87 protein-coding genes, 1 tRNA gene and 1 riboswitch are annotated in these 81730 nt (G+C 67.2%); of the genes, 46 read left to right on the forward strand and 42 right to left on the reverse strand.

Annotated features, from left to right (window positions below):
• Positions 1-89: 89 nt before the first annotated feature.
• Entirely contained in the window at positions 90-491 is a 402-nt protein-coding gene (locus tag E0L93_RS16570) for a hypothetical protein (protein WP_424511421.1), read from the forward strand.
• Between the two features lie 2 nt (positions 492-493).
• Here E0L93_RS16570 and E0L93_RS06435 read toward each other — a convergent pair whose 3' ends face one another.
• Positions 494-1798: an amylo-alpha-1,6-glucosidase gene (locus E0L93_RS06435; RefSeq protein ID WP_132690107.1), complete on the reverse strand. Its 1305-nt coding sequence runs from the start codon at positions 1796-1798 to the stop codon at positions 494-496.
• A gap of 300 nt (positions 1799-2098) precedes the next feature.
• On the opposite strand from E0L93_RS06435, the gene E0L93_RS16430 reads away from it, so the two are divergent.
• On the forward strand, positions 2099-2224 hold the full coding sequence (locus tag E0L93_RS16430) for a hypothetical protein (protein WP_279387454.1): 126 nt from the start codon (positions 2099-2101) through the stop codon (positions 2222-2224).
• A gap of 159 nt (positions 2225-2383) precedes the next feature.
• Here E0L93_RS16430 and E0L93_RS06440 read toward each other — a convergent pair whose 3' ends face one another.
• The 4 genes from E0L93_RS06440 to E0L93_RS06455 all read right to left on the reverse strand — a co-directional run bounded on the left by E0L93_RS06440 (position 2384) and on the right by E0L93_RS06455 (position 7378).
• A complete protein-coding gene (locus E0L93_RS06440) occupies positions 2384-3133 on the reverse strand; it encodes a YidC/Oxa1 family membrane protein insertase (protein ID WP_165874201.1) in 750 nt (249 codons plus the stop codon).
• Positions 3134-3360: 227 nt separating this feature from the next.
• Positions 3361-3585, reverse strand: a complete 225-nt coding sequence (locus E0L93_RS06445) for a hypothetical protein (RefSeq protein ID WP_132690112.1) — start codon at positions 3583-3585, stop codon at positions 3361-3363.
• Positions 3586-3711: 126 nt separating this feature from the next.
• The gene (locus tag E0L93_RS06450; protein WP_165874202.1) at positions 3712-6660 is read right to left on the reverse strand and encodes an ABC transporter permease; all 2949 of its coding nucleotides are present in this window, start codon (positions 6658-6660) and stop codon (positions 3712-3714) included.
• On the reverse strand, positions 6653-7378 hold the full coding sequence (locus E0L93_RS06455) for an ABC transporter ATP-binding protein (protein ID WP_207890354.1): 726 nt from the start codon (positions 7376-7378) through the stop codon (positions 6653-6655). Before E0L93_RS06455 ends, E0L93_RS06450 begins: the two co-directional genes overlap by 8 nt.
• A 267-nt stretch (positions 7379-7645) precedes the next feature.
• On the opposite strand from E0L93_RS06455, the gene E0L93_RS06460 reads away from it, so the two are divergent.
• Positions 7646-8317 carry a glycoside hydrolase family 16 protein gene (locus E0L93_RS06460; RefSeq protein ID WP_165874203.1) on the forward strand — a complete coding sequence of 224 codons (672 nt, stop codon included), beginning with the start codon at positions 7646-7648 and terminating at the stop codon, positions 8315-8317.
• Positions 8318-8343: 26 nt separating this feature from the next.
• Here E0L93_RS06460 and E0L93_RS06465 read toward each other — a convergent pair whose 3' ends face one another.
• From E0L93_RS06465 to E0L93_RS06510, 10 genes are all read right to left on the reverse strand, one after another.
• Positions 8344-8982 (reverse strand): response regulator, encoded by a 639-nt coding sequence (locus E0L93_RS06465; protein WP_132690295.1) that lies wholly within the window; start codon positions 8980-8982, stop codon positions 8344-8346.
• Positions 8983-8995: 13 nt separating this feature from the next.
• Positions 8996-10228 (reverse strand): sensor histidine kinase, encoded by a 1233-nt coding sequence (locus E0L93_RS06470; RefSeq protein WP_165874204.1) that lies wholly within the window; start codon positions 10226-10228, stop codon positions 8996-8998.
• 76 nt (positions 10229-10304) lie between these two features.
• Positions 10305-11309: a M24 family metallopeptidase gene (locus E0L93_RS06475; protein WP_132690121.1), complete on the reverse strand. Its 1005-nt coding sequence runs from the start codon at positions 11307-11309 to the stop codon at positions 10305-10307.
• On the reverse strand, positions 11306-12412 hold the full coding sequence (gene galK, locus E0L93_RS06480) for a galactokinase (protein ID WP_207890356.1): 1107 nt from the start codon (positions 12410-12412) through the stop codon (positions 11306-11308). The genes E0L93_RS06475 and galK overlap by 4 nt, the downstream gene beginning before the upstream one ends.
• A 5-nt stretch (positions 12413-12417) precedes the next feature.
• Positions 12418-13401 carry a galactose-1-phosphate uridylyltransferase gene (gene galT / locus E0L93_RS06485; RefSeq protein WP_132690125.1) on the reverse strand — a complete coding sequence of 328 codons (984 nt, stop codon included), beginning with the start codon at positions 13399-13401 and terminating at the stop codon, positions 12418-12420.
• Between the two features lie 135 nt (positions 13402-13536).
• On the reverse strand, positions 13537-15534 hold the full coding sequence (locus E0L93_RS06490) for a beta-galactosidase (protein ID WP_132690128.1): 1998 nt from the start codon (positions 15532-15534) through the stop codon (positions 13537-13539).
• Positions 15531-16823 carry an alpha-glucosidase/alpha-galactosidase gene (gene melA, locus E0L93_RS06495; RefSeq protein ID WP_132690130.1) on the reverse strand — a complete coding sequence of 431 codons (1293 nt, stop codon included), beginning with the start codon at positions 16821-16823 and terminating at the stop codon, positions 15531-15533. The genes E0L93_RS06490 and melA overlap by 4 nt, the downstream gene beginning before the upstream one ends.
• 29 nt (positions 16824-16852) lie before the next feature.
• Positions 16853-17719, reverse strand: coding sequence for a carbohydrate ABC transporter permease (locus E0L93_RS06500; protein WP_207890357.1), 867 nt, complete (start codon positions 17717-17719; stop codon positions 16853-16855).
• On the reverse strand, positions 17712-18644 hold the full coding sequence (locus tag E0L93_RS06505; protein WP_132690133.1) for a carbohydrate ABC transporter permease: 933 nt from the start codon (positions 18642-18644) through the stop codon (positions 17712-17714). The genes E0L93_RS06500 and E0L93_RS06505 overlap by 8 nt, the downstream gene beginning before the upstream one ends.
• Positions 18645-18680: 36 nt before the next feature.
• Positions 18681-19988: an ABC transporter substrate-binding protein gene (locus E0L93_RS06510; RefSeq protein WP_132690135.1), complete on the reverse strand. Its 1308-nt coding sequence runs from the start codon at positions 19986-19988 to the stop codon at positions 18681-18683.
• A gap of 231 nt (positions 19989-20219) precedes the next feature.
• Here E0L93_RS06510 and E0L93_RS06515 point away from each other — a divergent pair, with 231 nt between their 5' ends.
• From E0L93_RS06515 to E0L93_RS06530, 4 genes are read left to right on the forward strand one after another with little or no spacing between them, the layout of a single operon-like run.
• Positions 20220-20429 (forward strand): hypothetical protein, encoded by a 210-nt coding sequence (locus E0L93_RS06515; protein ID WP_132690138.1) that lies wholly within the window; start codon positions 20220-20222, stop codon positions 20427-20429.
• Positions 20429-20866 (forward strand): dUTP diphosphatase, encoded by a 438-nt coding sequence (gene dut / locus E0L93_RS06520; RefSeq protein ID WP_132690141.1) that lies wholly within the window; start codon positions 20429-20431, stop codon positions 20864-20866. The genes E0L93_RS06515 and dut overlap by 1 nt, the downstream gene beginning before the upstream one ends.
• Entirely contained in the window at positions 20863-21327 is a 465-nt protein-coding gene (locus E0L93_RS06525; protein ID WP_132690144.1) for a Mut7-C RNAse domain-containing protein, read from the forward strand. Before dut ends, E0L93_RS06525 begins: the two co-directional genes overlap by 4 nt.
• The gene (locus tag E0L93_RS06530; RefSeq protein WP_132690146.1) at positions 21324-22454 is read left to right on the forward strand and encodes a glycosyltransferase family 4 protein; all 1131 of its coding nucleotides are present in this window, start codon (positions 21324-21326) and stop codon (positions 22452-22454) included. Before E0L93_RS06525 ends, E0L93_RS06530 begins: the two co-directional genes overlap by 4 nt.
• On the opposite strand, the gene E0L93_RS06535 is transcribed toward E0L93_RS06530, so the two are convergent.
• Positions 22433-24280, reverse strand: a complete 1848-nt coding sequence (locus E0L93_RS06535) for a hypothetical protein (RefSeq protein ID WP_132690149.1) — start codon at positions 24278-24280, stop codon at positions 22433-22435. The genes E0L93_RS06530 and E0L93_RS06535 overlap by 22 nt on opposite strands.
• A gap of 36 nt (positions 24281-24316) precedes the next feature.
• On the opposite strand from E0L93_RS06535, the gene E0L93_RS06540 reads away from it, so the two are divergent.
• The gene (locus tag E0L93_RS06540) at positions 24317-24892 is read left to right on the forward strand and encodes a metal-dependent hydrolase (protein ID WP_132690152.1); all 576 of its coding nucleotides are present in this window, start codon (positions 24317-24319) and stop codon (positions 24890-24892) included.
• Here E0L93_RS06540 and yqeK read toward each other — a convergent pair.
• The gene (gene yqeK / locus E0L93_RS06545; RefSeq protein WP_132690155.1) at positions 24851-25453 is read right to left on the reverse strand and encodes a bis(5'-nucleosyl)-tetraphosphatase (symmetrical) YqeK; all 603 of its coding nucleotides are present in this window, start codon (positions 25451-25453) and stop codon (positions 24851-24853) included. The genes E0L93_RS06540 and yqeK overlap by 42 nt on opposite strands.
• 23 nt (positions 25454-25476) lie before the next feature.
• On the opposite strand from yqeK, the gene E0L93_RS06550 reads away from it, so the two are divergent.
• On the forward strand, positions 25477-26751 hold the full coding sequence (locus E0L93_RS06550; RefSeq protein WP_207890358.1) for a competence/damage-inducible protein A: 1275 nt from the start codon (positions 25477-25479) through the stop codon (positions 26749-26751).
• A 297-nt stretch (positions 26752-27048) separates the two neighbouring features.
• On the opposite strand, the gene E0L93_RS06555 is transcribed toward E0L93_RS06550, so the two are convergent.
• The 10 genes from E0L93_RS06555 to E0L93_RS06600 all read right to left on the reverse strand — a co-directional run bounded on the left by E0L93_RS06555 (position 27049) and on the right by E0L93_RS06600 (position 34544).
• Complete coding sequence (locus E0L93_RS06555) at positions 27049-27255, reverse strand: ChaB family protein (RefSeq protein WP_132690158.1); 207 nt, start codon at positions 27253-27255, stop codon at positions 27049-27051.
• 58 nt (positions 27256-27313) lie between these two features.
• Positions 27314-28246 carry a thiamine-phosphate kinase gene (thiL, locus tag E0L93_RS06560; RefSeq protein WP_165874205.1) on the reverse strand — a complete coding sequence of 311 codons (933 nt, stop codon included), beginning with the start codon at positions 28244-28246 and terminating at the stop codon, positions 27314-27316.
• Entirely contained in the window at positions 28243-29094 is an 852-nt protein-coding gene (locus tag E0L93_RS06565; protein ID WP_132690164.1) for an NUDIX hydrolase, read from the reverse strand. Before E0L93_RS06565 ends, thiL begins: the two co-directional genes overlap by 4 nt.
• Positions 29084-29710 (reverse strand): thiamine phosphate synthase, encoded by a 627-nt coding sequence (gene thiE / locus E0L93_RS06570; RefSeq protein ID WP_132690166.1) that lies wholly within the window; start codon positions 29708-29710, stop codon positions 29084-29086. The genes E0L93_RS06565 and thiE overlap by 11 nt, the downstream gene beginning before the upstream one ends.
• Entirely contained in the window at positions 29707-30459 is a 753-nt protein-coding gene (locus tag E0L93_RS06575; RefSeq protein ID WP_132690169.1) for a YqjF family protein, read from the reverse strand. The genes thiE and E0L93_RS06575 overlap by 4 nt, the downstream gene beginning before the upstream one ends.
• 13 nt (positions 30460-30472) lie before the next feature.
• A complete protein-coding gene (gene thiW, locus E0L93_RS06580; protein WP_132690172.1) occupies positions 30473-30979 on the reverse strand; it encodes an energy coupling factor transporter S component ThiW in 507 nt (168 codons plus the stop codon).
• A complete protein-coding gene (gene thiM, locus E0L93_RS06585) occupies positions 30976-31770 on the reverse strand; it encodes a hydroxyethylthiazole kinase (RefSeq protein WP_132690175.1) in 795 nt (264 codons plus the stop codon). Before thiM ends, thiW begins: the two co-directional genes overlap by 4 nt.
• Positions 31767-32561 carry a bifunctional hydroxymethylpyrimidine kinase/phosphomethylpyrimidine kinase gene (thiD, locus tag E0L93_RS06590; protein WP_132690178.1) on the reverse strand — a complete coding sequence of 265 codons (795 nt, stop codon included), beginning with the start codon at positions 32559-32561 and terminating at the stop codon, positions 31767-31769. The genes thiM and thiD overlap by 4 nt, the downstream gene beginning before the upstream one ends.
• A gap of 40 nt (positions 32562-32601) precedes the next feature.
• Positions 32602-32707: riboswitch (TPP riboswitch) on the reverse strand.
• Between the two features lie 10 nt (positions 32708-32717).
• Complete coding sequence (locus E0L93_RS06595; protein ID WP_132690181.1) at positions 32718-33848, reverse strand: Ig-like domain-containing protein; 1131 nt, start codon at positions 33846-33848, stop codon at positions 32718-32720.
• Between the two features lie 126 nt (positions 33849-33974).
• A complete protein-coding gene (locus E0L93_RS06600; protein WP_132690184.1) occupies positions 33975-34544 on the reverse strand; it encodes an NUDIX hydrolase in 570 nt (189 codons plus the stop codon).
• A 29-nt stretch (positions 34545-34573) separates the two neighbouring features.
• Between E0L93_RS06600 and E0L93_RS06605 the strand changes: the two genes are divergently transcribed.
• Entirely contained in the window at positions 34574-35101 is a 528-nt protein-coding gene (locus E0L93_RS06605; protein ID WP_132690187.1) for an SRPBCC family protein, read from the forward strand.
• A gap of 51 nt (positions 35102-35152) precedes the next feature.
• On the opposite strand, the gene E0L93_RS06610 is transcribed toward E0L93_RS06605, so the two are convergent.
• Positions 35153-35398, reverse strand: coding sequence for an indolepyruvate ferredoxin oxidoreductase subunit alpha (locus E0L93_RS06610; RefSeq protein WP_132690190.1), 246 nt, complete (start codon positions 35396-35398; stop codon positions 35153-35155).
• Between the two features lie 231 nt (positions 35399-35629).
• Positions 35630-36385 (reverse strand): Crp/Fnr family transcriptional regulator, encoded by a 756-nt coding sequence (locus E0L93_RS06615; RefSeq protein ID WP_165874206.1) that lies wholly within the window; start codon positions 36383-36385, stop codon positions 35630-35632.
• Positions 36386-36523: 138 nt separating this feature from the next.
• Here E0L93_RS06615 and E0L93_RS06620 point away from each other — a divergent pair, with 138 nt between their 5' ends.
• From E0L93_RS06620 to E0L93_RS06660, 9 genes are all read left to right on the forward strand, one after another.
• Entirely contained in the window at positions 36524-37234 is a 711-nt protein-coding gene (locus E0L93_RS06620) for an SDR family NAD(P)-dependent oxidoreductase (RefSeq protein ID WP_207890359.1), read from the forward strand.
• Positions 37235-37279: 45 nt separating this feature from the next.
• Entirely contained in the window at positions 37280-38296 is a 1017-nt protein-coding gene (locus tag E0L93_RS06625; protein ID WP_279387455.1) for an AbrB family transcriptional regulator, read from the forward strand.
• Positions 38297-38641: 345 nt separating this feature from the next.
• On the forward strand, positions 38642-39328 hold the full coding sequence (locus E0L93_RS06630) for a GntR family transcriptional regulator (protein WP_207890360.1): 687 nt from the start codon (positions 38642-38644) through the stop codon (positions 39326-39328).
• Positions 39318-40520: a CaiB/BaiF CoA transferase family protein gene (locus E0L93_RS06635; RefSeq protein ID WP_132690202.1), complete on the forward strand. Its 1203-nt coding sequence runs from the start codon at positions 39318-39320 to the stop codon at positions 40518-40520. Before E0L93_RS06630 ends, E0L93_RS06635 begins: the two co-directional genes overlap by 11 nt.
• The gene (locus E0L93_RS06640) at positions 40520-41413 is read left to right on the forward strand and encodes a hydroxymethylglutaryl-CoA lyase (RefSeq protein WP_132690205.1); all 894 of its coding nucleotides are present in this window, start codon (positions 40520-40522) and stop codon (positions 41411-41413) included. Before E0L93_RS06635 ends, E0L93_RS06640 begins: the two co-directional genes overlap by 1 nt.
• Positions 41414-41493: 80 nt before the next feature.
• Entirely contained in the window at positions 41494-43548 is a 2055-nt protein-coding gene (locus E0L93_RS06645; protein ID WP_132690208.1) for a hydantoinase/oxoprolinase family protein, read from the forward strand.
• 6 nt (positions 43549-43554) lie between these two features.
• On the forward strand, positions 43555-45456 hold the full coding sequence (locus E0L93_RS06650) for a hydantoinase B/oxoprolinase family protein (RefSeq protein WP_132690211.1): 1902 nt from the start codon (positions 43555-43557) through the stop codon (positions 45454-45456).
• Positions 45457-45460: 4 nt separating this feature from the next.
• Positions 45461-46084 (forward strand): isochorismatase family protein, encoded by a 624-nt coding sequence (locus tag E0L93_RS06655; RefSeq protein WP_132690214.1) that lies wholly within the window; start codon positions 45461-45463, stop codon positions 46082-46084.
• Complete coding sequence (locus E0L93_RS06660; protein ID WP_132690217.1) at positions 46081-46869, forward strand: DUF3891 family protein; 789 nt, start codon at positions 46081-46083, stop codon at positions 46867-46869. The genes E0L93_RS06655 and E0L93_RS06660 overlap by 4 nt, the downstream gene beginning before the upstream one ends.
• 3 nt (positions 46870-46872) lie before the next feature.
• Here E0L93_RS06660 and E0L93_RS06665 read toward each other — a convergent pair whose 3' ends face one another.
• The gene (locus E0L93_RS06665; RefSeq protein ID WP_132690220.1) at positions 46873-48078 is read right to left on the reverse strand and encodes an MFS transporter; all 1206 of its coding nucleotides are present in this window, start codon (positions 48076-48078) and stop codon (positions 46873-46875) included.
• 144 nt (positions 48079-48222) lie between these two features.
• On the opposite strand from E0L93_RS06665, the gene E0L93_RS06670 reads away from it, so the two are divergent.
• From E0L93_RS06670 to E0L93_RS15760, 5 genes are all read left to right on the forward strand, one after another.
• A complete protein-coding gene (locus E0L93_RS06670; protein ID WP_207890361.1) occupies positions 48223-48951 on the forward strand; it encodes a GntR family transcriptional regulator in 729 nt (242 codons plus the stop codon).
• A 3-nt stretch (positions 48952-48954) separates the two neighbouring features.
• Entirely contained in the window at positions 48955-49953 is a 999-nt protein-coding gene (locus E0L93_RS06675) for an asparaginase (protein ID WP_132690223.1), read from the forward strand.
• 151 nt (positions 49954-50104) lie between these two features.
• Positions 50105-50878 carry an E3 ubiquitin ligase family protein gene (locus tag E0L93_RS06680; RefSeq protein WP_132690226.1) on the forward strand — a complete coding sequence of 258 codons (774 nt, stop codon included), beginning with the start codon at positions 50105-50107 and terminating at the stop codon, positions 50876-50878.
• A gap of 27 nt (positions 50879-50905) precedes the next feature.
• Positions 50906-52336: a phytoene desaturase family protein gene (locus tag E0L93_RS06685; protein WP_132690229.1), complete on the forward strand. Its 1431-nt coding sequence runs from the start codon at positions 50906-50908 to the stop codon at positions 52334-52336.
• Between the two features lie 61 nt (positions 52337-52397).
• Entirely contained in the window at positions 52398-52571 is a 174-nt protein-coding gene (locus E0L93_RS15760; RefSeq protein WP_165874200.1) for a hypothetical protein, read from the forward strand.
• 72 nt (positions 52572-52643) lie between these two features.
• Here the strand turns inward: E0L93_RS15760 and E0L93_RS06690 are convergent, their stop codons facing one another.
• Entirely contained in the window at positions 52644-53819 is a 1176-nt protein-coding gene (locus E0L93_RS06690; RefSeq protein WP_165874207.1) for an MFS transporter, read from the reverse strand.
• Between the two features lie 138 nt (positions 53820-53957).
• On the opposite strand from E0L93_RS06690, the gene E0L93_RS06695 reads away from it, so the two are divergent.
• Complete coding sequence (locus E0L93_RS06695; protein WP_165874208.1) at positions 53958-55523, forward strand: sodium-dependent transporter; 1566 nt, start codon at positions 53958-53960, stop codon at positions 55521-55523.
• Positions 55524-55532: 9 nt separating this feature from the next.
• Positions 55533-55700 (forward strand): hypothetical protein, encoded by a 168-nt coding sequence (locus E0L93_RS15765; RefSeq protein WP_165874209.1) that lies wholly within the window; start codon positions 55533-55535, stop codon positions 55698-55700.
• A 39-nt stretch (positions 55701-55739) separates the two neighbouring features.
• On the opposite strand, the gene E0L93_RS06700 is transcribed toward E0L93_RS15765, so the two are convergent.
• Positions 55740-56414 (reverse strand): helix-turn-helix transcriptional regulator, encoded by a 675-nt coding sequence (locus E0L93_RS06700; protein ID WP_132690235.1) that lies wholly within the window; start codon positions 56412-56414, stop codon positions 55740-55742.
• 175 nt (positions 56415-56589) lie between these two features.
• Between E0L93_RS06700 and E0L93_RS06705 the strand changes: the two genes are divergently transcribed.
• Positions 56590-57912: a cytochrome ubiquinol oxidase subunit I gene (locus tag E0L93_RS06705; RefSeq protein ID WP_132690238.1), complete on the forward strand. Its 1323-nt coding sequence runs from the start codon at positions 56590-56592 to the stop codon at positions 57910-57912.
• A 461-nt stretch (positions 57913-58373) separates the two neighbouring features.
• On the opposite strand, the gene E0L93_RS06710 is transcribed toward E0L93_RS06705, so the two are convergent.
• From E0L93_RS06710 to E0L93_RS06725, 4 genes are read right to left on the reverse strand one after another with little or no spacing between them, the layout of a single operon-like run.
• The gene (locus tag E0L93_RS06710; RefSeq protein ID WP_132690240.1) at positions 58374-59375 is read right to left on the reverse strand and encodes an aldo/keto reductase; all 1002 of its coding nucleotides are present in this window, start codon (positions 59373-59375) and stop codon (positions 58374-58376) included.
• A gap of 41 nt (positions 59376-59416) precedes the next feature.
• On the reverse strand, positions 59417-60316 hold the full coding sequence (locus E0L93_RS06715) for an aldo/keto reductase (RefSeq protein WP_132690241.1): 900 nt from the start codon (positions 60314-60316) through the stop codon (positions 59417-59419).
• Between the two features lie 6 nt (positions 60317-60322).
• Positions 60323-60625, reverse strand: a complete 303-nt coding sequence (locus E0L93_RS06720) for an SDR family NAD(P)-dependent oxidoreductase (RefSeq protein ID WP_132690243.1) — start codon at positions 60623-60625, stop codon at positions 60323-60325.
• 39 nt (positions 60626-60664) lie between these two features.
• Positions 60665-61687 carry a zinc-dependent alcohol dehydrogenase family protein gene (locus E0L93_RS06725; RefSeq protein WP_132690245.1) on the reverse strand — a complete coding sequence of 341 codons (1023 nt, stop codon included), beginning with the start codon at positions 61685-61687 and terminating at the stop codon, positions 60665-60667.
• Positions 61688-61952: 265 nt separating this feature from the next.
• On the opposite strand from E0L93_RS06725, the gene E0L93_RS06730 reads away from it, so the two are divergent.
• The 5 genes from E0L93_RS06730 (at position 61953) to E0L93_RS06750 (ending at position 65363) form a co-directional block, all read left to right on the forward strand.
• Complete coding sequence (locus E0L93_RS06730) at positions 61953-62900, forward strand: AraC family transcriptional regulator (protein WP_132690247.1); 948 nt, start codon at positions 61953-61955, stop codon at positions 62898-62900.
• A 560-nt stretch (positions 62901-63460) separates the two neighbouring features.
• Complete coding sequence (locus E0L93_RS06735) at positions 63461-63931, forward strand: helix-turn-helix transcriptional regulator (RefSeq protein WP_243638138.1); 471 nt, start codon at positions 63461-63463, stop codon at positions 63929-63931.
• Positions 63932-63983: 52 nt separating this feature from the next.
• Positions 63984-64394 carry a VOC family protein gene (locus tag E0L93_RS06740; RefSeq protein WP_132690251.1) on the forward strand — a complete coding sequence of 137 codons (411 nt, stop codon included), beginning with the start codon at positions 63984-63986 and terminating at the stop codon, positions 64392-64394.
• Between the two features lie 20 nt (positions 64395-64414).
• Positions 64415-64867 (forward strand): pyridoxamine 5'-phosphate oxidase family protein, encoded by a 453-nt coding sequence (locus E0L93_RS06745; RefSeq protein ID WP_132690253.1) that lies wholly within the window; start codon positions 64415-64417, stop codon positions 64865-64867.
• 121 nt (positions 64868-64988) lie between these two features.
• Positions 64989-65363, forward strand: a complete 375-nt coding sequence (locus E0L93_RS06750) for an iron chaperone (protein WP_165874210.1) — start codon at positions 64989-64991, stop codon at positions 65361-65363.
• 99 nt (positions 65364-65462) lie between these two features.
• Here E0L93_RS06750 and E0L93_RS06755 read toward each other — a convergent pair.
• Positions 65463-65535: transfer RNA gene (locus E0L93_RS06755), tRNA-Lys, on the reverse strand.
• Between the two features lie 219 nt (positions 65536-65754).
• The gene (locus E0L93_RS06760; protein WP_132690257.1) at positions 65755-67077 is read right to left on the reverse strand and encodes an HD domain-containing protein; all 1323 of its coding nucleotides are present in this window, start codon (positions 67075-67077) and stop codon (positions 65755-65757) included.
• A gap of 151 nt (positions 67078-67228) precedes the next feature.
• Between E0L93_RS06760 and E0L93_RS06765 the strand changes: the two genes are divergently transcribed.
• The 8 genes from E0L93_RS06765 to thyX all read left to right on the forward strand — a co-directional run bounded on the left by E0L93_RS06765 (position 67229) and on the right by thyX (position 72336).
• The gene (locus E0L93_RS06765; protein WP_279387456.1) at positions 67229-67729 is read left to right on the forward strand and encodes a GNAT family N-acetyltransferase; all 501 of its coding nucleotides are present in this window, start codon (positions 67229-67231) and stop codon (positions 67727-67729) included.
• A 10-nt stretch (positions 67730-67739) separates the two neighbouring features.
• The gene (locus tag E0L93_RS06770) at positions 67740-68705 is read left to right on the forward strand and encodes an ATP-binding protein (protein ID WP_132690261.1); all 966 of its coding nucleotides are present in this window, start codon (positions 67740-67742) and stop codon (positions 68703-68705) included.
• Positions 68706-68807: 102 nt separating this feature from the next.
• Complete coding sequence (locus E0L93_RS06775) at positions 68808-69371, forward strand: STAS-like domain-containing protein (RefSeq protein ID WP_132690263.1); 564 nt, start codon at positions 68808-68810, stop codon at positions 69369-69371.
• A 91-nt stretch (positions 69372-69462) separates the two neighbouring features.
• On the forward strand, positions 69463-70011 hold the full coding sequence (locus E0L93_RS06780; RefSeq protein ID WP_132690265.1) for a hypothetical protein: 549 nt from the start codon (positions 69463-69465) through the stop codon (positions 70009-70011).
• Positions 70008-70208, forward strand: a complete 201-nt coding sequence (locus E0L93_RS06785) for a hypothetical protein (protein ID WP_132690267.1) — start codon at positions 70008-70010, stop codon at positions 70206-70208. Before E0L93_RS06780 ends, E0L93_RS06785 begins: the two co-directional genes overlap by 4 nt.
• Positions 70205-70447, forward strand: a complete 243-nt coding sequence (locus tag E0L93_RS06790) for a hypothetical protein (protein WP_132690269.1) — start codon at positions 70205-70207, stop codon at positions 70445-70447. The genes E0L93_RS06785 and E0L93_RS06790 overlap by 4 nt, the downstream gene beginning before the upstream one ends.
• A gap of 15 nt (positions 70448-70462) precedes the next feature.
• Positions 70463-71308, forward strand: coding sequence for a sigma-70 family RNA polymerase sigma factor (locus E0L93_RS06795; protein WP_132690271.1), 846 nt, complete (start codon positions 70463-70465; stop codon positions 71306-71308).
• Between the two features lie 104 nt (positions 71309-71412).
• Positions 71413-72336 (forward strand): FAD-dependent thymidylate synthase, encoded by a 924-nt coding sequence (gene thyX, locus E0L93_RS06800; RefSeq protein WP_243638139.1) that lies wholly within the window; start codon positions 71413-71415, stop codon positions 72334-72336.
• A 74-nt stretch (positions 72337-72410) separates the two neighbouring features.
• On the opposite strand, the gene E0L93_RS06805 is transcribed toward thyX, so the two are convergent.
• The 3 genes from E0L93_RS06805 to E0L93_RS06815 form a co-directional block, all read right to left on the reverse strand.
• Positions 72411-72929 (reverse strand): cupin domain-containing protein, encoded by a 519-nt coding sequence (locus E0L93_RS06805; protein WP_132690273.1) that lies wholly within the window; start codon positions 72927-72929, stop codon positions 72411-72413.
• Positions 72930-72936: 7 nt separating this feature from the next.
• Positions 72937-74643: a methionine--tRNA ligase gene (gene metG / locus E0L93_RS06810; protein ID WP_132690275.1), complete on the reverse strand. Its 1707-nt coding sequence runs from the start codon at positions 74641-74643 to the stop codon at positions 72937-72939.
• 63 nt (positions 74644-74706) lie between these two features.
• Complete coding sequence (locus tag E0L93_RS06815; protein WP_165874212.1) at positions 74707-75327, reverse strand: histidine phosphatase family protein; 621 nt, start codon at positions 75325-75327, stop codon at positions 74707-74709.
• A 77-nt stretch (positions 75328-75404) separates the two neighbouring features.
• Here E0L93_RS06815 and E0L93_RS06820 point away from each other — a divergent pair, with 77 nt between their 5' ends.
• The 5 genes from E0L93_RS06820 to E0L93_RS06840 all read left to right on the forward strand — a co-directional run bounded on the left by E0L93_RS06820 (position 75405) and on the right by E0L93_RS06840 (position 80317).
• Positions 75405-76004: a TetR/AcrR family transcriptional regulator gene (locus E0L93_RS06820; RefSeq protein WP_132690279.1), complete on the forward strand. Its 600-nt coding sequence runs from the start codon at positions 75405-75407 to the stop codon at positions 76002-76004.
• 101 nt (positions 76005-76105) lie between these two features.
• Entirely contained in the window at positions 76106-76453 is a 348-nt protein-coding gene (locus E0L93_RS06825) for a hypothetical protein (protein ID WP_165874213.1), read from the forward strand.
• Positions 76454-76477: 24 nt separating this feature from the next.
• Positions 76478-77722, forward strand: a complete 1245-nt coding sequence (locus E0L93_RS06830) for an MFS transporter (protein ID WP_132690283.1) — start codon at positions 76478-76480, stop codon at positions 77720-77722.
• 59 nt (positions 77723-77781) lie between these two features.
• Positions 77782-78327 carry a hypothetical protein gene (locus tag E0L93_RS06835; protein WP_132690285.1) on the forward strand — a complete coding sequence of 182 codons (546 nt, stop codon included), beginning with the start codon at positions 77782-77784 and terminating at the stop codon, positions 78325-78327.
• Positions 78328-78337: 10 nt separating this feature from the next.
• A complete protein-coding gene (locus E0L93_RS06840) occupies positions 78338-80317 on the forward strand; it encodes an aconitate hydratase (protein ID WP_132690287.1) in 1980 nt (659 codons plus the stop codon).
• 235 nt (positions 80318-80552) lie between these two features.
• On the opposite strand, the gene E0L93_RS06845 is transcribed toward E0L93_RS06840, so the two are convergent.
• A complete protein-coding gene (locus E0L93_RS06845) occupies positions 80553-81239 on the reverse strand; it encodes a response regulator transcription factor (protein WP_132690289.1) in 687 nt (228 codons plus the stop codon).
• An 81-nt stretch (positions 81240-81320) separates the two neighbouring features.
• Here E0L93_RS06845 and E0L93_RS06850 point away from each other — a divergent pair, with 81 nt between their 5' ends.
• Positions 81321-81647 (forward strand): hypothetical protein, encoded by a 327-nt coding sequence (locus E0L93_RS06850; protein WP_132690291.1) that lies wholly within the window; start codon positions 81321-81323, stop codon positions 81645-81647.
• Positions 81648-81730 lie beyond the last annotated feature (83 nt).

Genomic DNA, 81730 nt, shown 5'->3' on the forward strand with positions numbered 1-81730 from the left:
TGCAATGCCAAAGTCTCCACGGCGGTGACCGTCGAGCAGGCCTTTCAGTCTCCTATCTGGCGGAGTGGGGTCTGCAATAGGAGCCGGCCGTGAGCAGCGAGCGCGCCGGCCGCGTCTTTCAGTCTCCTATCTGGCGGAGTGGGGTCTGCAATATCCCGGTTGATGATGGCTTCCTGGCCGAAGACCACTTTCAGTCTCCTATCTGGCGGAGTGGGGTCTGCAATGGACCCTTGAAACACTTTGTGAGTAACTTATATTCTGCAAGTTTTCTGCAGTTTTCAAGGATCTGTGGTATCTCGAAGAACAATAACATACCGGAGTTCGCCGGACCAGGTTTCGCAGACATGGTTTCTGCCGGTAGGTTAGAGGGGTTTGCGAAAGGCTGTTTTGTGGGGATTTGCAGGCAGAATGCGCAAGCAAAAGTTTTTGAAGTGCCACCGGGTATTGATTTGCAACGCCTTGTAACTGTGGTTTGCGAATGTGATGTGTAGGATCACTCTTCGAGCAGCACATCGAGCAGCAGGGCTGCCGTCCAGGAGAAGAAGTCCGAGCCGTGGCCCCGGCCGGTGAGCGGGTTGAAGTACTCGTAGAAACCGCGATCCCGTACGAGGCGGATCGTGGTCGCGCGCAGATGGTCGGCTTGTTCGGTGAAGCCGTAGCGCTCGAAGCCGCGCAGTAAGAACCAGTTTATGTTGATCCAGACCGGTCCCCGCCAGTACTGCACCGGGGAGAAGCCGTAGCCGTACATATCGTAGCTCGGGGCGCAGATTCCGCCGCTCTTCGCTGGGTAGAAGCCGTGGTGTTCCATGCTTCGAAGCATACTCTGGGCCTGGTTTCCGTCCGGGATGCCGGCGAAGAGCGGCAGGTAGCCGGAGGCTGCATAGACGCGGATGAGGGTTCCAGATCGGAGGTCGTAGTCCAGGTAGGTGCCGTGCTTCTCATCCCAGAGCTTCCCGTTCATGGCGCGGGCGGTCTTCGCGGCCCGGATCTCGAAGCGGGTGGGGTCTTCGCCGAGCGCGCGGGCTAGTTCGGCCAGATCCCGCTCGGCCCGGCAGAGAAGGGCGTTGAAGAGGACGTTCTGTACCAGGAAGGGGGAGGAGTTCCGGATCTCCGCCTCGTCGTATCCATATCCGGCAAAGAGGCGGATCAGGTACGCATAGCGGTCGTAGGCGGACATTTCGGGACGATCCTCGGGGTCCACGATGTGGGTGTCGGCGCGCTGGTAGGCCGGGATTTCCTCCGGGGAGAGCTGCATGCCGAGCAGGATCGGGTCCCATATCGGGGAGTTGTCCATGCCGCTCTCCCAGGGGTGGCGGATGTAGACGAGCCCTTCTCCTTCCGGGTCGCGTTCGCGGTAGAGGTAGTCGTGCCAGGCGGCAAGCTTCGGGAAGAGCTCCGTAAGGAACGGGCGGGCATCCTCACCGAGGCGGCGGTACAGCTCCAGCGCTGCGGTGGCGTGGACCGGGGGCTGCACCACGCCGGAGGTCTGGTGGTCGTCGGGCGAGTCGGGGCTGAGGTGAGCGTCCCAGAAGCCGATGCCGGGGAAGTACTCGGAGAAGCCCGGGTCGAAGACGACGTGGGGCAGGAGGCCGTTCTTCCACTGGCTGCGGAAGAGGTGCAGGAGCTCCTGTGCGGCGCGCTCCGGCGCGTAGCGGGAGTAGCCGATGGAGATCAAGGCCGAGTCCCACGACCACTGGTGCGGGTAGAGCCGGGGGCCGGGGCGCGTGTACTCGCCGGTCCAGTTGAACTCCAGCACCATCTTCGCCTGCCGGATAAGTATTCGGTCTAGATGTTCCATATGCCTCTTGTGCTCTTCTTCGGAGCGTACCCCGGTAGTATAGTTTGTCGGCGCGGGATGCTATGGCGAAGAGCGTAAGATACGGGCCTCTTGAAGGAGATGGGGCTCGTTGAGGTGTGTTAAACACACCCCATTTCGCTTGAGAGGGGGCTGCCCGGAGAGCGTCTCGAGGGGTTCCTGGCGCTTCCGGCCCTGCTCATCCTGCTGCCGCCCTTCCTGCAGGAGGGAGGGGCCCTGGGGGGTATCCTCTCCAGCCGGCTGGCATCCAGGCTGCATCTGGGGCTGCTGGAGCCCAAAGGCGTGCCCGGAGCCGAGGTCTTCCGCGACTTCGCCCTGATCTACACCTTCGCCGCCGGGGTGTTCCTGTTTATCGGGGCGGCTTCCGACTCGGTCTTGATCCCGACACTCAGAGCATACCGATCATAACCGCCAGCGTAGATTTCCTGGGAGCGGTGAGCCTCGTGATATCCCTGGCCGTTTTCGGTCTGGCGGGCTGAGCCGTATGGCGGAACGGCTCGTGACCGGCTGGTCCGGTCCTTTCAAAGAGCCCTCGTGGCACCGGGCGGCGAGCTGGTCCATCCGGTCCTAACGCCGCTTCTTCTTGTGCTGCTTCCCCCGCCGAGACTTGCCCGCCTTCGGCCGGGTTTGCGTGCGATCCCCCGCGCTCCGCTGCTCCTCCGGCGCGCGCTCCGTCTCCCTAGGGCTCCTGTAGATTAGCAGGTTCTGCAGGAGGGTGATGGAGCTTGAGGTGACGTAATAGATCAGCAACGCCGCCGGAAAGCGGCTGAGGAAGGTCGCTATGGCGATAGGCATCAGGCGCATGATGCGTCGCTGGCGAGGGGCCACGTTGCGGCTCGCCAGCTCCTGGGCGACGAGCATGGTCCCGGCGAAGAGCGCCGGCAGCACGAAGTACGGGTCGGCGCGGGTGAGGTCGGTGAACCACAGCAGGCCGCCGCTCTCGAAACCGGGAACGTGGGTTTCGAAGTCCCGGATGGTGTAGTAGAGCGTTATGAAGATCGGCATCTGCACCAGCACCGGCAGACACCCGCCGAGGGGATTGACCTGCCGCTCCCGGTAGAGCTCGGCCAGCTTCTCCTGCTGCCTCTGGCGGTCGTCTTTGTACTTGTTCCGGATCTTCTCCATCTCCGGCTTTAGCTCCTGCAGAGCGCGCACGCTCTTGACCTGATGCAGGGTGAGTGGGAAGAGGACGGACCGCACGGAGACCGTCAGGCACACGATGGCCAGCCACCACGGTGCGCCGAGGTCGTGGAAGAAGTTGAGCTCGCCCGAGATCAGGTACGCCAGCGGAGCGAATATGTCGCCGATCAGACCCACAGAACCTGACGCGCTCTCTTGAGGCGGATGGCAGTGGGATCTTTCTGACCCGGAGTCCTCATGCGAAACCCCCGTACTTTGCGGATATCGTTGTCCTCCTCTTCCGGCACCACATCCAGGAGCGGGGCTGCGGTCCAGGAGAAGAAGTCCGAGCCGTGGCCCGTCTTTGTGGTTGGGTCGAAGTACTCGTAGAGCCCCGCCCGCAGCTCGTGCGGCGGGCGGCTCTCTCACGGCGCCGTGCAGAGCCCTATGGCCGGGACGGGCACCTCCCAGTTCGGAAGGGTCTCGTAGAGATAGACCGTGAAGGTCACCGGCACGAGGAACGCTCCGAGCAGGATTACCGAGGGGATGAAGTTCGGGTTCTGGGTCGCTGCGAGCGTGCGCTCGGTGAGGTAGAGCAGTGCCACGCCCGCGATGAAGATCTGAAACCAGCGGCGGCCGAAAAGGCGCAAGCTATATCTCCTACCATCTCAAAACCCCGCCCGGGAGCGGCGTGGCCCTTCCGGGCGACCCATTATACCGGCTCCGGGTGATGGTGTCGCCCGACCTCACCCGTAACAGTCCCGGCCCGTTCGGAGCTACTCGTAGCGCAGCGCCTCGGCGACGGGTATGTTGGCCGCCCGGCGCGCGGGCCAGTAGGTGGCGACGAGAGCGGCGAGGTAGGCGATGCCCACGATCACGGCCAGTTGCGTTACCGGCAGGCTGAAGGCTGCGCCCGTGCCGGCGATCTGGTCGTCGGTAAGGAGCAGGTACGCCAGGGAGATGCCGAGCACCAGCCCGATAGCTATGCCGACCACTGCGATGAACGAGTACTCGATCATGAACGCCGCCTGTACCATCCGGCGCTTGAACCCGATGGCCCGGAGCATCCCGATCTGCTGCCTCCGTTCCACCACGCTGCGGATGGAGATGACCCCGAGGGCGGCGATGCCGACGAGCAGCCCCAGGCCCATGAACGCCTGCAGGAGCGTGTTGAACGTGTCATTGGTGCTGTTCTGTTCCTCGAACTCGGCGGTCATCGAGCTGGCCTGGAGCCCGTTGGTCACGAACGCCGACTCCAGCTCGCGGGCCGTGGCGACCTCCTCCGCGCCGCTCTTTAGCCGGAAGAGGTACTGGTTTGGCGGGACGGCCATCCCGGCGTAGCGCTCCAACCCGGCCTCGGAGGTGTAGATGTCGAAGGTGCGGGCGAAGTCCAGCACGCCGATGACCGTGTACTGCGTCTCCTCGCCCGTCTGCGGGTTGCGGGCCGTGATCTCCGTCGGGCGCATCGTGTCCTGCTCGTAGGAGACGCTCTTGAGCTGGAAGCCGGTGTCCCCGACGATGAAGGCGTTCTCCATGCGCACGTTCATCGCGCTGACCACGGCGAGGTTCGGGTCGTCCCGGAGCGCCTCCCAGACCTCCCGGTCGTTCTCGTAGCCTTCGGCGCGGACCTTGATGGGGAACTCGTTCTCCCGCAGGAAGTCCTCGTCTACGCCCTGGAGTGTGGCCTCGGCGAACTCGCTCTCGCCGCCGGCCTCCCGGACCTCGGCCGGAGCGGTAGAGACGGTGGCGAAGCCTGCCACCCGGTCGCGCAGCTCCGGGTCCTCGGAGATCGCGGCTTCCAGGTTCTGGGGCGGGTTGTTGGGGTTGGCCGACCCCTGCACCATGTAGCCGCCGGCGTATTCCCGGATCGCCTCCTCGTCGCCGGAGAACGACTCGGAGATCACGCTCATCATCACCAGCGAGAAGACGATGAGGGCGAACATGCCTAAAGTGAGACCGGTGCGGAACGGGTAGGCCAGCGGGTAGGAGGTCGCCGTCTTGATGACCGGCGCGAGCGACCGGGAGCGGCGGAAGATCACGGTCGCCAGCGAGAGCACGCTCTGGGCGTTGTACATCACGAGCCACACGGCCCCGGCGACCAGCATCACGCCGGAGAGGAAGAACATCTCGAAGCCGCCGGAGAGCTCGTAGATCCGCTCCACGCGGTCGTCGAGCCAGAAGCTGCCGAACCACCAGGCGAGCAGCCCACCGCCCGCTAGCGAGTACGCGACCCGCTCGGAGGCGACGAAGCGCCGCACCAGCACGGCCGCCGCGACGATGACCGCCGAGGTCCCGAGCCAGAAGGCGGAGCCCCAGATCTGCTGCCAGGCGACCGCGGAGAGCGCGGCTCCCCCGACCAGCGCGAGCAGCGCGATGACCGTTGAACGGCCGCGCAGGCGGCGGTTCTCCGGCTCCGGCACGTCCCGGATGGCCGCGACGATGTTCAGCCGCGAGACCCGCCAGGAGCTGAACAGGACGGTTGTGAAGGTGATGATCATGCCTAAAGAGTAGCCGGCGATCAGGCTCCAGGGCGTGATGTCGAAGCTGAAGGTCCAGCCCGGTTCCAGGGTGGCGAAGATGCGGCCTACGGTGCCTATGAGCAGCCAGGAGACGAGGACGCCGAGCCCGGCCCCCACGGCCGCCGCCAGCAGGGAGTAGAGCGCTCCCTCGGAGAGGAAGCTCTGGATCAGGTGCCGCCGCTTGGTCCCGACCGCCCGGCTGATGCCCATCTCCGGCTTGCGCTCGGCGGCGAGCATGACGAAGATCAGGAAGATGAGCAGCACACCGACCATCACGCTGAAGAGGCCCAGGATCATGAAGATGGAGGTGAACGCGTTGGCGACCTCCTCGGCTCCGCTGAGCCCGTCCTGCTTGGTCGCTTCCACCGAGAGCCCGGTTCCGGCGGTCGCGGCCTCCAGCGCCTCCACGGCGGCTCCGGTCTCCTCTACCCCGGCCTCCGCGTCGCCGCGGTTGGAGACGAATATCGCGGAGAGCCGGTCACCGGCTCCGGTCAGCTCCTGCACCGCCTCCAGCGGGGCGAGCATCCTCGGCTCCGTGCCGGCCAGCCCGCCATCCGGGACGACGCCGGCCACGGTGATCTCCAGGGGTTGCGGCCCGGCGAAGACCTCCACGGTGTCGCCGCTTGCGAGCTCCAGCTCTTCGGCCAGAGCTTCGTTGACCAGGACCTCGTTCTCGTCCAGGTCCGGGAGGGCGGTGCCGTTCGCGGCCCGCAGCTCCTGCATCTCCTGGTCGGTGGGGAGGCCCATCAGCGCCGCACCGGGTGCGTTCCGGTCTCCGGCCCGCACGGCGGCCGGGGCTTCGAGGGCGGGCACGAGCGTCTCTATGGCGGGCTCGCCGGCGACCTGCACGGCCAGCCCCACGTAGTCCGACTCCGGGAAGAGCGCCAGCCCGCCGCTCTCCTCGTCCTGGCCCTTGACGGTGATGGTCTCGTCTATGGGGCCGAGCTCGCGGTAGATGTCGGACTTGATGGAGTAGTTCAGCGAGTCCCCGAACCCGAAGGCGCTGGTCATAATGAGGGTCGAGAGCATCAGGCCCAGCACGATCAGGGCGCTCTGGGCCTTGCGGCGGGGGATGTTGCGCAGGCCGATGCGGAACATGATGCGGTTGAAGAGCAGCGTCCACAACACCGGGACGAGCAGCACGGCGAGGATGGCGGCCAGCGTGAGGGCCAGCCCGTCCATCGGGATCCCGAAGAGCTTATCCATTGCGGCCATCCACGTTCACGATCACGCCGTCGCGCATCCGCACCACCCGGTCGAGCATGCCGCCTATCCTCGCGTCGTGGGTGACGATCACGAAGGTCTGGCCGTTGGTCTTGTTGAGGTCCAGGATCACGCCCATCACCTCGTCGGCGGTCTCGGAGTCTAGGTCGCCGGTCGGCTCGTCGGCCCACACGATGGACGGCTCGTTGACGAGCGCCCGGGCTATCGCGACCCGCTGGCGCTGGCCGCCGGAGAGCTCCGCCGGCCGGTGCCCGGCGCGGTCGGCCATCTGCACCATCTCCAGCGCTGCAAGCGCCCGCTTGCGGGCTTCCTTCGCCCGCGTGCCGGAGACGAGCAGCGGCAGCTCCACGTTCTCTACCGCCGTGAGGACCGGCAGCAGGTTGTAGAACTGGAAGACGAAGCCCATCTCCTGCGCCCGGTACTCCGTCTTCTTGTTGTCCGACATGCCCTTGAGCGGGGTGCCGTCGACGATGATCTCGCCGGAGTCGAAGTCCTCCAGCCCGGCCAGACAGTTAAGCAGCGTCGTCTTGCCGCAGCCGGAGGGCCCCATGATCCCCACCGTCTCGCCGCGCCGGACGCTCAGGTCCACGCCGCGCAGGGCGTGAACCCGGATCGCGCCGGTGTCGTAGGTCTTGTTCACGCCGCGGGCGACCACTATCTCGTCCACCGCCGCCCGGCTACTCTTCACGCTCGCCTCCACGCAGCCTCCTTTGCGGGTCCTTATCTGTCTGACCTAAAGCTAGCCAACCCGGATTACCTGCGCATCGGCCGGAGGTCCGATTCCGGCACGGCCCGGGGTATGACCGGAGTCATGTGCACCTCCGGCGACCCTCGCGGGGTAGTAGAGTGAGGGCATGAGCCGCACGCTAAAGTTCTTGCCCGGAGCAGCCGATACTCTCCCGGCACAGAGAAAAGCGACCCCGCCCCGCGGCGGAGCCCCGGACCACCGGGGGGAGAGGAAATGTATATGCGACGTTTGTTGGTGGTGCTGGCGTTAGCTAGCGTGCAAGCGATGCTCCTGGCGGGAGCCGCCGGAGCTTCATCGGCGAGCTTCTTCGACGGTTTCGCCTACTTCGACGCCGAGCGGTGGTCCAAAGGAGACCATAAGCTGGGCCGCAGCTACCTGGACCCGCGCAACGTCAGCGTGGCCGGGGACAACCTGCAGATAAAGCTGCCCGCCCGCACGCTCAACGGCGGCGAGGTCCTCACCAACGAGCTCTACGGCTACGGTTCCTACACCGCCCGCATGAAGGTCCCCTACGCGCCGACCTCCATAACCGGCTTCTTCCTCTACAAGAGCCCGGACTACGAGAGCGAGATAGACATCGAGGTCTTTAACGACTCCTCGCGCAAGGTCATGTTCACCACCTACGCCAACGGCTCCCAGACCCACACCGAGACCATGCTGCTCCCCTTTGACCCCACCGCCGGCTATCACGAGTACCGCTTCGACTACGCTCCCGGATACGTCAGGTTCTACGCGGACGACAACCTCATGAAGGAGTGGACCGACGGCATCCCCCAGACCTCCATGCACCTGATGGTCAACGCCTGGTTCCCCAACTGGCTGGGCGGCAAGAAGCCCCGCAAGGATGCCTACCTCTACGTGGACTCCATCGGCTACACGCAACGGTACTGACGCAGGCCGGGCTCTGCGGGGGATCTCTAGCCGCGCTCGCCCCAGCCGTGCTCGGCGGCGTAGAGGGCGGCCTGGGTGCGGTCGCGCAGGTCCAGCTTGCGGAGGATGCTGGTGATATGGTTCTTGACCGTGCCCTCGGTGATGTATAGCTTGCGCGAGATCTCTCGGTTCGACGCTCCTGTCGCCAGCAGCCGCAATACCTCTCTCTCGCGCCCGGAGAGCAGGTCCATATCGGGAGCGTGTTCCCGGGGCGGCGCCAGCCGCCGGAACTCCGAGACGACCTTGGAGGTGATCGAGCCGCCCAGCACGGCCTCGCCCCGGTGGGCCCGCTCGATGGCGGCTACCAGCTCCTCCGAGGGGGTGTCCTTGAGCAGGTAGCCGCGCGCGCCGGAGCGCAGGCCCTCGAAGACGTACTCGTCGTCGTCGAAGGTGGTGAGGATGACGGCCGCCACCCCCGGGTAGCGGCGGGAGAGGTAGCCGACGAGCTCCACGCCGTTCATGCGGGGCATCCGCACGTCAACCAGCACCACGTCGGGGTCTATGGTGGGGAGCAGCGCCAGCGCCTCCACGCCGTCGGCCGCCTCCCCGACGACCTCCACGCGCTCCTCCAGGTCCAGGAGCGTCTTGAGCCCCTGGCGCATGAGCGCCTGGTCGTCCACGATCATGACCCGGACCGGCTCAACCACCGGCCGGCTCCAGCGGCAGCTCCAGCTCCAGCACGAAACCCTTGCCGGGAGCGTTGGCCGCCCGCAGCGAGCCGTCCAGGGCTGCGGCCCGTTCGCGCAGGCCCCGCAGCCCGAAGCCGCGCTCGCTCGCGTCCTCCGGCGCGCCCCGGCCGTCGTCCGCGACGGTCAGCCGGACGCTCGGGTTGCCGAAGGCGAGCGTGGCGCGGACCCGGTCCGCCCCGGAATGCCGGAGCACGTTGGTCAGGGCCTCCTGGAGCGTCCGGTAGAGCGCGAGGGCGGCCTCGGGCGGCAGCTCCCGCTCCTCGCCGCTAACCTCGAAGGAGACCCGCATGCCGGAGGCTTCGAACTCGCGCACGAGACGCTCCAGGGCCTCCGGGCCCCGTTGTTCCTCCATCGCGGCGGGCTTGAGGGCGCGCACCGAGCGCCGGACCTCCTGCAGCGCCTGGGAGGAGAGCTCCTTCGCCTTCAGGACCTCCTGGCGGGCACGGTCCGGCTCGTGGTCGATGAGCTTGCCCGCCGCTTCGAGCTGGACGTTGACGACGGTCAGGTAGTGCCCGAGGGTGTCGTGGATCTCGCGCGCCATCCGGTTGCGCTCCTCGGAGATGGTGAGGTCGCGCACCCGGTCGGCGTAGCGGCGCAGCTCGGCGTGGGCCGCCTCCAGCTCGGAGAGCAGCTCCTGGGTGCGCTCCTTGCGCCGCTCGGCGAGCACGGCGATCATGCAGATCCCGATAACGAACGCCAGAGAGGGCAGCACGAGCAGGCTGTTTATCAGGGCGTCGCGGAAACCCAACTCCGGCACCAGGACCAGGAGCGCCAAGAAGAAGGCGAGAGTGATCCCGGCGGAGTACGCCAGCGCCCGCAGGAAGCCGAAGAGGAAGACGGCGTTGGCTACCGCAATGCCGAGAAAGCCGAAGGCGAAGCCGCCCGTATCTAGGAAAGCTACCGTGAAGGCGGCCGCCAGAAACACCGGTACGAACAACAGCCGGCGGCGGTCGGAAGGAGGTTCCCACGGCAGGAGAGGCCACAGTACTCCCAGCGCCAGGAACCCGAGAACGACCGGCCAGTCACCCGGAATCGCATCGGACCTGTATACGTGAAAGAGAAAGGCTCCGGCGAAATACGACCAGAAGATCAAATTGAAGAAGCGGTCCAGGTGCCGGTCTTCGACACGCTCCGGCTCGCTCTCCCGGTGTCTGAGCAGCTCCTTTATCTTTCCGGCTACCATACCCGGTACTCTACCGCCGTTCCGGCGAGGAGTCATCGTGCTCCGGTCATGTTCGCGGCATGACCCGGGTAATGGCTTACCCGGCTATTACCTCCGGGCCGTCCGGGCTGAGGATGAAAGTCTCCTCGGCCTTGGCCCCCGGAAGCGAGGGGTTCCAGGCGAACGCCTGGTTGGCCCGGATCCCGTACGGGCTCTCCGGCGTGGCTATGACCTCCCGCGAGGCGTAGCCGGTGAGGCCGCCCTGGTGGTGGTCCCGCCAGCCCTCGGGGAAACCGGCCTCCTCGTAGAACCGCCGGCAGTCGGCGAAGGCTTCGCCGAGGGTGCGGCCGGGGCGGGTGGCCTCCTCGCGCATCCGGTGCAGGATCTCTTCGCAGGCGGCTAACCGCCGCTCCAGCCCGGCGTCCGGCCGCTCGAAGTGGACGAAGCGGGTAAGGTTGGCGTAGAGGCCGCCGCGCTCGGCGCAGACCACGAGCATCGCCCGCTCTCCGAGCCGGGCTTCCGGAACCGGGATCGGGTGCCGATAGAGCCGCAGCCGCTCCCAACCGGCGGCCATCAGCACCGGGGCGAACAGCCCGCGCCGCCGGCCGGCGGCCGCGAGCTGCGCGGCGGCCTCCTGCTCGGTGGTCCCGGGGGTCAGGTATTCGGCCGCCTCCCGCACCGCCGCGGTGGCGTCCTCGCCCACCCGCCGGTAGCGCTCGATGGCCTCCGGGTCGAGGACGCGCCGCAGCTCCGAGACCTCGGCGGCCAGCTCCGCGCCGGGTTCGTCCGTCCCGAGCGGCGCGCCGCCGGAGAGCTCCCGGAGCGTGGCGTCCGGCGGCTCGTACCAGGGGTGCTCAGCCACCTCCAGCTCCGGCGTCACCTCCCGCCGGAAGCGCGGGGCCTCGATGTTATCGGTCAGGACGTACTCGGCCTCCGGGGTAAGCAGGATACCGGCCACACCCGCCGGGGCGGCGTGGTCCACCCGGTTATCCGCTCCGCCGGTGTACCAGGCGAAGTTGGCCGGGCTCTTGAGGAGCGCGGCTCCAAGCCCCAACCTCTCCAGCAGCTCCCGGACGCGCTCCCGCCGCGACTCCCGGCTCATCTCACGACCTCCGCTCCGGCGGCCGGGAGGAAGCGGTAGAAGGCCGGCTCGCGGAACCCGGAGTCCCGGAAACTATTGCGGACGGTCCGTTCCAGTTCCTCCGCGCGGCTGCTCTCCACCAGGGCGATAGCGCAGCCGCCGAAGCCCGCGCCCGTGAGGCGGGCTCCGGGCGCTTCCGACTCCCGCGCGCATTCCACGAACGCGTCCAGCTCCGGGGTGGAGACCTCGTAGTCGTCGCGCAGGGAGCGGTGCGAGGCGTACATCAGCCGGCCGAACTCCGCGAAGTCCCCGGCTCGCAGCGCTGCGGCTGCGTCCAGGACCCGGGCGTTCTCGGAGATCACGTGCCGGGCGCGCCGGCGCTCCTCGCCGGAGAGCCTCCGCAGGTCTTCTTCGGCGGCGTCCCGCAGCTCCGCTACTCCCAACGCTGCGGCGGCGCGCTCGCAGGCTGTGCGCCGGTCGTTATAGCCGGTTTTGGCCAGGCCGCGCTTGAGGCGCGTGTCGCAGACGAGCAGGGCCAGCCCGGCGCTCTCCAGCTCCAGCGGCACCGGCTCGGCTTCGAGGGTGCGGCAGTCCACGAGCAGGGCCGTACCTGCCTCGCAGAGCAGCGAGGCGTACTGGTCCATGATGCCGCTGTTCACCCCGACGAACTCGTTCTCGGCCCGCTGGCAGAGCCGGGCAAGGTCCTTGCGCCCGGTACCCAGCTCGAAGAGCGCGTCCAGCGCCAGGGCGGTCGCCGCCTCTATGGCCGCCGAGGAGGAGAGGCCGGAGCCGAGCGGCACGTCCCCGGCGAAGGCTGCCCGGAAGTCCGGGATCTCGTGGCCCGCAGCCCGCAGGGCCCACAGCACGCCGCGCGGATAGTCCGCCCAGGAGCCCTCCCGCTCGCCGGCGAGCGGTTTCGTCTCCTCGAAGTTGGCGGAGTAGAGTTCGTTACCGCTGCGCCCGACGGCGGCGGCCACCCGGCGGTCTATGGCGCAGGGGAGCACGAAGCCGCCGTTGTAGTCGGTGTGCTCGCCTATCAGGTTCAACCGCCCCGGTGCGCTGGCCACGAGTTCGGGGTCTTCGCCGAAGCGCTCCCGGTAGGCGCTGGCGGCTCGTCTCTCCACCTCTCTCATCCCGAGCGCTCCACAGCTTCCCGCAGCTGCGTGGCGGTCTCTTCCGGCAGGGCGTCAACGATGAACGCTCCGGCTCCCACCTCGCTGCCGGCCAGGTACTTCAGCTTCTCGGCTGTGCGGTTGGGCGGGTAGAACTCGATGTGGAAGTGCGCCGTGCCCGAGTAATCCTTCCCGTCCGTAGGGGCCTGATGCATGACCATCACGTAGGGCAGCGAGTAGCCGAAGAGTGCGTCGTAGCCCAGCAGGACCCGCTTGAGGGTCCGGGCCAGATCCCACCGCTCCTCACCATCCAGCTCAGAGATTGCAGGAACGCAGCGCGTGGAATAGATGTGTACTTCGTAGGGATAGCGGGCGTAGAACGGTACGAAGGCCGTGAAGTGACTGCCCTTAGCCACTATCCGGCGCCCGTCCTCGAGCTCGGCGGCCAGAAGCTCGCAGTGCAGGCAGCGGCCATGCTCTTCTCTGTGTGCTTTTGCGGCTTCGAGCTCTCTGGCCGGGCGGGGAGGGATGAAGGGGTAGCCGTAGATCTGGCCGTGCGGATGGTGCAGCGTGACCCCCATGACCTCTCCCTTGTTCTCGAAGATGAAGACGTACTCCACCTCTTCTCTGGAGCCCAGATCCTCATAGCGGTCGGCCCAGACGTGGATCAGGTCGCGGATGCGGCGCGCACTCATCCGGGCGAGCGTCGTGTCGTGCTCGTCGGAGTAGAGGACCACCTCGCAGATCCCGCGGCCGGGAGCGGTGGGGCTCAGCCGGGTACCCGGCTCTTCCGGTTCAGGCGCGTCCGGCCTGAAGGAGGGGAACTTGTTCTCGAAAACGACTATCTCGTAGGAGGAGCGGGGGACCTCCGTTGGCGTTCTCCCCTCGCGGGTGGGGCAGAGGGGACACCACTCCGGAGGGGGCAGGAAGGTGCGCTCCTGGCGGTGGGTGGCATAAGCGACCCACTCTTTGAGGGTCGGGTCCCAGCGCAGCTGGTTCATCCTTCGTCCTCCTCGTCCTCTCCTCCCTCCTCGAGGGAGTAGAAGATGATGTAGCGCCCGTCGTCTTTGGGCAGGATCTCTTTCTTCATCCGGCGCTCACCATCGGAGGCGGTTTGGGGATGTTCCTCCACAGGACTAACCTTCCTCCAGAATCGCGATGCCCCGGGGGGCGAGTTGCAGAGTGTCCCGACGCTCTCCCGTCAGCAGGTCCCGGGCCGGGTCCTCCAGACGCAGCTCTACCGGCTCTTCGCTGTGGTTAAGCGCGAAGAGAAAGGAGCGCTCGCCGGCCGTCCGGCGCACCACTTCGACACCTGCGGGGGCTTCGAGCGGCGGCCGGACACCCGCCTCCTGGCAGATCCCCTCCAGCAGCGAGGCCATATACGCCTCTTCCGGCTGCGTGCCGAGGTAGTAAGCGGTTCCGCGGCCGAAGCGGTGGCGCGTGATCGCGGGCTGCCCGGAGGAGAAGCCGGATGCGAAGGTCGCGACCGGCTCGGCTCCTTCCAGGCGGATCACGTCGCTCCACAGGTGTGCCGCGCGGGTGTCTCCGCTCTCCGTTCGCAGCAGGATCTCCTCGTCCGGCGTCGAGGGGGCGAATTCCTCAACCCGGAGGCCGAGTAGCTTCCGGAGCGGCGCGGGGTAGCCGCCGAGCCAGATGTGGTCGTGCCCGTCCGCGATGCCGGAGAAGAACGAGATCACTAGCGTTCCCCCGCCGGATACGAACCGCTCCAGGTTGCGGGCCGCCGTTTCGCGCAGCAGGTAGAGGTTCGGGACGAAGACGGCCCGGTAGCGCGAGAGGTCCCCTTCGGGGTGGGCGAAGTCTACTAGTATGTTCTTGTGCCACAGCGGGGTGTAGTAGCTGCGGAGCTGCTCCAGCAGCCGCACCTCGCAGGAGGGCTTGGAGCCCAGCTCCAGCGCCCACCAGCTCTCCCAGTCCAGCAGGATCGCGGCCTCGGCCTCGCCGCGCGAGCCGGGCAGAGCGTCCAGCCGCTTCAGCTCGTTGCCGAGCTGCACCACCTCGCGCCAGACGCGGCTGTCGGTGCCGGCGTGAGGAACCAGAGCGCCGTGAAACTTCTCCGCCCCGGCCTTGGAGGCCCGCCACTGGAAGAACATGATCCCGTCCGCCCCGCGGGCAAGGGCCGCATAGCTCCAGAGCCGCATCTGGCCAGGCCTCTTCGGGACGTTCACGGGCCGCCAGTTGACGCTGCTCGGGGTCTGCTCCATGAGGACCCAGGGATTCCCGCCGCCGAGCGAGCGCATCAGGTCGTAGGTCATGGCCGCGCCTGCCGGAGCGTCCGGGTCGGCGGGGTCGGGGTAGCAGTCGTGGGAGACGACGTCCTCGTGCCGGGCCCACTCCCAGTAGTCCAGCGGCTTGAAGAGTCCCATGAAGTTGGTGGTGATAGGGATCTCGGGTGTGATCTCGCGCAGGATCCCGGCCTCCATCCGGAAGCACTCCAGCAGCGCGTCCGAGGAGAACCTGCGCCAGTCGAGCTGCTGCGTAGGATTGGGGAAGGTGGGGGTGGGGAGAGGCGGTCCTACCTCCTCCCAGTCCGAGTACTGCTGGCTCCAGAACGCGGTGCCCCAGGCCCGGTTGAGCTCGGCCAGCGTGCCGTACTTACTGCGGAGCCACTCGCGGAAAGCGGCGGCGGAGGTCCGGCAGTAACACTCGGGGACGTGGCAGCCGTACTCGTTGTTCACGTGCCACATGGCGAGCGCGGGGTGGTCCTCGTAGCGCTCGGCTATCCGGCGCACGAGAGCAGCGGCCCTCTGCCGGTAGACGGAGCTGCTCGGGCAATACTGCTGCCGGGAGCCGGGCCGGAGTGTCACTCCCTCCCGCGTGACGGGCAGGGTATCGGGGTAGAGCTTCGCCATCCAGGGCGGGGGAGAGGCGGTTGCGGTGGCGAGGTTCGCCAGGACGCCGTTTTCGTGCAGCAGGTCCAGGACGCGGTCCAGCCAGGCGAAGTCGTACTCGCCGGGATGTGGCTCCAGCTTCGCCCAGGCGAAGATCCCGACCGAAACTAAATTGACCCCGGCCTCCCGCATCAGCCGCACGTCTTCGGCCCACACCTCCTCCGGCCACTGCTCCGGATTGTAGTCGGCGCCGTAGAAGACGTGCGGCAGCTTTTTAGAGATCATCTAACCCCCTCCGGCAGTGCGCCGCCATGGGTTTCTATCAGGTCGTCTGCCAGGGCCCGGATCTCGTCCAGTGAGAGCACGCTCGCGGCGTGCCGGTCCAGCATCGCAGCATGGTAGACGTGATCCCGCTTGCCCTCCAGCGCAGCGCGCACGGTAAGCTCCTGCACGCTCACGTGCGGCAGGCACATCCCCGCGAGCTGCGGCGGCAGCTCTCCTGCGTGGCAGGGCCTGAGGCCTGCGCCGTCTGCCAGCACCGGCACCTCGACGCAGCAGTCCTGCGGCAGGTTGGTTATGAGGTTCGTGTTCCGGACGTTACCGTAGATCACCCGCGGCGTGTTCGTCTCTATGGAGTGGATGATGGGCGCAGCGTACTCAATGCTCGGCTGCAGCGGGAAGCTCTCCCCGGCGAGCAGCTTCTTGCGGCTCCGCTCGTACTCGCGCAGGTTCTCCTCGCTGCGCCTCAGGTACTCGTCCACCGGGATGTCGAATCTCTCTATGAGCCCCTCGTCCTTGAGAAAGTAGGGGGTGTACTCGGCGTTGTGCTCGCTCGACTCGGTGACAAAGTACCCGAAGTGGCGCATCAGCTCGAAGCGCACCTTATCCTTCGCATACACCTCCGAATCCTCCATCGCCGCGAACAGGCGCGGGTAGGCGTCTTCGCCGGCCACCTCCAGCTTCGTCATCCAGGCGATGTGGTTGATCCCGGCGCACTCGTAGAGCAGCTCCTCCGGCGCGACGCCTATGTAGGAGGCTATCTGCCGTGCGGTGTACTGCACACTGTGGCAGAGCCCCACCACCTTCAGCTCCGGGTACGCCCGGTAGAAGGCCCACACCAGCATGCTCATCGGGTTGGTGTAGTTCAGAAGCAGCGCGTCCGGGCAGAGCTCGCGCATCTCCCGGCCTAGCTCCACCACGAATGGTATGGTCCGCAGGCCGCGGAAGATGCCGCCTACCCCCAGAGTATCGGCGATGGTCTGCTTCAGGCCGTACCTCTTGGGGATCTCAAAGTCTGCAAGGGTAGCCTCGTGCATCCCGATCTGGACCATGTTTATCACGTAGTCTGCGCCTTCCAGCGCGGAGCGGCGGTCGGAGTGCTCCTCGACCCTCGCCTCGCCGTTCAGTTGCTCCGAGGTCCAACGGGCCATCATCCCCGCCGTCTCCAGGCGTTCGGGGTCTATGTCGTGTAAGGCGACAGTGGCCCCACGCAGCTCCGGGTAGTGGAAGATGTCGGTCAGCAGAGTCCCGGTGAACTCTACGCTTCCCGCGCCGATGAATGAGATTTTAATCACTGCAACCTCCTTCTGGCTTAGACGACTGGCTACTTCAATCCGGTGCGGGCGATGCCCTGGACGAAATAGCGCTGGAAAAAGATGAATATGAGCAGCATGGGTAGTATTGAAACCAGAGTCATTGCCATCAAGTAAGTCCACTCTGTGTAATAAGCGCCTTGCATTAGATTGAGGCCAAGAGGGACAGTGTACGCTTCTTGGTCTTGCAGAACTACTATAGGCCAGGCGAAGTCATTCCACCGCCACATGAAGGTAAAGATTATGAGCACAGCAATGACAGGACCTGAGAGCGGCAAGACGACCTTGCGGAAGATTGTAAACTCGCTGGCTCCGTCAATCCTGGCGGCTTCAATTAGCTCGTCGGGAATGCTCATCATGAACTGCCGTACCAAAAAGATCCCGAACGCTTCTGCTGCTCGCGGGAAGATTACTCCCCAGTAGGTGTTGACCCATCCGAGTTGAGCTACGATTAGGTACTCAGGGACGATATAAACCTGAATTGGGATCATCAGAGTGCTAAGCAGTAGGAGAAAAATAACATTACGACCAGGGAAGTCATATTTGGCAAATGTATATCCCGCTAGCAAATTAATGAACACAGTGATTACGACTGCGATAAGAGCTATTGCGAAGGAGTTGATATACCATTGGGTGAAAGGTAGTGTGTTCCAAGCTTCTACAAAATTGCTCCAGACAAACTCAGAAGGCCATAGCTGGACTTCAGGCGCAAAGATCTCTTCTCTGGGACGAACTGCAGTAACGAACATCCAATAGATCGGGAAGAACATGACCAACGCAGCTACTACTACAGAAACCCAGATAACGGCATTCTTAATCTTTTGGCTCATTTGCCTGTTGTAAGAGACTTTCAACATGAGCATAACCTTCTCACTCAATCGATTCCCCCTGCCTGGAGATTCGCCACTGTATAGCTGTGAAAGCGAGAATTATGAAGTAGAGCACGACACCCATTGCTGCTGCATAGCCCATTTGACCGGTTTGGAAGGCTGCTTGATAAATGTACTGAACTATTACAGTAGTTGAGAAGCCCGGACCACCACCGGTCATCACATAGATCAAATCAAACACATGGAACGAGTAAATTACGTTAATAATTAGCAAGAAGAAAGTGGTTGGTCCTAGCAGTGGCCAGGTAATGTACCTGAACTGTTTCCAGCTTGAAGCGCCATCTACTTGAGCCGCATCATAGTAAGAACTAGGTATCGATTGAAGACCTGCAAGGTAAATAACCATGCAGAACCCTATCCTCGTCCAAAGTGTGGCTATGATCAAAGACGGCATGGCCCAAGTTGGTGAAGATAGCCAAGGGATAGGATCACTGCCCATTTGTCGGAGTGTGTTATTAATTATCCCGTAGTGATCATTGAATATCCACGAAGCTACTAGAGCTACTGCTACTCCTGAGATAACCACTGGCATGAAAAAGATACTGCGCAGTATTCCCCGAGCTGGAATCCACCGGTTAAGTAAAATGGCTACACCTAACCCTAAGATCATACTTGTGGGTACTGTGCCAAGAGTGTAAATGGCTGTATTGATCAATACCTGCCAAAATAAATCATCCTGCATCATGTTAAAATAGTTTCCGAGCCCGATAAATTGGGAAGTTCCGATCAAAGACCAATCGTGAAAGCTTATGTAGAATGCATATAAGATTGGAATAAACATGAATGCAGCAAATACAATCATGTTTGGTGTTATGAACAAGTAAGGGATCAAACGGCGCTGATGGCGTTGCCACCAGCGCCGTATCCGGATGCGCAGTTCGCCCGTGCCTTTCTGAAGAGGTCGGCGTTGCATTATTTAGCCTTTCGCTGCTGTGTGAGTTGAAACAGACTAATTGCCTAATGCATTCGCAGTACCTTCTTCAATCTTTTGAGCTGTTGTTCGTGGATCCTGGCCTGCTACGAAAGCTAGTTCGAGTTCGTCAGCCATGACCTGGTTAATTTGGTTGAATTCCGGAAGCGTTTGTACGCTAGCCATATGCTCTGGAATCGTTCTCGCCTGTTCGAGGAAAATCTCCATAGCATCTGGGCGAATCCGGTAGTCAAGTTCTTGCTCCAGAAGCGATGTACGAACCGGAATAAATGTTGCAGAAGTAACGAAGTTGCGCATGTTGTCTTCATTAACAACGAATTTTATAAAGTCTGCGGCAACTTCTGGATGATTGCTATCCTTGCTCACAGCAAGAGCGTTTCCCCCCATATCAGAGGCTTTCTCAATATTGCACGGCATATAAGTTACACCATACTCAAAATTGGTCATATGGTCCTCTAAATACGGCAAATACCAGTCACCGTTGAGCATCATGCCGATTGTGCCATTCGCGAAGAGTGCATGGATTTCTTCAGTGCTCTTGACTGAGGTGTTTGGGGGAACGAGGTCTTCTTCGAACCAACTTTGAGTCCAGGCGATAGTATCAATGCCTTCAGGGGTATTGATTTGTGGAGCACTCAGATCATCATTGAGAAACTGTCCACCGCGCTGATAAAGGAATGGCATCCAACGATAAGGATTGCTCTCCTGCCAATTCATGGCGAAACCAAAAGTAGCATTAGTCTCTTCCTTGATCTGCCGAGCTAGGTTAGTGAACTCTTCCCAAGACCAGCACTCTTCTAGACTTTGAGGTACTTCAACGCCAAGTTGCTCAAAATAGTCAGCGTTATAGAAAAGCGCAAAGGTGTCAGTGTGATGTGGCAAGCCATAAACTCGATCTTCATAACCTACTGCTTGCCAGAAAGCCGGTTCAAACTCATCTCCATCCCCTTCACTGAGGTAGGGAGTTAAGTCTACCAAAGCGCCTTCTGAACTATAGCGACCGATTTGCTGGTATTGCATGCGCACTATATCAGGTGCGTTACCTGCAGCCAGCCGTGTGTCAAGTTGCTCATAGTAATCAGAGGGAACATGGGTCAGATTAATGGAAACATCAGGGTTTTCTGCTTCATACTGATTGATAATGTTCTGGAACGCTTCTAACTCGGCGTCGATACCCCAAGTAGCAAAGTTAAGTTGAATTTCTCCTTCTGCCTCTGAGGTATCTCCGCCGCACCCTCCCAACAGCACAAGACCAGCCCCGGCCCCCAGGCCGGTGATCAAAAACTCCCGCCGGGTGAGACCACGCCCCCGCACTCCTCTCGCCATCCGCCTGCTCCTCCTTCACGCAAACTGCACGTACTCGAGAGATTGACACAAATTTACCAGCACTCCGAACTAAAGTCAACGATATCAAACAGATATCATGTGGAAAATTTGCTTGTTTTGCAGAGTACGGGAGCTGGCAGGGGCATCCGGGGCTCTTGCCAGGGGTGTGCGAAGGCGGTGGAGGGGCGTGGTAACATAGCGCCCGAGATGGGATCCGAGCGGAATACGATCTTGAGCGCCCTGTACTCGCTAGGGGTGCTGTTCGTCTCCGGGGTTATGCGCTGGATCCTCCTCTACTGGCCGGCCATCTCCGGGGCTGCGTTCCTGGCTCTGATGGGCTGGGAGCTGGAGAGGACTCTCACCGCCGGCGTCGCCGTCGTGATCCTCCAGGGGACATGGACCCTAATGTATGTCGTGTACATGAGCAACCGGGAGGTGTGATGGAGGTCTTCTTCCGTCGCCTGCGGCCGGGGGCTGAGGCGCCGGCTCGCGCCCATGCCGGGGATGCGGGCTACGACCTGCGTGCCGCCGGGAGCGCGGTGCTCCCGCCCGGCGGCCGGGCTCTGGTGGGAACGGGGATAGCCGTCGCCATCCCGGAGGGGTACGGGGGTTTCGTGCTGCCGCGCAGCGGGCTGGCGGCGAGGCATGGAATCTCGCTCGTCAATGCTCCCGGACTCATAGACTCGGGGTACCGGGGTGAGATCAGGGTCCCTCTCATCAACCACGACCCGGAGGAGAGCTTCGAGGTGGAACCCGGGATGCGGATCGCCCAGCTCGTCATCCTGCGGGTGGAGGCGGTCCGCTTCGTCGCGGCGGACTCGCTGGAGGCTGCGGCCGACGGGCGGGGGGAGAAGGGGTTCGGTTCATCGGGGATATGAAGTTCCTCTGCGACGCCATGCTCGGAGGGCTCGCGAAGTGGTTGCGGGCCTCCGGGTACGACACCTACTACGCGCGGGAGGGCACCGAGCTGGCCGACGGATTCCTGGTGCGGCTAGCGGCCGATGAGGGCCGGGCGCTCCTCACCAGCGACGGCGGATTTCTGGAGCGGAAGCCGGTGCGCGACGGCGAGATAGAGTTTCTGCTGCTGCCGCACGGACCCGTGGAGGGACAGCTGCGGCGGGTGGTGCGGCACTACGGGCTCGTCCGGCGGGAGTCCCGCTGCATGGAGTGCAACGGGGAGCTGCGGCAGGTCTCCGCCGGCGCGGTGTCGGGCAGGGTGCCCTGCGGGGTCGCGGAGGACCATGACAGGTTCTTCCTGTGCGGGGGCTGCGGGCGCGTATTCTGGCACGGTTCGCACTGGGAGAGGATCGGGGGGCGGCTGGCGCGGGTCTTCGGATGAGGATCTGCATCGTCTCTCCCTACTCCTGGGCCTTCCCCGGCGGCGTGGTGGAGCACGTCGACGCTCTGGCGCAGCATCTGGAGCGGCGGGGGCATGTGGTGCGGGTCATCGCGCCGAACGACCCTCTGGATTTGCGCACAAGGGTCCTGCACCCGCGGCTGGGGCGGCACGGTGCCCTTCCCTCCCGCGTGATACCCGTGGGACGCTCCATCCCGATCCCCTCCAACGGTTCTCTGGGGAACCTGGCGTTCTCGCCGCGCACCCTGTGGCGCGTGAAGCGCACGATAAAGCGCATCCGGCCGGAGGTGGTGCATCTGCACGAGCCGCTATTGCCCCCGATCTGCTGGCTTGCGAGCTGGGCCGTGCAGGAGATGGGGATCCCGATCGCGGGCACCTTCCACGCTCACTACCCCGGTGGCTGCTACCATTACCGGCTCTTCAAGCCGCTGCTGGAGCCCCTGGTCGAGGCCCTTGACGCCCGCATAGCCGTCTCCCCGGCGGCGGCCGCGACGGCCGGGGAGCACTTCCCCGGCGAGTACGCCATCATCCCGAACGGGGTGGACGTGGACCGCTTCCGGAACGGTGAGACCGGGCGCGACCCTTACCGGGTGCTCTTCGTCGGCCGGCCGGACGAGCGCAAGGGGCTGCCCATCCTGCTGCGCGCGTTCTACGGCGTGGTGCGCCGGGTGCCGCAGGCCCGGCTTGTTGTGGTCGGGAGCCGCCCGGAGGATGTGAAGGTGCCGAAGGGGTTACTCTCCAGCGTGGAGGTGCGGGGGATGGTGGACGATGCCGGGCTGGTACGCAGCATGCGTACCGCGGGTGTGCTCTGCGCGCCCTCTACGGGAGGAGAGTCTTTCGGGCTCGTGCTCATCGAGGCCATGGCCGCCGGGCTTCCGGTCGTGGCGAGCGACATACCCGGCTACGACGCGGTCGTTACCTCCGGGGAGGACGGGCTCTTGGTTCCGCCCGGAGAGCCCGCCGCGCTGGCGGACGCCCTCGTGCGCGTGCTGAAGGACCGGCGGCTGCGGGAGAAGCTCTCCCGCGCGGGGGAGAGGACCGCCCGCCGCTACGCCTGGCCGCGGGTAGCGGCGGAGATAGAGCGGGTCTACCTCAGGATTCTGGGCTGACCACCCTTGGGGGTCAGCAGCACGACCGCCGCCGCAGCCGCCGGGTAGGCGAGCGTCAGGACCGTGGCGACGAGCCCCGAATCGTTGAGCGCGCCCATCGCCAGCGCCGCGACCGCGCCGCCGAGCATACCGGCTCCGAACGCCGTGCCGCGCACCCGGAGCCAGCCGGCGCAGGCTATCCCGGCGAAGGCTGCAAAGACGGCGAGCAGCGCCGGGTTCAGGAGGTGTTGGAGGCTCAGAAGCAGCCTCTGCGCCGCGACCGCCGCGAGGTCCAGCCGGCCGGAGAGCGCCCGGGTACCGTGGGACGCCTCCGGGTCCAGCAGGGCGGAGAGCAAGGATGCCGCCGCTGCGAGCCCGAGCCCGCCGGCGCTCCAGAGTACGGCTCCTGCCGGACCGTTCCTGCGCATCAGCCCGAGCGTGGCCCCGATCCCGGCCCCGGCCGCCAGCGAGGCGCCCACGTTCGCTCCCGTGACCGGCAGCCCGAGCACCGGTACGGCCAGGGATCCGGCCACCGCTAGGCTCCAGAAGAGCTGCGGCCGGCGGGCGCAGAGCGCGCCCAGGCCCACGCAGAGCGCCCCGAGCAGCACGGCCGCGTACTCGTTCCCGATACCGTAGAACCGGGCCCCGTAGGCCGGGTTGAACCCCAGCGTGCTGTAGCGCATGAGGGCACCGCCGGCGGCGGAGTCGGCTGCTATGGCGAGGGTGGAGATCAGGAACACCAGCGCCAGATGCCCGCTCCACGAGCCGGAGAGCCGGAGCGCCAGAGCCGCCAAGCCCGCGGCGAACCCCAGCGTCAGGGCAGCCGCGGGTGCGGCGCCGGTCACGGGGAAGGCGGCGGCGAGCAGGGCCCCTGCGGGCAGTGCGGTGCCGGCGAGTATTGAGTATGCCACCCCATCCCGGCCCCACCGGAGCGCGCTTCCGGCGAGGAGGGGGATGCTCGCGGCGGCGATCAGAGCCCACACCGCGAACCTCTGCTCCGCTACGAACGCCAACCGCTCCTGCATCCGCTCCACCGGTTCCGGGCCGCCCGGCTCGATGGTCGCCGCTCTTCCGGTCATCTCCGGCGGGGCGGGGGCGCCGAGCGCCGCGAGCAGCGTCGGCGCTACGTCGGCGCTCGAGATAAGCCCCGCCGTGCGGGTGCCGGGAGAGTAGAGCGCTCCCGGTTCGCCGTCCGGCTGCAGCAGCGTGAAGGGGGTCAGGTTCGCCGCTCCTTCCGGAGCCAGGGGCGAGGCGACGGCCACCGCGGCTCCCGCGGCGCGGGCGGCCTCGACGGCTTCGGCCGCCTCCTCCGGACCGGCGGCCTCCAGCGCGATGAAGCCCGCGCCGGCCTCCAGCGCCTCCCCGAGAATCGCGCCGGGGGGACCCTCCGGGTACCTCAGCGGTACGTTGCCTGCGGAGTCCATGGCTACGAGGAGCGCCCGGTCTCCCACGGCCGCAGCCTTCACCCCCGATCTCGCGAGCGCGTCGCCCAGAGCTCCGGGGTGCACGGTGGATGCGGGGCCGGTGAACGCCTCTCCGATTCGGGCGGTCGCCCCGGGCAGCTCCCGGGGGGCTACGGACGTGTCCGCCCGCGCTCCGGCGCCGAGGAAGAGGTAGGGCAGCCGGGGGTCTTGGGGCTTCTCGCCCTGGACGGTGGAGAGGTTCGCCACCGCTCCCTCCTCGAAGACCGCAGCGAGCTCCGGGTTCTCGCGCACCGCTTCCCAGGAGAGCTCCTCTACCAGCACGAGCACGGCCGGGCGCTCCGGCGGGGCAGCGGCTGCCGGGTGTGCGGCGCCGGCCAGCAACAGCAGGCAGAAGAGCAGCAGGACGGGGGCTATCTTTCGCACAGCGAGCTTATCCTAGCAGAGCGCGGGGGCGGCCGGATGTTGCTAGACTTCTGCTCCGTGAACGCGACGACGCACGCCGTTTTCGGAGTGGCGGCTCTGGCGGGGGCCGGGGCCGCTCTGGGCGTGGAGCCCAGCCCGTACGCGTACCCGGCGGCCGTGGCCGCGGCCTGGCTGCCGGACATAGACAACCCGCGCAGCAGGCTGGGCAACGGCCTGAGCCGGCTGAAGAGCCCCGTTCTGAACGCCGCAACCCGGCCTCTGAGCTGGGCGCTGCGGACGATCTCCTTCGTGCTGGCGCGGACCGTGGGCCACCGGACCCTGACACACTCCCTTCTGGGGGGCGCTCTCTTCGCGCTTTTGGTCTCGCCGCTGCGGGAGCTGCTGCCGGGACTCTGGCTGGCACTGGTCGCGGGCTACGCCTCGCACATCTTCGCCGACGCGCTGAACACCCGCGGCGTGCCGCTCCTGTGGCCGGTGGGGCGGCCGTTCCGGCTGCTGCCCGGCGGCGTGAGATCTGGCGGGGCGGCGGAGTTGGCGATCGCGGCCGGGACGGCGGTAGTGGCCGGTTACCTACTCTCGGTGGCGCACCCGGAGATCCCGGGCCTCCTCTAGCCACTCCAGGGCGGCGCGGCTGCTGGGGTGGATCTCCCTGCCCTTCGCCTCGATGTGCTCGTTCTGGTCCCGCAGCGTGATAGCGGCCGCTTCGTAGAGATCCCGCTCCCGCACAACCTCCCGCAGCCGCTCGACGCCGGGGTACCGGCGGCCGGGCTCGGTCTTGTCTGCCAGGTAGAGCACCAGCCCCAGCGGGCTCATCTCCGGGGCGGTGGTGGTGTGGGTGCGGATGGCGGCCAGGATCTCCGCGTCCTCGAGGCCCAGCTCCCGGCGGACGAGCTCGGCCGCTACCGGGGCGTGCAGGAGGCCCGGCTGCCGCCGCTCGAATTCTCCGACCGGGATGCTCCACTCTTCGGCCAGCCGCAGCAGCTTCTCCGGCGGGATCTCGCGGGCGGCGTCGTGCAGGAGGCCGGCGAGGTACGCCCTGTCCGGGTTCGTGCCGTGGATCTTCGCCAGCTCCCGGGCCGCGGCCGCCACCCGCCGGGAGTGACCGCGGCGCTCGCCGGAGAGCCTGCGGGCTACGTACTTCTCCGCCCGCCGGATGGTTTCGGCAGAAGCCATGGAGGGAATTGTAGAATACCGGAGTGAGTAAAGACCAGCGCACCATAGAGACCGCGGAGATAATAGCCGTCGGGAGCGAGATGCTGCTGGGCGAGCTGGTGGACACCAACTCCGCCTGGCTGAGCCGGCGGCTCGCCGCGCTCGGGATCTCCATCTACCGGCACACCACGGTTGGAGACAACCGGGAGCGCATTACGGCCGTTCTGCGGGAGGCCGCCGCTCGCGCCGACCTCGTCCTCACGACCGGCGGACTCGGTCCGACCTCCGACGACCTGACGATGGAGTGCCTGGCGCGCGCTGCCGGAAGGGAGCTCGTCGAGTATCCGGAGGCGCGGGAGCACATAGAACGGGCGTTCGCCCGGATCGGGTACACCAGCCCGCCGCGGTCTAACTACAAGCAGGCGCTCTTCCCAGAAGGTTCTGCCCTCATCCGCAACCCTTTAGGGACCGCGCTGGGGGCGATGGTGGAGCTGGACGGGACGCTCGTCGCCACCTTCCCCGGCGTGCCTGCCGAGATGCAGATCATGTTCGATGAAGAGGTCGAGCCCGTCATCCGGGCCCGGAGCGCCGGGGGCGTCATCCTCTCGCGCACGCTGTGGTTCGTGGGGATCGGGGAGTCCGCGCTGGCCGAGCGGGTGCAGGATCTCCTGGACATGTCCGACCCCACGGTCGCACCGCTCGCCGGTCAGGGACGGGTGCGGCTGCGCATAACCGCCCGCGCCGGAACCGAGGAGGAGGCTAAGGAGAAGATACGGCCGGTGGAGCACGAGATCCTCTCCCGCCTCCGCAAGTACTACTTCGGGGCCGACGACGATACGCTGGAGAGCGTGGTGGGCCGGATGCTGCAGGAGCGGGGGGCGACGCTCGCGCTGGCCGAGAGCTGCACCGGCGGTCTTCTGGCCAAGCGCTTGACCGACGTGCCGGGCTCCTCCGCGTACTTCAGGGAAGGCTTCGTCACCTACTCCAACGAGTCCAAAGAGCGCCTGCTCGGCGTCCCGCACGAGCTGCTGGTGCAGCACGGGGCCGTGAGCGAACCGGTCGCCCGCGCGATGGCCGGGGGCGCGAGGGAGGTGGCCGGCACCGACTACGGCCTCTCGGTCACCGGCGTCGCCGGGCCGGAGGGCGGCACGGAGGAGAAGCCCGTCGGGCTGGTCTGGATCGGGCTGGCGCACGGGGAGGGCGTCATCACCGAGCGCCTGGATCTCTCCGCCTGGGCGCGCTCGCGGTCCGCCATCCGGGAGCGCAGCGCCAACCGCGCCTTCGACCTGCTGCGCCGGTACCTTTCTGAACATAATTAAAATTTTCTTAACGCCCTTGTCCGGGTGCGTGGCGGGTAGTACACTTCCGGTAGTCGTGAGGCACGATGAAAGGAGGTGATCCAGATCAACGCACCGAGTAGCAGTAGTTGCGGGTGTCTTCTGGGCGAGGTGGTGCTGGCCTAGTCCAGCGAAAGCCCTGCAGGTCTGGGTCAGCCTCCCGCCTCGCCGGTAGTTGCAGGCGGCGTGCCACGACCAAGGATACCTGCAAGCGCTCGAAGGGTACGGCCCCCGGGGGATCCGGGGGTCGTTTCTTCTGGCCGAAGCGGTTTGGCGGCCTCAACTCTCCTTGGAGACCCACTTGCCGGTGCGCTCGTCCTTGCGGTACTTGTTCTTCACCGCGCTCCAGGCCACGCGGTGAGCGCGCTCTTCTTCGCCGTACTGGTCTTCCGCGGAGTTGAAGGCTTCCTTGTAGATCTCCTGCGCGTGTTTGGGCAGGTGCTCCCGCACGCTGTCGGGCAGGTCGCCGATGTTCTTGTACGGCATCTCGCCCCCTTTCCTCGCTCGCTCTTACGGAAAGGTACCCCGTACGGCGGGCGCTAAACTATCCGAAGTGATCCCAGCCGGAGAGCGGCTCCGCCCGCTCTGCTCCGCGCAGGAACTCTATGCCGCCTTCCGTGATCTCCCCTATGACGGTCAGCGGCGGGTCGGTCCGGGCGGCGAGCTCCTCCAGCGTCTTCCGCGGGGCGGCGATGAGCAGTTCGTAGTCCTCACCGGCGGTCGCGGCCAGCCGCTCCGGCTCGCTGCCCCGGCTCAGCAGGAACTCCCGCGTGTCCGCCGCGACCGGCAGGCGGTCCAGATCTATCCGGCAGCCGGTGCCGCTCTGCTCGCATACGTGGCGCGCGTCGGAGGCGAGCCCGTCGGAGAGGTCGATCATGGCGTGGACGCCGAGCCGGGCGGCCTCCAGCCCGGTCTCCACGCGCGGCTCGGGCCGCAGGTGCTTGCGCACCAGGCGCTCCGGTTCCCGCGCCCCTCCCTCCAGCGCCAGAAAACCCGCGGCGGAGGCTCCGAGCTCGCCGGTCACCGCCAGCGCGTCGCCGGGCCGGGCGCCAGAGCGCAGCACGGGCCCGCCTTCCAGCTCGCCCAGTATGGCTACGTCTACCGTGAGGTGATCCGCGCGGGTCGTGTCGCCGCCCAAAGGGTAGACGCCGAACGCCGCGCAGGCTTCTAGCACGCCCCGAAAGCAGCGGAGCGCGGTCCCGGAGTCCGCCGCACCGCCGGAGACGAGCACGAAGCGGGGCAGGGCTCCCATCGCGGCCACGTCGGAGACGTTCACCGCGACGGCCTTGTAACCGACCTCCTCCGGCTCCGCCCAGCTGCGGAAGTGGTGCCCGGCGACGAGCATGTCCGCCGCCGCCACCCACAGCTTCTCCCCGAGGCGCAGCACGGCGCAGTCGTCCCCGATGGGGTGCACGACCTCCGCGGGCTTCTGCGGCAGGCTCTCCGAGATGCGGGCTATGACCTCGAACTCGTTCACAGCTCGTCTATGGTAGCCCAGAGGGTGTCCAGCTCCTCCGGCGTGTACCAGGTCCGCAGCCTGCGCCACTCCGCCTCGGTCGCCCAGCGGCAGGCGTCGTGGGCGGAGCCCTCGAGCCTGACCTCCCCGCCCGCGCAGCGGGCGACGAAGCCCACCCCGGCGTACAGCTCCTCGTCTTCCGGGTGCCGCCAGGGCTCGACCCGCGTCCACCAGGCGGCCTCCGGCTCGGCGGGGATGCCGGTCTCCTCCAGCGCCTCCCGGCGGGCGCACGCTTCGAAGTCCTCGCCGGGCTCCAGCATCCCGCCCGGATTCTCCCAGAGCCCGGCCGGGGGCTTGCGGCGGCGCAGAAGCAGCGCCCGGCGCTCCGGGTCTACCAGCACCACGCCCGCACCCAGGTTGGCCGAGGCTATGCCGGCCGCCGGGCCGGCGGGCGGCGGGGGGGGCTCCGGGGGCTCCTCCGGCAGCCGCGCCGCCAGGCGGGCGGCGCGCCGGATGTCCCTCTCGCTCCACCAGCTCGGAAGCTTGCGCCACTCTGCCGCGGTCACCCAGCGGTAGTCCAGATGCTCTCCGGAGAGCCGCACGCCGCCCTCCGGGGCGCGCCCGATATAGGTGATGCTCGCCAGGCGTTCGCCGCCCGGCCGCTCCCCGACCCAGGTGGCCGCGATGCGCTGCGGGGACACCAGCAGGCCCGTCTCCTCGTAGACCTCCCGGACCGCGCCCTCCTCGAAGCTCTCGCCCGGCGCGATGCGCCCCGCGGGCGGGTCCCAGGTCCCGGAGGGGCGCAGCACGAGCAGGAACCGGCCGTCCGGCCGGACGGGGAGGATGCCGCCTGCCAGGTCAGCCTTCAAGGCAGGAGCGCAGCTCGCGGGCGGCGGCCTCCGGGTCTGCGGCGTCCAGGACGGCGCGCACGACGGCGAATCCCGGCGCCCCGGCGGCGGCCACCTCTTCTGCCGTCTTTAGCGTGACGCCGCCGATGGCGAACCAGGGCACGGGGATGTCCTGCCGGGCCAGCTCCCGGATAAACTCCAGCCCGGGCACGTCCGCGTCCGGTTTGGTGGGGGTGGGGTAGACGGAGCCGGCTCCCAGGTAGTCCGCGCCCTCCTCCACGGCCGCAAGAGCCTCCTCTAGCGTCCCCGCCGAGCGGCCCACGACGGCGTCCCGGCCGAGCACGTCGCGGGCCAGGGAGACGGGGTCGTCCTCCTGGCCGAGGTGCACCCCGGCCGTCCCTGAGAGCCGGGCGAGCCGGATGTCGTCGTTGACGGTGAAGAGGGCCCCGGCGCGGTCGCACAGCTCCTTCAGCTCGCGCGCGAGCGGCAGCAGCTCCTCGCGCGCGGCGCGCTTGTCCCGGAGCTGCACGATGTCCACCCCGCCGCGCAGGGCGGCCGCGACGCGGTCCGTGAGGTCGGGTCTGGGGTCGGTGACCAGTATCAGGCGGGACTCTTGCAGGCGCTGCTTCGGGTTCATGACTTCACCCTCCTGGGGAGCCAGGCTACCACGTCGAGCCGCTGCGCGAAGTGCAGAACGGGTGCGGTGTCCGGGAGTTCGACCCCGATCTGGCCCGTCATCTCCAGCGTTTCGACCTCGGCCTCCGCGTGGCGCAGCGGCCAGGCTTCGTGGTGGATCTCGGCCCGCAGCGGGCGCCCGCCCGGTTCTGAGGCGTAGAGGCAGTAGCGCTCGGTCAGGAAGTGCTCCAGCGTCCCGGGGCGGCTCTCCGGCAACTTCCGTAGCGGCCGGTAGCGGGCTGCGAAACGGGCCGGCGGCGCTCCCCGGTGCGTGCGGACGCTGCGGTAGCGGACCTCGCCGCCGGCGGGTTCGCACGACATCTCCGCGTCGAAGTACGGCAGCCTGAAGAGGGCGCGGGCGAGACGGACGGCCGGCCGGTTGTGTGCGTCCAGCGAGAAGAACCACACGCCGGGCCTGTCTCCGGCGGTGACGTAGGTGCGCACGTTCAGCTCCGGGAAGGCGGAGAGCCCCGGCATATCCGGGAGGAGGCGGGGCCGGACGCCGCTCATGCGGAACGGCACGACCCCGAGCCAGGCGTTGTTATCGAATGTGTCCAGCTTTAGCGCGGGCGGGATGAGCGGCCGCAGCTTGCGCTCGGGGACTGGCCAGTGCATGAAGAGCAGGTCGTGCCAGCTCATGCGAATGACCCACGGGCTCTCCGGCGGGGGGTATGGCCGGTGATCCGTGTTTCTGAGTGCCGCGTCTGCCATCTTGAGGCGCATCTTAGCATCGGGGACGGGGACCGAGCGCGCCGGTGCGCCGCAGGGCCTTGAGCAGGATGTAGCCGATGATCGCACCGGGAATGCTGGAGAGGGCGAAGGCTATGGCCAGGGCGATCAGGCCCCCGGCAGCGCCCTCCATCGCCGGCGCGATGAGCAGCGCGCCGAGCGGCGCTCCGACGAGCACCGTGCCCAGCGGCTCGGCCAGCCCGGCCTCGTCGCGCCGGAGGTAGCGGTAGGCGAGCCCGACGGCTACCGCGCCGAAGGGGCTGCCGGGCAGCGCGAAGAGGCTGCCCGTGCCGAGCGAGATGCGCAGGATGGCGGTGACCAGCGCCGAGCCCGCCGCCCACCAGGGTCCGAGCACGACTCCGGCCACGGCGTTGATGGCGTGCTGGAACGGCAGCACCCGCGCGCCGCCCACGGGCACGGCGAAGAGCGAGAGGAGTACCCCCAGCGCCGCGAACAGGGCCGCCAGCACCAGCCGCCGGGTGAAGGTTCCGGAGCGGTTCAAGCGGCCTCTTCTATACGGAGGTTCGCCTCCAGTCCTGCCGGGGACGCTGCGAGCTCCGCCAGCGCGTCCAGCCAGAGCGGCTCGAAGGTTCCGGGACCTGTGGCGTCCTGCGCGGCCAGCTCTCCGGCCCGTCCGAGGTACGCCAGAGCGTTGGCAACGGTCTCCGCGTCCCCGCCGCCGGCTGCGGCGAAGCAGCCCACGACGGCGGTGGCGGCGCAGCCGCTGCCCACGACGCGGCCCATCAGGGGATGCCCGTTTCTGACGGCCAGCACCCGCTCGCCGTCGCTCACGTAGTCGGTGGGACCGGTCGCCGCCACGGTTGCGGAGAGCTTCTCCGCTGCGAGGCGGACGGCCTTCAGCGGGTCGCCGGAGATGCTCTCCACCCCCCGGACCTCGGCGGCGAGCCCGGCGAGGGTGGAGATCTCCCCGGCGTTGCCGCAGATGGCGGCTATCTCCAGCCCGGAGAGCAGGCGCCCGGCGGTCTCGGTGCGCAGGGAGGTGGCCCCGGCTCCCACCGGGTCCAGCACCACCGGGATGCCGCGCCGGTTGGCGCGCCGGCCGGCCAGGATCATGGACTCCACCAGGGCCTCGTCCAGCGTCCCGATGTTTATGACGAGGGCGGAGGCCGCCTCCTCCATCTCCTCCACCTCGGCGGCGGCGTGGGCCATCACGGGCAGCGCCCCGGTACAGCGGGTTACGTTGGCGACCAGGTTCACCGTCACGTAGTTGGTTATGTGGTGCACCAGCGGCCCCTCTGCAGACAGACGTTCCAGCGCCTCCCCGGCTCTCACAGGTCTGCTCCTTCCAGGATCGCCCCCAGCGCGTGGACCGGGCCGGCTCCCTTCCCGATCTCGCCCAGCCCGTACTTCACGGCCTCGCTCGCGATGCGGCGGGCGTTACGGGCGGCCTCCTCAAGATCCATACCCCGGGCGAGGAAGCTCGCCAGCGCCGAGGAGTGCGTGCAGCCCGCGCCGTGGGTGTTGTTCGCGGCGTGCACCGGCCCCTCTATGCGGGTGAACCGCTCGCCGTCGTAGAGGAGGTCCGCGCCGGACTCCGTGTGCCCGCCGGTGATGATGACGGCCCGGGGTCCGAGTTCGTACAAGGCTCTGGCGCAGTCCTCGATCCTGCTCTCGTCCCGCTCCTCTCCGATGAGGGCGAACGCCTCGTTCAGGTTGGGCGTGATGGCGGTGGCGAGCGGGAAGAGCTCCTCGCGGTAGGTGCCGACGGCCTCAGGCTCCAGCAGGACCGCGCCGCTCTCGGCGACCATTACCGGGTCCACGACCAGGTTCGGCAGCTCCAGCCGCCGGATGGTGCCCGCCACGGCAGAGATGATACCGGCGTTGAACAGCATGCCGGTCTTCACGGCGTCGGCTCCGATGTCCGAGACGACGGTCTCTATCTGCCGGACCGCGACCTCCGGCGGGAAGGGGTGGATATCGGTGACCTCGACGGTGTTCTGGGCCGTGGCAGCCACTATGGCCGTCGTACCGTAGACCCCGCAGCGCAGGAAGGCCTTCAGGTCGGCCTGGATCCCGGCCCCCGCGCCGGAGTCGCTGGTGGCGATGCTCATCACTCGCTTCATCGAACCCTCCCGGAGGTTGCCGAATGCACCGTTTGCCGGGAAGGCCGCCGCTCTGAGCCTCCCTGCGCCGGAATTACCCGGATCAGGTTCAACGGGTCGGTGCCTTCCGGCACCCTCTCAGCCTCGCGGCTCCCCGGTTAGCGGTCCTGGAGGGGATTATATACCCTGGAGGCGCTCGGCGGAGAGCTGTTCGTCCAGCAGCCACCGCTCCCCGTCCCGCACCAGCCGCCAGGTTATGAGGAAGCGCGGGGTGCCGGTGCGGTCGGTGAAGCTCACATCCACGGTGACCACGGCGACGTCACCTTCCACGCTCTCCACCTCCAGGGAGTTTATCGTTGAGCTGCGGATAGCGTAGGAGCGCTGGCTGCGGATCCAGCCCTCCCGCGGCACCCGCTGCCGGAAGTCCGGGCTGAAGTGGGAGTAGGCTCCCGCGAAGTCGCGCGCGCCGATCAGGGCGTAGTGGGATGCCACCGCATCTCCGGCATCCGCTGCGGGCTCTTCCGGAGCGGGCACCGGGATACGCACTCCCAGAGCACCGGACTCGCCGGTCTGGCCCCGCTCGTCGGTTGCGCTGGCCTGCAGCGTGTGGTAGCCGGGCTCGCGCGGCGTCCAGAGGAAGGAGATCTCAGGCCCGGAGCCCGCCCAGATCTCCCGCCCATTCGCCGTCACCACCGCGTGCTCTATCTCCAGCGGGGACTCGACGACCGCACTTACCGGGACCGGCTGCCCCGGCCCGAACACCGAGCGGTCCTGCGGGCTCGTGAAGCTCACCTCCGGCGGCGGTGCCTCCGCCTCCCGCACCGTGACCCTGATGGTATCCGAGGCGAGCTCGCGGCCGGAGGTATCCCGCAGGATCGCGCCGAGTTCGTACTCCCCGGGTTCTTCGGGGCGCCACTCTGCCGCGTAGGGAGATGCGGCGTCCTCGGCTAGGGGTTCGCCGTCCACGGTGAAGGCGACCCGGCCCCGCTCCACGATCTGGCTTACCTCGGCGGCGAGCCGCACCCCGCCTGAGTCCGAGAGCTCCACCTCCCGGGGCGTGGAGAGGCTGATCTCCGGCGGAGCCGGAGGGATGGAGCCCGGCTCCTCCCCGAACAGCGCGTACATGCCCGCGATACTGCTCCCCAGCAACGCCAGCAGCGCCGCTGCCGCCGCCACGTATACCCAGGGCCTAAGCCGCCGGCGTCCGGGGGGGACGTTCTCCTCCAGCAGGGCGCCGCAGCGGTCGCAATAGACCGCCTCTCCCGGAACCGTCCGGCGGCAGCGGGGGCACCGGGTGCGGGAGTTCATGGTTTCGAGTCCCGTCCGCACATGGTGCTAACCACGAAGTTTATAACAGGGGGCTGGCGGCGGCCGGGGGCCGCCGGGAGGAGCGATCGGCACATATTGTGGGGGTTCACTCCCTTCCGCTGCGTGTCATCCCGCATCTTGTGGGCGAAGGTTTTTCCCGAACTGCTGGAGCCGGGTCCAGATCAGGCCCAGCACGGTTGTGGCGGCCGTGATCTCGCCCGAGGCCGCCAGCTCCAGCGCACGCTCCAGCGGCAGCTCCACCGGCTCTACGAACTCGCCCGGTTCCGGGTGCGGGCCGGACTCCTCCCGCACGGCCCGGCAGCGGAAGAGGTGGCAGACCTCCGTGCTGCGCCCGATGCTGGTGTGAACGGAGGCCAGGTGGATCAGCTCTTCGGCCCGGTAGCCGGTCTCCTCGAAGAGCTCGCGCTCCGCGGCCGCGGCGGGATCTTCACCGGGGTCCACACCCCCGCCGGGCAGCTCCAGTACGAAACCCCCGACCGGCTGGCGGAACTGGTGCACCAGGACCACACCGCCGTCGTCGGTCACCGGGACGACGGCGGCGAAGCCCCCGCTCTCCAGCGTGCCGTACTCGATGATCCGGCCGTCCGGCAGGAGCACCTCGTCCAGCCGGAAGGAGCACCAGGGGCTGCGGTAAAGGTGCCGTTCTCGCAGGGTCTTCCAGGGTTCTTCGGCCATGAGGCCAGTATAGATATAATTCCGCGGGCATGGATGCGAGCAGTAAGAACGGTGCGGAGCGCCGGCGGATCGGGGCGAGCCTCTTGGTCCCCACCGCGCCGGAGCGGGTCTACGCCGCCGTGCTGGACGCACAGAGGTTCCCGGAGTGGGCGGCGGGCGTCAGAGGCGTGGAGATCCTGCGCCAGTCCGAACCTCCGAATTCTCCCGGCATGGTCTCCGAGTGGGAGGTCTCGGTGCTGGGGGTCCGGCGCAGAGTGGTGAGCGTTCTGGAGGAGACCGAGGCCCCGCGGCACCTGCGCTGGTCGTACGTCTCCGTACTCGACGGCTGGGGGGAGTGCCGGATCCGGCCGAACGGCTCCGGTACTCTGGTGGAGTTCGCGACCGAGTTCCGCGTGTGCGAGCCGCACGTGGAGCGGCTGCTCCGCTCTCCCATCTCCGAGAACGTGATGCGCCACTACCTGCAGCGCTCGCTGCTGCGGCTGGGCGAGATCTCGCTCCCCGACGGCCAGGGCCGGGACGGGGTCCGGGTCGGCCCCCTCGGCGGCCTGAGAGGATAGAGAGAGCGGCCCTTCGCGGGGCCGCTCCCCTAAAAACTCAGGCGAGCCCGGCTACCTCAGAGCGTCGAAGTCGGTCTCCTCGGCCTCGGTGATGTACTTCTCCTGGTCCTCGGGAACCTCGTCCTCCGGGTAGATGGCCTCCACCGGGCACTCCGGCTCGCAGGCCCCGCAGTCGATGCACTCCTCCGGATTGATGATGAACTTCTCACCACCGTCGTAGATGCAGTCGACCGGGCAAACCTCCACGCAGCTCTGGTCCTTGGTCCCGATGCACGGCTCGGTGATCACGTATGTCAATCCGGCCTCCTTCGCACTCCGCCTGCAACTCTCCCTGCCCGGACATTACCGCACCGGAAGAGAGATGACCACCGGCCATTGACGGCCGTCAACCGAGATCATGACCCGGGTCATGAGGAACCGTGATCCAGATCACGCAGAACAGACCGCCCGGAGATCCGGGGCGCTACTGACAACCGTTATCAAGAGGGAGCATAGCGGGTATGTGGCTGTGTTGCAACCCCGGCTTTGCTAGGGGTCTCCGGTACGCGCCCGCAGGCCGGCGGGTTCGAGGATGATGATGGACTTACCGTCCAGGGCGAGGATGCCTTCTCTGGCGAGCCGGGAGAGTGTACGGGAGAGGGCTTCGCGTGAGATACCGGTCGCTTCGGCCATCTCGTGTCGGCTGAGGGAGGGTTCGAAGACCACGCCCTGTTTGGTCACCCGGCCTTCTTCGGTGGCGAGTTTCAGGAGCATTCGGGCCACGCGTTGGGGAGCGCTGTGGAAGACCAGATCTCCGACGAGCTCTTCCAGTTCGCGGACCTCGCGTGCCAGCACCCGGGAGAGCCGCACGGAGGCGCCCGGGAAGCGCTGCATTATATCCGTCAGTTCGTTGTGGAAGATGACGTAGAGCCCGCAGTCGGTGAGGGCGGTTGCGCCGTGGCTGCGGGGTTCGCCTTCGAGCGAGGCTGAGAGTCCCAGCACGGAGCCGTCTCCGAGGACGTTCAGGATCTGGGCTCTTCCCCGGCGGGAGGTGCGGTAGAGTTTGATCCGTCCCTCGCGCAGCAGGTACACGCTCCCCGAAGGCTCGCCTTCGCGGTAGATGGAGGTGCCCTCGCCGACCTCCAGTGCGGTAACCGCACCTGCCAATGCCTGGAAGAACTCCTCGCCCAGCCCGGCGAACGTTTCGAACTCCTGCAGCCCTTCCAGCCGGGTCAGATGTTCTATGGCCCGGCAGCGGGCTCCGGGCTGGCGGGTCCAGGCGGGGGGCGCCGTCTCGCGCGACATCAGACCTCCGTCCGGTGTGTGGGCGACGCAAACATCATCCCCCTTTATACGCCATGCGGGGCGGTTTTGCATGAGCGGTCCCGGGATGGGAGGGTTTAAACTGGTGGGCGTTGCTGTGCTCGACCGATAGGAGTAGAGATGCTGGAAGGCAAGACCGTTCTCATAACCGGGGCGAGCCGGGGGCTTGGCAAGGCGCTGGCGCTGGCCTGCGCGCGGGAAGGGGCGGATCTCGTCCTCAACTCCCGGAGCGCGGAGTCGCTGGAGCCGGTGACCGTGGAGGCCACCGGCTTCGGTGTCCGCGTGATGCAGGCTCCGGGGGACGTGACCGACAGCGGGTTCGTGGAGCGTATGGTTTCGGAAGCGGCGGAGCGCTTCGGGAGGATAGACGTTCTATACAACAACGCTGGCATCCTGGGCCCGCGGGTCGAGATAGTGGAGTACCCTGAGGACGAGTGGCGGGCGGTGCTGGAGGCGAACCTGACCGGTCCTTTCCTGGTCTCTAAGGCCGTGATCCCGCACATGCCCGAGGGCGGTTCGATCGTGAACGTCACCAGCGGCGTGAGCGTTGAGGGCCGGGCGAAGTGGGGGGCCTACTCGGTGAGCAAGTTCGGTCTGGAGGGGCTGACCCAGATCCTGGCCGCCGAGCTCCAGGAGCGCGGCATCCGGGTCAACTCCGTGGACCCGGGCGGGATGCGCACCGAGATGCGGGCCGCCGCCTACCCGGACGAGGACCCCATGACCCGCATCCCGCCCGAAGAAAACACGGACGTCTTCCTCTATCTGGCCTCCGACGACTCGCGGGGAGTGACGGGCCGGCGCTTCAAGGCCCAGGAGTTCGGGCGCGGCTGACCGGTCCGGCCGGAGGAGGGATCTCTCATCGGTTTCGGACTCATCCTGAGCTTACTGCTCGGCCTGGCAGGAGCCGTGGCAGGATACCGGCTGGGATTGCCCGCCGGAGTTCTCACGGGAGCTCTGGCGGGAATGGGGCTGGGGAAGGTCGCCATGGGGCTGCCGCCGGTCCCCGCTCCGCCGGAGGCGAACGCGGTGCTGCAGGTCATGGTCGGCATCATGGTGGGCCTGCGCATGTCGCGGGGCGCGATCCGCTCGGGAGTACGCTCGCTGGCGCCGGCAGTCCTGGTCTCGGCGGCCATGATCGCCGTGGGCGTCGCGGCGGCGCTCGTGGCTGCGCGGCTGACCTCCCTCGACCCGGTCACCGCTCTCTTCGCCGCCGCACCCGGCGGGCTGACGGAGATAGTGGTGGTGAGCGCCGCCTTCGGCGCTGACGGGGCGGCCGTCGCGGCGGTGCACCTCGCCCGGCTGCTGACGGCCATCGCGGGGATCAACCTCCTGCTGGCCTACCTGAACCGTAAGGAGTCCGGAACCAGGCGCAGCGCACCGCCCCTCTGGAGCGAGAGCAGAGGAGACTGGCGGCGGCTGGGACTGGCCACGGCGGCCGGGGCAGCAGGAGGCACTGCGGGCCTCCTGATCTCCATCCCGGCCGGGGGCGTGATCGGGGCCCTGGCCGGCTCGGCCGCCTTCCGCCTGCTGACGGAGAACCCCGTCCCCGTGCGCCAGTACGGACTCGGAGTGCAGCTGCTCGGGGGAATGGTTATCGGGCTTGGCCTCTCGGCGGAGTTCTTCGCCGAACTCGTCTCGCTCGCCGGAGCCGGAGCCATCCTCATCTCTGCCCAGATGCTGCTCTGGATCTCAATGAGCCTCCTGCTCGCCCGCCTCTTCGGCCAAGATAACCTGACCGCCGCCTTCGCCGCCGCACCCGGCGGGATGGGCGAGGTGATCGCCACCGCAAGCTCGGCCGGTGCCAACACGGTGGTCGTCGCCTTCATACACCTGGTGCGCCTCAGCACCATTATCGTTGTCGTGCCCGCCCTGATCTCGCTCTTCCCAAACTAGCCCGTCTTCAGAACCGGTGAGAGCGCAGGCACCCCCATCCCCGACTTTTGTATACAACCCTTGACGGTCTCCCACCCATCTTCACCGTCCGACCGGGAGTACACCCATAATTAAGCGGCATATATAGGAAATTTCTCCCCGGACTCTTGACACGAATGTTGCCGCACAGGTATGATTGTATACAATAGCCTTGCGGTCTGGAGGCAAGGGCCGCATACGGGGAGTGAGTGTAACGGAGGAGCGAGGATATCTTGGGTTCTTCTTTCCCGGCCGGGGGGCTGGAAGTTCGGGCGGTTTTTCGTCCGGTTTGGCGGCGCGGGCGCTATGCGGGGTGGGGTCTGGGTGGTGAGTGAGGCTCTGCGGGACGGGGGGCGTTCGGGAGTTCTGGAGAGCATCCGGCATTCGATCTTGGTCGGGGAGTATGGTCCGGGCGAGCGGCTTGTGGAGGAGCAGCTGGCCCGGCGTCTGGGGGTAAGCCGGACTCCGGTCAGGCAGGCTCTTGCGATGCTCGAGGCCGAGGGGCTCGTGGAGATAGCGCCCAACCGGGGTGCCATGGTCTGTGGGTTCACCATTGAGGAGGTCTGGGACATCTACGATCTGCGGGCTGTGCTGGAGGGGCATGCTGCGCGGCGGGCTGCCGCCCGCATCCGGGCGGAGGAGCTGGAGCGGTTGGGAGCGCTTTGTGAGCAGATGGAGAGCGTAAAGCCCGGCGGCTTCGGCGACCGGGAGGAGGAGATCCGGTGTCTCGTACGGCTCAACAACGACTTCCACGGCGCCATAGTCGAGGCCAGCCGCAACCGGCGGCTCCGGCATCTGGTGCAGCGCACCGTCCAGCTGCCGCTGGTCTTCAAGGCGTTCTTCTGGTACACGCCCGAGGAGCGGTTCATCTCGAATCACTACCACCGCCAGATCCTGCGGGCGCTCGAACAGGGGGATGCCGAGCGGGCCGAGATCGTGATGCGCGAGCACGTCTACGAGGGCCGGGACTTCGTCATCCGGGCCCTGGAGGAGGAGCGAGAGAATGAGAGGTAAGCGGCCGCTGGAGGGAGTGCGGGTCGTAGAGATGGGGAGTCTATTGGCCGGGCCGTTCTGTGGCCAGCTGCTCGGGGACTTCGGGGCGGAGGTCATAAAAGTGGAGCCGCCCGGCAAGGGCGACCCGATGCGGGAGTGGGGCCGGCACCGCAAGGAGGGGCGTACTCTTTGGTGGCCGGTCATCGCCCGCAACAAGAAGAGCGTGACGCTCAACCTGCGCGAGGCCGAGGGGCAGGAACTGGCCCGGAGGCTGGTAGCCGAGGCCGACGTGCTGGTCGAGAACTTCCGGCCCGGCACGATGGAGAGGTGGGGCCTCGGCTACGAGAAGCTGCGGGAGATCAACGCCGGCCTTGTAATGGTGCGCGTCTCCGGGTTCGGGCAGACCGGGCCGTACAGAGACAGGGCCGGCTTCGGGGCCATCGGCGAGGCTATGGGCGGCATCCGGCACGTGACGGGCTTCCCGGACCGGCCGCCGCCCCGGGTGGGGATCTCCCTGGGCGACTCGCTGGCGGCGACCTTCGGGGCTTTGGGCGCGCTCACCGCCCTATACCACCGGGAGCACAACGGCGGGCTGGGACAGGTGGTGGACGTCGGGATCTACGAGGCCGTGCTGGCGCTGATGGAGAGCACGATTCCCGAGTACGCCCTCACCGGGCATGTCCGGGGCCGCACCGGCAGCGTGCTGCCCTTCGTCGCGCCCTCCAACATCTACCCTACAAAAGACGGGGACTACGTGCTCATCGCGGGTAACGCCGACACTGTTTTCAGGAGGCTTGCGAAGGCGCTCGGGCATCCGGAGTGGGCTGATGATCCCAAGTACGCCACGCACCACGCGCGGGGCGAGAACATGGAGGAGTTGGACGCCAAGATCTCGGAGTGGACCGGGGAACGCACCGCCGAAGAGGTGCTCGACACCATGGTCGAGGCCGGGGTTCCGGCGGGCAAGATCTTCACCGCCCGGGACATGATGGAGGACCCGCACTACGCGGCCCGGGAGAACATCATCCGGGTCGAGGACCCCGAGATAGGCGAGGTCCCGATGCAGAACGTCGTCCCGCGCCTGACCGGGACGCCCGGCGAGGTCCGCTGGACCGGCCCGGCTCTAGGCCAGCACAACGAAGAGGTATACGGGAAGCTGCTCGGGTTGAGCGGGAAGGAGCAGAGTACGCTCAAAGAACGGGGGGTCATCTAATGCGCGTCGGGGTAGTCGAGGTGGGGCCGCGCGACGGCCTGCAGAACGAGGAGAAAGTTCTATCTCCGGAGGTGCGGGCGGAGCTGTGTAACCGGCTGGCCGAGGCTGGGCTGAGCAGGATCGAGGCTGCAAGCTTCGTCCATCCCAGACTGGTGCCGCAGATGGCCGGGGCGGAGGAGGTGATGTCCGGGCTGCGCCGCAGGGAGGGAGTGATATACGCCGGGCTGGTGCTCAACGAGAAGGGCTACGACCGGGCCGTCGCCGCCGGGGTGGACGAGGTTCGCTACGCCTTCCCCGTCACCGGGACGTTTGCAAGACGCAACCAGAACACCACAGTTGAGGAGGCCATACAGCTCTCCGGGAAGCTCGCCCGGCGCGCCAGAGAGGACGGCCTCCGGTTTGGGGTAACGCTCAGCGTGGCGTTCGGCTGTCCGTTTGAGGGGAAGGTGGAGGCGCAGCGGGTACTCGAGATAGCCGCGGAGGTGGCCCAGGAGATGCCCGGCGAGCTGGTGCTCGCCGACACCATCGGGGTGGGGGTGCCCGGTCAGGTGCGCGAGCTGGTGGAAGGAGTGAAGGGCCTCGGGGTCAAGGTCGGATGCCACTTCCACGACACGCGCAACACGGGCATCGCCAACGCCCTGGCGGCCCTGGAGTCTGGGGCCGAGGTGCTCGACGCCTCGGTCGGGGGTACGGGGGGTTGTCCGTTCGCGCCGAGGGCTACGGGCAACATAGCAACGGAGGACCTCGTCTACACGTTGCACGGAATGGGATATGAGACCGGTATAGATCTCGGTTCCCTCATAGAAGTTGCCTCGTGGCTCGCAGAGCAGCTAGGTAAAGAGCTTCCGGGGCGTGTCTACAAGGCCGGCGGCTTCGCGCCCGTGGCCGGGTGAGAGCGGGGAGAGATGGGGATCGTCGGGTGGGGTAAGCGCCGGTGGTCTGAGCCGGCGGTTAGATTTTGGAAGGAGAGTATATGGCGTACAACGTGGCCGTGGACGTGGGCGGAACGTTTACCGACGTTCTGATCTTCGACCAGCAGAGTGGGGAGCTGACCGAGGGCAAGGTCCTCTCGACGCCCGACGATCCGTCGAGAGGGGTGGTGGAGGGGATAGAGACGGTCTGCCGGAAGGTGGGGATCTCCTTCGAGGACCTCAACCTCCTCTTCCACGGTACGACCGTGGTGACGAACATGATCCTCACGAACACCGGCTCGCGCGTGGGGCTGCTTACGACGAAGGGCCACGAGCAGATCCTGCTCCTCGCCCGCGCCTGGACGCCGGGCCCGCTCTACGGCTGGATGTCGCTCCAGAAGCCCGACCCGCCAGCAGACCCGACGGACACCGTCGGCATCAACGAGCGCATCGGCCCGGACGGCGGCGTCCTGGTGCCGCTCGACGAGGGCGAGGTGCGCGAGGCCGTGGAGAGGCTCGTGGGCCGGGGCGTCGAGTCGCTCGCCATCGGCTTCCTCAACTCCTACGTCAACCCGGCGCACGAGCGGCGGGCGCGCGAGATCGTGCGCGAGATGTACCCGGACCTCTCGGTCTCGATCTCGGCGGACATCGGGCAGGAGTACGGCGAGTACGAGCGCACGCTGACGACCGTGGTGAACACCGCCGTCCAGCCGCGCACGATGCTCTACATGCGCAACTTCGAGAGGAGCATCCGCGAGCGGCGCTTCGGGGGAGCGCTCTCCATCGTCCGCTCCGACGGCGGGGCGATGAGCACCGAGGCGGTCGCGGAGAGCCCCATACAGATCGCTCTCTCCGGGCCGTCGGGGGGCGTGACGGGGTCTGCGTACCTGGCGCGCGAGATCGGCATCAAAGACATCCTCACCTTCGATATGGGCGGGACCTCCACGGACGTCTCGCTGTGCCTGAACGGGGAGACGCCCGTGCGCCGTGACATCCGGCTCGGCTACTTCCAGTTCAAGAGCCCGGCGGTGGACGTCCACAGCGTCGGCGCGGGGGGAGGCTCGATCGCCTTCGTCTCCGCGAGCGGCGCGCTGCAGGTCGGCCCGGCGAGTGCGGGGGCCGACCCGGGACCGGCGGCCTACGGGCGCGGCGGCGAGGAGCCGACCGTCACCGACGCGAACGTCGTGCTCCACCGCATCCCGCCGGGCGTGGCTTTGGGGGGCACGCTGGAGATGGACGAGGAGGCCGCCAGGCGCGCGGTCGGCAAGGTCGCCGAGCGGCTCGGGATGGGCGTCGAGGAGGCGGCGGAGGCGATCCTGGAGATCGTCAACGAGAACATGCACGCCGCGCTTCGCGTCGTGAGCGTCGAGCGCGGCCACGACCCGCGGGAGTTCGGGCTCGTGGCCTTCGGCGGGGCCGGGCCGATGCACGCCAACGCCCTCGGGCGCCTGATCCGGTCGCACTCCGTTATCGTGCCGCCGACCCCGGGCGTGATGAGCGCCTTCGGCTTCCTCTCCTCGGACATCCAGAACGAGTTCCCCGAGACCTACCTGCGCACCGCCGAGGAGACGCCGGCCGCTGAGCTCAGGGCGACCGTTGAGAGGCTTATAGCCCAGGCGAACGAGTGGCTCGACGGCGAGGGGGTGGAGGAGGAAGGGAAGCGCTTCGACCTGTACGCCGACTGCCGCTACTACCTGCAGAACATCCAGATCCCCTGCCGCTTCGAGCTCGACGAGCTGACCGGCGAGGACTCGACCTTCCTGCGCGAACGCTTCGAGGAGGCCCACCGCCAGCGCTACAACTTCGAGCTTCCGGACTCGCCCCTCGAGATCGCCACCGTCCGGGTCGTCGGGCGCGGCACCATAAGGGGCGTGAGCCTCGTCGAGAGCGAGGACGGCGCCGGGGCAGACGCCTCGGAGGCCGTGCTGCGCACCGAGAGGGTGTACTTCGGCGGGGAGTGGATGGAGACGCCCATCTACGACCGCGGCAGGCTCAGACCCAACCACACCGTGGAAGGTCCTGCCGTCGTGGTTCAGGACGACACCACGACGGTCATAGAACCCGGCTACCGGGGCGCGGTGGACCGCTTCGGGAACATCCTGATCGAGGAGGCCTAAAGAGAGATGGTGCTGCACGAGAGGCAGGAGCTTCCGGACTTCGTCCGGGAGCACAACATAGACAACGTCACCCTCGATATCATCGAGAACGCCCTCAAGAACATCCGCCACGAGATGGACCGGGTGCTCGTCACCACGGCCGTCAGCCCGATCATCCGCGAGCAGGCCGACGAGTTCCCCCTCATCGCCGACCGGCAGGGGCGCATGGTCGTCGGCCAGTTCGGAAGTCCCGTGGACACCGTCCTTGAGAACTCGCCCTACAAGGCAGAGGACCTCAAGGACGGCGACGTTATCGCCCTCAACGACCCGTACATGATGGAGGGGAGCACCTCCCACCTTCCGGACATCCTGCTGGTGCGCCCGATCTTCTACGAGGGCGACCACGTCGGCTACGCCCTGCAGTGGGGCAACCTGATGGACGTCGGCGGCAAGACCGCCGGTTCCATCCCCATCGACGCCCGCTCGATCTACGAGGAGGGCGTCCGGATGCCGCCCGTCAAGCTCTACGACGGCGGCAGGCTGAACGAGGAGGTCCTGCGCTTCTTCTGCCACAACTCCCGCACCCCGCGCGAGACCCGCGCGGACATCATGGCGATAGCCGCGGGCACGGCGGCGGGCGCGCAGAGGGTAAAGGACATCTGCGACCGCTTCGGCAAAGAGACCTACCTGGAGGCGTGCGACGCGCTGCTCGACAGGACGCGCACCAGCATCATAAACCTCATGCGCCAGCTCATCCCCGAGGGCGAGCGCTTCGAGTTCGAGGACTACACAGACGACGACGGCCTCGGCAACGGCCCCATAAAGCTCAAGCTCGCCATGTGGCGCGAGGGGGACACGCTGCACCTCGACTGGACCGGGACCGACGCCCAGGTCCCCGGCCCCGTCAACTTCCTCCTCAACCACCGGATGTTCCAGATGTTCGCCGGCGTCTTCCTGATCTCCGCCGTCGACCCCACGATCCTCTTCAACGACGGCTACTCCGACGTCATAAAGGTCAACATCCCCGAGGGCTCCGTCCTGCGCCCGGTAGAGCCCGCTCCCCTCTCTAACCGCCTCGTCGTCATGGCCCGCCTCTTCGACGTGCTCGGCGCGGTCTACGCCAAGGCGATAGGCTTCAACGTCTCGGGCTCCTACGGCACGAGCCCCAACTTCGTCTACTCCGGCGTGAAGAAGAGCGGCGAGCCGTTCCAGACGATGGAGATCCTGTACGGCGGCATCCCGGCGATCCCCGGCAAGGACGGCCTCGACGGGCACTCCTGGTGGCCGGAGTTCCTCGCGGTCCCCGCCGAGTACATGGAGACTTACTACCCGATGATCGTCGAGGAGTACGCCGCCCGCCGCGACTCCTGCGGCGCGGGGCAGTTCCGCGGCGGCTGCGGGATAAGGAAGGTCTACCGCTTCCTCGCCAACGGGCGCATCACCTACCAGGACGACCGCCACCACACCTATCCCTACGGGGTGGCCGGCGGCAGGCCCGGCGCCCCCTCAAAGAAGACCCTGATCCGCAAGAGCGGCGCGTCGGTGGAGCTCCCCTCCAAGGTGAGCGACGTCCCGGTCTTCGAGGGGGACCGGCTCGTCTTCGAGACCGCGGGGGCCGGAGGCGTCGGCGACCCGCTCGAGCGCGACCCCGAGGCCGTCGCCAGGGACGTCCGCTGGGGCCTCGTCAGTCGCGAGGCCGCCGGGAGCGAGTACGGGGTCGTGATAGGCGAAGACGGCTCCGTGGACGCGGCGGCTACAGAGTCGCGGCGCGAGCAGATAAGGAGCGCCCGTCCCGAACTGCCCGCCTTCGACCACGGCGACCTTCCTCCGCTCGAGGAGCAGCGACGGGTCATCGCCGAGACGCGCCGTAAGTTCAACGAGTGGCTCTCGCACGAGCTCGGCGCCGCTCGAGCCAACGGCAGGGGGTGAGCGGATGCACATAGAGGGCTTCGGCGGACGCGGCGGCTTCGGGCGCCGCCCCGCCCTCGCCGTCATCGACATGACCCTGGGCTTCACCGACCCGGAGTCGCCGCTGGCCTGCGACCTCGACGGCCCTGTAGAGAACATCCGGAGGCTGCTGGATGCCGCGCGGGAGGCCGAGATCCCGGTCGTCTTCACGACCATCGCCTACCAGGAGAGCGACAGGCTCACCGCCGCCGCGTTCATAGACAAGGTGCCCGCCCTCCTCACCCTGGAGGCCGGGAGCCGGTGGGCCGAGATCGACCCGCGAATAGCCCCGCGCGCCTCCGAACCCGTACTGAACAAGCTCTTCGCCTCGGGCTTCTTCGGGACGCCGCTCGGAGCCTTGCTTACCGCGGCGGGGGTGGACACCCTGATCATCACCGGCGCCTCGACGAGCGGCTGCGTCCGGGCGACCGCCGTCGACGCCCTCCAGCACGGCTTCCGCCCCGTCGTCCCGCGCGAAGCGGTGGGTGACCGCAACCCGGATGCTCACGAGGCCAGCCTCTACGACATAGACGCCAAGTACGGCGACGTGGTATCTATCGAGGAGGCGCTGCAGTATCTGAAGCGGATGGGAGAGCTAGCAAAACGATGATAGTTCGCGACGCCGGAGACGGCTACCAGATCGTCTTCCAGACCGACCACGCCACCCTCTCCGGCCAGCTCGCGGAGCGCTGGGGTAACGAGCGGTTCGCCCGCCCGGAGCCGTTCGAGCCCATGAAGATCGCCGCCTTCCGCCACGACGACGGCTGGAGCGTCTGGGAGCGCGCGCCGCGCCTGGACGACGAAGGGAGGCCGCAGAACTTCCTGGACCGCGACGTGGCCGTGCACCTGCACCTGTACAGGGCGGCCATCGCCGCCGTCTCCGAGGAAGACCGGTACGCCGGGCTGCTGGTCTCAATGCACGGCGCGGGGCTGTACAAGGGCCGCTATGCAGGCGAGGAGTCGCCGCCGCTGACCGGAGCCGCCTCCGCCCAAGACCTGGTAGACGAATTCGTGCGGGAACAGGAGGCGCACCGCGGCCGGCTGGTGGAAGAGATGGGGCTGGACGAGACCCGGCTCTGGACCAATTACCGGCTGCTCCAGGTCTACGACCGTCTCTCGCTCTACTTCTGCATGAACGACCTGGAGGGCGGCGAGCCGGCCTCGCTGGAGGACGTGCCGGTAGACTACTCCGCCGGGCGGGTGGACCTGAAGCTCGCGCCGGCCGCCCCTTGGCGCGTGCGCGCGCAGCCGTTCCCGTTCGGTGAGTCTCCATCCCGCTTCACGCTGCTCCGCCGGCTCGTACTCAAACGCGACTGGCCGGACCACGAGAGCTTCCGCCGGGATCTCTTCTCGGCGGAGCCGGAGGTGGTTGAGATAACCGTGGAGAGCGGGTAGCGGCTATTCCCCGGTGCGGGCGGTCTTGCGGGCCAGCGGCAGGTAGAAGAGCGTGGCGGCGGCCGTCCCGGCGGCGGTGAACAGGAAGGCCGCGGTGTAGGCCTCGGGCGGGTACCGGCCCGCAGCGTCGGCGGGGAAGAGGTCCACCACCACCCCGATGAGCCACTGCAGGAGGAAGGTGCCGGCGATGCCGGCCAGATTCACCATGGAGACGGCCCGGGCGGTCATCCCCGGCGGGAAAGCGGTGCGGGCGTGTATCAAGAGCCCCGCTCCCGCCCCGCCAAAGAAGCCGAAGAGGAAGTAGAGCGCCGGGAGCAGCGCGAGCGGAGCCCGGAGTGCCAGGGCGAGCTGGCAGAGCGCGAAGAGCGCACAACCCGCGAGCACGACGCGGGCCACACCCAGCCGGTCGGCCAGCCAGCCGATGGCTCCGTACCCCGCGACCACCCCGATGCCCATGAGTAGTAGTAAGTTGCCGACGGCGATGCTCCCCAGGCCGGCGGCGTCGTAAAGGTACGGCCCCGCCCAGAGCCCCTGTATCCCGAGCAGCCCGCCGCACATGAAGAAGTTCAGCGCCGCGATGCGCCAGAAGCGTCCGCTGCCGAACACGCGCATGAGCCCGTCGCCGTTGGAGTCCGCGGACGGCCACGCCGCTCCCGGCGGGGCGTTACGGGCGAAGATGAGAATGACCAGCGCGCTCGCCGCGATCACCAGCGCCCCTCCGGCGAAGACCGCCCGCCATCCGAAGGTCTCGTTCAGGTATGCCAGCGGCGTGGCGGCGAAGAGCGCTCCCGAGGCCCCGACGCCCATCAGGATGCCCGAGACGGTCGCGAACTGGTGCGGCGGAAACCAGAGCGAGAACACCTTAAAGGAGCCCATGAGCACCACCGCCATCCCCACGCCGAGCAGCGCCCGGCCCAGGATCAGCATCGGGAACGAGTCCGCAGCGGCGAAGACGAGACTGCCCGCCACTCCGGCCGCCATGAACACCGGCACCACCGGCCGCGGTCCCCAGCGGTCCAGGCTCAAGCCCACGGGGAGCTGGGCCAGGGCGAAGGCGGCGAAGAAGACGCTGGTCATGAGCCCGAGCTGCGCCGCGTCCAGCGCCAGCTCGCGAGAGAGGTCCGGCGCGATGACGGCATTTGCCGAGCGGAAGAAGTACGAGAGAAAGTAGGCGAACGTGAACAGCCCGAAGATGTGAAACCGGTTCATCTGCCAGGCTCCCCCTCAGAGGCGTTGCTAACCTCCGCGTCCATACGCGGAACATACAGGCCTGCCGGGCGCTGTCAAGAAGCCGGAGTGCCGGAAGGGCCTCCCGGACATGTATAATGGTCTAGACCGGGTAGAGGAGGTGGATTGGCCGGGATAGACACGAACAGCCCCATACCGAAGTACTACCAGCTGAAGGAGATCATCCGCGGGATGATCGAGTCCGAGGAGCTTCAGGAGGGGCAGCTCATCCCGTCGGAGCGGGAGCTGTGCGAGCGGTACGGCATCAGCCGGATGACGGCCCGCCAAGCGATAATGGAGCTTGTGAACGAGGGGGTTCTCTACCGGGAGCAGGGCAAGGGCACGTTCGTCGCCGGGAAGAAGGTACAGCAGGAGGCCGCGCGGCTGACCAGCTTCACCGAGGACATGCGCGAGCGGGGGATGGCGGTCTCCAGCACGGTACTGGAGATGGAGGTGGAGCCTGCCGGGCCGGTCGTGGCGCGGTTTCTAAGGGTGGATGAGGGGGAGCGCATCATCCGGCTCAAGCGGCTCCGGAATGCCGACGGGGAACCGATGGCGCTCGAGACCAGCCACCTCCTCTACGATGTGGCCCGGGGGACGCTGGAGGTGGATATGTCGAAGAGCTCCCTCTACGAGGAGCTGCGCCGTGGCGGGGTCAGTATCTCGCACGCCGAGCAGAGCTACGAGGCGGCGCTCGTCGGCGAGGCTGACGCGGAGGTGCTGGGTGTGGCGCCCGGCAGTCCGGCGCTGCTCATCGAGCGGGTGACCTTCGACGCGAAGGGCCGGGCTTTCGAGTATGTCCGGAGCGTCTACCGGGGCGACCGCTACCGCATAACGAGCGTGCTGCGCGTCTGAGCCATGGGGGAGCGGGACGGCACCGTAACGGTTCTCGCCACCGGGGGCACGATCGCGTCGCTGCCGGGGCCGGAGGGGGGCGTGGTGGCGGCGGCGAGCGGGGAGGAACTGCTGGCGGCGGTTCCGGAGCTGGCGCAGGTCGCCGACTGCCGTGTGGAGGAGCTGTTCAGGATCGGTGGCTACCTCATGACGCCGCGGGAGATGCTTGTGGTGGCGCAGCGCGTGCGGGAGCTGGAGGCGGAGCGGGGCGTGAGCGGGATCGTGGTGACCCACGGCACCGACACCATGGAGGAGACAGCGTACCTGGTAGATCTCCTCTACGCCGGGGAGAAGCCCGTGGTCTTCACCGGGGCGCAGCGCAACGCCGCCGTTCCGGACACCGACGGGCCGCGCAACCTGCGCGACGCTGTGCGGGTCGCGGCAAGCCCGGCGGCGCGGGGACTCGGGGCGGTTATCGTGATGGGCGGGGTGGTGGAGGCGGCGCGCGAGGCTACCAAGGTTCATACTTCGGACCTACGGGCCTTCGGCTCGCCGGGGGCCGGAAGCCTCGGCGAGGTGACCGAGGAGGCCGTCCACGTCTTCCGCTCCCGGCCCCGGCCCGGCAACCTGAGCCGAGTGGATGCGCTGCCGTATCGGGTGAGCCTGGTGAAGCTCTTCGCCGGGATAGACGGAACGTTCATCAGAGCGGCGCGCGAGGCCGGTGATGGGGGGATCGTTCTGGAGTGCTTCGGCATCGGGAACGCGAACCGCGCCGTGCTCTCGGAGGTGGAGCGCTGCATCGAGTCCGGAATGGCCGTGCTCGTCGTCTCGCGCTGCCCGGAGGGGCGCGTGCGGCCGGTCTACGGCAACGGCGGCGGCCACGATCTGGCCGCCGCGGGCGCTATCTTCGGCGGCTCTCTCAGCGGGCAGAAGGCGCGCGTCCTGCTCATGGCCGCGCTCGCGGCGGCCGGCGAGTCCGGCGGGGCGGTCGAGGAGCTGCTCGCGCCGCACCTGGCGCTGTAGCGCCGGCGAATTCTTGCGCCCGGCGGGCGTCGGACCGGATAGAGTTGAGGTAGACGAGAGAGCTGCCGGGAAGAGGAGCGGAGATATCTCTCGGCCTCGGGCGAGAGAAGATTCGCGCTGCCCGCCGGTTCCGACGGAGGAGGAACGGGAGATGTTGTTCGCCACTATCTTTGTCCTTGTCGGGGTTGCCGTTTGGGTGGCCGCCGGGGTGCTGCTCTACTTCCGGCGCAAGACCCTCCAGAAGACGGAAGCGATGCGCAGGGTCGAGACCTCCCGGGCTGCAGACGTCTCCCGCATGACCCCCGGCGAGCCGGTCGAGGTCACGGGCACGCTGCGGTGCGGGAGCCCGCTGACGAGCGAGATGGCCAGGCACACCTGCGCCTACTACCATTCCCGCGTCATCCGGGAGTACGAGGAGCGGTACCGCGACTCCGAGGGGCGCTCCCGCACTAGCCGGCGCTCAGAGACCGTGGCCTCCAGCGAGCGGTTCGCGCCGTTCGTCGTGGAGGACGAGTCGGGTAAGGTCGGCGTGCACGGCGAGGGCGCGGAGGTGGACGCCCTAGAGATCATAAACCGCTTCGAGCGCGATCCGGGAAGCGGCTCCAGCATCACCCTCGGCGGGTTCACGGTGAGCCTGGGCGGGGGAGACCGCACCATCGGCTACCGCTACGTGGAGAGCGTGCTGAACTCGGACGCGCCGGTCTACGTGCTGGGCGTCGTGCGGCCGGATGGGGAGATCGGGGCTCCCGGCGAGGACGGAGAGGGGCGCTTTATTATCAGCTACCGCTCCGAGGCGGAGCTGGAGAAGAAGTTCAAGCGTGAGGCGCGGGTGCAGGCCCTGATCTCTGCGGGCCTCTTCCTCTTCGGGGCGATCTTCGTCGCCGTCGGGGTCGCCGCCGCTACCGGAGCCTTCGGACTCTCATAACGGTTGGGGAGCGGCTAGAATCGGGGCATGCCGGAGCGGGATGTGCACTACGATGCCGTGGTGGTCGGAGCCGGGCCCAACGGGCTAGCGGCCGCCGTGGAGCTGGCCCGTGGTGGCCGGTCGGTGCTGGTGCTGGAAGCTAACGAGCAGATCGGCGGCGGAACCAGCTCCATGGAGCTGACCCTTCCCGGATTCGTTCACGATCTCGGCTCGGCGATACACCCGCTCGGGGTCGGGTCGCCGTTCTTCCGCTCGCTGCCGCTGGAGGAGCACGGTCTGGAGTGGGTACACCCCGCCGCGCCGCTCGCCCACCCGCTCGACGGCGGCCGGGCCGCCGTCCTCGAACGCTCCATAGAAGAGACGGGCTGCACGCTGGGCGGGGACGCCGCAGCCTACCGCCGCCTCATGCAGCCGCTCGTGCGGGAGTGGGAGAGGATCATCCCCGCCGTCCTCGGCCCGCCGCGCCCCACGAGGCACGTGCTCGCGCTCGGGCGCTTCGGGTTGCAGGCGATCCGTTCGGCGCGCAAGCTCGCGGCGGGCGCGTTCCGCGAGGAGCCTGCCCGGGCGCTGTTCGCCGGGAACGCGGCCCACTCCTTCCTGCCGCTGGAGCGGAGTCCGAGCGCGGCCTTCGGCCTGATACTGGGCCTGCTCGGCCACGCCGTGGGCTGGCCGTTCCCGAAGGGTGGCTCGCAGAGGATAGCCGGCGCGCTGGCGAGCTATCTCCGCTCTCTGGGCGGCGAGATCCGGACCGGCGTACGCGTGAGCTCCGTGAACGAGCTGCCGCCGGCCCGCGCTTATCTCTTCAACGTCACGCCGCGCCAGCTCCTGAAGATCGCCGGGGACCGGCTGCCGGCCCGCTACCGGAGCGCCCTCGGGCGCTACCGCTACGGTCCCGGCGCCTTCAAGCTGGACCTCGCCCTCGACGGGCCGGTCCCCTGGGAGGCCGAAGAGTGCGCCCGCGCCGGGACCGTGCACCTCGGCGGGACGCTGGAGGAGATAGCCGCCGGGGAGCGGGCCGTCTGCCGCGGGCAGCACCCGGAGCGCCCGTTCGTATTGCTGGCCCAGCAGAGCCTCTTCGACCCCACGCGCGCGCCGGAGGGCAAGCACACCGTGTGGGCGTACTGCCACGTCCCCAACGGCTCGTGGTACGACATGACGGAGAGGATAGAGGCCCAGATAGAGCGCTTCGCCCCTGGCTTCCGGGACCGCATCCTCGCGAAGCGTCCGACGGGACCGGCGGAGCTGGAGCGCATGAACCCCAACCTCGTCGGCGGGGACATAAACGGAGGGCTCATGGATCTCCGGCAGTTCGTCGCCCGCCCGGTGGCGAGCCCCACGCCGTACCGGACCCCGGCTCGTGACATCTACATCTGCTCCTCCTCCACCCCGCCGGGCGGCGGCGTGCACGGCATGTGTGGCTACCACGCCGCCCGCGCCGTCCTGAGCGACCATCCGTAGAGACCGGCGGGCGCGAAAGAGATATTATTGTGGTGGTTGCAAACGCCGGAAAGGAGGCGGGATGCCAGAACAGAGGGTTGCCGGGGGTCTCCGGCTCAGCCGCAAGGAGTTCTTCCGGCTGGGCGCCGCCAGCGTGGCGGGCCTCGCCCTGCTGGCCGCCGGCTGCGGGGCCGGGGAAGGGGAAGACAACGGTGGGGAGGAAGAAGACGACGAGGACGACGAAGGCGGCTATTAGAGACGAATTCCCGGTATCAGGGGAAACCGAGCGCTGACGCTGCGGGTTGCGGCAGGCTCCTGCGGCCCGCTCTCATCCCTTCTTCTCCAGCCGGCTCAGAGCCAGCGCCACGATCAGGGAGAGCCCGGCGATCGCCAGCGCCAGGTAGACGAACGTCGGCCGGATCCCGACGAGCGAGAGCAGCAGGCTGAACGCCAGGGGCTCGATCCAGGTGGCCGAGCGGTTCGCCAGCACGCGTAGTCCCACGCCTATGCCGCGGTTCTCTTTAGGGGTGTGGTCCGAGATCAGGGCCAGCGTGAGCGGCTGGGTGAAGCCGAGTGCGGCGCCGGCTACAGCCGCCAGAGCGAACAGAGCCCAGAGCGTCTCGGTGAGGGCCACGCTCCCGATCGCCAGAGCGCCCGTCACAAGCGAGAAGCCCACGACGAGGCTCGTGCGGAGGCGCCGGAGCAGTGCGGGCAGTATCGGGCGGGACAGGAAGGCGAAGGCGCCGCTGGTGGACAGCAGCAGCCCGATCCAGAGCGGCGAGAAGCCCACTTCTCCCAGGTAGACGGGGAAGAACGCTATCCGCATGTCTATCAGGAAGAGGGCGAGGAAGGAGATCGCGGCCGTCAGGAACACGCCCTGTTGCCGCAAGAGGTCCAGCGCTACCCGGTGCGAGTTCAACAACCGGCGCCCGAAGTCTCCGGCGTCCTGCTCCCTCTGGGGCGGGACGGGGTCGCGTATCTGCTGCGAGGCGAGGGCCACCAGGCCCGAGAGCATCAGGAAGACCGCGAAGCTGCTCCGGTACCCGGCCGCATCCGCGACGAAACCTCCGAGCAGCGGGCCGGCAAGCTGACCGCCGGAGACGAAGAGGGAGAGGTTCGTTATTCTCTTGTTCCGCTCGTCCACCGAGCCGGTCTCGGTCGCCAGGAAAGTCATGAGCGACTGGATGGCGAGCCACATCGCGAGCATCCCGGTTCCGGCTATCACCTGGGAGAGGATCAGAAGTCCCGGACCGTCTAGCAGCACGAGCAGGACGCCGCTCGCCACCATCCCCGCGGACCCGAACTGCAGCAGCCTGCGGTTGCCGAAGAAGTCTCCCAGAAACCCCGTCGCGATCGCCAGCAGCGACGGCAGCAGCGAGAAGGCTCCGACGGCGAGCCCGGCGGTGAGCGGGCTCGCTCCGAGCGTGAGCGCGTAAGGGGCGATGAGGGGGCGCAGCATCGAGTGCGCAACCCAGTACAGGCCCGCTACCAGAGCGAGCACCATAATCTGTCTTCTCGCTAGAGAGCCCGCGGGAATACCCCCCTTCGGTGCCGCCGACATCCGCAGAGTCTACACCCCGACCGGCGCGGAGTAGGTATCATGTGGGGCGGGGAGTGCACACGGTAGCGGGGGTGATGCGGGGTGAGGGAGGTATTCGGAAGCCGGTTCGCATTCGTGGCCGCCGCGATCGGGATGGCGGTCGGGACGGGGAACATATGGAGGTTTCCCCGGGTGGCGGCCGAATGGGGCGGTGGTTCTTTCCTGATAGCGCTGGTGATCGCCAACCTGGTGTGGGCGATCCCGATCCTGATGGCCGAATCCTATATGGGGTCCAGGAGCAGGCTGGGGACGATCGGCGCCTTCAGGGATTTTGTGGGCAGGAAGTTCGCCTGGATGGGCGCGTACATGGGGTTTGTGACCATCGGGATCCTGTTCTACTATTCGGTGGTCTGCGGCTGGGCCATCCGCTACTTCGTCTACGCGATCACGGGCACCATCTCCCCGGGAGTGGATACTCAAGCTCTCTGGGATGATTTCACCGCCAACCCGACGCAGACGATATTCTTTCACCTCCTCGCCATCGTGCTGGTGGGGGCCATAGTCTACCGGGGCCTGAAGGGTGGCTTCGAGAGCATCCTGAGCTTCGCGATCCCGGCCCTGTTCGTGATTCTGGCGGTCCTGACGGTCCGGGCCGTCACCCTGCCGGGGGCAGCGGAAGGGCTGCGCTATCTCTTCGTGCCCGAGTGGGGGCGTCTGGGAAATTCCCAGGTCTGGCTGCAGGCGTTCAGCCAGATGGCCTTCTCGACCGGGGCGGGCTGGGGACTCTACCTGACCTACGCCGTATACATGAGAGAGCGCGAAGACGTAGGCCTCAACGCCACCGTGCTCTGTGCCGGCAACCTGCTCGCCTCTCTGATGGCGGGCACGGCGGTCATCTGCACGATCTTCGCGCTCCGGGCGCAGGGGTTTGCGGAGGAGGCCTTCGCCGCGGGAAACGAAGGGCTCGCCTTCATCTACTTCAGCCGGCTTCTCGTGGAAATGCCGGGCGGCGCCGTCTTCGCCCCCCTCTTCTACCTGGCGCTCGCTCTGGCGGGTCTCTCGAGCCTCATAGCCATGGTCGAGCTGGCCACCCGCAACGTCATGGATATGGGTCTCGACCGCCATCGAGCCGTTGTGATCGTGGTCGCGGTCGCGTTCATGGCGGGCATACCCTCCGCCTACAGCCTCACCTTCCTCAGCAATCAGGACTTCGTCTGGGGCGTGGGGCTGCTGATCGGCGGCCTGCTTGCCGCACTGGCCATGATGAAGTACGGCCTCGACAGGGCCCGCGCCGGAGCGCCTCCCGAAGGGAGGCCCTCGGGCCTCTCCGCGATCTTCCGCGGCCTCGACCTCATCCGGGGCGATCTGGACGAGACCAGCGACTTCCGCATCCGGCGGTGGTGGCCGATATGCATCCTGCTCTTCCCCGTCATGTTCGTGGTGCTGCTCGGGTGGTGGATCTATCAGGCCATCTTCGTCTTCGCCCCGGATACCTGGTGGAACCCGTTCGAGACGTACAGCCTGGCTACCATGGTCGTGCAGTGGGCGATCCTCTTCGGCGTGCTGTACGTGCTGAACGACCTCCTCGCCGGCCGGATCGGCGGCGGACCGATGTCCGGCTGGCGGGAGGCCCCGGCCGCCGCGACCGAAGGGCGCGGCACGAGTTAGGGGGAAGAGATGGATTTCGAGGTGATCTTCTGGACCGCCTTCTTCTTCGGAGGAGACCTTCTCGCCGTGATAGGGCTGCTACTCTGGGCGTTCAAGAAGGATCGTGAGAAGGCCCGCGCGCAGGCGGCGGCCGGGTCCGGACGGCGGGAAGCCGGGAGCCTCGACGAAAGGGGATGAGCCCGGCGGGGATGGTTGCTCACGGGTCGAGGCGGCGGATCAGGACCCGTCGGTGATCGCCGGATTCGGCTCCGGACTCACTCTACCGTCCGGAGACTTCGCCTCGAAGCGGCAGCGGGGCCTCTCGCCGTTATCGCACCGCTCGCGGATCTCCACGCCCGCCAGCTCTCTCAACAGGGTCCCGACCATGTGGCATACCTCGGGATGGTCCGCGACGGCGGCGGCCAGCGGACAGCTGTAGCCGCGGATGACGAAGCCGCCGGCACACTCTTCGAGCTCCGCAAGCCCTCCCAGCTCGTTGAGCGCTGCGACCGCCACCTCCGGCCGCCCCCCGTCCGGAGGCGCCCCCCACTCCTCCGCTAGACGCCTCCCGGCAGCCCTCAACAGCACCTCCGTCTCCCCGGAGCCTAGCTGCTCGAACAGAACCTCCAACAACCCCCGGAGCACCGGCTTATAGGCCCGGGAGAAGAGAGCTTCGGCCTCCGGCGTCAGCTCGTAGACGTACGCGGGCTTGCCCCCGCCCTCCCTACGCCGTACCACGCCCCGCTGACGTACGATCCCGTCGCGCCCGAGCGTGGCCAGGTGAGCGCGAACGCCGTTGTGCGTCAGACCCAGCTCCCCCGCAAGCTCCTCGACGGTGCGGCCCCTGCGTCTGAGCAGCGCAGCGACCTGCCCGCGCGTGCTCTCAAAAAACCTCTGATCCCAGCGCACCATCAACTCTCCTACTTCGGATATCGTCCCAAAATACTAGAGCGGCGCACAACTTACAATAAAACAAATATTTACTTGATTTATTTGACCGGGTTTCATATCCTCTCTCGCACGGGACCGGGGTGTCTGGTTCTGGGCATAGCGGGCCTGATGGTCGCTGTGGGAGGAGGTGTTACCGGTGCCCATAGGAGACTGGGAGATACCGGTACTCGGCAAGAACGCCACCATCGCCGTACTGGTTCAGACGCACATTCTCATCGCCACCTTCATTCTGGGGGCTATAATCATAGCTCCGGCTGCGGAGTATCTGGGGTTGATAACCAAGCAGCCCAGGTACGAGCGGTTTGCCCGTTCGCTGGCCCGGTTTGTGGTTCTGCTCTTCGCTTCGGGTTCTGCGTTGGCGATCACGTTCGTTCTGGCTTTGATCACGCTCTTTCCCATCTTCTTCAGCTACCTGCAGAACATCTTCTTCTGGGTGTTTCTGGTCGAGGCGTTCATGTTCCTCGCCGTGATAATCATCCTGTATGCCTGGTACAACGTGTGGGACAAGCTGGCCTACCGCAAGAGTCTACACGTGGTCTTCGGGTTTGTGGCCGGAGCGATAGGGCTTCTGCAGATGACCATGATCAACGCCATAGCCTCTTACATGCTCACCCCCGCCGAGGCTCCGGCCACCGAGGTCGGACAGACCTTTTTGAACCCCACCTTCATACCGCTCAACATGCACCGTTTCGTGGGCAACCTCTCCTATGCGGGGTTTTTGATCGCCGGGTGGGCTGCGTGGCGCTACCTGCGCTCTGTGCGCGAGGATGACCGGGAGTACTACGACTGGATGGGGCACTGGGGCATGATCTGGGGCTTCGGGTTCCTGATTCTGCAGCCGGTCATCGGCTACGGCTATCTCAAGGCGATCCGGGAGAGCTCTCCGGAGGCTTTCAACGTCATCATGCTCGGCGACAAGTCGTGGCTCTTCAATCTGCTCATGCTGGAGCTTGCGGTGATGGGGATAGCCTCCGTAGCCTACTTCGTGCACCGGCTGCGCTTCGCCGTGCGGCCGATGCCGGCCTTCAGGAACATGGCGGTGGGTGCTCTGGGCTTCACGGCGCTCTTCAGCGCTCTGAACCTGATCCCCTCCAACGCCAGTCTGGTGCCGCAGCTGGGGCTGGTCTTCGCCGACGGGGAGGACACCCTCATCCCGCTCGGTGCGATGTACCCGTGGAAGTACATCGGGCTTATCGGGATGATGCTCGTCGGCTTTTTCATCATAGCGCTCTATCTGAAGGCCACGGCCGAGGGGTTCCATTGGGGACGCTCCAGCCGCTGGAGCCAGTGGGCGCTCATGGTGAGCGCAGTGACCGTCGTGCTCACCATGATGACGATGGGCTACACCAGGGAGACGGCGCGCCGGCTGGACAACGATCCGGGCTATCTCATCTACAACTGTATAACTCTGGAGCAGGAGATCGTTCAGGAAGGCTGTCCGGGAGCCACGGACCGCTAGGGCAGATCTCACCGCCGGACGACGGCAGAGACGTCCGGTGAGAAGAGCTTGCCCGAGCTCTGGGAGCGGGGGAGTACTACTGTCCCTGGTCGTTGCGGCCGGGCGCCTGCGCGAGATCATGCCGGAGAGTAAGCAGTCCGGGTCAGGGTTGTAACGTCAGCAGGAGGAGCGCCCTGCCGGGGATCGCCCGGGCATCCATATGATGTTATGGAAGGGGCGATCCCGCCTCGGCCAGGAGAACGAGATGCCCTGCCGGATCTTCTTACAGGCAAGCTCCCTTCCCTCAGATGCCGTTCTTGCCCGCGAACGCGCGGCCGGACCCAGCGGCACTCAAGAGAGCCCGGAATGACTAAAGGCGGGTTGCGCCGTACTCCTCATCCACCTGCTGGCGGAAGGCTGCGAGCCGTTTCTCCTGATCTCCCTCTCAATCATCACCGCGTGCCTCACACGTAGCTCGTCGCTCAGCGGTAGGTCATCCGCTCCAGATCTTCCGGGTACCGCGCGCCCTGGATCTCGATCCCGGAGGCGGCGTTCTCGATCTCCCGCAGGTCTTCGGGCGTCAGCACGATCCCCGCCGCGCCGATGTTCTCCTCCAGGCGCTCGAGCCGGCGGGTGCCCGGGATCGGCACGATCCACGGCCTCTGCGCCAGCAGCCAGGCGAGCGCTACCTGGGCGGGTGTTACACCCTTCCGCCGCGCGATCTCGCCGAGCAGGTCGACCAGGGCCTGGTTCGCCTTCCTGGCCTCCTGCGCGAAGCGGGGGATGGTGTTGCGGATGTCGCCCTCGGCGAACGCGGCGTTCTCGTCGATCTTGCCCGTGAGGAACCCCTTGCCCAGCGGGCTGTACGGGACGAAGCCGATCCCGAGCTCCTCACAGGCGGGCAGCACCTCCTCCTCGGGACGGCGCCACCACAGCGAGTACTCGCTCTGGACCGCCGTGACCGGCTGGACGGCGTGAGCGCGCCGGATCGTTTGCGCCGCCGCCTCCGAGAGGCCGAAGTGCCCGACCTTGCCCTCCGCGATCAGGTCCCTCACCGCTCCCGCCACCTCTTCGATCGGCACGTCCGGGTCAACCCGGTGCTGGTAGAGGAGGTCGATGTAGTCGGTCTTCAGGCGCCTCAGCGAACCCTCGACGGCGCTCCTGATGTGCTCCGGTCGGCTGTCCAGGCCGTTCGCCGGGCTCGGGCGCCCGCTCTCGCCGTACCTGAAGCCGAACTTGGTGGCGATCACGACCTGCTCCCGGACGGGAGAGAGCGCTTCGCCTACCAGTTCCTCGTTCGCGAACGGTCCGTAGACCTCGGCGGTGTCGAAGAACGTGACGCCGCGCTCGACGGCGGACCGGATCAGGGAGATCATCTCACGCCTGTCCCCCGGGTTGGGGCCGTAGCTCTGGCTCATCCCCATGCAGCCGAGCCCGATGGCCGAGACCTCCAGGTCGCTGCGTCCGAGTCTACGCTGTTGCATCTCTGCTCCTCTATGCGCTCTTTACTGACAGGTTTTCCCGATCACGCCTCGGGTATCTCGCGTCCATGCCCTTCGAGGGTGATGCTGGCGGGGTCTGGTCCGCCGCGCACTCCGGTGTCGAGGGCATCGATCGCGGCTAACTCCTCGGCGGACAGCTCGAAATCGAAGACGTCGAAGTTCTCTGCGATACGTTCCGGGCGCACCGACTTCGGGATTGCGGAGCGACCCTCCTGCAGGTGCCAGCGCAGCATCACCTGCGCGGGCGTCTTGCCATGCTGGCGCGCGATCTTGCCGATGGTCGGGTCTTCGAGCGTGCTGCGCCGCTCCTCACTGCCCCACCCTGGGTAGAACGTGATCCCACCGATGGGCGACCACGCCTGGGTCACGATGCCCTCTTGGGCGTGCAGTCGCTGCAGCTCCTTCTGCTGGAAGTATGGATGGAGCTCGATCTGGTTCACGGCGGGTACGACGGACGTCTCATCAAGCAGCCGTTGGAGGTGTTCGGGCATGAAGTTGCTCACCCCGATAGCGCGCACCTTGCCATCATCGAGCAGCCTCTCGAGCGCCCGGTAAGCGTCGAGCGTAAGATCGAAGCGGCTTGGCAGCGGCTGGTGCAGGATCAGCAGATCGATCCGGTCGACGCCGAGCTTGCCGGCGCTCTTGTCGAACGCGTGCAGCGTGGCCTCGTAGCCGTAGTCACTGATCCAGACCTTCGTCTCGATGAACACTTCGTCACGAGCAATGCCCGAGCGGCGGACGCCTTCGCCGACCTCACGCTCGTTGAAGTACGCGGCGGCCGTGTCGATATGACGGTAGCCGGCCCGCAGGGCCTCCTCGACCGCGTCGGCCGTTATATCGGGCGGGGCCTGGAAGACGCCGAGCCCGAGGACGGGCATCTCGACGCCATTATTTAGGGCAATGAGGGGACTCCTATTAGTCATTGCTCCTTACTCCTTTTCTGTTGTGCGTAATGTCCCGACGTCCGATCCGGCGGCCGTGCCGGTCAGCGTCGTCAGCGGAACGGTGAACGCGACCAGCACCAACAGCGTCCCCGCCGCTGTGACGGCGAGCGCCCGGTGGCCAGCGGAGGTCAGCCCGTCCGTCGCGGTCTGGAGGGCCGGCTCTTCGCGGTCGGCGAGCACGACGGCGGCCCCGGACTCGGCGAACGCCCGCGCCGTGGCAAGCCCCATGCCGGAGCCGGCGCCGGTGACGACGGCAACGCGGTCGTGGAAGTCGTAGGTCGGGTTCATGTTGTCTCCTGGTGGATCATTGGAGGATCAGGGGAGCGCTCACGGGCGCAGGAGCGTCTTGATCGCGCGGCGCTCGTCCATCGCGCGGTAGCCCTCCGCTACCTCCTCGAGCGGCAGTGTCAGGTCGAAGACCTTGCCGGGCTCGATCTTGCCCTCCCAGATCAGACCTATGAGCTCGGGCAAAAAGCGCCTCACCGGGGCGGGGCCGCCGTGCAGGTGCACGTGCGAGAAGAAGAACTCCTCGCCCGGGATCTCCACGCCGTGGAGCACGCCGACGAACCCGACGTGCCCGCCGGGCCGGGTGGAGCGGATCGCCTGCATCATCGCCTCCTGCGTTCCGACGGCCTCGATGACCGAGTGCGCGCCGAGCCCCTCCGTCATCTCCTTTATTCGTTCCACGCCCTCATCCCCGCGTTCCTCGACGATGTCGGTCGCGCCGAACTCCCGCGCGAGCTCCTGGCGCGAGGCATGCCGGCTCATCGCGATGATCCTATCGGCGCCCATCTGCCTGGCGGCGAGCACCGCGAGCAGGCCGACGGCCCCGTCGCCCACCACCGCCACCGTCTTGCCCGGACCGGCCTCGGCCGCCACGGCGCCGAACCAGCCGGTACCCAGCACGTCGGAGGCCGCGAGGAGGTGCGGGATCAGCTCCTCGTCCGGGACCTCCGGCGTCGCCACGAGGGTGCCGTCGGCGAGCGGGATGCGGGCGTACTCTGCCTGCGCGCCGGTGGGGGCGCCGGGCTGCCGGTTGACGCAGGAAGCCTGGTAGCCGGCCCGGCAGATCTCGCAGGTGTTGTCCGAGGCGAAGAACGACCCCACGACGAACTGGCCCGGCCGGATGTTCCTGACCTCGCTGCCGACCTCCTCAACGATGCCGGCGTACTCGTGGCCCATCGGAACGGGCTCGGAGACCTCGTCGATGCCCCGGTAGGGCCAGAGGTCCGAGCCGCACACGCAAGTAAAGGGTAAACGGATGATGGCGTCCGTCGGCTCGACGATCGTCGGGTCGGGTAGCTCCTCGGAACGCACATCCCTGGGGCCGTAAAGTACAGTTCCTCGCATGGTAGATTACCTCCTGTTCCCGATGGGCCGCGGTCTGTATCGTCTACCGGGCAGGGCTTTCTTCCTCTGCGGTCGGCTTCGTACATCACCGGCCGCCATTGGACGAAAGTACGAACCGTACCCAAATATCAGGGTCGGTTCTCTCCGTCCGGCCCTTATTGTAGGGACGTCGGGCACAGACCGGTATAATGATCGTCCAGAACTCTTGTACTATTCTGCAAATCTTTGGAGACGAGGGAGGCGGGAGACTGACGAAGAGGTTGCTATGGATTTAACAGAGCATCAACAGGTGGAACGGGAGTCTGAGGGGGCACAGGCTGGCCGCGAGGAGTTGGTTGAGCGCATCGCGCGAACTGTTCGCAGGGATGGTGCCGTCGAGCTGCCGGGAGGTCTGCGTTTGATCCGCCATTCTTCGCCAACGCCGAAAGACCACGGCGTCTCTTCCGCCGCCTTCTGCGTTATTGCGCAGGGCGCGAAGGAGGTTCTGCTGGGCGATGACCTCTACCGCTACGACGCCAACCACTACCTCATCACGGCTGCCGCGCTGCCCACCGCGACCCGCGTTACCGAGGCCTCGGAGGAGCAGCCGTACCTGGGGCTGGTTCTCGGGCTCGACCCCGCTCTTGTCGGCTCGGTGATGGTCGAGGCCGGCCACCTCGTGCCGGGGGACCGCGCTGCCGTGAGAGCCTTCGACGTCAGCCCGCTGGATGGGGGGCTGCTGGAGGCCGTCGTGAGGCTCGTTCGGCTTTTGGACGCGCCTGCCGAGGAGGCCCGCTTTCTCCGGCCGCTCATCACCCGGGAGATTGTCTTCCGGCTCCTCAGAGGGGATCAGGGCGCAAGGCTGCGTCAGATCGCGGTCCTTGGCGGTCACGCCCACCGCATCGCCCGGGCCATAGAGAGGCTGCGCGAAGGTTTCGACCGTCCGCTACGCATTGAGGAGGTGGCACGAGAAGCCGGGATGAGCGTCTCGAGCTTCCACCACCACTTCAAGGCGGTGACTGCCATGAGCCCCCTGCAGTTCCAGAAGCAATTGCGGCTGCAGGAGGCCCGGCGGCTCATGCTCGGCGAGGACCTTGATGCTGCGAGTGCCGGACGCCGCGTGGGCTATCGCGACCCCTCGCACTTCACCCGCGACTACAAAAGGCTCTTTGGCGAACCTCCGGCGCGGGATGTGCAGCGCCTGCGGGAAACTGCCGTGTTCGGTGGATTCTAGAGGACAGGCTCCGGGCTTCACCCTGCCGGCTTGCCCTGCTCGGTCGGTGCGGAAGGAAGCGCCCGCAGTAGCAGCGTATGGGAAGCACGACCATAGGAGGCGGTGAGGATCTTGGATGGCCGGCACGAGGAGGTGGCTTTTCGGCAGGCGTATCCGCCTGGTGGATCTGAGCAGGCCCCTGGGGCCTACGGAGAGCGAGCCATCCCCGCCACGCCTGCGCCGCATTACCCACCGGGAGGGGGCCGAGCTCTGGGGGCAGATGTTCGGGATACCGCAGAGCGTACTGCCCATGGGCCTGGGGTTCGCCGGGGAGATCGTGGAGTCCTCGACACACGCCTCAACCCACGTCGACACGCCCTTCCACTACGCTCCGCTCTGCGGCTGGTGGCGGGCGAGGAAGGCTGGGGTGCGGCCCCGCAGGATGTCGGTTGGCGAGTGCCCGTGTATCATCCAGGAATGGTGTGGAGGCTGCTTTCTGGGCTACCTTGGGTCCCGGCCGGGTGTCTTGGTCCTTCGGTCGGGGCGGAGTCCGGCCCGCCATGGTCCTCGGAGCGCGCCCTTTGCGCTCTGCAGCCCTGGCCGCCCACGGCGGGTGCCGGGAAGGGGGCCGGGTGAGGCTCGAGGATCTTGTGTTGCTGCGCCGGGTCCGCGACCGGATCGACCGGGAGTACGCCCGTCCGCTGGACGTAGAAGCTTTGGCCCGAGGCGTTCACATGTCGGCCGGGCACCTCAGCCGTCAGTTCAAGCTCGCCTACGGAGAGCCACCCTACAGCTACCTGATGACCCGCCGCATCGAGCGCGCCATGGCGCTGCTGCGCCACAGCGACCTCAGCGTCACCGAGGTCTGCTTCGCGGTCGGCTTCTCCTCGCTGGGCACCTTCAGCACCCGCTTTACCGAGCTGGTCGGCGTGCCGCCCAGCGTCTACCGGCGCCAGGCTGACCGGGCGGGCTCGGGGATACCTCCGTGCTTAGAGAAACGGGTGGCGAGACCGATCAGGAATCGAGAAGGGTTTGCCACCGGCCGCAGATAGAATCCGCTCCATGAGTAGACCAGCGCAGGAACAGAAAGGATGACTTACTCTCATGGACCTCACCATACACGCGAGCTTCCTCCCGCACGAAGACCCGGAGGCCTCTCTGGCCTTCTACCGGGACACCCTGGGCTTCGAGGTCCGCGCCGACGTCGGGAGCGGCGGGATGCGCTGGATCACGGTAGGGCCCGCCGGGCAGCCGGACACCTCCATACTTCTGGCGCCCCCGGCCGCCGATCCCGGCATCACCGACGAGGAGCGCCGCACCATCCGCCAGATGATGGCCAAGGGGACCTACGGCTGGATCCTGCTGGCCACCTCCGACCTCGAGGGCACCTTTGCGCGGCTGGAGGCCAGCGGAGCGGAGATCGTCCAGGAACCGGCCGAGCAGCCCTACGGCGTCCGCGACTGCGCAGTAAGGGATCCCGCGGGCAACCTGGTCCGCATCCAGGAGAGGCGCTGAGCCTCCCGGAGGCCAGAACCATGGGATCCGAACCCCGCTCCCGCGCCCAGCGCCGCCGCGACACCGAGTACAGGCTCGCCCACGACATCGACGTCTGGGTGGCCACCGCCGCGGCGGACGGCACCCCCTACCTGGTGCCGTTGTCCTTCGAGTGGGACGGCAAGACGCTGCTTATATCCACGCCCTCGGACAGCCCTACCGGGAGAAACCTGGCCGCCAGCGGGACGGTGCGGCTCGGGGTCGGCCACACTCGTGACGTGACGATGATCGACGGCGAGGTCGAGGTCCTCGAGATCGGCGAGCTGCCTCAAGAACGCGGCGACCGGTTCGCCGCGCGAACCGGCTTCGACCCGCGCGTGCCGGGCACGCCCTACCGCTGGTTTCTCATCTTCCCGTGCCGCATCCAGGCCTGGCGCGAGGAGAACGAGCTTCCCGGCCGCACGCTGATGCGCGACGGCCGCTGGCTGGTCTGAGGCAAGGACGGGAAAACGGTCCTCTGTGCAACGGGGGAGCGAGAAGATCTAGCAAAGGAGGAGACGATTGGGTGCTAAAAGGGGCTCCAGAGAAGGGTTCACGGCAGAAGAACGGGCCGCGATGAGAGAGCGCGCCAAAGAGCAGAAAGCGGAAGCGCAGAAAGCGGACGGAGAGAGCCAGGTGCTCGCGAAGATCGCCGGGATGCCGGAACCGGACCGCACCATGGCCGAGCGGATCCATGCGATCATCAAAGCCAGCGCGCCATCACTCTCGCCCAGAACCTGGTACGGAATGCCGGCCTACGCCAAGGACGGCAAGGTAGTCTGCTTCTTCCAGAGCGCACAAAAATTCAAGACCAGGTACGCGACGCTGGGCTTCAGCGACAAGGCCAGCCTCGACGAAGGCGCCATGTGGCCGGTCGCCTTCGCCTTGCAGGAGTTGAACGCCGAGGTCGAGGAGAGAATAGCCGAGCTCGTGAAGAGAGCGGCCTCCTGAGGGCCGCGGGCGCACAAAGCAGCTCAGGGCGGTGTACTAAAAGCCCCGGTGCCAGGCCGGGGCTTTTCGTTTCCCTGCTATTTGCAGGGATTTTGTAAGTGAGCCGCCCAGGACTCGAACCTGGAACCTAGAGATTAAGAGTCTCTTGCTCTGCCAATTGAGCTAGCGGCCCTCGCAACCGGAGATTATAGCAGTCCTGCGGCCTCTGCCAAGAGGCGGAAGGGGCTTCTCTTGGCAGAGAGGCGGCGTGTGTGGAAGGGGTTGCGCGGGGTGGCGATCGGGTTTATAATCTTCATAACATTCCAGCGGGTCTCATCAGGAGGTCCGCTAAGGGCCGGAAGCCCCGCTCCTCTTCTGGGGTTTGTGAAAACCGGCCCTTTTCGCTGCCCTGTCAGGCTATTTCCTCAGCGATGGTGAAGAGCTCTTCGGCGTGGTGCCGCACGGAGCGGGCGAGTGCTTCGTTGGAGGCGACCACGCGCACGCGCCGGATACGGGCATGGTAGCGGGCCATATCGTCGGTGTTCAGGCCGGAGACTTCGGCCCAGGTGACTGGGTTGCGTTCGCCGGGGAGGGGGTGACGGCGGATGACGCGCATCTCGACCGTGAACCGTTTGTTCTCCGGCAGGTCTATGAGGATGTCGGAGGGGCCGGCAGATTCTTTGTGGTAGCGGGTAAGGTAGCGTGCCCAGGCTTCCTCCACCCGCCGGCGCCAGGTGGCGTCTTCTTTGAGGGGGGTGAGCCGGTGGAAGCTCGGGTGGCGGTCGTCCAGCTCCACGGCGCGGCGGTAGAGCTGGCGGCCCTTGATGCGTCGGATCAGGGTGTTCGTGGAGTCGCCGGGCTCGGAGGAGCGCAGCAGGAGCTCCAGGATCCCGGCGTCGTCCTGCAGGGAGAGGTCTTCGGGGCTCACCTTCTCCTGCGCCAGCGCGTCTTGGACGGCGCGCAGGAACATCACGGTGAGGGTGCGGGTCGTGTGGTGCCAGTAGACGTTATAGAACATCAGGTAGCGGGCGAAGACCAGGGACTGCAGGGCTCCGATACCGCTCTCGTCGATCGCCAGCACGGCCTCGTTGCCGATGCCGACGACTCTGAGGGATTGGATCAGGCGCTCCACGTCTATCATGCCGTAGGGTACGCCGGCGTAGCGGGCGTCGCGTACCAGGTAGTCCAGCTTGTCCACGTCCAGTGAGCCGGAGAGCAGGTCCCGCGCGAGCTGCTCGGTGGGCGTGAGGTCCTCCGGGGGGGTGCGCGCCACGAGCCGGGAGACCCGGCCGGGGGCCAGCCCCCACTCCTTTTGCAGCACCTCTCCCACTTCGGACTTCTCGATCACCCGCTGGCCGAGCTCCTCGTGCGGGATAATGTGCGGCAGGGCCAGCTCCTCGATAGCGTGGGAGAAGGGGTAGTGCCCGATATCGTGGAGCAGGGCGGCCGCGAGCGCTCCGCGGACCTCCTCCTCCCGCAGGTACGCCCCGCTGTCCAGCAGGCGCTTGATCGCCAGCCGCGTCAGGTGGTACACCCCGACCGAGTGCTCGAAGCGGGTGTGGTGCGCGCCGGGGAAGGTGTAGGAGGTGAAGCCGAGCTGCTGGATGCCTCGGAGGCGCTGGAAGGAGGGCGTGTCTAGGAGGGACCGCACGGCGTGGTTGACCGGGATGTCGCCCCAGACCCCGTCCCGGATGCTCTCCCCGGGGTTGTGGAAAAGTTCTTCTGCGCCGCTCAAGAAATCACTCCCACCTCGGACAATTGTACCCGAGAGACGGTCCTTACCAAGGGCAAGGCGCCGGTTATAATGGATCGCGATCCGCTACCGGAGTGGGAGGAGCGCCATCTACGCCGGAGAGGTTGAGACGCTCAGAGGAGATTCGGTCGTCCTGCGCCCGCCGCGGGAGGAGGACGTGGAGCTGGCCTACTCCTGGGACCGCGACCCCGAGCTCGCCGCCTGGAACGGCCGCTCCCCCATAAACCTCTCTTTGGGCGCCGCCCGCCGGGACTACCTGCGCCGGTGGCGCGACCGGAGCGTGAAGACCTTCATCATCGAGGTGGACGGCGAGGCCGTGGGCATGGCGACCCTCTACGACTTCCGGCACGATAGTTGCGAGATCGGGATCAAGATCGGAGCCCGCTCCCTCTGGGGCCGCAACCTGGGCACCGAGACGGTGAAGCTTCTGGTCTCCTACGCCTTCGAAGAGCTGGATCTGAAGGCCGTGCGGGGCTCGACGCTGGCGCACAATCGCCGGATGCAGCGCGTGTTCGAGAAGTGCGGCTTCGAGCTCGCCGGAGAGGGCTCGATCGTCAGCGGCTACGATTCCCGCCGCTACACCGAGCTCTTCTACGAGCGCCGCCGGGACGATCAGAGCCCGCCGGCGCGCTAGAATGTCCGTTGTGAACACCACGATCAAGCCGGAGGTCCGCCACCGCGGAGCGATGAGCGGCGTCCTGACGCTGGGGAGCCTGGACGGGGTCTTCGCCGCCGCAGACGTGCCCGGTGGGGAGCCGGTGGTCCTGGACCTCCGGTCCGTGGAGTTCGTGGAACCCGCCGGTCTGACCGGCCTGGCCGTCCTGATCGAGCACCTCTCGTTCAAGACGGACCGGATCCAGCTCAGCCTCTCCGGGGGCAGCATCCCCGCCTACCTGGAGCGGATGGACTTCTTCAAAGCCTTCGGCGACCGCCTCGAGACCAACATAGACCTCACCCCGCTGGAGGAGCGGAGCCGGCATAACCCCGGCACGCTGCAGGAACTCGTCAACTTCCACACCGAGGAAGAGATACCGGAGATCATAGACCGCATCTCCGAGATCCTGCAGAGACAGCAGTACCTCGTAAAAGAGCGCGCCGCCATCTGCGCCACGCTCTCCGAGATCTGCGCCAACGCCGTCGAGCATAGCTCTTCCCCCTTCGGGGCCTACGCCGCCGTCCAGGCCTACCACCACGTCGTGAGCGGCCGGCGGGGCCCCGGTGAAGAGGTCCTTATCGCTATCGCCGACGGCGGCGTAGGCATCCGGCAGACCCTCTCCCGCAACCCGGACCACGCCGAATATACCGCCACCGACAACGAAGCCATCCGCCACTCACTCAAGATGGGGGTCTCCAGCTCCGGCGAGCTCGGGCGCGGGGGCGGCCTCACCGTCGTGGCCCAGATCGCAGCCCGCAGCGGCGGCTCCCTTAGCCTGCGCAGCGGCTCCGGACGCGTCACCACCTACGCCGACCGTACCAGCTCCCGTAACGTCCCCCCCTTCCCCGGTACCTTCGTCCGCGTCTCCCTGCCGCGCCTGGCAGACCGACCCCAGGACGGCGGCCGCAGAAAGCCAGCCCGAAGCGCGAAGACCGCCGGAGCGAATGCCGGATGAGCGGCGGCGGAAAATTCTCGTTGAAAAACCGTCCCGGCTCCGGTACCATACTGGCATATGATCTCACTGAAGACAGTGAAAACAGGGTCGGAGCCGGTTCCGGTGGCTGAGGAGCGGGCGCACAGGGTCTATGATCTTTCATCGGCCGGTCGGATGCTGGTCACCCGGAATGTAGGGCGTCGGGTACGCGAGGAGCTGGCCGGAGTGCTGGAGAGCCTGCCGCGGGGCGGGGTTCTCTACGTGGACACCCGGGGCGTGGAGTTCATGGACTACTCATTCGCGGATGAGACGTTCGGGGTCCTGATCTCGCGGGCGGCCGGCGGTGAGTTCCAGGACCGGTATGTAGTGCTGGTCGAAAGGGAGCGAGATCTCCTAGAGAACGTGGAGGCCTCGCTCCTGCAGCGGAAGCTCGCCCTCCTGCGTGTCAACGATGTAGGGGAGAGCCCGCAGGTCGTGGGCAGCCTCCCCGAACACCTCCTGAATACCCTGCAGGTCATCCAGCAGGCACACTCAATCACTAACTCCGAGCTCGCCGCCCGGCTCGACCTGAACCATACCGCCGGTAATAACCGGGCCGCCAAACTCGCCAGACTCGGCCTTATCCATCGCCGGGTCGAAACCGCAGCCCCCAGCGGCCGGCAGTATGTCTACGAGAAGATCGTCTAATGTTTTATTTCGCAATCAATCTCACTGATGTCAGTGAAGTTAGGGTAGAGTCTAGTTCCGGGGTCGGACGGTTCCGGAGGAGGTAGCGGAGATGCGTGAGGAGTACATGATCGAGCGTCAGGGCCGGCGGTACGTGCTGTACGCCGGGCTTCTGGACGAGGCTCATTCCCGGGGGTTGAGGAGTATTGAGACGGAGCTGTTGCAGGTTCCGAGCGAGGAGAACGGCGGGGTTGCCATCGTGAGGGCGGTTGTGAGGACTGAGGACGGGAGGTTCACGGGCATCGGGGATGCGAGTCCCGAGAACGTCAACCGCACGATAGCGCCGCACATCATCCGGATGGCGGAGACGAGGGCCAAGGCGCGGGCCTTGAGGGATGCGATCAACGTCGGCGTCACGGCGCTGGAGGAGCTGGGGCCGGATTCGGAGGGTATTGAGGAGGCTCCGCGGCCCCGGGCACAGGAGGACCGGGGTGGTTTGCCGGCCACGCGCAAGCAGCTCAACTATCTGGAGGCGCTCGTGGCGGACGTGGTGGAGGATGGGCTGGCGAAGTTCGAGGAGATGATCGGGAAGAAGACCAGCGAGCTGACGCGCGAGGAGGCGAGCGAGTGGATCGGCCGCCTCTCCGGGAGGGCGGCATGAGCCGACTCTGGGTACCCGGGGGTGGCGGGGCGGATCGCTATGTGGAGGATCTTCCCCGCTGTTGCCGAGGGTATGCGCCCCGGGAGGAGGAGAGCTTCGCGTGCCGGGAGTGCGGGGCCGTCTGGGAGGCGGTACGGCCGCCGGAGCTGGATCCCTGCGGGTTCGCCGGACGTCGGGAGCGGCGGGGGGCGGCGTGAGGAAGAGGCTCCGCTACCTGAGGTCCGACACCGTCATGGTTCCTGTGGGGGGCGGGGAGGAGGTGTATCTCTGGTCGCTGCCCGCGTGCTGCCGGGAGGCCGTGAAGGACGCCATCCGGGGTGGGAGCGGGCGGCTAGCGGAGCTGAGGTGTGGTTGCGGCCGTCGCTGGCGGGTCGCCTCTAGTCTGGACGAGCTCGTGCTGGAGCGGTTTGAGACGCTCGAGAAGAGCATGGCGTAAAAGAGGGAGGGGAGAGTGAAGGAGCGAGACGCGGTGGGTCAGTACCTGAAGAGGATCGGCGGTGGGAAGCTTCTCACCGCCGCGGAGGAGCGCGAGCTCTCCCGCAGGGTGCGGCGGGGGGATATGAGGGCTCGCAGGAGGCTCATAGAGAGCAACCTGAGGCTCGTGGTCTCGGTTGCCAAGAAGTACCGGGGGCGCGGCGTGGCGTTTGAGGATCTCATTCAGGAGGGCAACGCGGGGCTTATCCGGGCCGTGGAGCGCTTCGATCCCGAGAGGGGACACCGCTTCTCCACCTACGCCACCTGGTGGATAAGGCAGGGCATAACCCGGGCCGTGGCCGATCAGGGCCGCACCGTACGGCTGCCGGTGCACGTGATGGATGCGCTGTACCGGCTGCGCCGGGAGGAGGCGGCGCTCAGCGGAGAGCTGGGACGGGAGGCCACAGAGGAGGAGCTCGCCGACCGGCTCGGGAGCGGGGTGGAGGAGGTCCGGCGGCTCCGGAGGGTCGCGCAGCCGGTGGCCAGCCTGCACGCCAGGACGGGCTCCTCCGACGAGCGGGACACCGAGATGGGTGACCTCATCCCCGACGAGAGCTCCGGTGAGGAGTACGCTCGCGTGGAGGCCGGTCTGTGGCGGAGCGCCCTCTGGGAGGCCGTAGGGTCGCTGCCGGAGCGCGAGGCGGAGGTGATCCGGCTGCGGCACGGGCTCGACGGCGGGAGGCCCCGGACGCTGCGCGAGATCTCGGAGGAGCTGGGCCTCTCGCAGGAGCGGGTGCGGCAGGTGGAGCTCAAGGCGCTGCGGACCATCCGCACGGGGCGTTACGCCAGCACGTTGCAGGGCGCACTGCTCGAAGCCGTGTAGGAAGGACCCCCCGCCCGGAAACGCCGGGCGGTTCTTCCTTGAGGGGACATCTTCTGAGAGAATGGCTGCCGGAGAGCGGAGACTTTTCCGGAGGAAGGGAGCGCATGGAGACGACCGAACGGTGCTCGAGGCTGTTCAGGGAGCTGGGCGGGGAGCTGGTAGATGGATTCCCGGCCATTCACTCCGGCATCTGCCGCACACCGGGCGGGACACCGTATCTCAGGGCACCGGGGGTGGTGATGCTGGCCCGCCCGCGGACTAACATCTCCGGGCTTGCGGGCTTCCTGGAGGGCTTCGACCCTGAGCTGCGCTTCCCCGAATACCTGGACGACCCGGACCGGCTGCCGGACTCCTCGCAGCTCTGCAAGACGGCGGGACAGCTCTGCTATGCTTCATTCGGTCCCCGGCGCACGAAGAACGCCGGTGCCGCCGGGTATTTCGAACGGCTGACCGCGGCCGGCCATGGGTCGGTCCTGGAGCACGCCGGCTTCAGCTTCCTGCTCTATGGCATCAGCCGCAGCGTCACGCACGAGCTGGTGCGGCACCGGGCCGGGGTGGGGATCTCCCAGATCTCGCAGCGCTACGTCTCCGGGAGCGTCCTGCGCTTCGTGGAGCGTCCCGAGTACCAGGAAGATCCCGAGCTGCACCGGCTCTTCGAGGAGCGGATCGACCGCGCCGCGGCCGAGTACGAGGCGCTGGCGGAGAAGTTGCTGGACCGGCAGGAGGAAGGGAGCGCGCTGCTCGGCGCGGAGCACAGGACCGACGCGCGCAAGAAGGTGCAGCAGACCGCGCGCTCGCTGCTGCCCAACGAGACCGAGGCGCCGATGGTCTGGACGGCGAACGCGAGGGCCTTGAGGCACGTGATCGAGATGCGCGCCGACGCTCACGCGGAGTCCGAGATTCGGAACCTCGCCGTGCGCCTCTTCCTCTGTGTCCGGGAGTCGGACCCGATCCTCTTCGGCGACTACGAGCTGAGAGAGCTGCCGGACGGGACCTACACCGTCTTCACGCAGCACCGCAAGGCGTAGGGAGCCTCTCCGCCCGGGGATGGAGCCGGCCGTCTTGGCCGGTTTTGCGCCCTCACTGCGCCTGAGGGGCGGGATTAACTCATACGCCAGTGCTCGGCCAGCGGGCCGTTCTCCCCGAAGAGAGGGTCCGTCTCCGGCAGCGGGACCCGGCGGATATTCTCCAGAACCTCCGGGCGCTCGCCGGGTTCACCGGTGCGCAGATCCCAGGACTGGCCGCGCGGGTAGGCTCCGACCACCGTGAAGTCGCCGCTGGAGCCTGCGTTGCAGTGTCCGACACCCGCCGGGATCACGGCCACGTCCCCCGCCGCCACCTCCACGGTTACGCCGGACTCGCCGCCGAACGTGATGCGCGCGCTGCCGCGCACGACCCCCAGCGCCTCATGGGCCGTGCTGTGGTAGTGGTGGTAGGGGAAGACACCGTTCACCCAGATGCCGCCCCAGCCGTTGTCACGGAACAGCTTCTCGCATTCCGGCCGCAGGCCTTCGGACGCCGGGAGTGCGCGACGGTAGAGCAGGAGCGGCAGCCGCGGATTGTTGGGTATCCGCCCGTCGTCCTCGAAGAGGTGTGCCTCTACGTCCGGGCTTCGGGACATGCTGCCTCTAGCTCTTCGCAGCCGCCGCCAGCCGGCCCTCGGCGGCGGCGATCTGTTCGTCCTCGACTTTCTTAAAGAGCGGCTTCGGGCTCTCCACCCGGTAGGCTCCCGGCAGTTCCCGGATGTCGCGCACCGGAAGCATCGGCCCGATAAAAGACCTCCGCAACTCCTCCATGGCGAACGGCACGTACGGTGTGGCGTGGTATGCGATGGAGCCGGCCAGCACAGCGCAGACGTACAGGGAGGCCTTCGCCTTCTCCGGCTCTTCCTTGCGCGTCTTCCATGGGGCAGAGGCGTCGAAGAACCGGTTGGCCCGGCGGCCCATCGCCAGAAGGTCCGCCAGAGCCTCGCGCGGCCGGATGCCGCGCATCTTGCGGTCGAAGCTGTTCTCCAGCTCCCGGAAGTCTGCCAGGACCTCTTTCGCGCCGGCAGTCAGCTCCTCCGGCTTCGGCAGCTCGCCGCCGAAGTACTTGCTTGTGAACGAGAGCACCCGGTTGATGTAGTTGCCGAGGTTGCCGATCAGGTCGGAGTTTACGCGCTGCTGCAGCTCCCGCCAGGAGAAGACCACGTCCCCCGTCTCAGGCAGGATGGCGGCTATGTAGAACCGCAAGGAGTCGGCCGGGAAGCTGTCCAGCGCCTCGTGCAGCCACACGGCCAGGTTGCGGCTGGTAGACATCTGCATCGCCTTCCGCTCCCCGTCCACCACGACCTCCAGGTTTACGAACTCGTTGGCCGAGATGTCGTAGGGCAGTATGTAAGGCTCCTGGCCGTCCTCCCGCACGCCCATGAGCATCGCCGGCCAGACCGTGGCATGGAAGACGGTGTTGTCCTTGCCGATGAAGTGGATCAGCTTCGCCTCCGGCTCCTGCCAGTACTCGCGCCAGAGGTCGGGCTCGCCCCGGTCCCGGGCCCACTCCATCGAGGAGGAGACGTAGCCTATCGGGGCGTCGAACCAGACGTAGAAGCGCTTCTCCTCGTATCCGGGCTCGGGTACGGGGACGCCCCACTGCAGATCGCGCGTTATCGGACGCTTCTCCAGCCCGCTGTCTATGATGCCCAGGATGAAGTTCCTGACCTGCACGCGCCAGTGCTCCTGGTTCAGCACCCACTCCCTGAGCCGGTCGGAGAACTGCGTGAGATCGAAGTAGATGTGGGTGGTCTGGCGGACCTCCACCGGACCGCCGGTGAGCTTGGAGCGGGGATCGATCAGCTGGTAGGCTTCGTACCAGCGGCCGCAGTTGTCGCACTGGTCGCCGCGGGCCTCCTCGTAGCCGCAGTAGGGGCAGGTTCCCTCCACGTAGCGGTCCGGCAGGAAGCGGCCCTCGGTCGGACTGTACATCTGGTCGCTCGCGGCCTCCACCATGTAGCCTCCGGCCTTCAGCTTGCGGTAGAAGAGCTGGGTGTTGGCGGCGTGCAGCTCGGTCGAGGTTCTGGAGAAGTTGTCGAAATGGATGCCGAAGCGCCCGAAGGTCTTCTTCATGTGGGCGTTCCAGTACTCGGCCACCTCCCGCGGGGACTTGCCTTCGCGCTCGGCGGTGAGGGTGATGGGGACGCCGTGGTCGTCGGAGCCGCAGACGTAGTGGACGTCTTCGCCGCGCATCCTAAGGTACCGGACGAAGATGTCTGAAGGGAGGTAGGCTCCCGCTATCTGCCCGACGTGCAGGGCGCCATTGGAGTACGGGAGGGCTGCTGTGACCAGATATCTCTCGCTCATAGTCCTAAAGGATAGCACCGGATGACGCTCCTCGCGGCTTCTTAAGATCGGAGAGGACGCCACCTAACGGCGAGCGAGCTTCTTCCAGCTGCCCGCCGGGAGGTTCGCCCGGTGCCCAAAGCCGCCGTCCCGGGGCTCGAAGACCGCAGCCCCGCCCTCGCCGAACGAGACGCCGGTCGCCTCGCGCAGGTTGGACTCATGACCCACGATCACGGTGTTGGTGCCCTCCGGCGGCGGCTTCGAGAGCAGGTCTCTCAGGTACGCGATCTGCTCCCCGCGTCCGGCATCGTCCGAGAGATTGGCGAGCCTGGGATCGGTCTCGAACGTATCGAATGCTATACGGGCCGTATCCCGCGTGCGGCAGTAGGGGCTGGAGATAACCCGGCCCACCGGCACCTCCCAGGCCCGGAAGGCGGCTTCGATCTCGCGCGCCTGCTCCCGGCCCTCCTCCGTCAGGTTGCGCTGAGTCTCGCAGTCCTCCAGGTTCTGCGTGTCCGCGTCGGACTGCGAGAGGTCGGTCTTCGCGTGGCGGACGTAGATCACATACCCCCCCTCCCGCAGAGCCTCCATCGTGGCCTCCGGCGATTCCCAGCGGGGAGCCTCCGTCGCCTCCGCAGGCGGCCCCGGCGTATCCCCTCCGGGCACCCCCCCGCACCCGGCCAGCAGGAGGGAACAAAGGATCACGACCCACCACCTCATACCCGGGATTATATTCGCACCATTTTCTTGACCGAACGTTCCAGAAGGTGTAGGCTCTATCTGTGGCGAGGAAGAAGGAGTTTGATCCCGACGGGGCGCTGGCGCGGGCTATCGAGGTCTTCTGGCAGCGGGGCTACGAGGCTGCTTCGGTGCAGGAGCTGCTGGACGCTATGGGTATCGGGCGGGGCAGCCTGTACGACACCTTCGGGGACAAGCGGACGCTCTTCCTGGCGGCGCTAGAACGTTTCGAGGCGGAGCGCGTGGCCTGGATGGAGGGTATCCTGGATCAGGAGGGCTCCGCGCTGGACAACCTGGAGGAGTTCTTCGCGCGGACCGTCAAGAACCTCACCCGCTTCGAGCCGCGGCGGGGGTGCATGATCGCCAACTCCGCCGTCGAGCTGGCCCCGCACGACCCCGAGGTCGCTCGCCGGGCCGGACGCTTCATGGAGCGTAACCGGCAGGCGTTCGAACGCGTCCTGATCCGCGCCCGGCGGGCCGGTGAGATCCCGCCCGATGCCGACCCGGAAGCCCTCTCCCGGTTCCTCGTCAACGCCCTCCAGGGCCTGCGGGTGCTGGCGAGAGCCGGCTGGGAACGCTCCGAACTCGCCGACGCCGCCCGAACCACGCTCGCCGCCCTGCGACCACCCGGAAGACCGGAATGAGACGCCACCCCCGAAAATTTTTTGGCCACATACTGGAACAGTTGTTCAAGAACGAGCGCGGGGCGGTCCGGGGCGAGGGGGCCGTTGGCGGCGGAGGGGGTTTGGCGTGCCCGGATCGCTGGCGGCTCGTGGTTCCGAGGCAGGGCCTGGTGGTGAGGCTCAACGGCCGCGACCTCGACACGCCCGAGGGGGAGTACCTGCCCGCGGTGAGGCCCTACGGCGTATCGGCGATGGCGTGGGCGCTCTGGCGCGAGGTGCCGGGGCTATCTTTGGGGCCGGCGGTCGCGCTCGCCCGCCGGGTGCGGCGCGAGGGCGAGGGTGAGGTCCTGCTGGCGGGGCGGTGGCGGGCCGAGCGGGTGAGCCTGGCGCTCCGCGTCCGGCACGGGCTGCTCAGCCGGGCGGAGCCGGTGCTGGAGCGTCCGGGCCGCGACGCCTGCGGCGTAGAGTAAGGGCAGAACGGAAGGGAGCGGGGGATGCAGAAGCCCTGGAGCGGGCGGTGGATGCTGGTGGTGATCGCCAGCGGCTGCCTCATAGCGCTGGTGACCTTCGGGTTGAGGACGAGCTTCGGGCTGTTCGCCACCCCGGTCTCCGGGGGGCGCGGCTGGGGGATGGAGGTCTTCGCTTTGGCCCTCGCCATCCAGAACCTGGTGTGGGGCGTGGGCCAGCCGCTCGCCGGGGCGGTGGCCGACCGCTACGGCTCGGCCCGGGTGCTGGCCGCCGGTGGCGTCCTCTACGCCCTGGGTGTGGCGTTCATGGCCTGGAGCGAGTCGCCGCTGGCGTTCCACCTCAGCGCCGGGGTGCTGGTGGGGCTGGGACTCTCCGGCGGCTCGTTCACCATCGTCATCGCGGCGTTGGGGAGGCTGGTGAGTGAGGAGCGCCGCTCGTGGGCGATGGGGCTGGCGACCGCTGCGGGCTCCTTCGGCCAGTTCGTGTTCGCTCCTCTGGGGCAGGCGTTCATCACTTTCTACGGCTGGCAGACCGCGCTCCTGCTGCTCGCCGGGACGGTTGCCTTCGTGCCGCTGCTGGCGCGCGCCCTGAAGGACCCGGGAGCGCGGGAGCCGGAGGCCGGCGAGCCCGGGCTCCCGGCGCGGGAGAGCCTGGCAGCGGCGTTCGGGCACGGCAGCTACCTGCTGCTGGTGGCCGGGTTCTTCGTCTGCGGCTTCCACCTGGCGTTCATCACGACGCACCTGCCCGCCCACCTCTCGGCGGCGGCCGCCCAGTCGCACGCGCACGGCCTGCACGATACGGCCGGGCTCGCGGCGGGGGCCCTGGCCGTTATCGGGCTGGCCAACGTCGCCGGTTCGTACGCTGCCGGGGTCCTCGGCGGGCGGTGGAGCAAGCGCCGGCTCCTCTCCGCCATCTACCTGGCCCGTGGGGTGGTTATAGCGCTGTTCGTCGCGCTGCCGCCCAGCCCGGCGCTCGTGCTCCTCTTCGCCGCTGCGATGGGGGTGCTGTGGCTCTCCACGGTGCCGCTGACCTCCGGGCTCGTGGCCGTCATGTTCGGCACCCGCTACCTGGGGACCCTCTTCGGGTTCGTGTTCTTCTCCCACCAGGTCGGGGCGTTCCTGGGAGTGTGGTTCGGCGGCGTGGCCTTCGAGCGGACCGGCGGGTTCGCGCCCGTGTGGTGGGCCAGCGTGCTGCTGGCGGTGGTCGCCGCGCTCCTGCACTGGCCGATATCCGAGCGGCGCGCGCCGCGTTTCGCTCCGGTACGGGCGTAGAGGGTTGCGAAACGCCCGCTTCGGGGAAGAAATATCCCGAAGCCAGGAAAGGAGCGAGAGTGGATACTACGACGTTGATCATAATAGGCGTGGTCGTAGCCGTGGCGGTGATCCTGCTGGCGCTCTTCTTCGTCTCCCGGCGGCGGGCTGACCGGGAGCGGGCGCGGGAAGAGTTCGGGCCCGAGTACGAGCGCGCCGCGCGGGAGCGGGGCTCCGGGCGCGAGGCGGAGCAGGAGCTGCGGGAGCGCCGGGAACGGGTGCGGGGCGAGATCCGGCCCCTGCCGGAGGAGAGCCGGCGGCGCTACGCGGAGCAGTGGGAGCAGGTCGAGCGCACCTTCGTGGACAATCCGGTGGGAGCACTGGAGATGGCCGACCGGCTGGTTTCGGACCTCATGGAGGAGCGCAACTTCCCCCGCGAGATGCACCGGGACCGGGAGGAGACAGCCCGCGGCGTCGGGGCCGCCTACCCGGAGATAGCCGAAGACTACCGGGAGGCTCAGCGCATCCGGTCGCAGGTGGGCCGCTCTGATGAAGACACCGAGGACCTGCGGCGGGCCATCCGCCGGTACCGGTCGGTCTACGAGCGTCTGGCACGGGAGGAGTGAGGAGGGCATCATGAGCGAGAATCTCGTGACCAAGATCTTCAAGGAGCACATGGTCAGCGGCTCCTACGAGCCCGGTGAGGAGGTGGGGCTGCGCATAGACCAGGCTCTGCTGCAGGACGCCACCGGAACGATGGCCTGCCTGCAGTTCGAGAAGATGGGGATAGACCGGGTCGAGGTACCGTTCGCCATCCAGTACGTGGACCACAACATCATCCAGCTCGACCACAAAAACCCCGACGACCACCGCTTCCTGCAGGCGTTCGCCGCCAAGTACGGCATCCACTACTCCCGGCCCGGCAACGGCATCTGCCACTACCTGCACGTCGAGCGGTTCGCCAGACCGGGGGCGACCCTGATCGGAGCCGACTCGCACACCACCTCCTCCGGCGCTCTGGGCTCCATCGCTATCGGGGCCGGGGGGCTGGACGTGGCGACCGTCATGGCCGGGCTGCCGTTCGAGATAGAGGTGCCGAAGGTCGTCGGCGTCGAGCTGACCGGGGATTTCAAGCCCTGGGTCACGCCCAAGGACGTCATCCTGGAGCTCCTGCGGCGCCGGGACGTTAGCGGCGGGCTGGGGAGAATCTTCGAGTTCTACGGCCCTGGGGTGCGGAACATCGACGTGACGGGGCGCACCACGATCTGCAACATGATCGCCGAGCTCGGCGCGACCACCGGCATCTTCCCCTCCGACGAGCGCACCCGCGAGTGGCTGGCCGCGCAGCAGCGGGAGGAGGACTGGGTAGAGCTGAAGGCCGATGAGGGCGCGGAGTACGACGAGTACGAGCACATAGACCTCGGGGAGCTGGAGCCCCTCATCGCCAAGCCGCACTCTCCCGGCAACGTGGTGCCGGTGAGGGAGGTGGCGGGCACGGAGGCCGCCCAGGTCTGCGTGGGGAGTTCGGTCAACTCGGGCTTCGACGACCTGGCCATCGTGGCCGCGGTGCTCAAGGACCGGACCGTCTACCCGGGGCTGGTGCTCACGGTCACGCCGGGCAGCCGCCAGATCCTGGACTCCATCGCCCGCACGGGCGTCTACTCGGACCTCGTCATGGCCGGGGCACGGATGCTGGAGCCCGCCTGCGGGCCGTGCGTGGGGATGGGGCAGGCGCCGCCGTCCGAGTCGGTGAGCGTGAGGACGTTCAACCGCAACTTCCCGGGCCGGAGCGGGACCATGACCGACCGGGTCTATCTGTGCAGCCCCACCACGGCGGCGGCCACGGCGCTGCGTGGCGTGATCACCGACCCGCGCGAGCTCGGCGACTACCCCGAGCTGCCGGAGGCTCCGGCCAACCCGGCCGTGGACGACCGCCAGATCCTCGCTCCCGCCCCGCCGGAGGAGGCGGCCGGGATCGAGATCCCGCGCGGGCCGAACATCAAGGAGCCGCCGGAGGCTCCGGAGCTGCCGGATTCGCTGGAGTGCACGGTTACCATCAAGGTCCCGGACAACATCTCCACCGGCGACCTGGCTCCCGACGGGGTGGAGGTGATGGCCTTCCGCTCCAACGTGCCGGAGATCGCGAAGTACACCTTCCGGCGCTTCGACCCCGAATACCACAAGAAGGCTAAGGCGATGGCCCCAGGGATTATTGTCGGCGGCGAGAACTATGGCCAGGGCTCCAGCCGGGAGCACGCGGCTCTGGCCCCGCTGCACCTGGGCATCCGGGTGGTGATCGCCAAGAGCTTCGCCCGCATCCACCGCAGGAACCTGATCTCCCAGGGCATCCTGCCGCTGCGCTTCAAGGACCCCGGGGACTACGAGCGGCTGGAGCAGGGGCAGACCTGGAGGCTGGAGGGCATCCGGGAGCGTCTGGAGAACGGGGACCGCGAGGTCCCGCTCCGCTCCGGTGGTGAGGAGATCCCGCTCCTCGCCGAGCTCTCCCGCAGGGAGCGCAACCTGCTGCTGGACGGCGGGCTCCTGCGGCACCTGCGGAAGGATCGGGAGGAGCAGCCCGAAGCTCCCCAACGGGTTTCGCGTCAGGCGGAGAGATAGCTTTTGCCGGCCCGTAAGGAGCGGCGGTGAAAAGGTAGCGCCGGACGTGCCGCCCCCTCATCCGGCACCCTAAAAGCGCCGGCGCTACCTGACCGGAGGGCTTTCTTAGGCCGGTCTGGCCCCGGTTTCAGCCATCTGCTCGCCGCCAACTATCATGCTCTCATTATGGGGCAAGAAGATGAGACTCCGGTTAGAGCGGCATGAGAAATCGGTGAGAGATCGGCGGGAGGCCGGGCTAACCGGAGTCGCCGGCCGGCGGGTCGAACCGGTAGCCGGCTCCGCGGACGGTTGTTATGAGGGTCGGAGCGCCCGGCCGGTCTATCTTCTTCCTCAGGTATCCGACGTACACGTCTACCACGTTGGTGCCGGGGTCGAAGGAGTAGTTCCAGATCGACGAGAGGATCTGTTGCCGGGAGAGCAGCTGCCGCGGGTGGCGCATGAAATATTCCAGCAGGTCGAACTCGCGGGAGGAGAGCTCGATCTGCTCTCCTCCCCGCCAGACGCGGTGCGAGAGGAGATCCATCCGCAGCTCGCCGGCCTCGATCAGGTTCGCCTGAGGCTGGTCCGGGCGGCGCAGCAGCGCCCGGATGCGGGCCAGCAGCTCCTCGAAGGCGAACGGCTTGGTCAGGTAGTCGTCGGCACCGGAGTCCAGCACGCTGACCTTGCTCGCGAGGTCGTCCCGGGCGGTCAGCACCAGCACCGGAAGGTCGGGGCGCCTGACCCGGATCCGGTTCAGGACGGTCCGGCCGTCTATGCCCGGCAGCATGAGGTCCAGCAGCACGAGGTCCACCTCTTCAGTGGTCGCCCGCAGCACGGCGTCCTCGCCGTTGTCCACGCTGATGCACCGGTAACCGTGGGCGGTCAGGCCGCTCTTCAGGGCTTCGACTATGGCCGGTTCGTCCTCGACGATCAGAATCCGCACGGCCCGGATTCCCCAATCATGGACTCAAACGCATCCGCTTGAAAGTATAATACATGGGCGGGCTAAGGAGGCGGTACATCTGTGGGCAGCATGCTGGCGAAGCCGCTCAGGGCGTTGCGCTCCGAACCCCGGGGGCTGGCCATGCTCGCGGTCGGCGTATTGCTGGCGGCCATAGTCGTCGCCGGGCTGGTGGGGTTGGTCTTCAACCAGCGGGTCGAGCGGTTCGCCGACGACGAGCTGCAGTACGATGTCGAGCTGGAGAACCGCGCCAACGAGCTGCGGGCCGCGATCATCGAGCTAGAGCACGACCACCGCGATCTGCTCATCAACGGGGCGTCGGACCGGTACGTCGCGGACTTCGAAGACTCTTACGCGCTCCTGCATGAGCGCATAGACCTTCTAGCCTGAATTATTCATGAGCGAGTTCCGGGTCTGCTGAGGAGAGCACGTGCCAGAGGCGTTGGCCCGGGTGCCCCGAGGCCAGATGCAGG

This window comes from Rubrobacter taiwanensis (assembly GCF_004337705.1).
In the GTDB taxonomy this organism is placed as follows: domain Bacteria; phylum Actinomycetota; class Rubrobacteria; order Rubrobacterales; family Rubrobacteraceae; genus Rubrobacter_C; species Rubrobacter_C taiwanensis.

What these genes read in the sequence shown, in the direction of transcription:
- E0L93_RS06435 (WP_132690107.1), bottom strand. Translation starts at nt 1,798, where the DNA reads ATGGAACATCTAGACCGAATACTTATCCGGCAGGCGAAGATGGTGCTG.
- E0L93_RS06450 (WP_165874202.1), bottom strand. Translation starts at nt 6,660, where the DNA reads ATGGATAAGCTCTTCGGGATCCCGATGGACGGGCTGGCCCTCACGCTG.
- E0L93_RS06460 (WP_165874203.1), top strand. Translation starts at nt 7,646, where the DNA reads ATGCGACGTTTGTTGGTGGTGCTGGCGTTAGCTAGCGTGCAAGCGATG.
- E0L93_RS06465 (WP_132690295.1), bottom strand. Translation starts at nt 8,982, where the DNA reads ATGATCGTGGACGACCAGGCGCTCATGCGCCAGGGGCTCAAGACGCTC.
- E0L93_RS06470 (WP_165874204.1), bottom strand. Translation starts at nt 10,228, where the DNA reads ATGGTAGCCGGAAAGATAAAGGAGCTGCTCAGACACCGGGAGAGCGAG.
- E0L93_RS06475 (WP_132690121.1), bottom strand. Translation starts at nt 11,309, where the DNA reads ATGAGCCGGGAGTCGCGGCGGGAGCGCGTCCGGGAGCTGCTGGAGAGG.
- galT (WP_132690125.1), bottom strand. Translation starts at nt 13,401, where the DNA reads ATGAACCAGCTGCGCTGGGACCCGACCCTCAAAGAGTGGGTCGCTTAT.
- E0L93_RS06490 (WP_132690128.1), bottom strand. Translation starts at nt 15,534, where the DNA reads ATGATCTCTAAAAAGCTGCCGCACGTCTTCTACGGCGCCGACTACAAT.
- E0L93_RS06505 (WP_132690133.1), bottom strand. Translation starts at nt 18,644, where the DNA reads ATGCAACGCCGACCTCTTCAGAAAGGCACGGGCGAACTGCGCATCCGG.
- E0L93_RS06510 (WP_132690135.1), bottom strand. Translation starts at nt 19,988, where the DNA reads ATGGCGAGAGGAGTGCGGGGGCGTGGTCTCACCCGGCGGGAGTTTTTG.
- dut (WP_132690141.1), top strand. Translation starts at nt 20,429, where the DNA reads ATGGAGGTCTTCTTCCGTCGCCTGCGGCCGGGGGCTGAGGCGCCGGCT.
- E0L93_RS06525 (WP_132690144.1), top strand. Translation starts at nt 20,863, where the DNA reads ATGAAGTTCCTCTGCGACGCCATGCTCGGAGGGCTCGCGAAGTGGTTG.
- E0L93_RS06530 (WP_132690146.1), top strand. Translation starts at nt 21,324, where the DNA reads ATGAGGATCTGCATCGTCTCTCCCTACTCCTGGGCCTTCCCCGGCGGC.
- E0L93_RS06540 (WP_132690152.1), top strand. Translation starts at nt 24,317, where the DNA reads ATGTTGCTAGACTTCTGCTCCGTGAACGCGACGACGCACGCCGTTTTC.
- yqeK (WP_132690155.1), bottom strand. Translation starts at nt 25,453, where the DNA reads ATGGCTTCTGCCGAAACCATCCGGCGGGCGGAGAAGTACGTAGCCCGC.
- E0L93_RS06555 (WP_132690158.1), bottom strand. Translation starts at nt 27,255, where the DNA reads ATGCCGTACAAGAACATCGGCGACCTGCCCGACAGCGTGCGGGAGCAC.
- thiE (WP_132690166.1), bottom strand. Translation starts at nt 29,710, where the DNA reads ATGAACCCGAAGCAGCGCCTGCAAGAGTCCCGCCTGATACTGGTCACC.
- E0L93_RS06575 (WP_132690169.1), bottom strand. Translation starts at nt 30,459, where the DNA reads ATGGCAGACGCGGCACTCAGAAACACGGATCACCGGCCATACCCCCCG.
- thiD (WP_132690178.1), bottom strand. Translation starts at nt 32,561, where the DNA reads ATGAAGCGAGTGATGAGCATCGCCACCAGCGACTCCGGCGCGGGGGCC.
- E0L93_RS06595 (WP_132690181.1), bottom strand. Translation starts at nt 33,848, where the DNA reads ATGAACTCCCGCACCCGGTGCCCCCGCTGCCGCCGGACGGTTCCGGGA.
- E0L93_RS06600 (WP_132690184.1), bottom strand. Translation starts at nt 34,544, where the DNA reads ATGGCCGAAGAACCCTGGAAGACCCTGCGAGAACGGCACCTTTACCGC.
- E0L93_RS06605 (WP_132690187.1), top strand. Translation starts at nt 34,574, where the DNA reads ATGGATGCGAGCAGTAAGAACGGTGCGGAGCGCCGGCGGATCGGGGCG.
- E0L93_RS06615 (WP_165874206.1), bottom strand. Translation starts at nt 36,385, where the DNA reads ATGTCGCGCGAGACGGCGCCCCCCGCCTGGACCCGCCAGCCCGGAGCC.
- E0L93_RS06620 (WP_207890359.1), top strand. Translation starts at nt 36,524, where the DNA reads ATGCTGGAAGGCAAGACCGTTCTCATAACCGGGGCGAGCCGGGGGCTT.
- E0L93_RS06635 (WP_132690202.1), top strand. Translation starts at nt 39,318, where the DNA reads ATGAGAGGTAAGCGGCCGCTGGAGGGAGTGCGGGTCGTAGAGATGGGG.
- E0L93_RS06640 (WP_132690205.1), top strand. Translation starts at nt 40,520, where the DNA reads ATGCGCGTCGGGGTAGTCGAGGTGGGGCCGCGCGACGGCCTGCAGAAC.
- E0L93_RS06645 (WP_132690208.1), top strand. Translation starts at nt 41,494, where the DNA reads ATGGCGTACAACGTGGCCGTGGACGTGGGCGGAACGTTTACCGACGTT.
- E0L93_RS06650 (WP_132690211.1), top strand. Translation starts at nt 43,555, where the DNA reads ATGGTGCTGCACGAGAGGCAGGAGCTTCCGGACTTCGTCCGGGAGCAC.
- E0L93_RS06655 (WP_132690214.1), top strand. Translation starts at nt 45,461, where the DNA reads ATGCACATAGAGGGCTTCGGCGGACGCGGCGGCTTCGGGCGCCGCCCC.
- E0L93_RS06660 (WP_132690217.1), top strand. Translation starts at nt 46,081, where the DNA reads ATGATAGTTCGCGACGCCGGAGACGGCTACCAGATCGTCTTCCAGACC.
- E0L93_RS06665 (WP_132690220.1), bottom strand. Translation starts at nt 48,078, where the DNA reads ATGAACCGGTTTCACATCTTCGGGCTGTTCACGTTCGCCTACTTTCTC.
- E0L93_RS06675 (WP_132690223.1), top strand. Translation starts at nt 48,955, where the DNA reads ATGGGGGAGCGGGACGGCACCGTAACGGTTCTCGCCACCGGGGGCACG.
- E0L93_RS06680 (WP_132690226.1), top strand. Translation starts at nt 50,105, where the DNA reads ATGTTGTTCGCCACTATCTTTGTCCTTGTCGGGGTTGCCGTTTGGGTG.
- E0L93_RS06685 (WP_132690229.1), top strand. Translation starts at nt 50,906, where the DNA reads ATGCCGGAGCGGGATGTGCACTACGATGCCGTGGTGGTCGGAGCCGGG.
- E0L93_RS15760 (WP_165874200.1), top strand. Translation starts at nt 52,398, where the DNA reads ATGCCAGAACAGAGGGTTGCCGGGGGTCTCCGGCTCAGCCGCAAGGAG.
- E0L93_RS06690 (WP_165874207.1), bottom strand. Translation starts at nt 53,819, where the DNA reads ATGGTGCTCGCTCTGGTAGCGGGCCTGTACTGGGTTGCGCACTCGATG.
- E0L93_RS15765 (WP_165874209.1), top strand. Translation starts at nt 55,533, where the DNA reads ATGGATTTCGAGGTGATCTTCTGGACCGCCTTCTTCTTCGGAGGAGAC.
- E0L93_RS06700 (WP_132690235.1), bottom strand. Translation starts at nt 56,414, where the DNA reads ATGGTGCGCTGGGATCAGAGGTTTTTTGAGAGCACGCGCGGGCAGGTC.
- E0L93_RS06710 (WP_132690240.1), bottom strand. Translation starts at nt 59,375, where the DNA reads ATGCAACAGCGTAGACTCGGACGCAGCGACCTGGAGGTCTCGGCCATC.
- E0L93_RS06715 (WP_132690241.1), bottom strand. Translation starts at nt 60,316, where the DNA reads ATGACTAATAGGAGTCCCCTCATTGCCCTAAATAATGGCGTCGAGATG.
- E0L93_RS06720 (WP_132690243.1), bottom strand. Translation starts at nt 60,625, where the DNA reads ATGAACCCGACCTACGACTTCCACGACCGCGTTGCCGTCGTCACCGGC.
- E0L93_RS06725 (WP_132690245.1), bottom strand. Translation starts at nt 61,687, where the DNA reads ATGCGAGGAACTGTACTTTACGGCCCCAGGGATGTGCGTTCCGAGGAG.
- E0L93_RS06730 (WP_132690247.1), top strand. Translation starts at nt 61,953, where the DNA reads ATGGATTTAACAGAGCATCAACAGGTGGAACGGGAGTCTGAGGGGGCA.
- E0L93_RS06740 (WP_132690251.1), top strand. Translation starts at nt 63,984, where the DNA reads ATGGACCTCACCATACACGCGAGCTTCCTCCCGCACGAAGACCCGGAG.
- E0L93_RS06745 (WP_132690253.1), top strand. Translation starts at nt 64,415, where the DNA reads ATGGGATCCGAACCCCGCTCCCGCGCCCAGCGCCGCCGCGACACCGAG.
- E0L93_RS06750 (WP_165874210.1), top strand. Translation starts at nt 64,989, where the DNA reads ATGAGAGAGCGCGCCAAAGAGCAGAAAGCGGAAGCGCAGAAAGCGGAC.
- E0L93_RS06780 (WP_132690265.1), top strand. Translation starts at nt 69,463, where the DNA reads ATGCGTGAGGAGTACATGATCGAGCGTCAGGGCCGGCGGTACGTGCTG.
- E0L93_RS06785 (WP_132690267.1), top strand. Translation starts at nt 70,008, where the DNA reads ATGAGCCGACTCTGGGTACCCGGGGGTGGCGGGGCGGATCGCTATGTG.
- thyX (WP_243638139.1), top strand. Translation starts at nt 71,413, where the DNA reads ATGGAGACGACCGAACGGTGCTCGAGGCTGTTCAGGGAGCTGGGCGGG.
- E0L93_RS06805 (WP_132690273.1), bottom strand. Translation starts at nt 72,929, where the DNA reads ATGTCCCGAAGCCCGGACGTAGAGGCACACCTCTTCGAGGACGACGGG.
- metG (WP_132690275.1), bottom strand. Translation starts at nt 74,643, where the DNA reads ATGAGCGAGAGATATCTGGTCACAGCAGCCCTCCCGTACTCCAATGGC.
- E0L93_RS06830 (WP_132690283.1), top strand. Translation starts at nt 76,478, where the DNA reads ATGCAGAAGCCCTGGAGCGGGCGGTGGATGCTGGTGGTGATCGCCAGC.
- E0L93_RS06840 (WP_132690287.1), top strand. Translation starts at nt 78,338, where the DNA reads ATGAGCGAGAATCTCGTGACCAAGATCTTCAAGGAGCACATGGTCAGC.